The organism is Kordiimonas lacus, assembly GCF_001550055.1.
In the GTDB taxonomy this organism is placed as follows: Bacteria; Pseudomonadota; Alphaproteobacteria; order Sphingomonadales; family Kordiimonadaceae; genus Kordiimonas; species Kordiimonas lacus.
The window spans coordinates 7,501-122,843 of record NZ_LRUA01000010.1 but is presented as its reverse complement, the minus strand read 5'-3'; the positions used below and the strand labels follow the sequence as shown (position 1 = coordinate 122,843).

The window sequence follows — 115,343 nt, the reverse complement described above, 5'->3', positions numbered from 1 at the left end:
GACAGCCCATTCGTGGCGGGCAGCATATCCAGCAGGCGTTCTGCGACTCAGCAGGCCTTGCGGATAATGCGGGAACAGTCTTGGCGGACCAGTTGCAGCGTTCTTGATGCCGGTGATTTTAATACCGGTAACGAGTTGACGAAACTTGACGACTGTCTGTCGTCAACCAACCTGCCGTCGATCGATAAGGCGCGAGCCTACCGGCTGCAATCTTTGCTCTATGACCGTGATAAAAAGCCAGACGCGTCATACCAGAGCCTGTTGAAGCTGATGCGGGTGCCTACAGACCTGCCAACATTCACCGATCTGGATCGCGGTGATCTCTTGTTCAAGAGTGCGAGCAGCAATAGCAGCATGATGCACCGGTTTCTGTTTCATATCATCCGGCAGGGCAATTTCAGCGACCTGTCGGCGCACATCCAGGATGTGGAAAGCAGCTACCGGACGTTCCTGGAAAAGGCATTGGCCAAAGGGTCTCCGCTGAATTCCAGCTATTCCTTTTACCAGCGTGAGACAAAGACAAGGGACGAGGAAATCGTCACGCGCTTTCTGTTGCCGTCCGTTGGATGGCTTATTCAAAACGGGGATGCGGGCCTTGATGTGGCCAGAGGTTTGCTGGACAGCCGTGTGTACAGGGTCAAGGACCCAAGTACAAAGGCGCGCCTTCTGATGTCGCGGGCAGACATCCACGTGCGCAAGCAGGATTTGGGGCAGGCCGATAAGGATTTCGCTGCCGTTCTGCCCTTGGCGATTGAGGCCGGGCTCAGGGGGCTTGGCCGGACTTCCCAGCGTATGCGGGCGCTGATCGCTGCCAATCAAGCGCGGTTCGGTGACGCCTTTGATTTGATGAACCAGTATTTTTCAGGCTTGTCAGACACCTGGCCAACCCAACCCACCAATGATCTGGTTGAGGCGCAGACCTTGCGCGCTGATTTTGCCGCCCGCGCGGGACTTGGTGATGAGGCGCGCAAGCATATTGATGTCCTGAAAGGCATTTATGAGCGTCATGGCCAGCCGTGTGAGCCTTGTGCCCAGATTGAGCAGAATATCGCCAACTGACCAGCAGCATTGGGAGGAATCGCATGAAAAAGATGGTCGGGTTGATTGCGATGGCGCTGATACTGGCGGGTTTGCCCGATCAAGCAGCATGGGGCAAAGACTTGACGCGGGATGAGGTCCGCCGCTGTATGGACTTCGGATATGACATCATGCGTGCAGAAGAGCGCCTGGAGCTTGGCGAGCGCGCGCAGCGCGACATCAACAGACGGTTGAACGGTACAACAAACCGCGACTATCAGCGCCAACTCACCCGGGACTACAACAAGGAAGTTCGCAAGCAAAGCCGCCGTATTGAAAATTACGAAGACTATCTGCTGCCACGTTTTAACAAGGACTGTGCCCGCCGGTCAGTCCAGACAAGCGATTATGAGCGGGTTTGCAACACGCAGGACCGGATGGAAAACCCCTTTTGCAGAAGCTTTCCTGACTTGGCCAATCGCGTCAAACGCAAGAACGGCTGGAAATGACCTTTGTGAAGCTCAGTGCAGAGGATGTCATCGCCCGCGATATCGTCGGGCGGCCGTTCCTGCACGAACAGGGGCAGTTCGTCTGCCGGGGATATGTGGCCGACTTCACCGTTGAGGGTGACTATTGGACTCTCAAGGTCCGGGACGTGGAGTGCCTGGATAAGATGGCTGGCCAGTGGCGTCATGACACAGACGCGGACGAATATGGCGGCAGCCTTTCACAGTATTGCTCGTTCGTGGAAGACACGATCGACGACATCATCTGCCTGTCGGGCTACGGCATGGAAATCAACGTGGGACCTGAATGTGACAGCCCCTGGAGTGAGATCGACTGGCCGGAGCTGGACGGCTATGAGGGCGGCCCGATGACGGGTAGGCTGAGCAAACGGGACAAGAAGAAGCGCCGGAAAAAACGGGGCTGAAGGTCAGGGTGAGACTATGAAAAATGCATCAACCATAGACTGGTGGAGCTGGCGCGGCTTTTTCTACACGTTTGTCAGCGGAATCTTTTGGTGGCTCCATTGGCGGCCAGCCCGCTTTCTGGTGACGTTGGCCTACCCCTTGGTTCTAGGGTTTGTCGAATATGCGTTGGCCCCCGAGCTTGCAGATGGTGGCGCTGAGCGCGATGTGGCTGCATGGTTCCCATACGCCTTGGTGGCATGGCCGGTGGTTATGGGATTTGTGCAAAGCGAGGCGGTCTATGGCCAGTATATTGAGCACCGTTCCAGGCTCGCTGGCACAGTCACTATTCTTCTTTTCGCAATCGCCTTCCTGCTCAGCAAGCCTGGGTATGAACTGCGCCACCAACTGGCAGCAGAGATACCGGTTGCGAGCATCGCTGCGGTTGTGCGGCCGCCGGTTGACTGGCGGGAGCTGAGAAAAGAATTCGATATGGAGAAAAAGCGTTTCGGCTTTGTCGATCAGCATGGTGTTTGGGTGCTGCCGCCAAAATATCTCCATATCATGGGCACGCTCACGGACTCCCGGTTCAGAAACAACCGTGCGCTGGCCGTACTGCCGAAGGATGACAGGGGCGGGAGTGATAACCGCATCACCTATATTGATTCAACAGGCAAAGCCATAACACCCTACTTCAAGGAGCTTTATGGTCGTCTGCCTGGCGGCAACCTTGCCTGTGTCGGTGTGGCGCCGGAGGAAGGGAAGGGGCTGGACCAAGAGGGTGTCATCAATATCGAGACGGGTGAGTGGGTTCATGGTCCTGGCCAGCCCACTTTCATGTATGAATCGAATTTTCGTGGCAGGCTGTGTCGCTATTTTGAAAAAGCGAAGGTGATGGTTATTGAACTGTCTGCTGAAGAGGCCAGCAAAGGTATTCCACGCCACCGGGCGGTCTTTTATGGCCGCGGCGACAGGAAGTTGTTTGAGAAAAGCATCGAGCTTCTCAGCATCCGCGGCGACAATTTCGTTGTGGACGACAAGATTTTGCGGACCTTCACAACATGTGTTGATGGAAGTGTTGGGCCGGAACGCGTGGAAAACCGTGAGTATCTGCTTGCCATGTATGATGGTGACGGCCGCAAGGTGTCAGAAATCCGTAGCACGCGCTTCAAGGCTTCCAAGTACAAATGCCCCTGAGGTTGACAAAGCTTAGCGATCAGCTGAAGCAGCCCATGGCAGAGCGGCTTTTTTTGTGGTGCCCGGGGTAGCTGTTATGACTGTTTTCTTTCGAGCAAAACCTGTCTGTATCAATTTCCCGCGGGACTGGCTCTGTTGATGGTACCCAAAAGCCATTCAATATGGTTGGAAATGCGTTCATAGTTTTCCGTCACTCCATAAATACCGGGGTAGGTTTCGTCTTGTTGAAACGAGCTTACACCAGCCAGAAATCTATGTTGGCCTTTGGTGATAAACGCCGGGCCGCCGCTATCTCCTGGCCCGCTGACGGCTTCAAACTCAACAGCCTTACCGGAATCTGGGGCGTCAAATCGGAACCTCAGTCTTTTGTCGGCTTCTTCGATGATATTGAAGCCTTGTCGAAACCTTCCATCCTTGACCAGAGCAGGATCAATGCCGTCACCGGTTCGCCCCCAGCCAAGGATGCTAATTCTTTTTCCTGTTTCATCCTGTTCTCTGTAAAGCCGGGCTGGTGCAACGCTCGTTACAGGTTTTTCCAGTTTTATCAGGGCCAGATCGGTAACGCCCTCCGATCCCACTCTTTCCGCATCCCAGCTGGGATGGAACACCAGCTGCTCGACCGACCGTTCTTCATGCCCAATGAGGATATTGTCACCTATTTTCGCATGTTCTGCGACATGCGCTGCCGTGACGATCCATTGTGGTGCGACCAGGGTGCCAACGGCACGTCCTTCCAGTAAGGGCACGACCTCCGCAAACATTTTTGGGTCTACAATGGCCTGCTTGGCGGGAGCCGCCTTCGTGACGATGATTGCACGTGCCGGGGCGCTTATGACGGCCAGAATGACAAAACAGCTGAAAAAGAATAGACGCATGAAATGGCTTCCTTGCTCCCGACAGGTTCTGGCTGCCCATGATGCTGCCTTGTCGCCTTCAGTCAAGGCAGACATTCGTTGGGTTTGGCGCAAGCAAGGAAAGCTGTTCAGGAACTTCTGACGTCAACAAAAAAGCCGCCCATGAAGGAGCGGCTTTTTTAAGTGGTGCCCGGGGGCGGATTCGAACCACCGACACGCGGATTTTCAAATGACTGTGTGGTTATAAAAAATAGTTATTTCAAGATGTTATACGGAACAAAAATTACTGTATATGGAACGTATCTTGTGGCGTCTGAAAGTTCATAAAGTGAACTTGCGCCGTCTTACCTGTTCTATGACGCTTGAACGCCTTGTCTCTCGACACCTTCCTTAATCCTGGTTACATTCCCTCTTCAATTCTCTGGGGAGGGGTTCCATTGGAAAAAGGTACTATTAGCAATTATCGCGGGCGTGCTGAGTTTACCGGCTTTGCCTTCGTTTTATTGCTTATCATTATTGTAACGGTATTGCCGTTTTTTGGGGAACTATTCAAACAGGACTCGGGCATGACCTTGGGTCTAGTGATTCACGGATTTCTGTATCTGGGTTGGTATGTGCTGTTTTGGCATCAAAGCCGCCTCGTCGGTGGTGGATATGTGAAGCGTCACAAGATGCTGGGCAAAATCAGTATCGCTTTTTTTACGCTATTATTGATCTCAGGCCTGCAGATGCTGGAAGCAGTGCGCGAAACCTATAGCGCAAGCTGGGAGCCCTGGTACCTTATCTCGCGGACCAGTTTTGTCGCCGCAATAACCCATACAACCGTATTCTTTGCGGCCTACTTTGTGCTTGCACTTTGGAAGCGTCGTGATCCCGCCTCCCATAAGCGATACATGTTGTTGGCATCGCTGTCCATGGTCGCTGCGTCTCTGACCCGCGTTGTCTATCTGCCGTTTGTTCCACTGGATGGAACAGCGTTGACGTTGCTTGGTACATTCGGCTTGTTTGCAGTGCCGATGGTAATGGACAAAAAAAAGCAAGGGCGTGTTCATCCAGTTTTAAAATGGGGAACGTTGGTCTATGTGATTACGCTGATCATCTCTATGGCTATCCTACCCGGAATGACGCAAATACAGAATTTGGCCTTTGGATTGTAAAATTTAGACCGGGTTCAGAGCAGGCCATGCCCACAAGCCGGCACTGTCAATCTAACTCATTACTCAGATCATATCGGGGTTAACCTTGGCGAATGGGCATCTCAATTCGTTAATGTTAATCTCCGCCAGTCGTTATCTAGTTGGGGTCCTTCGTTGTGTTCGTAATCCGCTTTCACTTCTACAGTTAGAGGAATTAATCTTTGCACGAGGGATTGATTGCCACCGTTACTCCATGCGCTAAACCTGCATTCTGTGAATGATCTGTATAAATGTGGGGTTGGTTTGCGCATGTTTGCAGTTAGGGGATTCCACAGCATTCAGTTGTGTAGAAGCTATTTCAGGGAAAATTGCATTATCGCCAGAAACGCAAAAGCCGCAGATGACTGCGGCTTTTTGAAGTGGTGCCCGGGGGCGGATTCGAACCACCGACACGCGGATTTTCAATCCGCTGCTCTACCAACTGAGCTACCCGGGCATACCATAAAACGGTACCATGTACCGCGTCAGCGAAGGCGCTTATAGGCAATAACTTTGGGCCTGTCCAGCGCTGAATCGAATTTTTTTAACCGCCAGGTTACGAAGGCTCGCCTTCACCAATGTCGTCCGGAATTTCCGTGTCGCCGGGCAGAGTATATTCCTCATTGAACCATTTGCCCAGGTCCACATCGGCGCAACGTTTCGAACAGAAGGGGCGGAATTTCACGATGGCAGGTTTGCCGCATTCGGGGCATTTGCTGCCGGTTTTTGTCATCTCATCCTGTTCAGTCATCTGCCTTTCCCTTTTATGCCCTGAGCCATACTGATGGCGTATCTGCCGTCTCGAACGCAATAGTGCGTCCGGTGGATTGCTGCAGCGATTCGGTAACATCCGCGCGCGCCTCGAACCAGGCCTTTGTGCCTTCGGGTGCTGCGATCACCAGCGTGCCGGGTTCCGCCCGGTTTGCTGTGCGGACGGCATCGCGCAGCAGCTGCAGGGCCTGTGCCTGCGCGCGTGCCCTGTGGGCCGTGCTTACCATCATGCGGTCGCGGAGGCTGAGGCCTGAGCGCTTGCGGTTGATCTCCATCAGGCCGAACTGCGACAGGCCTGTGTGCTGCACCGGTACTGTGTCGCCCTTGAAGGCCTCGTTCACCGTGTCCATCAGTTCCTTGGCGTGGCCCTTGGAGGACATATCGATGAAGTCCACCACCACCAGGCCACCAATATCCTGGAATCGCAGGTGCCAGGCTGTGGCCATGGCCGCTTCCATGTTGGTGATCAGCTTGGCTTCCGCAGCACTACGGCCCTTGAGCGCGCCACCCATATTCACATCCACAGCTGTCAGCGCCGGAGTGGGGGTGATGGAAATCCAGCCGCCCGAAGGCAGGTCGATCCGGGGCGCGAGGGCTTCCTCAACGGCTTCATTGACGCCGTATTCTTCAAATGCAGCACTTTCGCCCTTAAAGGGCTTCAAGCGCGCGGCCACATCGGGCCACAGGCGGGCTGCGACGGCTTTGGCGTCGGCGAGCGCACTGCCGCCTTCAACCAGAATATCGCTTTCACCGTGAGGCGCGGCCAAGAGCGCTTGCGCCTGCGGGCTGTGCGCGAACAGCAGGCCCGGCTTGTCGCTGTCGGCCGTGAGCGCATTCACCAGCATCTGGGCTTCCGCGGCCACGGCTTCCGGCGCCACGCTGCCCGCATGGCTGCGTACAATCACAGCGGCCTTTGAAGCGGCGTCGGTCAGGAGCGGTGTCAGGGTTTTCTGCGCCTTGGGGCCCAGGTCTTTCGAGAAATTCAGCCGCGCACCGCCTGTTTCAGCCACCACATAGCGGCCCAGGAGGCGCGGGCGGGCGGTGACCGGGAGCGCCTTGCCTTCAAGCGCGGACGGTTCCGACAGCACCTGCACCGTCAGCATGTCGCCTTCCCGAACACAGTCGCTGATGGTGTCGGCGCGGCCTTTCACCAGCTGTTTGGCGCGGCGGAAATTCATGGCGCCCGTCAGGCCGTCTCCCAAATCAAGGAAAGCGATCTCAAGCGTCGCGTCCACGCGGGTGACCCGGGCGCGGAAAATGGCGTCCAATGGGCTCAGGTCCGCATCGGTATGAAACTGGATGGTTTCGGGGAAGCCGTCCGCATCGATGGTGGCGCTGCGCCACTCAAGTAGGCCGGGCTCGATGATCGTGAAACCTGTCATTTTAATTCTGCTTCAGATGCGCGTTCAGCCAGCCGCCGACTTCAAAGAGCGGTAGCCCGACAACGCTGGAATAGGACCCGGAAAGAAACCGTACGTAGGTGGCAGCAAGTCCCTGGATGGCATAACCACCGGCCTTGCCGTCCCACTCGCCGCTCTCGATATAACGGTCGATGTCGGCGTCCGACAGGCGCTTGAAGGCGACAACGGTGGTGACCGATTTGGTCAGCTGTTTGCCGGAAGGCAGCACAATCGAGATGCCGGAAATCACTTTGTGGCGCCGGCCCGACAGCATCTTCAGGCACTTGCGGGCCGTGGCTTCGTCTTCCGCTTTCGGCAGAATGCGTTTGCCCACAGCCACGACCGTGTCTGCGGCAAGCACCAGTGCGTCCTTATGGTCGGGCGCAACTGCCGCCGCCTTCTCCCGCGCCAGTCTCTCGGCGTGGGGTTTGGGCAGTTCATCCCGATGTGGTGTCTCGTCAATGTGCGCGGGCGCGATCACGTCTGGTGTGACGCCGATTTGCGCCAAGAGATCCTGCCGCCGAGGGGATGCCGAGGCGAGGACGAGTGTTTGAGCTGTTTGGGTAGCTTGCGCGCCCCCTTGGGCGTCATGTGGGCGCACGGCCATCAGTTTCCAACCGATCTTATTTGAAACGGTAGGTGATGCGGCCTTTGGTCAGGTCGTATGGCGTCAGTTCAACCAGAACTTCGTCACCTGCCAGTACGCGGATACGGTTCTTGCGCATCTTGCCTGCGGTGTGACCCAGAATCTCGTGGCCGTTTTCAAGTTCTACACGGAACATGGCGTTTGGCAGCAGTTCGGTCACTTTGCCGCGCATCTCCAAAACTTCTTCTTTAGCCATTTTGTCTCCTTGTCATGGCTTTCAATTCGCGGACATACATGAAGCGTGTACCAATGAAATGCAACAATTTTGGCGAACTTGGGCCTAAAAAGTCGGCATTTTGTGCTGATTTTACCATGTCAGGCCGACATGTGTGACAAATTTACGGCCACAGGCCCCGCATGGGGCTGCGCTAGTAGGGGAAACGGTCGGCGATCCGGCATTCCAGATGATCACGCACCAGGCGGTAGCTATCCATGATCTGGTTGCGGTTGCCTTCGGCGTCGGATGGATCTGGCGTTGGCCAATATTCAAGCGCCACCTGTGCCGCAGAGGCATCCTTTTCAATATGGTCTTTGGCTTCCTTGGTCAGCGCCACGATCAGATCAAACGCATCCAATTTCACATCCGCCAGCGTCAGCGACTTGTGGTTTGAAATATCAATGCCTTCTTCCTTGAGGGCGGCGACAGAGAAGGGGTCGAGCGCTCCGGCGATCAGCCCGGCCGATTCGACAAACAGCCGCCGCTTCGAATGCTTGCTCGCCAGCGCTTCGGCCATCGGGCTCCTGACAGCATTCTGGTTGCACACAAACAGAACGCTTTTCACGGATTTCGGGGCTTCTGTCATCGGGGGCCCCTGTTTTCCTTGAGGTGCAACACGCACACCAGGGTGAACAGGCGCCGGGCGGTCTGCCGGTCTATTTTGATCTTGCCCTCAAGCCGTTCCTGCAAGAGTTCACTGCCTTGGTTATGCAGCCCGCGACGGCCCATGTCGATCGCTTCGATCTGGCTGGGGCTTGCGGTCTTGATCGCCTCATAATAGCTGTCACAGATGGCGAAATATTCGCGGATGATGCGCCGGAACGGCGTCATGGCCAGTCGGAAGCTCATCAGCAGGTCATCGTTCGTGGATTTCACGTCGAAGTTCAGGCGGCCCTCAATGGTTGCGAGCGTCAGCTTGTAGGGGCCCTCATAGGCCTCGTCGGCGGATTTCTCCAGCTCGAAGCTGTTTTCTTCCAAGAGGTCGAAGATGGCGATACGGCGTTCGTGCTCGACGTCCGCGCTCCAGCGCACGACCGTGCTTTCATCCAGTGTCACATCTACGAGCTTATGATTCGCCATGGGCTATTTATTAAAGCCTTTAAGCCTGATGGCAACCGAAAGCGCGTGCGCGCCCAAACCTTCCTCTTCGGCAAGGCGTACAGCAGACGGGCCGATGGCCTGAAGGCTGGCTTCCGTGCAGCCCACAAATGTAGTGCGTTTCATGAAGTCATAGACGCTGAGGCCGGAGGAGAATCTGGCCGCGCGCGCTGTGGGCAGCACGTGGTTCGGGCCTGCCACATAATCGCCGATGGCTTCAGGCGTATAGCGGCCCAGGAAGATGGCGCCCGCGTTGCGCACTTGCCCGGCAAATGCGTCGGCGTCGTCCATGGCCAGCTCAAGGTGTTCAGGCGCCAGCCGGTTCACCAGCGGCACGGCATCCAGAAGCTTGTCGACGATGACGATGGCGCCATAGTCTGTCCAGGAGGCCAGCGCGATATCGCGGCGCTCGAGGCTTGCAAGGTGGTCCTCGACGGCGGCCATCACCTGGCGAGCGTAAGTTTCATCATCGGTGATCAGAATCGATTGTGCCGCCGTGTCATGTTCGGCCTGGCTCAGAAGGTCCGCCGCGATCCAGCGCGGGTCATTCTTGTTGTCGGCCACCACCAGAATTTCTGATGGACCAGCAATGGTATCGATCCCCACCTTGCCGAACACCTGCCGCTTTGCTTCGGCGACAAAGGCATTGCCGGGGCCAACGATCTTGTCGACGGGCGCGATCGTCTCTGTGCCGTAAGCAAGTGCGGCAACGGCCTGCGCGCCGCCGATGCGGTAAATCTCGGTCACGCCCGCCAGCTTGGCTGCCGCCAGCACCAGCGGGTTCAGCACGTCATCGGGGGTGGGCACAACCATCACCACCCGGTCCACGCCTGCAACAGACGCCGGGATGGCGTTCATCAGCACGCTGGATGGGTAGCTTGCGGTGCCGCCAGGTACATAAAGGCCCGCGGCTTCAACCGCCTGCCAGGTCTGGCCCAGCCGCACGCCCACGTCGTCAGTATAATCCAGATCGTCCGGGATCTGTTTTGCGTGGAACGCGCGGATGCGCGCGGCGGCCACTTCGAGCGCTGCCATGGTCTCAGCGTCCACCTGCGCGCAGGCGGCTTCCACCTCTACGTCGGTGATGGCGAGGCCCTTGGTGCGCGCGTCGAACCGGTCGAACTTGGTCGTCAGGTCATAAAGCGCGTCATCGCCGCGGTCCTGCACGTCCCGGAGGATGTCGGTGACCACGTCGCGCACGTCTGTGGTGGTTTCCCGCTTGGCCGAGAGGAGGTCTTTGAAGGCGGCCTCGAAATCAGCCGCGCTACTTTTAAGAATTTGTGCCATTTTGCACAGCCTCCCTGAAGCGGTCGATCCAGTAACTGATTTCGCGCGGACGCGTTTTGAACGCCGGGCGATGCACCACGAGGCGCGAGGTGATGTGCGTCAGCACTTCCACTTCCTTCAGCTGATTGGCGCGCAAGGTGCCGCCGGTGGACACCAGGTCGACGATACGGCGCGAGAGCCCGAGCTGAGGGGCCAGTTCCATCGCACCATTCAGCTTGATGCATTCGGCCTGCACGCCGCGCTCGGCATAATATTGCCGTGTCAGGTTCGGGTATTTGGTGGCCACGCGAATGTGGGACCACTCGCGTGGGTCTTCTGTGGCTTCGTCCTCGGGCATCGCCAGGGACAGGCGGCAGTGGCCAATATCCAGGTCGAGCGGCGAGTAGAGGTCCGAATAGCCAAATTCCTGCAACACGTCATTGCCGACAACCGCCAGATGGGCGGCGCCGAAGGCAACAAACGTGGCGGCGTCGAACGCGCGCACCCGGATGATCGAAAGGTTCGGGATGTTGGTGTCGAACTGCAGGGCGCGGGATTTGGGGTCGTCAAACGCGGCTTCCGGATGGATACCGGCAGCTTTCACGAGTGGCATGACTTCCTCGAGAATGCGGCCCTTCGGCAGGGCAAGTACCAGTTTGTCTGTGAGTTCCATCGGTCAGTTCCGGTTCGGTTTTTAAAAAAGAAAAAAAGGGGCCGCGCATGCAGCCGGGGTGGATTTAGTCCGCATGATGGGGGCGTTCAAGCGCTTCCCACTCATCACCCATGTCAGAAAGCGTGGCGTCAATGCATTCTGCCGTCAGGCGAATGCTGGCGCCGCCGGCAAAATTCAGCATGATGAAATAGTCGTCGCCGTTTTCGTGAGCCTCGATATCCAGAAGTTCGAGCACAGTATCCTCGGCCTTGATGTCAATGCCGTGAAGCTTGGCGGCCAGAATGCCGTCCATGTGGAAACCGGTGCGCACGCGCTCACCTTTTGGGCGGAGGAACTTGCGCTTCTTTTCCCAGCGGAACCGGTTGCCCACGAAAGCGAAACGATGCTCCTTGGGCAGCCAGGCAATGTCGCCCACGCGCACGGTGGTATCCTGCAAAAGGCCCGACATGATGGTCAGGTCCTCTTCCGTCTGGCTGATCAGTTTCAGGGCATCACTCATAGGTCACATGTTCCAATCTTCAGAATCGACTGCAATGTAGGCGGCATGCCCCATGGCTTCAAGTGGTTTCCCATTAAGGAAGCGCGCAGAAAATCTATTGGAAGCGTGCGGTGGGGTCAGTCGGGCATGCGCTCGACGTTGGCGCCGACGGCCTTGAGTTTCTCCTCAAGCCGCTCATACCCCCGGTCCAGGTGATACAGCCGGCGGATTTCCGTCTTGCCGTTTGCCACAAGGGCGGCGAGCGCGAGGCTCATACTGGCCCTGAGGTCAGTGGCCATCACGGGCGCGCCTTTCAGCGCCTCCACACCGCGCACCGTGGCGCTTGAGCCGGTCACCGTGATGTCCGCGCCCAGGCGGCACAGTTCCGGCACGTGCATGAAGCGGTTCTCGAAAATGGCTTCGGTGATCACGCTGGCACCGTCTGCCACGCACGCCAGCGCCATGAACTGGGCCTGCATGTCGGTGGCGAAACCGGGGAAGGGTTGGGTGACGATATTGAAACCGTGGATGTGGCCGTTGGATTTCACCCGTATGCCGCCGTCCTCAACGCTCACGATGCCGCCAGCTTCCTCAAGCTTATCAAGCGTCGCCTGCATGTCGTGTGCGCGCGCACCTTCAAGGAACAGGTTGCCGCGGGTCATCAGGGCCGCGACAGCGTAGGAGCCCGCCTCAACTCGGTCGGGCATCACTTCATGCTCAGCGCCATGCAGGCGGTCCACGCCCTCGACCGTGATGGTCTCGTGCCCGGCGCCCTCAATCTTGGCGCCCATGGCATTCAGGCAGGCCGCAAGGTCTGCGATCTCGGGTTCTCGCGCAGCGTTTTCAATCACCGTTGTGCCCTTGGCCAGCGTGGCGGCCATCAGCGCATTTTCCGTGGCGCCGACAGACACAAACGGGAAGCGGATATTGCCGCCTTTGAGGCCCTTCGGGGCGGAAGCGCGCACATAGCCTTCCGCCACGTCGATCTCTGCGCCCAGTGCCGTGAGCGCCTTGAGGTGCAAATCGATCGGGCGGGTGCCGATGGCACAGCCGCCGGGCAAACTCACGATCGCTTCACCGGCGCGGGCGACAAGGGGCCCCAGCACCAGGATGGAGGCGCGCATCTTGCGCACGAAATCATAGGGCGCCACCGTGTCGTTGATCTGGCCAGCGTCAAACGTGAGGCTGCGGCCCGCGATACGGCCGCCCCGCCCGCCCGCCATGGTGACGGTGACACCCATGTGATTGAGAAGGTCTGCGAGCGTGGTGATGTCCGCCAGTCGCGGCATGTTATGAAGCGTCAGGGGTTCGGACGACAGCAGGGACGCACACATGAGCTTGAGCGCGGAGTTTTTCGCGCCTGAAATGGGAACCACGCCTTCAAGCCTGTTCCCGCCCTCAATAACCAGTTTGTCCATCTGTCTATGTGCCCTTTTCAACAATACTCAACTGAAGGCAAAACTTGGCCTTCAATAAAGGCATCTTAACGGCGCCGGAGTGCCCGTGTTTGGGCAAACAAATTAAAGCTTCGGCAGGGTAACGCCGGTCTGGCCCTGATATTTGCCTGCGCGGTCGCTGTAGGCGGTCTCGCACGGCTCATTGCCCTGCAGGAACAGGAACTGGCAGGCGCCTTCGTTGGCGTAGATTTTCGCGGGCAATGGCGTGGTGTTCGAGAACTCCAGCGTCACATGGCCTTCCCAGCCGGGCTCGAGCGGTGTCACATTCACGATGATGCCGCAGCGGGCGTAGGTGGATTTGCCAAGGCAGATCACCAGCACGTCTTTCGGGATGCGGAAATATTCAACCGTGCGCGCCAGCGCGAAACTGTTCGGCGGGATGATGCACACGTCCGTGTCGCGGTCGACAAAGCTTTTCGGGGAAAAGTCCTTGGGGTCGACAATGGCCGAGTCCACATTGGTGAAAATCTTGAACTCGGGCGCCACGCGGGCGTCATAGCCGTAGGACGATAACCCGTATGAGATGTTATCCTTCCTGACCTGCCCGTCTACAAACGGTTCGATCATGCCGTGCTGTTGTGACATTTCGCGAATCCATTTATCGGACATGATGGCCATTGGCGTCTCCCCTGAGTGACATCTGGTTGCCTGTTTCCCCAACCCACCGGGGCACAGCTATTTTTGGCATTAGTAAGCCAATCGCTTGTGCGCGACAAGCGTTAAACCTACCAGATATGGGAATTGTTGAGGGGGCTTTTAGCTGTCCGGGAAAAAGCTGAGATCGGACGGCTATTTAGTCGCCTGATCAGTCTTCTGTCTTGCGTGTCCGCTGCTGTTCCTTGCGGCGGCGCAGGTTGGCGCGCAGGGCTTCGGCCAGCCGGGCCTGCTTTTCGGCATCCTTCAGCTTGCCCGAATCCTGTTTCACAGGGACGTCTTGTTTGGTCTTTTCGCTCATGTGCCCACATTTGCGCCAATCAGCCGAGATTTTCAAGATTGAATGTGTACGGAAATTACTTATTGACTCATGCCTAGGGCGCTTATAGAAGATCGCTCGCAAGACGTGGCCTGCTGCTGTAGCTCAGGGGTAGAGCACTCCCTTGGTAAGGGAGAGGTCGGAAGTTCAAATCTTCTCAGCAGCACCACGCTTCGTTTCCCCGACAATTTAATCTCACTGCCTCGCTCAGGAACGCTTGTGCGGCCCGCATATCTTTATATTGAATTTGCCCGCGTGAGCCTCTATGCATGGCGCACGCGATGGTTCTGTTGCCCGTTAGGGTAAGAGCGAAGAGGGAATGCGGTAAGTCCCCCGAAAAGGAAGGGCAAATCCGCAGCTGTGCCCGCAACTGTATGTGTGGAGTGTCCCCCGAAGGGCCCACTGGTGAAAACCGGGAAGGGCGGGGAGCACGGTGAGACACAAGCCAGGAGACCTGCCATCCGGTCGCCCATTTCTCTGGTCGGGTCAACCATGGGAAGCGGATTTCCGTACCGGCGACAAGGTCGTTGCTGTGTGCGGAGCTTGTCCCTCTCTCGTCTGACAATCTCCATTTCTGCAGCTGTTGTTTTACGGGCCTCAAAGAGGCCGAAAATGGAGCCTGTCCATGTCCAGACTATCCCCTCTGAAGGCGCTTCTGGTTGCCACCAGCGCCCTTACATATGTGCCTGCAGCCAGTGCGCAGGATGAAGATATCGAAGAATTTGTCGTAACCGCGGGTCGCCGCACGCAACCGATTAGCGAAGTGGCCAAAAGCATCGCGGTGCTGAGTGAAGCCGAGCTTGTTGAGCGCCAGTACCAGTATGTTGTTGACGCGCTGCAAAGCCTGCCGGGCGTGGCCATCAACCAGAATGGCACCTTCGGCGGAGTGGCAACGGTCACCATCCGTGGTGGGTCGTCCGACCAGACCGTGATCCTGATCGACGGCGTGCAGGTGAATGACCCGTCCCAGCCGGGTGGTGGCTTCAACTTTTCAACCCTTGACCCGAACGGCATTGAGCGTATCGAGGTGCTGCGTGGCCCGCAGGCGGTGCTTTACGGTTCCGATGCCATCGGCGGCGTGATCAATATCATCACCAAGTCCGGCCAGGACGGTTTCGCGGGCGAGGCCTTCGGCGAATATGGCGCCTTTGAGAGCAAGCGTATTGGCGGTTCCGTGCGTGGTGGCAGTGACCGGATGAACTTCAACCTCAGTGCCTCTTATTTCGATACAGATGGCATTTCTGCAGCAGATAGCGGCACGGAAACTGACGGCTATGAAAGTCTGACGGTTCGCGGCAAGGTGCGCACCAAGCTGAGCGACGGGTTCAGCTTCGATGTGACCACCAGCTATACCGACACCGAAAGCGACTATGACGGCTTCACCCTCAGAGACGACTTCACCTATGGCCTGGCCGACACGGAGGACAGCAGCAAGTCAGAAGAATTTTCCGTCGCGGGCCGTGCGTATATCGACCTGATGGACGGTCGCCTGTCGAACACGCTGTCGGTGGAATATTCATCCATCCAGCGCGACAATTTTAACGCAGGCATCTTCAGCTTTGGGGCTGAAGGGGAGCGCTTGAACTTCGATTATCTGGGTGTGTTGGAAGTGGCCGACGGCTGGACGCTGACAGCAGGTGCCCAGCATGAGGTGACCGAAGCCAAGTCGCAGGACCCGGAGCCCATCTCAACCGACAGTATCTTCGGTATCCTTTCTTATGATGGTATCGACGGCCTGACAGTGTCCGGCGGCGTGCGGGTGGATGACCATGAAACTTTCGGTTCCACCACCAATGGTGAACTGAACGCGTCTTACCAGTTTGAAGGCACGGGCACGCAGATTACCGCGGCCTGGAGCGAAGGCTTCAAGGCGCCGACCATCTTCCACCTGACCTTCGCATGCTGCGGCTTCGATTCCAATGTCGCACAGGCGGAAGCATTGCCTGAACTGGCGTTGAAGCCCGAGCGGTCCAATAGCTGGGAAGTTGGCTTCAAGCAGCCATTCCTCGATGGCCGCGCGACCTTTGGGGCGACCTACTTCAATCAGGATATTGATGACCTGATCACCTTCACCTTCGCCGACGGCTACCGCAATATTGCGGAAACCAGCGCCAAGGGTGTGGAGCTGGAGCTGACGGCCGACCTGACAGATGCCATCAACCTGAGCGCCAACTATACCTATAATTCGGCCCGCGATCTGACAGCTGACCAGCAGCTGGCACGCAAGCCGAAGAATGAGGCTTTCGCGGCGCTCAACTGGCAGGTAACGGACCGGCTGACCACCAATGTGAGCATCACGCTGAACGGCAAGGAACATGACACCAGCGTCAATTTCGAGACCGGTGAGCGCGAAGTGGTGGACGCCTGGACCCGCGTGGACCTGAGCGCTGCATACAAGCTGACGGATACGATTGAGCTGTTCGGCCGGGTCGATAATCTGTTCGATGAAGAGTATCAGCAGGTTCTGGGGTATGGCACGCCAGGCATTTCCGCTTATGTGGGTGTTCGCGCCCGCTTCTAGGGGGTAACATGATCCGGGGTTGCCTGTGGGCAGCCTCGGCACTCTCCAACTGTGAAGGACACACGATGACTGACAGGTCAAAAACGGACGCCGACCTTCACAAGGAAAAGATGAAGGCCCAGCAGGCAGAGCATCGCGCCAAAATGCGCGAGCGCAAGACAGCCGACCGTGGCCTGCTGCTGATTCACACGGGTAACGGCAAGGGTAAATCCACGGCCGGCTTCGGTACCGTGATCCGGGCGCTTGGCTGGGGCCACAAGGTGGCGATTGTCCAATATGTGAAGGGTGCGTGGCGCACGGGCGAGAAAGAGTTCTTCGACCGTTTCCCGGACCTGGTGGACATGCATGTGATGGGCGACGGCTTCACCTGGGACACGCAGGACAAGGAGCGTGATATCGCCTCCGCGCGTGCCGCGTGGGAGAAAAGCTGTGCGCTGATGCAGTGCGGCGACTATGACCTGGTGATGCTTGATGAACTGAATATCGTGCTCCGGAACGACTATCTGCCGCTTGAAGAAGTGCTGACTGGTGTACGTGCAAGGGACGCCCGGACCAGTGTGATCATCACGGGGCGGAATGCGCCAGACGCCTTGATGAAGGAAGCCGACCTGGTCACAGACATGACGCAGGTGAAGCACCCTTTTGATGCGGGTATCAAGGCCAAGCAGGGCGTTGATTTTTAACTTTCGCTCGAAGCTGCTGTTGATTTTAACCCACTTCCCATACGCCTGTGGTTCGGGGGCGGGTTGGTTGACTCGGCGCCGGTGCCATGTAATAGCACCCCTATCGCACGGTTAACTCGGTGACTTTATAAGGTGGGGGCCTCATGTCACGTAATCAGGAACAGGACAGCTTCGCGCGTATTTTCGGCGCTCATCTTCTGGCGGATATTCCAGATGTCTCAAGTGGGGGGCATGTGCCCCGCCGGTTAATCCAGTTCTGGGACAAGGAACCGCCACAGGACGTGGCGCGAATGTTGTCGCTCAGCAAGGCCTGGGCGGACAAGCACCAGCTGGAATATGTCCTGTTCAGCGAGGCCGACGCGCGGGCCTATCTGGCGGACCGCCAGGTTGACGGCAAATCTCTTCTGCAACTGTTTGACCGCTGTTTTCACCCGGCCATGAAAGCGGACCTGTTCCGGCTTGTGTATCTCCATGAATATGGCGGCTATTACCTGGATGCCGACAACGGCGTCACCGATGACGCGCTGGCACTGTTTGGCCTTGACCGTGACGTCTTTTTTATCGATTTCAGGCAACGCCGGGTTCAGAACAACTTCATGGCCGTGGCGCCAGGTTCGCTCCTGATCAGTAAAGCCCTGTCGGCAGCGGCCCGCAATATTGAGGAAAATGCGAGTGAGGATGTCGGCATCGGCACGCTCACAGGCCCCTATGTTTTCACGGTAGAATTGGCAAAGCTGCTGCAGGATGGCGGGTATACCTGCTATCTGGTCGACTATCTGAAGAATGTGAAGATTGCGCCCGGACCGGAGGTGGTTCTGGGGCAAAATCTGGACTATAAGAAGTCGGACCAGAATTGGCAACGCGCTCAGGCTGGGCCCATTGCCGCACGGTTGAGGACCAAGTTGACGACCGAAAAGCCAACCATTCCGGACTTTCGGGAACTATGTCGGATTTCGCTCAAGTTTGGCATTGAACTTGAGGCACTTGAAGATATTGCAGCAGCAAACTGGGCAGAGTGGCGACACCATTCGGTCTGTATTGAATTGCGTAGTCGGGTGCTGATACGGCTTCAGCGTTTTGACAAGGCACGGGAAATTCTCACCGACGCATATGATCGATATATACGGCCGGCGTCGTTGCTGAAAATGCTGTCTGGCATCAGCATGAAGCCGGAACGCCTGGAATTTGCTGAAACACTGGCATGGCAGGCAGTTGAAAAAGCACCGGCTGATCCTGATGCCCTGGCGCAGCTGGCCGCCGTTTTCAGGGCGGGTCGTAAATTGGGGGAGGCCAAAGCTGTCGTGGCGTTGGCGCGCGAGCGGTTCAGCCAAAACGCACGCCTTCGGAAGCTGGCTGAAGCGCTTGAAGAAGCGGATAGTCTTGCTGACGAGATCGCGGCCATGACCAAACTTCTTGCGGCCCCGGAAACAACGGGGAAGGCCCGATTCCGGTCAATCGCTAAAACCTGCTTGTATTATGGCCTGCACCTTGAGGCCGTCGAGCAGTTGGCTGATGCCTGGTGGCCTTTCTGGCGCGATACTCCGATGTGTGTCTGGTTGCGTGCGCGCATTCTTGAAAAGCTGGGCCGCGTTGATGATGCCCGCACGCTGCTTGAGGAAGCCTATGAGAAAAAGCTTCGGGCACCGAATATATTGATTATGCTGGCCCAGTTGGCGCTTGACGCGGGCGAGGCCGGGTTTGCGGATCAACTTGCTGGCATGGCAATTGCCAAGGCGTCGGGCAGGGTTGACGCGAGGGTGTTGCGGGTCAAAGCGTTGGCAGCACTTGGGGATACTGCGGGGGTGGATGCAGTTCGGGGCTATCTGCAGGAACAGCATGCCGGTCATCCGCTGGTGATCGAACTTGAGCGGACCATGGGAAAATACGGATGAGTGCATGATAGATCATATAACTCTGCGGGATACCGCGCGCGATTCTGTCCTGTCGAAAGAACTTGGCTACGGGTATGTGCCCATCAGCAAGGCGGCGAACACCAACGTCAAGCGGTTCCTGTGGCAGGTAGAGCACGAGCTGGGGCATTGCCGCCCGGTGGGTGAGCAGTATTTTTCCGTCCATAATTATGGTTGGCGCTTCGGCAGGCCGGATGCGCGTACGCCGTGGCGGGGTTTCAGAAAATCCGCGATAGAAGAATTTTATGCCGCGCTGGTGGGCCGCCGCATGCTCACGGTTGTGCGCAATCCCTATATCCGCTTGCTTTCGGGATACCTGGAAAAGATTGTCGCCAAGGTGGACGTTGAGCCGAACATACCGGCCAAGTTCCAGTTGCCGCGCCGCCCCGACAATTTTGCTGATTTTGTCTATATGGTGTGTGACCGCCCAAGCGCGCGAACGGACATTCATTTCAGAAGCCAGACCTATGCCAGCCTGTTCGATTTCATCGCCTATGATGCGGTAGGGCACGTTGAGACGCTGGCCGCGGGCCTGGCGGATTTTTCAGTAGCCGCGCTGGGCCGGGATTTTAGTCATCTGCTGTCAGCCAAGGCCGATCATGCCATGAAGGCACGGCAAAAGCTGAAGGACCATTACACGCCAGACGTCGCGCGGGCGATCTATGCCCGCTTTCGTGATGATTTCCTCAATTTTGGGTATGATTATGACCTGGAGGCGGTTACGCCGGTCAGGCCGGTTGCGCGCTCTGGCGCGCTGAGTAGCTATCTTGAAGACGCAGCACACATGTGTGCGCCGACGCTGCGCGAAGACAACCCGGCGCCATCAGCGCGGGCAATCGCGGCGTCAGAGACACTGCTGGCGCGGCTTGAGGCCGGCCAGGGGATCAGTGATCTCGACAAAAGCCTGGCGCCTTACGCGCGCAAACTTATCCAGAAATAATTGTCGGAAAGAAGACCGTCAGGAGCGGAACAGTCCGGCTGCACGGTCAGCCATGTTGGCGACGGCAAGAAGGCCGGCGAGTACGCTGCCGCATGCCAGCAGCATCAGGGTTGCGCCCAGCTCACCATTCTGGTGGCAGGATTTGATCCGGTTGATAAAGGTCCACTTCACCAGCGGGCTCTGTTTCTTCGCGCACGCGAATACATCCGTATCACTGGTACGATCAAAATCGGCGGGGCTCTGAGCTCTTAAGAAAAGCTCCATTGGAAAAATCTCCTGTAAGGATTACTGAAACACGCGTTGGGGCATCCCATCAGAGATGAGAAAGTTTCAAATCTAACTATTTTGATGGGGAGGTGTGAACGTATACACGCCTTTTTGTTGCCATAAACTACTATGTTTCGTGCGTTAGTGCTCCTGATATAGGGGTAATATGTTTAGAATTCAAATGATTTGTGTCGAAAGTTTCTCCTGGTGCACGGAATCAGCTACTGACTTGTTGCGCGGATATCACAGTCGGTGTCTTGACAATTCAGATTAAACGACATATCTAGAAATATAGTTTTAAGGAGTGTTGCATGAAGGATGAAACGGCCGCCAGTGTATTTGCCTCGCTTGGGAACCCGGCCCGGCTCGCTGTACTACGCTTGCTGGTTCGCGCCGGCACGGACGGTATGAATGTGGGCCAGCTGCAGAAGCATCTGGACATCCCGGCCTCGACGCTGGCGCATCATATCAGCCATCTGGTTCGTGCCGGCACAATCCGGCAGGAACGTCAGGGGCGTGAAGTGATCAATATCGCTGACTTTGAGACACTGGGTCAGGTCGCAACATTCCTGACTGCCGACTGTTGCGCCGGCGTGCCGCTCAGGTAGCGCTGGCAAGCGACGCTTGTGAATAACGGCTAACTGAACCCCTAAAAGGCTTCGGCTTTTTTTTGAGCTAATATAACCATAAATCTAGGTATATAATGATGACTGACACTGTAAAGACTGAACAATCCATATTCCGCCTGCCGAAGCCGGACAGGGTCCTGCTTTTGGTGTTGGCCATGTTCGCTGGCCTGGCAGTCTATGATGCTGCGCAGGCTGGTACCTCTCTCAAATTCGTGGGGGACGCGGTGCTGGGTGTGTTTCCCTTCCTGATGCTGTCGGTCATGATCGCGGCGTTTGCCAAGGCCTCGTCGCTGGACCGCATGATCGCCAAGGCTTTCACAGGCCATCTGCTGATCATGATCCCGAGCGCAGCCATCGTCGGCGCCTTTTCACCCTTCTGTTCCTGCGGCGTGATCCCGCTTGTGGCGGCGCTATTGGCCATGCGCGTGCCGCTGAGTGCCGTGATGGCTTTCTGGCTCGCATCCCCCATCATGGACCCGACCATGTTTGTCATGACCACCGGCACGCTCGGGTTTGAGTTTGCCGTCTATAAGTCGGTCGCGGCCGTTGGCATGGGCATGTTGGGCGGCTTCAGTGTCGCGGGGCTGCAGCGCCTTGGTGCATTCAGCGACCCACTTCGCCAGAATGTGAGTGGCGGCTGCGGAAGCCCGGATGTGTCCGGCACCCAGCCCATTGTCTGGGCCTTCTGGCAGGATGCAGGCCGCCGCACGGCCTTCCGGGGCGCAACGCTCTCGAACGCCTTTTTCCTAGGCAAGTGGCTGTTGTTCGCCTTCACGCTTGAAAGCCTGATGGTGGCCTATATGCCCGAAGGGCTGGTGATGTCTGCGCTGGGCGGCGAGGGCGCAGCGCCCATCTTCCTGGCCACCCTTATCGGCGTGCCTGCCTATCTGAACGGCTATGCGGCGCTGCCACTGGTGAGTGGCCTGATCGGCGAGGGCATGGAGCCGGCGGCCGGTATGGCCTTCCTGCTGGCGGGCGGAGTGACGTCCATCCCGGCGTCGATTGCGGTCTTCGCACTCGCGCGCCTGCCCGTGTTCCTGGCCTATCTGGCGCTTGCGCTTGCTGGCACACTCATATTCAGCTTTGCTTTTCAACTGGTGAAGTAAGGAGGCTTGCCATGACCCACACCCCTTCCTTTCTGTTTATCATGGACCCGGCTGAGACCCTGAACCTCGAGACCGAAACGTCGCTTCTTTTGATGGACGAGCTGATCACGCGCGGCGTGGCAGTCTATTGGGCGGAAGTGGACGACCTGATCCTGCGGCAAAACACATTATTGGTGCAGGCGCGCAGGGTAGAGGCCGCCATGCCACTCACCCTGTCGACCCAGGCTGAAAAGCCTGCGGCAGCTTTCAGCGCTATCGTACCACGCACGGACCCACCGGTGAATGAGGCCTTTTTGCATCTGACCTACCTGTTGGATTTTGCACCCGGGCATGTGCATCAGTTCAACCGGGTCACGGCGCTGAGGGACATGAACGAGAAGCTCTTGCCGCTGGTGTGGCCGGACCTGGTGCCGCCAACCCTGACAACAATGAATACAGCGGCCATAGAGGCCTTTGTGGAAGAGCAGAGTACCGTGGTGTTGAAGCCGCTGGGGGATTGTTCCGGCCGTGGGATCGTGCGCGTCGGCACATCCGACGACGGGTGGCAGGAAGCTGTACGGGCGTTTGTGGGGCACGGTGCAGCAGCACGCACAATCCAGGCCCAGGCTTTCCTGCCAGATGTGGCGGCGGGCGACAAACGGGTGTTTCTGTTAAACGGCGAACCCATCGGCGCTGTCAACCGCGTGCCGCGCGAAGGGGCCTACCTCGCCAACATTCACCAGGGTGCGCGGGTTGAGGCAACGGAGCTGTCCGCGCACGAGCGTGAAGCGGTGGCGCGCATCGCCCCGCTTCTGCGCCGGCGCGGCCTGATGCTGGTAGGTGCGGATTTCATCGGCGGCTATCTGACGGAGCTCAATATCACCAGCCCGTCTGCCGTTCGGCAGATCAATGCCGTGATGGGGGCCCGGCTTGAGCGCCAGATTGTGGATGCCATGTTGGCCGCCGTGTCGGACACAGACCCCCAAGGTGTGCCCGACACGTGCCCGGTCCTATGCTGCGCGTAAGGCGTCGCTTGAGAGGCGCTCGAACCCGAAATGCTGAACGCTCGGGCGTCCCTCGAACTGGGCGGCGATGGCATGGCTGTGCCAGTCCTTGCTGCCACTGCTGCTGATCACCACGCGGGCGCGGCTGCCGCTTTTCTCAGTCTCAATCACAGACGGTAGAATGTCGTGTTCGCGCATATAGGTAAGTACCGCGGTAAGATCGCTTGCGCATTCTTCGGTAACAAACGTGTAGCGTACGAACTGGTTCTGGCCTTGTGCCATGACATTTTTCCTCTGTCTGAATTGGTCAAAAAAATCGGCCGCAGAAACCGTGCGACCGAGACAGACTATAGCCCATGTGCCGCGCGTCATCTTCCCTAATGGTTGATAGATGAGCCAATATATGGGACGTTGTCCCGAATATTCATAATTTTCGGGACGATAAAAATGGAATTTGACAGTATCGACCTTAAGTTGCTGGCTGAACTGCAGCGGGATTGCACACCATCGCTGGCGGAATTGGCGGAGAAGGTCGGGTCTTCAAAGTCGGTGTGCGGGCGGCGCATTCAGCAGCTGGTGGATGCGGGCGTGATCCGGGGCCGCGCGGCGGTGCTGGATCAGGAGAAAGTAGGCCTGGGGATCACCGTTTTTGCCCACGTGAAAATGAAAAAGCACGATAGCCAGTCGCTGGAGAATTTCGCTGACTTCATGTTCCGGTACCCGCAGGTGCTGGAGTGTCACACCATGATGGGAGATTTTGATTTTCTCTTGAAAATCATCGTGCCGTCGGTGGCCGACTATAAAGATTTTTTCTGGGAAAGCCTGTCGAAGGCGCAGGGTGTGCAGGAAGTGAATTCCAGCATTTGCCTGGTGTCCAGTTGTGTGACCACCGAATTGCCGCTGTCGTACCTGTCAGGTGAGTTGGGCCTGTCGGGTGAATTGGGCGGGCAGCCCCGGGCTTAGGGGCCTGCGGAACAGGAGGGGCTGCCCGGCCGGCATGAGGGGAGCTTAACGGACCTCGATGCCGGTTTGATCTTCAATGGCGGCCATCAGGGCCCAGCCGCCGAACGCTTCTGTCACGGCAAACACCACATCATTGTCGCCTTCCTCAAGCGGCAGGAACACGCTGTCAAACAGCCCGATGGTGCCCAGATAGCGATAGTCCCGCGTCTGGTAGGTGTCGTTGCCGTGGGCGAGCGCGTGTCCGTTCAGGAACACGGTCACCCGGTCGCTGAACCCGTATTTCAGGCGAATGGTTTTGGCTTCCTCCGCCGTGATGGTCAACTTGGCAAGCAGCGTGTTCACATCCCGTGTGCGCGCACTGATACGCCCAAGGTTCGCGGCTCCGGTTTCACCAACCGCGAGCGTCTGCCATGTCTGTCCCTCCAGCAGGGCCTTATCCAGCCAGGGCTGGGCTTCTACCTTGTCTGCCGCCACTGGTGTGGTGCCAACGTGGAAGCTTTTGATCAATCCAGCTGGCAACTCGGGAACGGGTGCAGGGGTACCGGCCAGTGTGACGCTGTCGTCTTTTGTGACCCGCATGTTGCTATAGTAGAAATCTGCCGCAAAACCGTTGAGATTGACGCCGCCTGGCGCACTGCCCTGCACCAGATTATCCACATGCAGTACGGGCTCGTCACTATCGATATAGACATCCATCTTGTTGCCCTTGACCACTAGTCGCACTTTGGTCCAGCGGTCGGTGGCATAGCGTGTTGGTGCGCTGTAGCGGGCCCCGTGGAAAATCTGCCAGGCGGAATTACCGTTGAAAATCGGCTGATATTGGTTGGCGTCCGGCATGCCGGAAAGGTGTCCGCGCAGATAGAAATTTTCGCTCATGCCATCGTCGCGGGTGCGGAAGTTCACACCAGCAAAGCCGCGCGTACCGGGCATGGCGATGTCGAATTCAATGATGCCGTCCCCGAACGTTATCTCCTGGAGGGTGAGGGTGCCCCGGTTCACCTTCACGGCCTGTCGGCCCATATGGGTGACGATGCTGGCGCCTTGATCGGACAGGGTCCAGGTCTGACCATTTGCTGTATAGTCTTCTGCCATGGTGGCGGACGTGAGCGCGCACACAGCCATGAGTGTCTTCAGGAATTTCATTCATTCCTCCTTTTTCAAAATATGTCCTCGACAGTCGTTCACCCTGAAGCCTACCGACGGCGCATTGCTTAAGGCACTTTAAGAAAACCTTAAATCTGGCCGCCAACTGGCTTTGCGCTCGGTTTCTGCTGGCAGGACCGGTGCAGCAGCGGCTAAACTGCGGGAAAAGAAAAAGGTGACAGAAAAGATGACAGCGCAGCATTCGATCGGGCCGGTCAGGTTCGACTCAAGCACAAAGGCCCTTCACGGCCCTGGCGGCGAAGTGAAGCTGGAAGACAAGGTGGCCGAGCTGCTGGATTTCTTGTGTCGCCGCACGGGGGATGTTGTATCGCGTGAAGAAATACTTGAGACCATATGGGCCGGACGCAGCCTGAGTGAACAGACCGTTCCTGTCGCCATCAGCAAGCTTAGGAAAGCGCTGAGGGATGCCGGTGCCGAAGACACGGTACTGCAGACTGTCCCGAAACGGGGCTACAGAATGGTTGGCAAGGCTTCGAGGCCTGAAAGCGTGTCTACAAGAAAATCCGCCTGGTCAGGCGTGCGAACGTGGTTCATTGTCGCTCTTCCCATCATGGTCATCTTGATCTCGTCCTTTTGGCCCAAGGGTACGCCGTTGGTGCCGCCCGCTGATGCTGCCAAGCCCGGCATTATCCTGACGGTGCAGGACATCCGTACGGAATCGGAGGCCCAGGAAGACCGGGCGCGGGTGATCGCGCTTTCTGAACTGGCGTCTTATTTCCTGTCGCAATCACCTGAAGTACTGGTGATCCGCCATTGGTGGAATGTGGATGCGCCAGACCCCACGGGCGGTATCTTTACGCGCTACGGCGCCGAGACACCTGTTTATCTGCTGAAGGGCACGCTGATCAATGACGGCGAAAGCCGGGTGGTGACGCTGTTTCTGAGTAACCCGAAAACCGACGAGGTCCTGTGGTCAGGTGTCTATGACGTGGCGGACGGTAGCGGGGCCCTCTTTTCCAGCCTTGGCGACATGTTTGGCCGTGTCGGTGTGGCTGCCTTGGATGATGTGGCGCCGGTGGCAGAGGAAGATGACCGCTATTGGGTCGGGCGCTATCTGGCGCATCTGTCAACCGAAGGAGCGGCGAACAGCGCCGCACGAAAATGGCGGGAAATGATTGAAGCCGAGCCCGACAATGTCGTGGTTCGGCAGGCTCTTTCGGCGCTGTCTGCGCGCTGGACTTCGGTGGAAGGCGTGGCTGGGCCAATACCTGAGGCAAGTGATGTGTCCGCAGACTATCTCTTGCAGGTGGACCGGGCTGTGATTGCCCTTTACCAGGACCGTGACGCTGAAGCCGCGCTGGCGATCCTGGAGGATATTCTGGCGCGCGCGCCCGGGGATCATTATGCCCTGTCGCTCAAGGCCGAGGCGCTGGCGGCGGGGGGCGACACAAAGGCCGCCCTGGAGGCCTACCGCAAAGCCCTGAGGCTGGCGCCATTCGCGAAGGCCTATGCCAACCGGATCATCGCGCTCCAGGGCGGGACTGCAGGAGCCGATTAGGCTTTCTTCTTCTTGCCCAGGATGAAGTTGAAATCCCGGCGGTAGAAACGGAAGAACAAGAGGACAATGCCCGAGATCGAGAACAACAGCGCTGACAGCGCCGTGATCATCAGAAGCGGATTGTTGAAGTCCTCGCGCTCGTCATAATCCATGATGTGCAGCATCCAGAAAAAGTCAAACAGCCGCCAGCGGTCCGTCCGCCGCCCAACCACACGACCCTCGGTGGGCGAGACATAGATGTTGGTGTTCTCCTCGTCGGCGAAGGTGATCTGCCACACCGGCAGCGGCCCACGATAATCGATCACATGCCGGTCCAGCAGTGTGACTGACGCCATCTCTGCCTCGGGCATGAAATCGGCATCAGCAATGCGGCGCGCCCAATCTTCCGAAAGCGGCGACAGCGGCGTGCCTGTTACGGCATCACGAAGCTCGCGGCTGCCGTCTTTCAATGTCAAAAGGGCCACGGGCGTGCCCAGCATGTCCCGGTAGGTAAGCTGGGTGACCGGCCCGGTGGCTTTTGCCGCCAGGGCAGGGGCTGTCATCAGTGCGTCGGTCGCGACCGGCAGGGCCATGGGTTCCTGTTCGGCTGCATTGTGCCGTCCGCGTATTTCATTCAGCGGTATCCAGGACATCACCACGCCGCCCGCTGTCCAGGCGATCAGCTGGAGCCCCAGTACCAGCGCCACCCATTTGTGGGTCTGTGCGAAAAACTTATGCCACTTCTGTTTGGTCATTTTCTTACCCTGAGCCTTCTGGCTTCCTGTTGTTATTTGTCGGCCCAATGTACCAGCGTGATCTGCCAGGCGCCGTCAGTTTTCTTCATCACCAGCATCTCGCGAGAGGCGAAATCGTAGTCCTTGCCCTTGTAGGTACCTTTCATGGTGGAGAAGGTCACCACCCATGCAAGATCACCGTCGGTGGTGGCCTTGCGGTCCAGCACCGTGCGGGTCATGTGCGGAATGAAAGTCATGTCTGACTTCATGTGGCCGCCCATATAGTCGGCGCGGCTTGTTTGCGCGTGGCCGCCCTCGAGGATCATTACCTCAGGCGCCAGCAGCCTCTCAACCGCCGCTTCGTCTGCCGTTTCAATGGCCTTGTGGAAGGCGTCGGCCACCTCTTCAGGGCTTGTCTGTGCCTTGGCGGGCAGGGCGATCATCAGGGCAAGGCCCATCATGCCAACAAGTGTGTGTTTCATGGTATTCATATCTATTCCTCCCTTTTCCCGTGTTTGCGCTGTTCTAACAGAAAGAAAGCCGCCGGGATAACGATAAGTGTCAACATCAAGGCTGTGACCATGCCGCCCACCATGGGGGCAGCGATACGCCGCATCACCTCAGACCCGGTTCCTGTGCCGTACATGATGGGCACCAGGCCGACGATCACCGTGATGGTGGTCATCATGATGGGCCTCAGGCGTTTGAGCGCGCCTTCGATGATCACGCTCGTGAGGTTAGTGTCAGGTTTCGGGTGAGCATCGTTTTCCTCAATGGCCTTATGCAGGAACACCAGCATCACCACAGCGGTCTCGACCGCCACGCCCGCCAGCGCAATCAGCCCCACGGCCACTGCGATCGACAGATCATAGCCCAGCATATGCATGAACCAGAAGCTGCCGGTCAGTGCGAGCGGCAGGCTGACCAGCACCAGCGCCACATCCGTCAGGCGCTTGAACAGCAGGAACAGGATGATGATGATCAGCGCCAGCGTCACCGGCACGATCATCTTCAGGCGTTCCTTGGCGCGCTCCATATATTCGAACTGGCCGGACCAGCCGAGGGTATAGCCAGCTGGCAGCTTGCCTTCGCGCTCAAGCGCTGCTTGTGCGCGCGGCACATAGGTGCCCACATCCACGCCTTCAATGTCCACGAACACCCAGCCGCCGGGGCGGGCATTTTCACTGCGGATCATGCCGGGCCCGTCGGTGATGCGGATATCCGCCAGCACCTTCAGTGGCACCTGGGCGCCGGTGGGGGTGACCACAGGCAGGGCCTTGAGGGCCTCAGGACTGTCGCGCACATCGCGCGGGAAGCGGAGGTTGATGGGGTAGCGCTCAAGCCCCTCCACTGTCTGGCCCACATTGGCGCCACCGATGGCGGACCGGACCACATCCTGCACGGCGGCGACCGTCATGCCGTAACGGGCCGCGTCCGCGCGCTTGACGTCCACCTCAACATAACGGCCGCCCACGACACGTTCGGCGTAGACCGAGGCCGTGCCCGGCACGTCCTTCAGGATGCGCTCGATATCGGTACCGATGGTGGAGATGGTCTCAAGGTCGGGGCCCTGGATCTTGATGCCGATGGGCGTCTTGATGCCCGTGGCCAGCATGTCGATCCGGCCCTTGATGGGCATGACCCAGGCGTTTGTCAGCCCCGGAACCTGCACCACGGAGTTCAGTTCCGCCTTGATCAGGTCAATGGTCATGCCTTCGCGCCACTCTTCCCGCGGCTTCAGCTGCACGGTGGTTTCAATCATCGTAAGTGGCGCGGGGTCGGTGGCTGTGAGCGCGCGGCCTGCCTTGCCGTAGGCGGTTTTTACCTCAGGCACCGTCATGATCATCTTGTTGGTCTGTTGCACCAGCTCGCGCGCCTTGCCAACCGACACGCCGGGGAAGGCGGACGGCATATAAAGGAAATCGCCTTCATTCAGGTCCGGCATGAACTCGCTGCCGAGCTTCGTGAGCGGCAGGATGCCGGAAATGGTGATCGCCAGCGCCGCCAGAATCGCCACCTTCGGGAACTTCAGCGCCCCCTTCAGCACTGGGCGGTACGCTGCGGCGAGCCAACGGTTCAAGGGGTTCTTGTGCTCAGGCGTGATCTTGCCGCGGATCAGATAGCCCATCAGCACCGGCACCAGCGTGACCGACAGGATCGCCGCCGCCGCCATGGAATAGGTCTTGGTGAAGGCCAGCGGGCCAAACAGGCGCCCTTCCTGGGCCTCAAGCGCGAACACCGGCACGAAGCTGACGGTAATGATCAAAAGCGAGAAAAAGAGCGCCGGGCCCATTTCCACACAGACTTCCGTGACAATGCGCCAGCGGTTCTCGTCCGTAAGCTCCTCATCCTCAACGCGTCGGTGCAGGCCTTCGATCATCACAATGGCCGCATCCACCATGGCGCCTATCGCGATGGCGATGCCGCCCAGTGACATGATGTTGGCGTTGATGCCCTGGGCCTTCATCACGATGAAAGCCATCAGGATGCCAAGCGGCAGGGACAAGAGGATCACAAGCGATGAGCGGAAGTGCAGAAGGAAGACGGCGCAGGTCAGGATCACCACGATCATCTCTTCGGTCAGCTTGCCCTTGAGGTTTTCGACCGCGCGTTCAATCAGGCCGGACCGGTCATAGGTCGTCACAACCTCAACACCTTCAGGCAGACCTGCCTGCAAGGACGCCAGCTTTTCCTTCACGGCATGAATGGTGTCATAGGCATTTTCGCCCGAGCGGATGATAACCACGCCGCCCACGGCCTCGCCTTCACCGTTCAGTTCCCCGACCGCGCGGCGCATCTGTGGCCCGATCGAGATGGTCGCGACATCGGCGAGCATCACCGGCGTGCCGCTTTCAAGCCGCCCGACGGGGATGGCCTTCAGGTCGTCGACGGATGAGACATAGCCCTTGGCGCGGATCATATATTCGGCTTCGGCAAGTTCGATCACCGAACCGCCCACCTCGCCGTTGCCCATCTGGATGGCGTTACGCACTTCCGCGAGCGTCAGACCAAAGGTGCGCAATTTGAGCGGGTCCAGCACCACCTGATACTGGCGTACCATACCGCCGATGGTGGCCACTTCCGCCACACCGGACACGCTCTGCAGTTCGAATTTCAGGAACCAGTTCTGCAGGCTGGTGAGGTCCGCCAGGTCATGCTTGCCGCTGCGGTCGATCAGCGCGTACTGGTATATCCAGCCCACGCCCGTGGCGTCAGGCCCCAGTTCCGGGCGCACGCCGTCCGGCAGTTGGCCAGCCACCTGATTGAGGTACTCCAGCACGCGTGACCGCGCCCAATAGAGGTCTGTGCCGTCCTCGAACAACACATAGACGTAGCTGTCGCCAAAGAAGGAGAAGCCGCGCACGGTGGTGGCCTTCGGTACCGCCATCAGGGCTGTGGTCAGCGGGTAGGTGACCTGGTCTTCCACCACCTTCGGGGCCTGCCCGGGGAACTGGGTTTTGACGATCACCTGCACGTCCGACAGGTCTGGGATGGCGTCAAGCGGCGTCTGCTTGAGCGTGACAACGCCCCAGGCAAGCGCGATGAGCGCCAGAAGCACCACCAGCACGCGGTGCTGGATAGAGGCGCGGATCAGGGCTGTAATCATCAATGACCTCCCATCACATGGATGGTGGTGACGACATAGCGTCCCTCAGGTGTTTTGGTGACCTCAAAATGAATTTCCTGGCCTTCTTCAAGGCCGTCCATGTCCACATCGTCGGCGACCGGGAAATTCATGGTCATGCCCATCATGCCGAAGGCGTCGATCGGGCCATGGCTGATGTTCAGTGTCCGGTCGTCCAGCATCACTTCATTGATGGTGCCGGATGTGAAGCCGGACTGGGCTTCCGGTTCTTCCATATCCATATCGCCCATATCCATGCTGTCTTCGGCTTCTGCCTGGGCGGCCATGCGCATGCTGGCGCCCTGGAAGCTGCTTTCCGCATCCAGCATGAACTGTCCGGCGGTGACAACGCGTTCTCCAGCACGCAGGCCAGATAGCACCTGCACGCGGTTGCCAACGGTTTCCCCCACGGTCACTTCCGCGGGGCGGAACTTGCCGTCGCCCTCATCCAGCATCACATGGTTGCTGCTCCCCAGTTGGATCAGCGCTGTGGCGGGCACCACAAGGGCATCCTCGATCATCGGGCGGCCAATGCGCGTGCGCATATACATGCCGGGGCGCAGCCGCCCGTCAGCATTATCCAGCAGGATACGCACCGGGTTGGTCCGGGTGACCTTATTCAGGTCCGGATAGATATGGTCGACTGTGCTTTCAAACAGCGTGTCGCCTGTGGCGTCCGATGTGGCAGTGGCCTTGGCACCGATGTGCACTTCTGTCATGTCGGCTTCGAACACGTCGGCGATCAGCCAGACTGTGTCGAGGTTGGTGACCTGCATCGCTGGCTTGCCCGCGGTGATGCGCGCTGCGTCGCTGATATTGAGCATGGTGATGGTGCCGTCCATCGGCGCGCGCACGGTGATGGTTTGAAGCGGTTTGCTGCGGCCTTCAAGCGTGCTGATCTGCGCGTCCGTAAGGCCAAGGCCCACCAGGCGTTCGCGCGCAGAGGCCACAAGGGCGGCACGCCCGGAAGCCCGGGCCTGCAGATATTCGCTTTGCGCGGTGACCAGCTCGGGCGAATAGACGTCAAATAGCGCGTCGCCCTTTTTCACCCGCTCACCTTCGGCGCGGACATGCAGCTTTTCAACCCAGCCGTCTGCCCGCACATGGACGTGCGCGGTGGCTTTTTCGTCGTAAGTGATCTTGCCCACAGTATCGATCACCGGCATCAGCATGGTGCGTTCCACCGCAGTGGTTTTCACACCGATGTTATTGACGATGCGTGGGTCGATTTCAGCACCGGCATAACCCTTGGTGCCACCAGAGCCTTCCTCATACACGGGGACAAGATCCATCCCCATGGGCGACTTGCCGGGGCCGTCCCGCCTGTAGGACGGGTCCATCGGGGCAACCCAATAAAGAGGCTTCTTTTCAGTGCCGGTGTCACTGCCGCCGGTGGTCATTGCGCCATCCGCCAGCATATATCCGCCGGCGAGGCCAAGGGCTGCGGTTGCAGCAGCAATCAAAACGGTCTTGTTCATTGGTCGTCTCCGGTCAGGAAAGTGAGGCCCGCGTGGGCGATGCCCAAATCACGGTGCAGCATGGCAAGGCGAAGGCGGCTGTCCACCAGCGCGATTTCAGCGCGGATCAATTCGGAAAAGTCTACATCACCGGCGCCGTAGGCGTTGCGGGTGGCGGTCACGACGCTGTCGGCCTGCGGCAGGATAGCGGTCTCAAACCGGTCGATACGGCCTTCAAGGTGGCGAATGTCGGCGATCAGGCTGCGCGCCTCGCGCTCAAGGTTCAGCTTCAGGGCTTCTTTCGATAGCGACTGGCTTTGTTTTTCCGCCTTGGCGGCCCTTAGGGCCGGGTCCTGGCGGCTGCTTGTCCAGAATGGCAGGTCGAAGGTGACCATGGCTGAGGCGAAATCGGACCGGCCGCCATAGCGTTGGCCGTAGCCCACTTCAACGCCCCAGGCCGGCTTGTAGGCTTCATGAGCCAGCGCCACCTTGTTGCCAGCAACCTTCTCGCGGGCGGTCGCTGCCTGCAACAGCGGATGGGCATCAAGCGCTGTGTCCAGCCCTGCTGCGGCTTCGGCTGCGGTTGCAAGTACCGGTGTGTCCGCAGGGGGGCGCAAGGCTTCAGCGCGGCCAATATAGCGCGCCAGCATCTCAACCGCCTGGGCATGGGCCTGCAGGGTTGATGCAACGCGGTCTTCCACCAGCGCGGCCTCAAGTTCCGTACGGTAAATCTTCTGGATCGCGGCCTTGCCGGCAGCGGCAAAATTGCCTTCCTGCGCAGCCCTCAGCTCACCCAGAAGGGCTGAAAGGCCCTGCAGTTCCTCTTGCGCCACATGGCTGTAGCGGGCCTTGTGCCAGGCGATGGTGACGTCGCGGATGATGGCGCGGGTGCGCTCAAGGGCGAAGGCGCTGTTTTCATCGGCCATAAACATGCGCTGTTCAGCTTGAAGGCTGCGGGTGTCGCCGCGCGGGAACATTTGCCGGACACCCAGGTGAAGCTGGGTCATGGGCTCGCGGTTCAGGTCGAAATCATCCACCGGCAGGTTGCGCACGCTGACACTGGCGGACGGGTCCGGCAGGGCGCCTGCGGCAGTGGCGGCTTCCAGATTGGCGCTCTTGCGCGTCAGGAAGCTTTCGACCGACGGGTCGGGTGTCGCTGTGGCAATCCGGATGGCTTCCTCAAGACTGAGGGGGCTCTGGTCCGCACTGGCCATCGTGCTGGCTGCACAAAGGCCGATGATTAGGGAAAATTTCTTCAACATTTTTATCACCTGATAGGTGGGCCGCACCTGGCGTCCCGCAGCAAAAAGATACACGTGTGGCGTGGAATCAGGCGATGGGCGGTTGGGCAAAGGACGCAACAGGGGCGCCATTTGGTTGCTGCAATGTGTCCATTTCAAATAGGGCTTGGCCGAAAATGCGGGAGGAGGCTTCGGCCAGGGCAGGCATCAGGGCAGGCGCGGACTGGATGGCTTGACCACAGCAGGCGTCGCCGCCTGGGCACTCCCGCTCCTGAGTGCAGGTGTCACCTTCAAGGCCGTCTACTACATGCATTTGCTGCATCATTTCGTTATCGCAACAATCCATATCCTGGGACGTGTCGGAGGTTGCCCCGGCGCTTTGTCCCAGCATGGTCGCCAGCAGGAATAGGGTGGCGATGATATGTGCGATCCGTGTCATCGGGCGCAATTTAACCCCGGAGGTTGGTCCAAGGTCAAGCGGCTTTGTTTCACCAATTAGTGACAGGGACGATACCAGGCTGTGATAAATCGGCGCAGACGGTTGCAATTTCCGCTTATGTAGCCTTTGTTTAACCAAGGTTCGCCTATAGTAGGAAAGCCGTACACAACCAACAGGGACAGCAGTGCAGTATGAGTGAACGTGTCGCCATTATCCGAAACCGGTTCGCAGGACAGGGCAAAAGCAGCCTTGTGGACCGGATCGCTGAAAAGCTTCGGCGTGGCGGCCAGCATGTGCGCATGCTGAACACCGAGTTTGCCGGCCATGCGACCGAGCTGGCGACCAAGATCGCCGCGACGGGCGAAGCCGATGTGATTGTGGCGGCGGGCGGTGATGGCACCATCCGCGAGGTGGCAGAAGGCGCATACGGCCACAAGGTGCCGGTGGGCATCATTCCGGCGGGGTCTGCCAATGTGCTGGCGCGCGAACTCGGCTATATGAAAAGCGGGCAGGTCAGCGCCCGGCATGTGGCCAACGCGCTACTGTCGCGTGATATTGTTGACCTTTACCCCTTTGAGGTGGAGCGCGATGGCCGGGTGCAGCTGGGGCTGTGCTGGGTTGGCGTTGGTTTCGATGCCGAAGTGCTTCGGAACGTGTCGCCAAGCCTCAAGGAAAAGATTGGCCGCACTTCCTTTGTGCCAGCCATCCTACAGGCCCTGGTGGGCGACAGCAGCCTGCCGGATATCACCTGGCATATGCACAAGAACACGAAAGGCACGTGCGGCTGGGCGCTTTTGTCAAACATTCGGCGCTACGCCGGGCCGTTCATTGTGACGAAGAAGACCACATACAACAGCCACGGCCTTGCCTGCCTGATGAGCCAGGAGCACGGCGCCTGGCCGCGCATTATGGACCAACTGGCCATCGGTATGCGGCGTTTTGACAAGCGCGCGGGCGTCTGGCTGCTGGAAAAGGCAACACTTCATCTGGGCAGCGACCAAACCCCTGTGCAGATGGATGGCGATTTCCTGGGCTTCGGTATGGTCGAGGTGACTCCCAAGAAGCATCCGCTGCCGTTCCGCGCCTTCGTGCGCAGGTAGGCACTGAAGGTAGGATAAGGGGCGGCGCACCACCCCTCAGGATTTACCCTTTAAAGCAAATCAAGCTGCATGAAGTCGTCGGGCACGCCCTTCAGGTTCACCGATCGGCCTTCGCGGTCGATCATGGCGCGCACGCGTTGGCGTGTCAGGTTGAGCTGCTCGCTCTGGCCAATGGCCACAGGGCCATCAAACTGGATTTTGATGCGCCACACGGGGCCAAGTTGCCTCGCGCTGCCGTCGGTGCGTTCAAGCGCCAGCACAGTGCCTTCAAATGCGCTGCCCCGGTAGGTACCGCTGGTGCGGTCCCCAACCTGGATGGGTGGGCGGTTTGCATGTACAGTCTCTTGCTGTCGCAACTGGGCCGAGAGGGTGTTCCAGTCCCGGCACCCTTCTTCTTTTGATATGGCCTCCAGAGATTGCGCATGGCTAAGCGTGTGCCCAAGGTCGGACATATAGGATCGGAGCCGCTTTGCGCGCCCCTTCATCTGGGTAATAAGATCAGTCATCAGTTCGCCTTTCGCGAACGGCAGTTCATTTGGAAACGGGGCCCGCTTTGCCGCCCGTGGCCGTTCGTGATGACGGTTTGGACGAATGATCTCCATTGAAGATCGGATGGTACCGAGAGATCTTCACCATGCCCCTGTGGGGCGCGGGCGGCAGGCGATCCCTGAAAGCCTTGGCAGCCTTGTCTCACAAAAGGCCCAAGGGGTCAATCGTCACGGTACGGTGTCACGATCCATCTTCCCAGTTGCGCGCGCCGGTGATACCGTCAGCCCATCAGGGGAGGAACCATCGATGGCATCACCGAAATTCATGACGGCGCTGGGGCCGGGGCTGTTGTTCGCGGGCGCGGCTGTGGGCACGTCGCATCTTGTGCAGTCCACCCGCGCGGGCGCCGTGTTCGGGCTTGGCCTCCTGGCCGTGGTGATCCTCGCGAATGTCATCAAATACCCCGCTTTCCGGTTCGGCGCCCATTATGCCGCCGCAACAGGCCGCAGCCTGGTGGCAGGCTACCGTGACTTGGGCTGGTTTCCGCCGCTGTTGCTGGGCGCAATTTTGATTTTGGCTGACGGTTTTGCCGTGGCCGCCCTGTCGCTGGTGACGGCGGGCATCGTCAAGGTGGTGTTCGGCCTTGAGGTGTCGATCCTGACGGCTGTGGCGCTTGTGATGGCAGCGGCGGGGGCCTTCCTGATCATAGGCGGCTATCACTGGCTGGAGCGCCTGAATAAACTTTTCATGGCGGTGCTGACAGTCAGCACACTGATCGCCACGGTGCTGGTCCTGCCGAAGGTGGACTGGTCCTTTTATCCCGCTTCCGCGCCGCCCATCGACATGAAGGCCATGCTGTTTGTCGCGGCGCTTGCGGGCTGGATGCCGACGGCGATGGAAAGCTCTATCTTTGCATCGCTGTGGACCGTTGAAAAAGCCAAGGATATGGGGACAAAGCCCAGCCTTGAGGGTGTGCTGGCCGACTTCAACATCGGCTATTGGGGCACGGCAATATTGGCGATCTGTTTTCTGCTATTGGGTGCCGGGATCATGCATTCGGGCGCGGTGGAGCCCGCCGATACCGCCCCTGCCTTCGCCGCCCAGATCATGGCTCTGTACCGCGACACCCTTGGCGCATGGGCCGTGCCGGTGATCGGTATTGCGGCGCTCAGTGTCATGTTTACCACCTGCCTGACGGCCTTTGACGGCCTTGTGCGGGCCTTCGTTGCAGTGGTCGGTGCGCTCCGGGCGCAGCCTCAACCGGATCAGTCCGGATATGAAAAGAAGGCCTATGCGGCCACGCTTCTTGGCTTCCTGGTGGCGGCGTTTCTGCTGCTGTATTTCTTCCTGGGCGGCTTCAAGGGATTTGTGGACTTCGTCACGTCTCTGGCGTTCCTGACTGCGCCGGTGCTGGCCTTCTTCAATCACCGCGTGATGATGGGCAGCAGCGTGCCTGACGGCGATCGCCCGGCACCGTACCTGATGCACTGGAGCCGGGCGGGCATTGCGCTGATGCTACTGTTTGCAGCGGGCTACCTATTCCTGGTTTTCACTTAAGCCCATCTTCTCCAGAAGCGCCTTGTTGCCCATGCCCTTGGCCATGTCCGCAGGCGTGTAGCCGTAACTGCTTTTGATCATGGGGTCTGCGCCCAGGTCCAGAAGCGCCAGGGAAGTCTCGATCTTGCCTTCGCTCAGCGCCCAGGCGAGCGGGGTGGCATTCTCGCGCCCGAGCGGATCAACGTCCGCGCCGGCTTCAGCCAAAAGACGCACCATCTCAGGCTTGCCGCTGAGGCCCGCCATATGCATGGGTGTCAGGTGAAGGGCCGTGGCTTCCGACCGGTGGTTGGCGTCTGCGCCCGCTTCAAGGAGCAGGGTTGCTGTCTCCAGCTGGCCGTCCCGCACGGCTTCCATCAGCGGCGTGAAACCGATGGCGTCTGGCTGGTCAACCGGCGCGCCTGCGGCCAGCAGCCGTTCAACAATCACGCCATGTCCCAGCCGGGCGGCCAGCGCCAGCACAGGCCGGTCGGTGAAATCAAGCGTGTCTGCGGGCACGCCCAGCATCAGGGCTTCAGCCACACCGGCGTCGTCGCCCGCTTCAATCGCTTCCACCATGAAGGCGGCATCGGGTGACGGCATGTCATGGGACGTGTTGAGCATTTTCACCAGTCCCTGATGACCGCGCCGCATGGCGATTTCCAGTGCGTTGCCGTGGCCGGTCAGGCTGGTATCGGCGTCATGCATCAGGAAAAGTTCGACAAAGTCTTCATAGCCATAGTAGGCCGCCCAGTTGATTGCCGGATCGCCATTATTGTCTGCCACATTGACGTCTGCGCCATACTCCAGGAGCGTGCCAGCCAGGTCCATGTCCTGCACCTGTACCGCCAGCATCAAGGGCGTCGCGCCCATATAGTCGCCCCACTGCACGTTGGGGTCAGCCCCCTTTTCCAGAAGCGCTTCAGTGACCGGCTGTAGCTTCTTTTGCACAGCGCGGAACAGGGTGCTGGCGCCCTTGTCATCGGTGGCAGCCGGGTCTGCGCCTGCTTCAAGGGACGCCAGAGCGGCCTCACTGTCGCTCGCCATGATGGCATCCATCAGCGCCTTGTCTGTTGCCGCGTCTGCCGATGCGGCGGTAGTGAAGAAAGCGAGAAGGAGAAAGGACAAGCCCAGGCGTTTCATGATGCTACCCCGAAATGATTGTTTTGTGTGGCCACTCTGCGCCAACGCGCCCGCTTTCAGCAAGTGCCTTTTGGTTTAAGGTGTGCAGCTGAGCCCGGTGCCCGCCGGTGTCGCGCCGCCCCTGACATCCATGATCCCACTTCACCTCAGCGACGCAACGGTCCACCGCAGTGCCTTTGTATATATTTAGTCGTATGACCTAATGCGGCCGAACAGCGTACAGAACTGTAACGCTTTCATGTGTCAGGGGGGGACAATCATGAAATCCATATCTAAATTGGTAATATTGCTTTCTGTGTCGGTGGGTGGCAGCGCCCACGCTGGCGACACGGCGCCGGTGGCAGAAGGGCCTTTGCTGGGGCAACAGCCGCCAGGGCCAGAGGCCGAAATTTTTGCGCCCGGCATTGTGAACGCGGATAATTTCGAGTCAAAAGAGGGCATGTTCGCGGGCGATATGAACAGCTTCTATTTCGTCAAGGGCGACAAGGATGGGCCGTATCGCGCGCTGGTTCATCTTGAGAAGAAAGGCAACCAGTGGCACCAATCCGTCGCGCTTGAGGGCGAAACAGAACCGTCCTTCTCGCCTGATGGCAAAACCCTCTATTTTCAGACCAAATATATGGAACGCACAGGTTCTGGCTGGACCGGCCTTCAAAGCCTTGGCGCCCCCTTTGCGGATCTCCCGATCATGCGTCTGTCGGGTGCATCCAGCGGCACCTATTACTTTGATACTTTCAGCCCTGAGCTGGATATTCCGGTCCGCTATTCACGGCGGGTCGGCGACCAATATGAGGAGCCGCAGGAGTTGGGCCCGCAGTTTGCGGTTGGCATCTATAACGCTCACCCCTTCATCGCGCCTGATGAAAGCTATATCATCTGGGACAGCCGTAGAGACGGCGGCTACGGCACCTCAGACCTTTACATCAGCTTCCGTCAGAAGGACGGAGCATGGGGCCCTGCCATCAATATGGGGGACAAGATCAACTCCGAGCACGCGGAAAATTATCCCAGCGTATCGCCTGACGGCAAATATCTCTTTTTCGACCGCCGCATCGGCACGGGGCCGGACCGAACGGTCGCGATTTACTGGGTTGATGCCGGGATTATCGAAGACCTGCGTCCCGACTAGGGCTTAGTCGACGGCTTTCACTAGCTGCCGGTCGAAGAAGCGCAGCAGCTGGTCCAGCCTGCGCCCACGCTTCAATACCTGGCCGTCCATGCCAATGACGCGCCAGGCCCCTTGCTGCTGGCTAAGCGCCGGTTCCTTGATGACGCGGTACAGCGGCATTTCGGACGCCCGCCGGAAAATCGAGAAAACGGCCTGATCGCGCAGGTGATCGATGGCATAGTCGCGCCATTCGCCGGCAGCGACCATACGGCCATAAACATTCAAAATCTGATTGAGTTCGGGGCGCATGAAATAGACGACCGAGCCTCGTCCCGCCTTTGAGGCGTTTCGAGGGGGCTGCCCCAGAATATGGATGGATGATGCTTCGTCCATGCACTCCTCTTCCTTGCCATTTTGCTGAAAAATGCGGTCAATAGCAAGCCTGGTGCGACAAGGCCCCTTGAATACGGTTGACCCCTTCCTACATGAATGAGATAACAATAAAGCCGATTTCGAGAAAATAATTGAGACGGCAAACGACAACAAAGCGAGGAATTATCCCATGAAACACGCGAATACCGTTCGCCGGAGTGTGTTTGGTCTTGCGCTTGCAAGCCTGACGGCTGCCACCATTTTGACTCCAGCTGCCTCAGCCATGATGGCCATGCATCCTGACCACGCCCAGGAAGTCGTCAATGACCGCGACGTCAAGGATTTCACCAAAATCCGCATTAAGGGTGCGATGGAACTGAAAGTGACAGCAGGCGAAAGCTTCTCCGTGAAGGTTGAAGGTGATGACGACGATGTGGCGCGTCTGGAAAGCTATGTCAGCAGCGGCACGCTGGTGCTCGACAATTCTGACGACGACGACCATGACGGCGACATGCATTTCGATTCTGACGATGTAACAGTCACCATCACCATGCCCAACCTTGAGGAATTTGAGGTGATGGGCGCGGTGGACGCCGAAATGAAGAACCTCAAGAGCGAGAAATTGGTCATCGACCTCAAGGGCGCTGGCTCGATCGAGCTTGACGGCACGTGCGGCACACTGGAAGTCGAGCTGAAGGGCGCAGGCGAAGTGGACGCCGAAGAGCTTGAGTGCGCAGACGTTGAAGTGAGCGTAAAAGGTGTTGGCGAAGCCAAGGTCTTTGCCAGCGAAAGCGTTGACGCTGATGTAAGTGGTATCGGTTCCATCACTGTTTATGGCGATCCGAAGAAGGTACGCCAGAGTGATAGCTGGCTCGGCAAGATCCGCATCAAATAATCCTGGGGAGGGAATTATGAAGAATCTGTTTAAAGCGTCTGCAGCGGCAGCAGCCCTTGCGGTTGGTGCAATGGCCGTACAGGCCGACGATGTGTCTGAAGAAACCCGTGACCTTGGTGCCTTTGACGAAGTGTATCTGATGGGCTCCATGGATGTGGAAATCAAGGTTGGTGGTACGCAGTCTGTCCGCGTTGTGGCCGACAGTGACATCATCGAGCACGTTGAAACCAAGATCAAAGGCGATGGCCTGCGCATCGGCATGGAGCGGGGCAACTACCGCAACATCAAGCGTATGACAGTTTATATCACTGTGCCATCCTTGGACGCGGCCGGTATCCATGGTTCTGGGGATATGCTGGTAGACGGCGCCAAGGCCGACGACTTCGACATGGATATCCACGGCTCTGGTAATGCCACCTTCAATGACCCTGAGTTCGGCAAGCTTGACCTGAACGTGCACGGTTCCGGCGACAGTACCTTTAAGAACGCCAAGTTTGGTGACGTTGACATCAGCGTGCATGGCTCCGGCGACATTGAAATGGACGGCAGCTGCGACGAGATTGAGATCGGCGTACAGGGCTCTGGCGATGTTGAAGTGGATGACCTGACCTGCAAAACGGCGGACGTGACGGTGCAGGGCTCCGGTGATGTATCGGTGCATGCCAGCGAGACCGCCAAAGTTTCCATCCACGGTTCTGGCGACGTTGACGTGCACGGCAACCCTGACAAGCTGCGTACCAATGTGCGTGGTTCAGGCGATATTGAAGTACGCTGACCCGCCAACCTGGCAATTTGAGAGATAAAGGAAACCCCGGCTTATGTCGGGGTTTTTCCGTTCAGGTCTCTTTTGTGTTGCAGCAGCCGGCATCTTCCTGAACCGGTGGGCAGGGTACGGTCCCGTAGGAACAATAGACACAGCAGTCCCCCGGAAGTGGCTTCAACAGTGCGCCGCAACCCGGACAGTCGAAAAAATACTGGCAGGCATCGGTGGGCATCGTGTTTGTTACCTTGTGGCCGCATTCGGGGCAGGTCAGTGTTGACTTAAGCTCAATCATCTAGGTTCCCCTGAATCCGAAAAGGACGAGCAGGTCCTGCTCATAAAAGGGTGCGAGATAGGCGGCCGCCACAAATGCAAACGCAAGGACAAACACGATAACGGTTCTGGTCGTCAGGGTGCTTCTGTTGCGGAGGGCAAGGATGGCAGCCCCCACGATCATGATCACCGCTATGCCGAGAAACGCCTGCCGATATTGCATGAAGAACCCGAGCTGTGCGATCACGCTGCTGCCAACCCCCAGATTGAATAGCACCAGTGGCAACACACAGCATGAACCGCCGATGATGGCGCCCAGGCTGCCAATCAGGCTGCCGCTGGCAGCCCAAATTGTCTGGCGTGTTTCTGCAGTGTTGTTCCGTTCCAACATGTCTGCCATGATAAAGTCTGTATATAATACAGGCTCAAGGCGAAAATGACATCATCGCAAAAACGTGACTACACAAGGGGCAGGTTGGCCAAAGAAAGCGGCGTCAATCTGGAAACCATCCGTTTTTATGAAAAGATAGGCCTGATGCCGGACCCGCCGCGCACGGCGTCGGGCTATCGGTGCTATTCCATCGATCATCTGAAGCGCCTGAAATTTATCCGAAGGTCTCGCGAATTGGGATTCACCAATAAGGAGGTGCGGACCCTGCTTGAGATGATGGATGGCAGCTATGCCTGTGACGATGTGAAGACACTGGCCCTGTCGCATGCCGGGCAGATTGGGGAAAAAATTGAGGCCTTGTTGAGGTTGAAGTCAGCCCTTGAAGGGTTGGCAGCTGAATGCGCTGGTGGGGAAACGCCCGACTGCAAGATCATCGATCATCTTTATGACCTGTGAGTCTCATGGGGTGGCTGGGCTGTCTGGGACCGGCGCGCTTCGGATGTCCCTTGCTCATAAGTGTCAGGTTTCCATCTAAGCTAAGGTTCTAAAGCTGCCCTGAAATGGTCATATTTGAGCCCCGCGCCAGCCGCAATGCAGGTCGAATTTTCAATTGTTGGCCTCGACTGGCCCGATCGTTATGCGGAGCGCTGAACCCCTAGCCCCTTATCTTCGCATTGTCCCACGGTCGGGCCAGCATTCCTCCCCAAAAGGCATCAAAAGTGTTCTGCCATCACAAAATGGTTTTCTTACTCGACAATTCCGCACTCGCCGGGCAGGCTAGCGCCAGATTTGGCCCCAAATGACCAGGGCTTGACCATGTGCGATTAAGGGAGAGATACATGAGGCAGCTTTTTGAGCTTTGCGGTCGCGACGAGGAAGTGCGGTTCAGCCCCTATGTCTGGCGCATCAGGATGGCCATGAAGCATAAAGGCCTCGACTTTGAAGGCGTAGCTGTTCGTTTCCTCAACAAGCAACCGCTCGAAAGTGCCCAGTCGAAGACCGTGCCGGTACTGAACGACGACGGCACCTGGGTGAAAGACAGTTTCGACATCGCGCTTTACCTGGAAAAAACCTATCCCGATGCTCCGCTTTTTGGCGGCGCTATTGCCGAAGGGCAGGCCCGACTTTTGAATGCCTTTATCGATAACACAGTGGTGCGCGGCATCTTCCCCATGATCGTGGCCGATATCCATGCGCGCTTGGACGAAAAGAACGGGGCCTATTTCCGCGAAACCCGTGAAAAATTCCTCGGCTGCAGTCTGGAAGAGGCGCAAGCGGGCCGGGACGCCGCACTGCCAAAACTCAGGGCGGCGCTCACGCCGATCCGGCATACTCTGATGGCCCAGCCATTCCTGTCGGGCGACGCGCCAGCCTGGGCGGACTATTGTCTGTTCGGGACCTTGATGTGGGCCCGTATCGCCAGCGATTTTGAGTTGCTGGGGGAAGATGATCCGATCCACGAGTGGCGCGAGGGCATGCTCGACATGTTTGACGGGTACGCCCGGGCCGCAAAGCTCGGATACTAGTGTTGAGAAACCTTGCCTTGATCCGCTAGAAACCTTATCTAGCAACGAAGAAGAATGATAGGCCGCGCCCAAGCGGCCGCCGACCGAAGGGGGATATCTGGTCATGGATGTGTTGCTTGAAGCACAGGACCTCAAAAAGCATTTCGGGGCGCTAAAGGCCGTGGACGGCATCTCGCTTTCCGTCAAGAAGGGCGAAGTGCTCGGCTTTCTGGGGCCAAACGGCGCCGGCAAAACCACCACCATGAAGATGCTCACTGGTTTTCTGGCGCCCACCAGCGGGCAGGCTATTGCCTGCGGTGAGACCATCTCAACCGGCAATGTTGCGGCCCGGCGGCGCATCGGCTACCTGCCGGAAGGCGCGCCCCTGTATGGTGATATGACAACCCGCGATTTTCTGGCCTTTGTTGCGGCCGCGCACGGCATTGAAGGCGGTGAAGCGCGCGATGTGGTGGAAAGTGCAGCGGGTGCCGTGCATCTCCATAGCGTGATGGACCAGCGGGTGGAGACACTGTCCAAGGGCTTCAAGCGCCGGGTAGGGCTTGCGGCTGCCATCCTGCATGCACCGGATGTGCTGATCCTCGATGAGCCCACAGACGGGCTTGACCCCAACCAGAAGCACGAAGTCAGGCGGTTGATTGAAGCCATGTCTGTCGACCGGGCGATCATTATTTCCACCCATATTCTGGAAGAGGTGGATGCCCTGTGCCACCGCGCGGTGATCATCAACAAGGGCCGCATCGTGGCTGACGGCACACCGTCAGAGCTGCGGGCCCGGTCCAAATACAGGAACGCGGTTACCATGCTGGTGCCCCGGTCCGAGGCGGAGAAGGCCGCGTCAGCGATGAAATCGATCCGCATGGTGGCGAAGGTTGAAGCCGCAAATGAAGGCGACGACGTGCGCCTGACGGTACTGGCCCGCGACGGGGCGGAAATATCCGATTCCATCGGTGATATAGCCGCTGTCAGCAACTGGAAGGTCAGGCAGTTCTCGGTTGAGGCCGGGCGGCTTGACGATGTGTTCCGCCAAGTAACGGAGGGCCGGTGAGATGAAAGCGACGCTGACCATTTTCCGGCGTGAATTCGCCAGCTATTTCGCCACACCGGTGGCCTATGTGTTCCTGGTGATTTTCCTTGTCATGCAGGGGCTGTTTACCTTCTACCTCGGCCAATTCTACGCGCGCGAGCAGGCTGACCTTGTGGCCTTCTTCACCTACCAGCCGTGGCTGTATCTGTTCCTGATGCCTGCCATTGCCATGCGGCTGTGGGCGGAGGAACGCAAAAGCGGCACGTTCGAGCTTCTCTTGACGCTGCCGATCCCCATGGGGTCGATCGTTGTCGGCAAATATCTGGCTGCGGTGGCGTTTGCCGCGCTGGCGCTTCTTTTCACGGCGCCCATCTGGATCACGGTCAACTGGCTGGGGTCACCTGATAACGGCGTTATCTTCACCGGCTATATCGGGTCGCTTCTGATGGCGTCGGCTTATCTGGCAATCGGCAGTGCCTTGTCCGCGACCACCAAGAACCAGGTGGTGGCCTTCATTCTGGCGGTTACGGTCTGCTTCCTGTTCCTGGTGTCCGGCCTGCCGATGGTGGTGGACCTCTTTAGTGGCTGGGCGCCGGAAGGCATCACGCTTGCGGTTGCCAATTTCTCCTTCCTCATCCATTTCGACAACCTGCAAAAGGGCGTCGTGTCCTTTGCTGATGTTTTCTATTTCATCGCGGTGATTGCCTTCTGGCTTTGGGTCAACCGGGTCGTGGTTGAAAGTAAGCGGGAGGCAGGATAATGGCCGAAGACAAGAAGCAAGAGCAACAGAGTATGGCGGCTAAAGGCTTCATGAAACGCCCGGGCATCCAGATCCTGATGGGCGCGCTTTTGTTCCTCTCGGTGACGGTCATCGCCGACCGCTACATGCGCGGTGTGCGGCTCGATCTGACGGACGAGGGGCTTTATACGCTCTCAAGCGGTACCATCAAGGCGCTGAAGCAGTTTGATGAGCCGGTGACCCTGAATTTCTATTTTTCCAAATCGCTCGCGGCGCCTTATCCGCAGGTCCTGACCTACGGCAAGCGGGTGGAGGACATGCTGCGTGCGCTCGCGGCCCAGAACCCGTCAAACATTCACCTGTCAGTGATTGACCCTGAGCCCTTCTCGGAAGCAGAAGATGATGCGGTGGCTGCGGGGCTCAAGGGCATTCCGCTCGGCGACGGCTCCACGCTCTACATGGGGCTGACGGCCAGCAACTCCACCGACGGCACGGGCGCAATCCCCTTCTTTTCAGAAGAGCGGGAAAAGTTCCTGGAATATGACCTGGTGAAAATGCTGGTGGGGTTGGACCGTACGGACCTCAAGACGCTTGGCCTCCTGACCCAGCTGCCGATGCCGTATGGGCCGGGTGGCCCGCAGGCCATGATGCAGGGTCAGGCACAGCCCTATGTGCTCTATGAGCAGCTCGGCGAAGCCTTTGATCTGGTGGATATCGACCCCGATTTTGAAGCCCTGCCGGAAGGCCTGGATGTGCTGATGATCGTGCATCCGCCTGAGCTCACTGAAGACCAGCTTTTCGCCATTGACCAATATGTGCTGAAGGGCGGCCGCACGCTGGTGTTCCTGGACCCGCACTCGGAAGCCATGAACCCGCGGGCCATGGCGCCAAGTGCTTCCACGCTCGGACCGCTGCTGCCTGCCTGGGGCGTGACCATGCCGGAAGGCAAAGTGGTGGGTGACGCGTCGCTGGCGCAGCGCGTACAAATGGGCGGCTATGGCCCTGACGCGGTGAAGGATTATATCTTCTGGCTGGCGGTAACGGATAACTTCCTGACCACCGATGACCCGGTCAGCGGGTCGGTCAACAGCCTCAACCTTGCCAGCAGCGGCGTGCTGGAGCCAGCCCCGGAGGCGACCACAAGCGTGCAGCCGCTGATGACCACAAGCTCGGTCGCCATGCTGTATGACGCCACGCGCGCTGTGGGCATGCCGGACCCGGACAGCCTGATCCGCGACCTGGAACCAGCGGGCCAATCCTATATCCTGTCGGCGCGTATTACCGGCCGTGCGTCAACCGCTTTTCCGGAACGCGCAGCAGCCGAAGGCGGCCCGGTCAAGGACCCGGCGCTCAAGGAAGGCGATGTCAATCTGGTGGTGACGGCAGACAGTGATCTGTTCGATGACCGCTTCTGGGTGCAGCTGCAGCAGTTCCTTGGCCAGCGGATCGTTGTGCCGCTTGCGGGCAACGGCAGCTTTGTCCTCAATATGGCGGACCATATCTCGGGCTCTGACGCGCTTCTGGACCTGCGCGGTCGCGGCATCTCCAAGCGCCCGTTCGAGGTGGTGGACGATATCCGCCGTGAAGCCGAGGCCAAATATCTGGCTGAAGAACAGCGCCTTGAAAATGAGCTGCAGGCCACAGAGGACCGCATCGCCCAACTGGAAGCGCAGAAGCCTGAAGGCACCACGGTGCTGTCGGGGGACCAGGAGGCTGAAATCAGCCGTTTTCGCACCCAGCTTCTCGAGACCAGGAAGGCGCTTCGGGAAGTGCAACGGTCGCTCAGGTCTGAAATCGATAGCCTTGGCAACTGGCTGGCGGCCATCAATATCGTGCTGATGCCGCTCATGATCATTGCCTTTGCGCTCATTCGTGTGCTACTGCGCCGCCGACGCCAAGACAATAAGCTTGCCTGATGCGGGCCCAATAACGGAGCTAAAGAGAGAGGCATGTCTGAAAGACTGACCAACATTCTCGGTTATCTCACGCTGTTTGCCATCCTGGGCGCTATCTGGGTGCTGTTCGGTGAAGACCCGACGCGCGACCAGGGCGGTAGGGGCGAACCCACCTTCGTGGGGCTGAAGGACAGCATCAATGATGTCGCGGGCCTCAGCCTGACAACCGGCGACAGCAAAGTGACGCTTGAAAAAGCCGATGATGCCTGGACCGTCGCCGAACGGAACGGCTATCCGGCCGACCTTGCCAAGGTGCGGGATTTCCTGCGCGGTGTGGCGCTGTCGGAAAGGCGCGAGCCCAAAACTGCTGATCCCGACCGGTTCGAGCAGATCGGCCTGGGCGGCTCCGGCACGGCCGTGTCGCTCCGTGACGCCAAGGGCGAAACCATGCGGGCTTTCGCCATGGGCAAACAGAGCACCATCGGCAGCGACCGGTCCCTGACCTATGTTTTCCAGGACAGCGACACCCGCTCCTGGCTTGTAACGTCGCTTGCCGAAGCGTCCGCTGATCCAGCCTGGTGGCTCAAGACAGACCTACTGGATATCGCAGATAGCCGCGTGCGGTCCATCAGCCTGGGCGGAACGGTGCTGTCCCGCACGCTGAACGCGGAAGATTACACGATTGACGGTCTGAAAGACGGCGAGGAAGCTGTGCCGTCCTGGCAGCTGAATGAACCCGCGCGCGTGCTAACGGGCCTCAGCTTCGCGGACGTTCGTCATCTGGGTAACCCGCTGGCCGCGCCCAAGCGGCAGGTAGCGCTCGTGACCCACGACGGCCTGCGCCTGATGGTCACGCTCTATGACATGGACGATGCTACCTGGGCACAGGTGTCAGCCATTCATGACGAGAGCCTGATGAGCGAAGGCGAAGCCGGCCTACTGCCAGATGCGCCAGTAGACGGTGCGGCTGAAGCAGACGCCATCAACGCCAGAACCCGCGGCTGGTTTTTCAAGCTGGCAGACGGTGACGCTGAGGTTTTGATGCGTGACCGCGATGCTTTTGTTAAGGCACCAGTGCCTGCTGCCTCTTGATCCGGCGGAATAGTTTCCTAAATCAAGGACAATTCCTGGTGTGCCTTTCCGGGCGCACCGCAATTTTGCACAACACCAAAACAGCTAGCTGAGAGAAAACATGTCTGAAGTAAAAACAGAAAAAATGGGGTTCGAAGCCGAAGTTTCCCGCCTGCTGCATATGATGGTGCATTCGGTCTATTCGGACCGCGAGATTTTCCTGCGGGAGCTGATCTCGAACGCCTCTGACGCGTGCGACAAGCTGCGCTATGAAGCGCTGACGAAACCAGAGCTGGCATCTGGCGATTTCGGCATCTCCATCACGGCTGACGCCGACGCGAAAACCCTCACGATCGCTGATAACGGCATCGGCATGGACCGCGACGACCTGATCGCCAACCTGGGGACCATCGCGCGGTCAGGCACCGCCAATTTCGTTGACCAACTGACCGGCGACAGCAAGAAAGACATGCAGCTCATTGGCCAGTTTGGTGTGGGCTTCTACAGTGTCTTCATGGTGGCCGATATGGTGCATGTCACCACCAGGAAAGCGGGCGACGAGCATGCTTGGCTGTGGTCGAGCGCGGGTGAGGGCTCATACGAGATCGCCGAAGCCACCAAGGAAAATGCAGGCACCCAGATTGTGCTGCACCTCAAGGATGACGCCAAGGACTTCCTTGAGCGCTACCGGCTTGAGAAAATCATCACCACCTACAGTGACCATATCGCCGTGCCGATCACGCTGGCGATCAAGGGGGGCGATAAGAAAGACGACGACGAGGGCGATGAGCCCAAGGTCGTCAACGAAGGCTCCGCCATCTGGACGCGCCCGAAGAGCGACATCACAGACGAGCAGTATGCCGAGTTCTACCGCCATGTGGGCCACGGCTTCGATGATCCAAGTGTAACGCTGCACTATAAGGTCGAGGGCATGCAGGAATATACTGTTCTGCTGTTCGTACCCACCAAGCAGCCGATGGACCTGTTTGACCCCGCGCGCAAGAACCGGGTGAAGCTTTATGTGAAGCGCGTCTTCATCACAGACGACAGCGAAGACCTGCTGCCGGGCTGGCTGCGCTTCATGCGCGGCGTGGTCGACAGCCAGGACCTGCCGCTCAATATCAGCCGCGAAATGCTGCAGAACAACCCGACGCTTGAGCGCATGTCGAAAGCCATCACCAAGCGCGTACTCAGTGAATTCGAAAAGCTGGCGGAAAAAGACACCGAGAAATTCGAAGCCATCTGGGACGAATTCGGCGCGGTGATCAAGGAAGGCATCTATGAGGACTTTGAGCGCCGCGATGCCATTCTCAAGATTGCCCGCTTCAAGTCCACGGGCGTGGACGGCTGGACGACGCTCGCGGACTATGTGTCCCGCATGAAGGACAAGCAAAGCGCCATCTATTATATCACCGGCACGGACGCCGAGGCGGTGAAGCGTAGTCCGCAGCTTGAAGGCTTCCGTGCCAAGGGCATTGAGGTGCTGCTGCTGGCAGACCCGATCGATGATTTCTGGCTGCAGATGGCACCTGATTTCGACGGCAAGCCGTTCAAATCCATCACCCGCGGCGCATCGGAGTTGAAAGACATCGCGGGCGACGACAAGGAAGACGAAACCGAGAAAGCACCGGAAGGCGACCTGGCGAAACTGACGGCGCTGATGAAGGAAGTCTTCGGGGACAAGATCAAGGATGTGCGCGCCTCTGACCGCCTGACGACGACAGCAGCGTGTCTCGTTGCGGACGATAGCGGCATGGACATGCATATGGAGCGCATCCTGAAGGCTCATAAACAGCTGGGCGCTGTGTCCGCCAAGATCCTTGAGATCAACCCGGGTCACGCGGTGATCCGCAAGTTGGCTGAAAAGGCCGGCGACAAGGGCGCGATCGATACGCTAGCGGACCCTGTGCTTCTGCTGCTGGACCAGGCAAAAATCCTTGAGGGCGACGAGCTGGATGATACCGCCGCCTTCGCCCGCCGCCTGTCCGCCGCGATGGAGAAGGGGCTGGTTTAGACGCCGTCCTGTTGTCACCCTGAACTTGTTTCAGGGTCCATTCTTCAACCCGGATATTGGTTGAAGCCGTTGTATGGATGCTGAACCAAGTTCAGCATGACGAAAAGGGAATTGATAGACTCGCCGGTCATTCCGGCGAGTGACGAATGAGACAAAAGCCCCGGTGTCGCCGGGTCTTTTTCTTCTTTCGGAACAGAATGTTGGAATTTTAATGACAAGGCATTGAAACCCAGCCATAGGCACTCCCATATCAGATTGAACAGAAACAAAGAGGGGGGCGCCATCAATCAGAATTCATGACGACAGGAAGGGGCGGCAGTTGTGCCTCTGCCTGAAAAAATAAGCCGGAAGACCGGCGTGTACCAAAAAAAGCGAGGAAAAAAGTGAAGACTGTTTTTAAAGGTCTGTGTGCGACATTGATCGCTGCAGCCGCCGTTCAGGCTGCAGATAAACCAACCCCTGTCACGGCCCCGCAGGAGGCCCATTATACGCCGGAACAGGTCCAGGCAGATATTGATGGATGGATGCATTGGCTGCACCGGACCCACCCCCAGCTGACCTACACAATCAAAGATATCGATGCCTTCTATGCCCAGGTTCAGGGCCTCAAGGAAAGCATTGATGCACCGCTGACGAAAGCGGAACTGTGGCAGAAGCTGACACCGATCAACGAGACCTTCTCGGACGCCCACCTGATGGTTGGCTACAAAAGCAACGAAGAGTATCTGAAACAGCAGTTAAGTCAGGGTGCGAAACTGTTCCCACTTGATGTCGCGATCACGGATCAGGACACGGTGATCATCAAGTCGCTTGCGGGCGGCGCGCCAACGGGCCTTCGCGGCAGCGAGATTGTGGCCATCAACGGCACGCCGGTGGGCAAGTTCCTGCCGGAACTTCTGAAACGCCAGCACGGTGACACACCAAGCCACCGCCGCACGATCGCGGCCAAGCGCTGGAGCTTCCTTTATCTGGCCACCTTCGGGTCAACAGACAGCTTTGACATATCGTTCGAGCAGGACGGTGCGACGCGCACCATTTCGCTGCCGGGCCATGGTGACATTCAGAAAACCGCCTATGCCACCGAGACGCTGGAAAACACCTACGCTTGTGAGATGCGCGGTGAGGCGACAGCCTATCTGCGGGTGGACAGCTATTATTGGGAGGATGTCGACGGCTATCTGGCCTTCATGGACAATTGTTTCACCAGCTTCAAGGAGGCCGGCGCCGAAAAGCTGATCGTGGATATCCGCGAAAATGGCGGCGGAGACGACATGTTCTGGATGGCCGGCCAGATGCAATATATCGCCCAGGTGCCATACCGGCATGGCAGCAGCTTCAAGGTACGCATTCTGGAAAAATATCGCGATCCGGGCGAAGTGGTCGGCGATGTGGTTTCGGGTGAAATCAGCCGCATGCGGCCGCCGGAAACTGACCTGAAGAATGCCTTCGACGGTGACTTCTATCTGATGGTTGGCCCCTACACCTATTCGTCTTCGATCCTGTTCGCCAACGCGGTCAAGGACCATGGCATCGGGAAAATTGTTGGGGTGCCGACAGAAGGCAAGCGGGGCCAGACCGGGGGCACCCAGCGCTATATGTTCCCGAACACAGGGCTGAAGGCCGTGTCACCGCGCTTTATCCTGCAGCCACCAAAGGGTGGGGACAGCCAGGCGCCTGTGCCGGTTGATATCCCACTTGATACCGCCGGATTGGACGGTGACAAGGCGCTGGATGCCTTCATCCAGACGATTGAGGCTGACCGGTAGGGTTTCGCCGGATCATCACATAATGAAAAGCCCCGGTGTTGCCGGGGCTTTTTTTATGCTGGAAGTTTGCGCATCTTCAGGCCGGTTACCTGATTGCGTTTGCGCGCCGTGACCTCAAACTCGAATCCGTGGAACTCGAACTTCTTGCCAACGATCGGGATCGTCTCGGCTTCATGGATCACCAGCCCCGCAACCGTGATGGCCTCGTCGTCCGGCAGGCGCCAGTCGAACATGCGGTTCAGGTCACGGATTGGCACAGTGCCTTCCGCGCGCACCCATCCGTCAGACAGCTGCTTCACGCCCGGCACTTCAAAGTCGTGCTCGTCGGCGATGTCACCCACGATTTCTTCCAGAATGTCTTCCAGCGTCAGCAGCCCCTGGATGGCGCCATATTCATCCACCACCAGCGCGAAGTGGGCCTTGCGCTCAAGGAAGGCGTTCAGCTGTTCGCGGAGCGTGGTGGTTTCCGGCACGAACCAGGGCTTGACCATAATGCGTTTGATGTTCACCCGCTTGGACATGGCACCAGCGCGGCGAAGGGCCCGCAGCAAGTCCTTGGCGTGCAGCACGCCAATGATGTTTTCCGGGTCGCCTTCATAGACGGGCAGGCGCGTGTAGGTGCTGGAGACCACAGCCTGGATGATCTCGTCGGTGCCCATATTGATATCCAGCGCTTCCATGGCTGACCGGTGCACCATCACATCCTCAACGGTGACGTCATTGAGGTCCAGGATCGACCCCAGCATGTGGCTGTCCTCTTTCACCAGCCCGCCTTCCTTATGGTGCAGGTTGATGGTGCCGCGGATCTCATCATGGGCCGACAGCACGCTTTCCATGTTCGAAATATCGATGCCGAAAATCCTCAGCGTCAGCCGTACGATCTTCTGCACAAGCGCAACAACCGGGGCAAAAAGCGCAACGATCAGGCTGATAAACCAGCTGACCTTCAGCGCCATATTGTCCGGGTTGGCGATGGCGTAGGACTTGGGCAGGACTTCGGCGAAAATCAGTACCAGCGCGGTCATCACCAGGGTGGCATACACCACGCCCTGTTCGCCCACCATGTTCATGAACAGGCTGGTGGCCAGCGCGGATGCCAGGATATTCACCAGGTTGTTGCCCAGGAGAATCGCGCCGATCAGGCGCTCTGGGTCATCGGTCAGGCGGGACACACGCTTCGCCCGCTTGTTGCCGTCCCCCGCCATATGGTGGATGCGAGCGCGGGAGGAAGCAGTCAGGGCTGTTTCAGACCCCGAAAACATGCCTGAAAGTCCCAGAAGGACGAAAATGATCCCGGTGGTGATCCAGAAATCGGTATCGAAGAGAGAAGCGGCTGCCGCTGTCTCGTCCATGGTATAGCTCCAATTCAAGTGAAGAAAAGTCCCTCGCATAGGCTCGGTGTACTTCTCTTCAGATAGAATAAAGCGAAAACAAGGTTTGAGGCGGCTCTGCCCCTTGTTTTCAACTTTTCTCCAATATTGATCCATCCAAAGATGGATCAACTGACTGTCAAAGTAAATCCGGGTCGAAGAACCGCTTTGAGGACCGGATTTTCCTTATTGTCCGGGAAAAAGTACACTGAGGCATGGCCGAAGGACTTTTTCACGCGTCCCCACATATGGGCTATAAGCCGCGACCGTCAATAGAGTCCTCTATTACAGCTTTGATGATATCAAGGTCCACGCCTTTATGCGTGGCCGCGCCACCAATCGGCCCCAGGATAAAGACAATCTCGCCGGCGTCGACTTTCTTGTCCTGGCTCATGTGGGCCAGCAGCGTGTCGACGTCCAGGGATTTGCCAATCTGGCTGGCGGTTGCCATCATGTTGACGGACTTGAGGTGCGCCAGATAGCGCGTGAGGTCATCCTTGGGTGCGAGACCCATGCGCACGCTGGTGTCCAGCGCCATGGCCATGCCGATGGCCACACCTTCACCGTGCAGAAGCGTACCGTCATAGCCGCACTCGGCCTCAAGCGCGTGCCCGAAGGTGTGCCCCAGGTTCAGAAGCGCGCGCTTGCCAGCCTCATATTCGTCTTCGGCCACAATGCGCGCCTTGGCCTCGCAGCTTTTGGCTACTGCATAAGCTTGCGCTTCCCGGTCGCCGGTGCGCAGGCGCGCGCCGTTTTCTTCAAGCCAGCTGAAGAAGTCAGGATCATCGATCAGGCCGTATTTGACCACTTCGGCGTATCCCGCCTGCAATTCGCGCGCGGGCAGGGTGTCCAGCACTTGCAAATCAATCACCACCATCTTGGGCTGGTGAAAGGCGCCCACAAGGTTCTTGCCGAAGGGGGTGTTGATGCCGGTCTTGCCGCCCACACTGCTGTCGACTTGCGCCAAGAGGCTTGTGGGCACCTGGATGAAATCCATGCCGCGCCTCAAGACTGCCGCCGCGAAACCGGTGATGTCGCCGATCACGCCGCCGCCGAGGGCGAGCAGCGTATCCTTGCGCTCAGCCCCCAGTTCCAGAAGCTGGTTCGTCAGTTTTTCAAAATTGGCGAAAGATTTGGTCGCCTCGCCCGCAGGCAGGATGATGGCGTCGGATTTGATACCGGCGTTGGCCAGCGATTTTTCCGCTGCCGCCAGATGCAGTTTGGCGACATTCTCGTCCGTGATGATGATCGCGTGTTTCTGCTTTAATATGGGCCCTACCAGTGTGCCCATTTGTGCCATGATTCCCACGCCGATCTGGATGTCATAGGCGCGGTCGCCCAGGTCGACAGGCACGGTTTTCAGGATGCCGGTCGCCGTGCTCATGCCGCTTTCCTTGCCTTCAGCGCCTCGAGGATGCCGGCCACCACATCTTCGTGTGGCCCGCTGGAACTGGCCACTTTCATATCAGCCTGTGCATAAAAAGGCGCGCGTTCAGCGGCCAGGCGGGTCAGGATTTCCTTGGGGTCGCCGGTCTTGAGAAGCGGGCGGGTGTCGCGCCGGCCGGTGCGTTCCACCAGCACTTCAATGTCAGCGTCCAGCCAGATGGACAGGCCTTTGTCCTTTATGAGGCCCCGGGTTGCTTCATTTATGAAGGCGCCGCCGCCGGTCGCTACCACTTGGGGCCGACCGTCCAGAAGTCGCTCGATCACCCTGCGTTCGCCAGAGCGGAAATCAGCCTCACCGAAGCATTCGAAAATCTCCGCCACGGACATGCCGGCAGCCTTTTCAATCTCATGATCTGAATCGACGAACGGCAGATTGAGCTTACGCGCCAGGCGCCGGCCCACGGTGGTCTTGCCAGCCCCCATCAGACCAACCAGCACAATCGTGCGGTCGACACCATATTGGCGTGCCACCGACTGTTTTTTTGCCTGATTTTTTTGTTTCGCGTTCGTCATGCTTCGCTCTTTACACAGCCCGGCCCGCTTCGCCAACGGTTTTATGGGAAACCAATACCTTATTTCTGCCTAAAAGAATGACCAATGTGTTTTTCATAACCCTTCCTCTTGCTGGCGTGGCTGGACTTGTGCGCTGGGCCATCATATAAGACCAACAGGTAAGGCAAGGTTACTTGAAAGACCAAAGGGAGTTTCATGTCGAAATTAACGCAGATTTTGCTGATTGCCGGTGTGCTGGTAATCGTGGGCGGTGCCATTTTTCTGATGACCTGGGACATTCCGGCACCTTCCGAAACAGTGACCAAAACACTGAGCAATGACCGTTTCCCGGCATAAGGCTCGCGCCGCCGCGCGGGTGGCAGACATGACAGCAATCAGGCGTCTGATGGCCGCGATGCTGATGGGTGGGGCTATTGCCGCGCTGGCTGCTTTTGACGTGCGCGCCCAGCAGGACGCGGGAAGTGACACTCAGGATGCCCAGGAACAGACTGAGGCCCAGCAAGCTGACACTGCCGCAGAAACGGCAGCGGAGAGAACCGACGGTCGCTTCTTCCTTGGCCCGCGCCCTGCGCTGAAGCGCCAGGTCGGGCCAGCCCTTGGCGCCCCCCGGTCCATCCTGCCGCAACCCTATCTCCCCAAAGGTAGCATTGAAGTACCTCCGGCCCCGCAAACCGAGGCCGCCGGTCAGCCTGCAGGTGTGACCGCTGACTTGGCTGAGGACCTGCCAGGCGCTGATCAAACCGCTACCGATGAGGCAATGGTGGGAGAGGAGCCGGCCGAGCAAGCCATTCCCACGCCGGACACCGATATTTTCGCGGGCGCCTTGCAGACGCTTGACCCAAGCGGTATCGCGGTGCTGAGAGGCCCTGGCGCTTACCCAAATGATTTTTGGGCCGGCTACAGCCGCGAGGCCGTTCAGGCGGAACTCAAGAAGTTTGCTCAGCCCAGCAAAACACCGGCAATGGTGAAGGCCGCACGGCGTATGGCGCTGTCTGGCTATCTGCTGCCGGCGCCGGCAGGTGACACTGAAATTGAGGCCTTTATTCGGGCGCGCCTGGATGTTCTGGCAGCGCACGGTGATACGGAAGGCTATCTGGCGCTACTGGGCCGGTTGACGCCGGACCATGACTGGTCCGGCCTCGCACGCGATATTGTTGACGGCCACCTCCTGGCTGGCCGGATTGAAGATGCCTGCGCGATTGCCGCACAGGAACGCGCCGACAGCAACGATGCTTTCTGGCTTCGGATGGCAGTGTTCTGCCGCGCAGTGCAAGGCGACCGGGTCGGCGTTGACTTTAACCTGGGCATTCTTGAGGAAGTCCAAAGCGTTCAACCCACTTTCTATCAGCTGACCGACCAGATTTTGGTTGAGGCCGAGCAGGCTGGCGGCACCGTGCTGACTTCCGGCATGGTACTGTCGAGCATGCTTCGGGTTGATGTGCTTGAGGCTACCATGGTGCGGTTGGCGAAGGTGCAAGTCTCTGCACTTGATATGACCGACGCGAAGCCGATGGCGGCAAAAGCCATGCTTGGCATTCCGGGTGTTGCGCCGGAAGCCAAGCTGCAGCTGATCGCCCGTGGTCTGTCCGAAGGCTGGCTGGGTGCTGGCGTGCTGGTGGATTACCTGCGGGCTGTGCCGCCTGCTGCTCCGTCAGACGTGGACACGCAAGCCCTGATGCAGGAAGACATGAGCTTCGACGGCGATATGATGCTGATTGCTGAGGCTATGGCTGGCGCGGATGAGACGGTTCGGACTGAGGCGATGGCGGCACTCAAACGCCGCGCGGAGAGCCCGGATAAGGCGCTCTATCTGTTGCCGGTGCTGGATTATCTGCAGGCCAGGCAGGCGGACGATGCTGCGGTGGCAGCGCGCCGGATCCGCACGGCGCTGCTGGAAGGTGACTTTGAGCAGGCTGATGGTCTTTTCACTACCCTCAGGGCTGGCCAGGCAGGTGACAATACCGCAAAAGATGCTGTGCTTGAAGGTAGCTGGCCGCTCATGGTGGCAGCAGGGTTTGCTGGTGCGCCTGAGGTAACACCAGGACGCCTGCGGGCCTGGTGGGGCCAGCAAGGCGAAGATGACGACAGGTTCGCGCAGGCGGCCATTCTGTTCACCACCCTGGAGGCGCTTGGGCACACTGTGCCGGAAGACATCTGGGCGATGGCCGAACAAGGCGAACCGCAAGTTGCGGGGCCAAGCATGTCGCCCGCCCATTGGCGACGGCTTCTGGTGATGCAGGCGCAGGGTGACAAGGCCGGGGTACTGTCACTGGCTTATGCCACCACGGCCGACGGTACGGCGTCAGCGTCCTATGCCGGGTCGCTCATCGGTGCGCTCAGGGAACTGGGCCTGACCACAGAAGCGCACCAGTTGGCGGCGGAGACCTTGGTCCGGTGGGGCCTGTAGGCAGTCATGTCTGATGCCTCGCTGATTGATCAGTTTCTTGAGATGCTGGCGGCGGAAAAGGGGCGGGCCAAAAACAGCCTGATGGCCTACCGACGCGACCTCGAGGACTTTTCCGAACATACCACCAGCAAGCTGGCGTCCGCGGGTGCGCAGGATATCCGGGATTATCTCTCGGGCCTGCACCGGCGGGGGCTGAAGTCTGGGACTGTTGCGCGGCGCCTCTCGGCGCTCCGGCAATTTTATCTGTTCCTGTATTCGGATGGTTTGCGCACGGATAATCCGGCCAAGAATATCGAAAGCCCACGGCCAGAACAGAAGCTGCCGAAAGTTCTCTCGGAAAGCGATGTGGACCGGCTTCTGGATACTGCAGAAGCGCAGGCTGATGCGGGCGGGTTGGGCGAAAAGCGCCTGCATGCGCTCGTTGAAACACTCTATGCCACAGGTCTGCGCGTCAGCGAACTCGTGACCTTGCCAAAGCGTGCTGTGGGGCCGGACACCACCATGATCATGGTGCGCGGCAAGGGCGGGCGCGAACGGATGGTGCCCTTGGGTGACAAGGCAAGGCATGCATTGATGGCCCACATGGAAGTGGTGCGCACCTCGCCTTATAAAGATTCACCTTACCTGTTCCCCTCCCGCGGCAAGGAAGGCTATCTGACCCGCCGCCGCGTAGGGCAGTTGATGAAAGACCTGGCGGTCGCGGCGGGCGTGATGCCTTCAGCCGTTAGTCCGCACAAGCTAAGGCACGCGTTTGCAACGCACCTGCTGGCGCACGGGGCGGACCTGCGCGCCGTGCAGCAAATGCTCGGCCACGCTGATATTTCTACCACGCAAATCTATACCCATGTGCTGGAGGAACGGCTCAAGAGCCTGGTGCTGACCAAGCACCCGATGAGTGACTAATTGGCAAAGCGGTCTAGCTTATCCGGGGGAAGGGGAGCTGTATGATCAAGAAAATTGCAATGTCGGTGGCTGCGCTGCTGGTGCTGACCTACCTTGGCTTCTGGCTGGCGGCACCTGGGTCGGGCAACCCGGCACAATATCAGGCGCTGGCTGGAGACTATGACGTACGCATCGTGCGCGACCGGTATAGCGTGCCGCATATTCTTGGTGAGCGTGATGTGGATGTCGCCTTTGGCCTGGCGTTCGCCCACGCGGAAGATGACTTTGCGACCATTCAGGATGTGGTTCTGGCCACCCGCGGCAAGCTGTCGACGCTCCATGGTCCCGATGCTGCCAAAACCGACTATCTGATCCAATGGATGGATGTGTGGAGTGTGGTGGACGCAGGGTATAAGAGCCGCATCAGCCAGGCGACGCGCGATCACGCCGAAGCTTATGCCGCCGGGCTGAATTTCTACGTGTCTGAAAACCCTGATGGTGTTGCACCAGGCGTACTGCCCTTCACAGGCAAAGATATCGTCGCCGGTTTCACTTTCAAGACACCGCTCTTTTACGGCTTTGACCAGGTGGTGGCCAAAGTGGCCGAAGGCGAATATGGCACCGGGCTTGATAAGGTCGCCAGCCTGATGGTGACAGACGCACCCCAGCCGGAGTTGGGCAGTCAGGGCGTGGCCATCGCGCCCGAACGCTCTGGCGACGGCGCCACGCGCCTTCTTGTGAATAGCCACCAGCCACTTACCGGCCCGGTGACCTGGTATGAGGCGCGTGTGAAATCGGGCGAGGGCTGGGATATGGCAGGCGGCACCTTCCCGGGCTCGCCGATCATTCTGCACGGCACTGGCCCGACGCTAGGCTGGGCCAATACGGTCAACAAGCCGGACCTTGTGGATGTCTATCAGCTGACCCTTAATCCGGAAAACGCGAACCAGTATAAGCTTGATGGTGAGTGGCGGGATTTCGAGATTGAAGATGCGACAATCGATGTCACCTTCTGGGGGCCGATCCGCTGGACCTTCCGTGAACCCATCTACCGGTCCGCCCATGGCCCGGTGTTCAAGACAGAGAAGGGCGCCTTTGCCGTCCGCTGGGCCGGGATGAACGAGATGCGCACGCTTGAAGAAATGATCGCGCTCAACAAGGCGCGCTCTCGGCACGATTTCGAAGCCGCTCTTGCCATGATGGCCATGCCCAGCATCAATTATGTCTATGCCGACAAGGCGGGCAACATCGCCCACTATTATAATGCCATGATGCCGAAGCGGCCCGAAGGAGTGGATTGGTCCAGCCTCGTGCCGGGAGACCGCTCTGACCTGATCTGGCAGGGCTATCACGCGTTCCGGGATATTCCGAAAACGGTAAACCCACCCTCGGGTGCCGTGTTCAACGCCAATAATTCGCCTTTCGTGGCCACGGATGGGGATGGTGGCGCACAGCCTGCGGATTATCCCAGCACCATGGGGGTCGAGACGCGGATGACAAACCGGGCCTTGCGCCTGCGCGAATTGCTGGCGGATGCAGAGCAGGTTTATGACCATACGTTCCAGCGGATCAAATACGACAACATCTATTCCTTCCAGGGCGAAGAGAAGTCGGTTGCCTTTCAGGTGTGGCATGACGTGACGGGCCTTGAGTTTGAAGACCCGGCGCTTGAAGAAGCGCGAAATTTCCTGTTTGGCTGGAGCCTGGATACAGACGCGTCCAACGACCATGCCGCGCTCGGGGTGTTGACAGTAAAGCCCTTCATTATGGCCGATATGCGGGGCGAGCCCCGGCCCGACCCTCGACAGGCGTTTGAAGATGCTGTGAAGCTGCTCAAGGACAATTTCGGCCGCCTTGATGTGCCTTGGGGTGGCATGAACCGCCTGGTGCGCGGACGCGAGAGCTGGCCGCTCTCAGGCGGGCCGGATGTGCTACGCGCGGTCTACGGTGAATGGAATGATGACGCAGGGCATCTTGAAGCCACGGCGGGGGATAGTTACATCATGTTTGTGGAGTGGGGTGAGGACGGTGCGCAGCATGTGCGCACGGTGCATAATTTTGGCAGCGCGACGCTGGATGCAAGCTCCCCCCATTATGCGGATCAGGCACCGCTGTTCGCAAGCGAACGCGAAAGAATATTGCCACTAGATATGGTGGCTTTGGAACTTGAGAAAACAAGCGAAAGGCGCCTTGGCGGGGCAGGAAACTGAGAACTTGACATAGCAAGTGCAATCAAGGATTTTGCGCCCCTCGGCGAAACATGGTTTACTGGGTCCATGAACAAGTCGCCTCAAAAAACGGATACGAATGATATGATGACGTTTCTAGAGTTTGAGAAGCCAATTGCTGAACTGGAAGGCAAGATCCGCGAACTGCGCAGCTTCAAGGGTGGCGCTGACATCACCGCGGAAGTCGGCCAGCTCGAGACCAAACTTGGTAAGCTCCTCAAGGAAACGTATGCAGGGCTGACGCCCACGCAGAAGATGCAAGTGGCGCGGCACCCTGAACGCCCGCATTTCCACGACCTGATCGGCCATCTATTCGAAGATTTCACACCGCTTTCCGGCGACCGCTCCTTCGGTGAAGACGAAGCCCTTGTGGGTGGCCTGGCCCGCTTCCGCGGCGAAGCCTGTGTGGTCATGGGGCATGAGAAGGGCTGGGACACGGAAAGCCGCATCAAGCATAACTTCGGCATGGCGCGCCCTGAAGGGTACCGTAAAGCCATCCGCCTGATGGATATGGCCGACCGGTTCGGCCTGCCGGTGCTGAGCCTTGTAGACACTTCTGGCGCCTACCCTGGTGTGGGTGCCGAGGAACGCGGTCAGGCGGAAGCCATCGCGCGCTCCACTGACAAATGCCTGGGCCTTGAAGTGCCAATGGTGACCTGCATCGTGGGTGAAGGCGGCTCTGGTGGCGCAGTGGCAATCGCGGCTGCCAACAAGGTGCTGATGATGGAACATGCGATCTATTCTGTGATTTCGCCTGAAGGCTGTGCCTCGATCCTGTGGCGCACCAACGACAAGGCCAATGAAGCGGCTGTTGCGCTGAAGATCACAGCGCAGGACCTTCTGAAGCTGGGCGTGATCGACGAGATTGTTGCCGAACCGCTTGGTGGTGCCCACCGCGATACCGAGCGCGCCATGAACATGCTGGGTGATGCCATGGAGCGTAGCTTGCGTGATATGTCGGGTGTTGATGGTGGCCGTTTGAAAGAACTTCGCCGCGAAAAATTCCTGGCGATTGGCGATAAAGGCCTCGCATAACCGCGACTCATTGAATTCCGTGAAGTTGAGAGCAGGTAGGGTGTACAGCGTGCAACCCTAGCTGTCACACGTCTGTCATAAAAACACTAGATATTGGGGACTTAAATTTTCTCACCACTTTATCTTGACGAAAATACCCGTTCGACCTTATCCTACAAATCTCGCGGCGATACAGCGACTCGAACGGGGGAGTTCGGTCGAGCGCTTCGCTAAGTACATACAATAATTACGAAAAGTCGATTCGTTCGACTTTTGTTCTTTGCTCGGGCACAATGGGGTGTTTCTCGAGACGAAGAAGGAGTCAGTACCGCATGGCTAGGGCGGACAAGGGAGATATGGGCACAATGTTTGAGGTCACTCAGTTTGAGCATGGCGGGCCGGTCGAGGTCGACCGCAGTCGCGATGCACTACTAACCGATTTCGGGAAAGCAACGCTTGAAGATCGTTACTTGATGCCAGGTGAGAGCTATCAGGATCTGTTTGCTCGCGTTGCGTCCTATTATGGTGACGATGCAGCCCACTCACAGCGGCTTTATAACTATATCTCCAACCTGTGGTTCATGCCCGCGACGCCTGTTCTGTCGAACGGTGGCACCAACCGCGGCCTGCCGATCAGCTGCTTCCTCAATGAAGCGCAAGACAAGCTCTCATCCATCGTGGACCTGTGGACAGAAAACGTCTGGTTGGCGTCCAAGGGCGGCGGCATCGGGTCTTACTGGGGCAACCTGCGTTCGATCGGCGAGACGGTTGGCGGTGTTGGCAAGACCAGCGGTATCGTACCCTTCGTGCGCGTGATGGACAGCCTGACACTGGCGATCTCTCAGGGAAGCTTGCGCCGTGGTTCGGCGGCCATCTATCTGCCGATCAGCCATCCTGAAATCGAAGAGTTCATCGAGCTGCGCCGCCCAACCGGTGGTGACCCGAACCGCAAGACGCCGAACCTGCACCACGGTGTGCTGGTGACCGATGCCTTCATGCGTGCGGTGGAAGCAGATGAAGAGTGGGTGCTGACAAGCCCGAAAGACGGCCACGCTGTGCGCTCCGTGTCAGCTCGCGGCCTGTGGATCCGCCTGCTGACTGCCCGTGTTGAAACCGGCGAGCCCTACATCATCTATTCAGACACAGTGAACCGCCAGATGCCAGAGCATCACAAGCTGGCGGGCCTGACGGTGAAGACATCGAACCTGTGCGCGGAAATCACGCTGCCGACAGGTCTTGACCATCTGGGTAATGAGCGGACAGCTGTGTGCTGTCTCTCAAGCCTCAACCTCGAGCACTATAAGCAGTGGAAAGACAACAAGGACTTCATCCCTGACGTGATGCGGTTCCTGGATAACGTGCTGCAGGACTTTATCGACCGTGCGCCGGACGAAATGGCCAAGGCGCGCTACTCAGCCATGCGCGAGCGCTCTGTGGGTCTGGGTGTGATGGGCTTCCACAGCTTCCTGCAGGACAATATGATCCCGTTCGAAAGCGCCATGGCGAAAGCCTGGAACAAGAAGATATTCAAGCATATCGAAGGCGAAGTGGACCGTGCGTCGGAAGCACTTGCGTTCGAACGCGGCCCATGCCCGGACGCAGCCGATTATGGCATCATGCAGCGCTTCTCCAACAAGACGGCGATTGCGCCTACGGCTTCCATCTCCACCATCTGTGGCGGGGCGAGCCCGGGGATCGAACCAATCGCAGGCAATAGCTATAACCAGAAGACCCTGTCCGGTAACTTTATTGTTCACAACCGTGCCTTGAAGCGGCTGCTGAAAGAAAAAGGCCAGGACACCGACGAGATCTGGACGTCGATCACGATCAATGAAGGCTCTGTGCAGCATCTGGACTTCCTGACCCAGGAAGAAAAAGATGTGTTCAAGACCGCGTTTGAACTGGATCAACGCTGGGTGGTTGAACTGGCAGCCGACCGGGCCTGCCACATCAGTCAGGCCCAATCGGTGAACATCTTCCTGCCGGCGAACGTGCACAAGCGCGACCTACACCAGATTCACTATCAGGCCTGGAAGAAGGGTCTCAAGAGCCTCTATTACTGCCGTTCCAAATCCATCAGCCGGGCTGAGGTTGTGGCAACGGGCAGCTACCAGAAAAAGGCCAAAGGCGAGGTGCAGCTGGAACTGGGTTCTGGCGGCACGACCGATTATGAGGAATGCCTTGCCTGCCAGTAAAGTCTGCTGCGGGCATCAGATAAACCATGAGAAGGCGTGCCATAGCGGCGCGCCTTTTCTTTTGCCAGAAAAGGGATGGTTTAATTATTACGGCGGGACAGGTGTGCGTGAACCGCCAGGATGGCAATCACAGCAATCAGGAAAGTCAGGAACAGTCGGACGCAAATGCCGCCTAGTTCAGAGGTAACCGCCTGCCTTTCATTGAAGCTGACCCGGATTTCACCCGTGGCTTCCGACATGCTTTCCGGCAAGACCAGCTCGCGAGATACTTCGGTGTCCAGCCCGACAAACAGGCCAACAATAGATTGAAGCATGGAATACTTGGCGCCGCTGGAGCGTTTGGCTTCCCCAAGCACTACATTATGGTCTTCGAAGATTCGGGCTTCTGTGATGAAGCGATGTTCCAGAAGGCCACCGGCAATATCGTGAGCGAGCTCGGCATCAAGGATAAGGACAGCGCGTGCCGCCGGTTTTTCAAGCGACATGATCAAGCCTTCGACCCCGGCTGCGGTCCGGCCCTTGGCTTGTTGCACTTCCAGGAAAAACTGAATCAGCGTCAGGATAACAGCCGCGAGGGCTGCAAAAAGGATCGCCTTTGCAGTGATGCCGCCGAGCACACTGTTGGTATTGCTCTCGTTCACATTCCTAGCCCTTCCAAGATTGACCGCATTATCAGGTGCATACGGGCGAATGATCAATAGGTAATTTTTTCTGCCCTGCTGCGTGCCGGCTCTTGCCCCTTAACTGTACTATTGATTCGCCGCTTTTGCGCCCTTTCCCGATTATAGCGGCAAGACTTTTTTTTACCAAATATTGTGTCTCTTAAATTCCATTCTACTAATTGAAGGGCTATACTGCCGCCACGCAACATATGGGCAATATGAAATTCAACAGCGTTAAGAGTGGGAGGCACGGTCAGTATGGCTGAAGCGGCGACTGTAGAAACATTCGAACCGACAGGACTTTTGGAAGAACGGCACGTCTATAAGCCGTTCCGGTACCCCTGGGCTTATGAAGCCTGGCTGACACAGCAGCAGATTCACTGGCTGCCAGAAGAGGTGCCCCTGGCGGAAGATGTGCGCGATTGGGCCAGGAAACTGACTGATTCGGAGAAGAACCTGCTGACGCAGATTTTCCGTTTCTTCACCCAAAGCGATATCGAGGTGAACAACTGCTACATGAAGCATTACACCAAGATATTCAAACCCACCGAAGTGCAGATGATGCTGTCGGCTTTCTCCAATATGGAAACCATCCATATCGCGGCATACAGCCACCTCCTGGACACACTGGGTATGCCCGAGACTGAATATTCCGCCTTCCTCCACTACAAGGAGATGAAGGATAAATATGACTATATGCAGCAGTTCAATTCGGACGATCTCAGGTCTGCGGCTGTTACACTTGCGGTGTTCGGTGCCTTCACCGAGGGCCTGCAGCTGTTCGCAAGCTTCGCGATGCTCCTGAATTTCCCACGCTTCAACAAAATGAAGGGTATGGGGCAGATCATTACCTGGTCTGTGCGCGACGAGAGCCTGCACTGTAACAGTATCATCAAACTGTTCCACACGCTGATGAAAGAGCACCCAAGCCTATGGGACGATCGCATGCGGGACGAACTGACGGAAGCGTGCAAAACCATTGTGCACCATGAGGATGCCTTTATCGACCTGGCCTTCGGCATGGGTGCGATCGAAGGCCTGACAGCAGAGGAAGTGAAGCAATATATTCGGTATATTGCTGACCGCCGCCTGAACCAGCTTGATCTGGATGAGGTATTTCACGTGGAGAAGAATCCGCTGCCATGGCTCGACAGCATGTTGAATGCAGTAGAACACACCAACTTTTTCGAAAACCGGGCGACCGAATATTCTAAAGCGGCCACCCAAGGCTCGTGGGAGGATGCGTTCGAATAGGCCCGAACGCACTAAGCCCGGAAGGGCAAAACTGGTCACAAGCCCGGATCAAAGAAGCGCTCGAGAGAATCTCGGGCGCTTTTTTCATGACATTCACGAAAAGAAACAATAAGAACAAATAGAGAACAATTGTAATTCATGGGGGACGTGATGAGCTTGCAGTATCTTCAATCAACTTTTCTGACATTCGACCAGCTTTCAGAGCTTACCGGGGTTGAACCGGCGCGGTTGCGAGGATTGATCAAGGCAGGATGCCTTCCCGGCCCGGCCTACCGCGTGGTCGGGGAATGTGTGATTTCTTCGATTTTTGGCGACCATGCAGATGCGGTTGAGCTGCAGTTTTTTCCGCGGTCCTATGTTGCCAAGGTAAATGGGCTTGTACAGTCGGGCCTTCCGGATGATGAGCTGGCCAGAAGGGAAAAGCAGGATTTCTTCGCTCGGTATGTCGAGACACTTGTGGCGTTGCGCGTGCACACCTTTGGGCTGGACGCGCTTTATGGTCAGGACGGTCATGTGGGCGGTACGGAAGCTGAAGCCCTGCTTGAAAAAGAATGGCTGGCCTATCTTGATGGGGCTTATGGCTTATGCACGGGCACGGCCTCTGCAGAAGACATCGCAACCAAGGAAGCCATGATTGCCAAGATCAAATTTCTGATTGCAGCAATCGAGACCGGGGGAGCTGGTACGCTTCTGGCAGAACTGGAGCAAGCGGTTGATCTGCTGGATCAGGTGTCTGCACCGTTTGCACCCCATGAAGTGGCGCGCAGTTCACGCGAGACATATATCAACCAGGTCCGCGCACGGTATCTGGCGCAGTTGGCATAAAAAAAGCGCCCGGCGGGGACCGGGCGCTTCAGTGTCAGGCACCTGAAAAGGGGAGGTCTAGTCGTCCAGGGTGGCAGCGAGGATTGCCAGCCCGGTTGCGACGAAAACCGCGGTGCCCAAGTCATCGCCCTCTATTTCATAGTGCTGGTTTCGTGCCAGCGGAGGGCGATGGGTGTGGTGGCCATACTCAGAACTCAGGCCATAGTCGCCACCACGACGTGAATATTGGTCGTAATCTGCCTGGCTCAGCCGGGTCGCCAGATTCAGGTAATAGTGATCAACACCATTTCGGATCTTGTGCGCGAGCGCACGGCCAAGGTCTTCTGCGGCCTCATTGCGGACCTCGCGGGCCACGTGGCTGCGGTATTCAGGTGTGTTGCGGGCGAACAGCTTGGCGACACCACTGGACGGCATATGACGGGTCGACACAATGCCGCAATTGGTGTGTGCCACCAGGTCAGTGCCGTAGCTGAAGTTCTCAGCCGAGCGCAGTTCGATAAAGTCGGTGTCACGGCCATACCCATGCATGGCGATCTTGATACCGTATGACGCGTAAGCTTCGCCCTTTTCCTTCACCTTGGTGTAATAGGCTTTTTCAAATCGGCCGCAGCGACCACCTGTGTTACGCGCACGCTTCTTGTATTTTTTGTCTTTCCGGTCCGTATCGGTCACGCGGAACCCAAAGCGGTAGTTTTGCTCGCGGGCACGCACCACCATGTCGGCTTGATGACGATCGCGCACAAATTCCACATAATTGGGCAGGCCATAGCGCAACTGTTTGAATGCCCGGGCCTCAAATTCTGTCAGGCCTGCTTCGCGGCGCTCATCCTTGCTGTCCACATCGACGAACACCCGGATGGGATGGCTGGTGCGGAATATTGCGCTGTCGGGGTCGTAGGATGGCAGGTCACGAAGATCACGGTGATCGGCCTCGGCTGCACCACCAAGCGCCAGTGTCGCTGCGGCGGCCAAAAGAATGGCGGTTTTTCGTTGTGCTGTCATAACTCGGTCTCCTCGTCTTATGGAGACACAATAGCCATGCCTTGCTTACGCCACCCTGAGCCGTGTGTTCATAAATGGTTCATCTGCATGTGGAGGGTCTAAGTGATTGGAAATAATAAAAAGCGGGCTTTTGAGCCCGCTTTTATCAGCTTTTAACCTTGCCGTTTGCCCCTAGAAGGCGCCGTGGCAATGCTTGAATTTCTTGCCCGATCCACAAGGGCAGGCGTCGTTGCGCCCAACATCAGCAAAGGGATTTGACGCGGGGCGAGACGCACCCATCATGCCGCCCCCCATGCCGGACACGTCACCGTGGCAATGTTTGAATTTCTCGCCGGAGCCGCAAGGGCAGGGCGCATTCCGCGGCACGTCACCCCAGGTTGAGGTGTCATTCGGGTTGAAGCCGCCACTTGGCGCAGGGCTGCCCACGGCCACTTCTGGCGAAGGATGGCTCTCCTGGAACACGGAAGGCGGTGTCGGTTCGAGATCCTCGGGACGAACCTGTGGTGCCAGTTCAATACGGCCCAGCAGTTGAGTTGTTTCTTCGCGGATGTGGTACAGCATGCCTTCAAACAGGGTAAAGGCTTCCGTCTTATACTCGTTCAGAGGGTCGCGCTGGCCGTAGGCGCGCAGGCTCACGCCCTGACGCAGGTGGTCGAGATTCTGCAGGTGTTCTTTCCATTCCTGGTCCAGAACCTGAAGCAGGATGCTTTTCTCGATGTCCTTTTCCCACATGCCGAAGCCGGTTTCCGGGTCGGCTGTGCCCGTCATCTCGTTGATACGTTTGGCTTTCTCAGCCATAACTTCATTGACGGCTTCTTCGAGGCGCTCGATGATCACATGATCGTCCACGCCTTCCTCAGCCGCCCAAGCGCGAACGTCAACATCAAGATTCAGCTTGGTTCTCACGTCTTCGTCCAGGCCATCGATATCCCACTGTTCAGGGTATGATTTTGGCGGGATGCGGGTTTCCACAATATTGTGGACAACGTCCGCGCGCATATCCTTGATGGTCTCTGAAATCTCTTCAGCATCCATAACTTCGGTGCGCTGTTCGTAGATGGCGCGACGTTGGTCGTTCATCACATCATCGAACTTCACCAGGTTTTTACGGATGTCATAGTTGCGGGCTTCCACCTTGGACTGGGCTTTCTCGATTGCCTTGTTGATCCACGGGTGGATGATGGCCTCGCCTTCCTCAATACCAAGGCGCACGAGCATGGCGTCCATGCGCTCAGGTCCGAAAATGCGCATCAGGTCATCCTGCAGCGACAGGAAGAATTTGGTGCGGCCCGGGTCACCTTGGCGGCCCGAACGGCCACGCAGTTGGTTATCGATGCGTCGGCTTTCGTGCCGCTCGGTGGCGACAACATAAAGGCCGCCCGCCTCGAGTACCTTTTGCTTCTCTTCCTCCACTTCCCGACGGATGCGCTCAGAGATTTCCTTGATCTTGGCTTCGTCTTCAATGCCTGCCGTTTCATCGGCAATACGCAAGTCTGCATTACCACCCAGCTGGATGTCAGTACCCCGACCTGCCATATTGGTGGCAATCGTTACGGCACCGAGACGACCGGCCTGGGCAATGATGCCGGCTTCCTGTTCGTGGAAGCGGGCGTTCAGAACCTGGTGCTTGATCTTCTTCTTCTTGAGATAGTCCGAAAGCACCTCGGATTTCTCGATCGACACTGTACCAACCAGAACCGGCTGGCCCTTGTCCTGTGCCTCGATGATGTCCTTGACGATGGCGTCGAACTTTTCCTTGCCGGTGCGGTAGAATTCGTCGTGCTCGTCCACCCGGGCAACAGGAACGTTGGTCGGGATCTCGATGACGCCCAGGCCGTAGATGTCGCCAAACTCTTCCGCTTCCGTGGAGGCAGTACCGGTCATGCCGGCCAGTTTGGGATACATACGGAAGTAATTCTGGAAGGTGATCGACGCCAGCGTCTGGTTTTCAGGCTGGATCTGGACACCTTCCTTGGCTTCAAGCGCCTGGTGCAGGCCACCCGAATAGCGCCGACCGTCCATCATGCGGCCGGTGAATTCGTCGATGATCACCACTTTGTCGCCCTTGACGATATAGTCTGTGTCGCGCTCGAACATGGTGCGCGCCTTGAGGGCCTGGTCTACGTGGTGAACGATTTGGGTATTTTCATAATCGTAAAGGTTTTCAGCTTTAAGGAGTCCCTGGTCTGCCAGGATTTTCTCCATCTTCTCGTGGCCGTCTTCGGTCAGCGATACATGCTTGGACTTCTCGTCCTTTTCATAGTCGCCTTCACCCAGTTCGGCCACCAGCTTGTCGATGGTGAGGTATAGCTCTGACTTGTCTTCGGTCGGGCCGGAGATAATCAGCGGCGTCCGGGCTTCGTCCACCAGGATACTGTCCACTTCGTCGACGATCGCGAAATGGAAGGGTCGCTGGACCATCTGGTCGCGGTGCGTTTTCATATTGTCGCGCAGATAGTCGAAGCCAAGTTCGTTGTTGGTCGCATAGGTGATGTCACACCGGTAAGCTTCGCGGCGCTCTTCGTCGGTTTTCCCTGGCACCACAACACCCGTGGTCATGCCCAGGAAGCCGTATACCTTGCTCATCCATTCGGCGTCACGCTCAGCCAGATAGTCGTTCACGGTAACCACATGTACGCCCTGGCCGGGCAGGGCGTTCAGGTAGGCTGCCAATGTTGCTACCAGGGTTTTACCCTCACCGGTTTTCATTTCGGCGATCGAGCTGTCGTTGAGGACCATGCCGCCGATCAGCTGTACGTCATAGTGCCTCAGGCCCAGTGACCGGGTCGCGGCTTCGCGGACAACAGCGAAAGCTTCAACCAGAAGGTCGTCAACGGTCTCGCCCGCTTCCAGCCTGTCCCGGAATTCTTGGGTTTTTGCCTTGAGGGCCTCATCTGAAAGCGCTGTCATCTCGTCGGCAAGCGCGCCAATGGCTGCGACTTTAGGCTCAAGTTTACGGAGATAACGTTCGTTTGCGGACCCAAAAATCTTTTTGGCGAGTGTGCTTAATCCCAGCATATTTCTTTCCTGGCCTGCCCCTGGCTTCCTAGCTCTGACATCACCGGTCACTGTGTTGGTGCGCGCTGCGCGGCCGGCCGTACTGTGATCCCTGAGGGAATGCGTTACTGACTTTATAATTATATGCAGTTTCACAACTACAAGAGTGCAGGCACAGATAAGTATCATGCCAGCGTCTGTCAACTGGTGCGGCACCTTCTCGCGGGGAATTGACTGTTTCGGGCGTGATTTCTTGCCGATTGGCAAATCAACGGGCATGATGCGGCAAAATAAATGGCATTGATTGAGGATAATCGCATGGCCGAGTCTAAAGTGTCCCCCCTTGCCCCAGAGGGCTTTCCAAACCTTTTACCTGTCCCAGGTGTCGAAATGGGTGCAATGCACGCAGGCTTCCGCAAGCGCGAGCGTCCGGACCTCCTGTTTGCGGTGATGTCGGAAGGGTCTGTGGCGGCGGGTGTTTTCACTCGGTCCAAGGCGCCAGCGGCGCCTGTTGACTGGTGTCGGGATGCGCTTTTGAAATCTGGCGGCAAGGTGCGGGCGCTGATTGTCAACGCGGGCAATGCCAACGCCTTTACCGGCGAAAAGGGCATGAAGGCGACCGTGAAGTCGGTAGAAACAGCGGCAGCGATTGTTGACTGTGCGCCTGAAGAGGTGCTGGCCTGTTCAACCGGCGTGATTGGCGTGCCGCTGAACGGTGACCTGTTCGAAAGGCCGCTGAAGGCTATCAAGGACGGCATGTCCGGTTCCATGTGGCGGGAAGCGGCCGGTGCCATCATGACCACCGATACCTATCCCAAAGGCAGTTGCAGGGTAGCCACCGTCGAAGGCCGCCCAGCTGTCATTTCCGGCATCGCCAAAGGCTCCGGCATGATCGCGCCCGATATGGCCACCATGCTGGGATTTGTGTTCACCAATGCGGCGCTGACCCATGGTTGCCTGCAAAAAATGCTGGCCGACGCCACAGACCGTACATTCAACAGCATCACTGTGGATGGGGACACCTCCACAAACGATACTTGTATTGCGGTTGCGACCGGTGCTGGCGCGGCTTATGACCCGATTGACGATCCCGATGACCCGCGCCTCGCAGATTTTCGGGCCAAGTTCGACGAAGTAATGACCGATCTTGCACAACTGATTGTGCGGGACGGTGAAGGCGCCACCAAGTTTGTCGCCATCACGATCGAAGGCGCTGAAGACGATGCGGCCGCCCGGGTGATCGGTAAGTCAGTGGCCAACAGCCCGCTGGTGAAAACCGCTATTGCAGGTGAAGACCCCAACTGGGGGCGTCTTGTGGCGGCTGTTGGCAAGGCGGGCGAAGCGGCAGAGCGTGACGCGTTACAAATCTGGATCGGTGGCCAGCATGTGGCCAAGGCTGGCTGTGTGCACCCTCGATACAGTGAGCCGGTGGCTGCGGAACACATGAAGGGCCAGAATATCGATATCCGCATTGATGTGGGCGTTGGTGAAGGTACTGCTACGGTCTGGACGTGTGACCTGACATACGACTATATCCGCATCAATGCGGATTATCGCAGCTAGGACGAATTTTCCACAAGCTGACAAAATACACCCGGTGGTTTCTGCCGGGTGTTTTCTTGTGCGGTCGTAACTACATGAAATTAAACAGCTATTTCTCTGGCATGACTCTTGTATCAGGTAAGGTGTGGGGTACGTTGAACCGGAGTTTGCTGGAGAAGAATGATGCCAACCGTCAATCTAGAGTTACAGATGAAGTTCCTGACGGAATTGAATGAGGCACTGACCGATGCTTTGGACCGCTATGCTGATGAGGGTGCGGACAAACTGGCAGAGCTGAATTACATGAAGCAGGAAGTGGCCAGGGCACGCCTTGTGATTGCCGAGCGTATGGACCATGACGATGACGACAAGAAGTCTGACCGCCGGTCACGCCGTGTGGCTGCTGGATTTCAGGAAGCTGCCTTTAGCTAAACGGGCCGGAATGCCGGTTCGGACAAAGTTGTTGTGCCAGTCCAACTAGCTGCTGCTTGTTGGGGTGGCTGCCTGTGTCTGGTCGCTCAACATAGCGAAAATTTGTTGCACCAGATCGCCAATCGATCCCCATCCTGCAGCAAGACCAAGGGCTGCCAAACCGATCAGCAGCCCATATTCAACGGCTGTCGCACCATGGCGATCCTGCCATAAGGCATCTTTCAGCCCGCGTAATTTTACCGCGACTGTTCTGAACACGATTACAACCCCATAGTTTTAATCCGCGCTATAAGCAGCATAAGCCTCTGCGCCAAACCTAAACAAGTTGTTAAAGCTTGAATTTGGCTAAAAGTGTGTTTACCCGTAGCCACCATGATTGATGATTGTCCAGAACCTAATGTGAAGATTGACGCAGGTCTGCCAACAGTCCTGGTGGCAGCGATTGCGCTTATTGATGTGGATGGCCGTGTGCTTATCGCGCAGCGCCCCGAAGGCAAGGCAATGGCCGGGCTATGGGAATTTCCAGGCGGAAAGGTGGAGGAGGGCGAGCTGCCTGAGGCTGCCCTGATCCGCGAATGCAAGGAAGAGCTGGATATCGATATCACCGCTGCATGCCTGGCGCCCTTTGCCTTCGCGTCCCATTCCTATGAAAAGTTTCATCTTCTGATGCCGCTGTATCTGTGCCGGAAATGGGAAGGCCTTGTGCGCGGTATGGAAGGCCAGGCTTTCAGGTGGGTGAAAATCCGGGATCTGGGGGAATACCCAATGCCGCCGGCGGATGATCCGCTCGTAGCCATGCTGCGGGATTTCCTTTGAGCCTTGAGGTGCTGGAAAGCCTGTTGCGCAGTGACAAGGCTGCAATGACGGCACTTGAGGCTGTTCGTACCGCCGGCCCTGAAGGCGCCTATATCGCCGCAGGCTTCATCCGTAATCGCTACTGGGACAGCTTGTATGATCCCCAGCCTCAGTTTCCAGAGGCAGACGTGGATGTGATTTATTTCGACGCGACCTATGACCTCAAAACTCGCGATCTCGCCTATGAGGCTTCGCTGAAGCTGGTAATGCCGGATGTGGACTGGCAGGTGCGCAACCAGGCACGCATGCACACATTCGGCGGCCACGATCCATTCCAGGATACTGAAACAGCTTTGCGCCACTGGGCGGAAACAGCAACAGGCATCGGTGTACGCCTTTCGCCTGACGGGGCTTTCGAGTGGCTTACCGCTTTCGGGTTTGATGACCTTTTCGCCCATATCCTCAGGATCACTCCTGTGATGAAAGACAATGATCCGGAAGGGTTCGAGGCACGCCTACAGGCCAAAGGCTGGCTGAAACGCTGGCCGAACCTGAAGGTAGTCCGGGACTAGGCCTTTTGGGGCGGTTTGCCAGCCTTGAGGGCGTCGGCCAAATTCACTTTGCCGCTACCGGGCTTCAGGGGCTTCTGCTGGCTCTCGTGCGGGTGCCAGCCGGTCATATACATGATCTGGAAGGTGGCAGGCACACGTCCGTCTGCCATGCCGAATTTGGCCTGATAGATTTCGCAAGCACGCATCAAGACGTCGCGGCGCAAGAAACGCCTGCTGCGGGCCTGCATGGCGTTGGCTTCGCCCATGCCGCGCAGTTCCTGCATCAGCTTCAGCGGGTGCTCGTAGGTTACGGTGATCGTGTCCATGTCAGTGACCGGCAGGGCAAAGCCCGCGCGCTGAAGCAGGCTGCCCAGGTCGCGTACGTCGGCGAACGGGATGACGCGCTGGCTGGCGCCGCCTGTGACTTCCGCCTCGGCGGCCAGAAGGCTATGGCCCAGCTCATGCAGTGTCTCACCGCCAAACAGGGCTGCCATGAAAAGTCCGTCAGGCCTCAAGGCGTGGTTGGCCTGCACCATCAGCCCCGGCAGGTCGTTGACCCAGTGAAGCGCCAGGTTGGATATCACGAGATCACAACTCCCTGGTGCCACATCAAGGGTGCCGTCGGTCGCAGGCGCTGTCTGAACGCCCTGGCCTGTGTGGGGCGCAAAGTTGCCACCAATATCCAGCACTGTACCAAAATCTCGGTTGATGTCCGCCAGGCGGTCCGCCATCCGGTCGGCAATTTCCTCGCGCAGGAAATCGAAATCCGGCCCCATGGCACGGCCACGCACCCTGTTGCGCTGAACCGCGACCTGGTCAAACAGATTGATGTCATTTTGCTCGATGCTCATGGGCTTTGACATAAGCGAGCACCCGCGCCAGTGCAACTGGTTTCATCTCGTGTTGCCTGCTAAGCTCACCCCATGAAACAGATGGGGGCACAATCGGTATTCAGGAAGCTTGGCAGCGGGGTGGTGGATTTTCTGCTGCCGCCGCGGTGCCCGGCCTGTGGTGAGCGCATCCTGTCACACGGCCATTTGTGCGCGGCCTGCTGGCAGGACCTGTCGCCCATCGCTGCACCCTGGTGCGCGTCGTGTGGCTTGCCGTTCGAGGTGGATGTGGGCCCGGATGCGCTGTGCGGCGCCTGCATGAAAGACCCTCCAGCTTTCGACTGGGCGCGGGCAGCGGTGTCTTATGAAGCGCTGGGGCGTGACCTGATCATCCGAATGAAGCATGGCGGCGCCGGGGCCAGCATTCCGGCGTTCGTGACAATGATGGCGCGGGTGATCCCATCTGACGCGCAGGCCGACCTGATCATCCCTGTGCCTTTGCACCGGTGGCGGCTGCTCAAGCGTCGCTTCAACCAATCCCAGTTACTGGCAAAAGGCTTGGCCGGAAAGCTTGGCTTGCGTGCTGATCCGTTTTTGTTGGAGCGTATGCGCGCTACCCCAAGCCAGGGAACACTTGACCGAAAGGGGCGGCGCAAGAATGTACGCGGCGCTTTCCGTGTGCCTGTCAGCCGGTCTGGCCAGCTTGCCGGCAAGCGGGTTCTTCTGGTGGATGACGTGCTGACAACCGGGGCTACGGCATCAGAATGCGCGAAGGCGCTCAAGAAAGCTGGCGCCAGCCATGTTGGGGTTGTGGCTTTCGCGCGGGTGGGGCAACCAGTTCGCAGTTAGCTCCCAGTGTTGTGAAGCGGGGAATTCCTTTAAATTTTGCGTGTTTTCGCTTACATAAGGAGCGAATCCAGAGTGCCAGGAAGGCAACGCTGTTTGAAGTAAAGGAAGTTTTTGTGGCTGACATTGTCATCTATAGCTCGAACATGTGCCCCTATTGCTACCGCGCCAAGGCGCTGCTGAAGCAAAAAGGCGCGCGTTTCAAGGAAATCAACGTGGACATGAACCCCGCTGCCCGACGCGAAATGCGTGAAAAGGCAGGCGGCGTGAACACTGTTCCACAAATCTGGATCGGCCAGCGTCATGTTGGCGGCTGTGATGACCTTTATGCCCTTGATGCACAAGGCGGCCTTGCGTCGCTTCTGGCGGGCTAAAGCCCTTGCGCGTCGCCCTCATACAGCTGAATACCGGCAATGTGGTCGCGGATGCCGTGACCGCTGCAGAAGGTTATATTCGCGAAGCAGCGGCAGATGGCGCAGACTTCATAAGCACGCCTGAAACCACGCATCTGATGGAAATGAACCGCAAGGTGGTGCTTGAAAAAGCCAGCTTTCAGGATGATGACCCTGGCCTGAAGCGCTTCCGCACTATCGCGGCAGAGCTCAAGGTGTGGCTGCATATTGGTTCGCTGATCACAAAAGTGGCTGAGGACCGTCTGGCTAACAGGGGCTTCCTGATTGGCCCGGACGGTGAGATCAAAACCAGCTACGACAAGATGCACCTGTTTGATGTGGATTTAGGCGGTGGTGAAGCGTACCGGGAATCAGCACTTTATGATGGTGGCCAGAGCGCCGTGGTTGCGAAAACGCCGCTGGCTGATTTCGGCCTGTCCATCTGCTATGACCTGCGTTTTGCCTATCTTTATCGGGCGCTGGCCAAGGCTGGCGCAAATGTGTTGCTGGTGCCGGCGGCCTTCACCCGGCCAACGGGTGAAGCGCATTGGCATACGCTTCTGAGGGCACGTGCGATTGAGACAGGTTGCTATGTGCTGGCGGCTGCCCAGACCGGCCTTCATGCCACCGGACGCAGCACATACGGCCACAGCTTGATTATCGACCCCTGGGGCAGCGTTGTCGCTGATGCAGGTACAGACGTTGGCGTCACAATCGCCGATTTGGACCTTGCAAAATGCGCGGAAGCGCGGCAGAAAATCCCTTCGCTCACGCATGACCGCGATGTAACTGTAACGACAGTAGATGCCACATGATCGTATTTGACCTGAAATGCAGTACTGGCCACCGGTTCGAAGCCTGGTTCCGGTCTTCAAACGCCTATGAAGAACAGCAGGCTGTTGGGCTTGTCGAATGCCCGCACTGTGGCAGCAACGAAGTATCGAAGGCACTGATGGCACCGAATGTAGCTTCGAAGGGTAACCAGAAATCCGAGGTGGCATCTGTGGCCGCAAAGGCGGGTGACCCGAAGCTGCAGGAAGTGGTGGAAGAAGCCCAAAAGGTTCTGGCCAAGCTCAAGAACCATGTTGAGGCCAACTGCGATTATGTTGGCGACAAGTTCGCCGACGAGGCCCGCAAGATTCACTATGGTGAAGCGGAAGAACGCGGCATCTATGGTGAAAGCACGCTTCAGGAAGCCAAGGAGCTGCTCGAAGAGGGTGTTGAAGTGATGCCGCTCCCCGGTCTAGGGCGCAAGGACGCCTAAACGAGCCGTTAGCTCACCATCGCCATGCGGTAAGCAAGCGGCGTCAATCCCACCTGCTTCCTGAACTGTGACGTCATATGACTTTGCTGTGCAAATCCTGTGCGGGCTGCGATCTGTGCCAGCGGTTCCTCAGTCTTCAGCCGCTCCCTCACACTTTCAATTCTCTTGCGCATAACATATTGCCCGGGCGTTTCGCCGAAGCTTTCCTTGAACTGGCGGGCGAAATGGAAGGGGCTCAGGCCCGCTTCTGCGGCCAGGTCTGCCATGGACAGGCGGCTATCCAGCTTGTCGGCAATCAGGGCTTTTACCTGCCTCATCTGGAGCGGTGTCAGGCCGCCCTTGAGGCGGTTTTCCTTCAGATCGAAGCCGTTATAGCGGGTGATGATATGGTCGAAGATGCTCATAAGCAGATGCTCGCCCATCAGCCCCGCGCGGTCCGGCTGTCGGGTGCAGCAATCCACATAGCCAAGCAACATGGCCGACAGGGTATCGTCTGCCTGATATATCAGGTCTCTCAGGTCCACCAAGCGTACATCCTGCTCATAATGATCGGCCGCGAAGCGTTTCAGAATGGCGTCCGAAAAATAGAGATGCACGAAATCGATGGGCCCGCCGATGTGCCAGTTGGAGGCATGCCCCTGCGGCATCAGGCACAGGGTGCCGCTACGGCCCAGGTTGCCCTGTTGGTCGGCGCGGTAGCTGGTTTCCCCGCCCTTTAGATAAAGGCTCAGGGTGTGGCTGTCGCTTTTCTCGTAGGCCACGCTGTTGCGGTCGATGGACCATCTGGACACAGCAACATCCCGGTGGATATCGTGCTGGGCCTCAATGCTGGCGTTGGCTTTCAGAAGCAGCGCGCTGTCTATTTTTTCTTTTGCGCGGCTCATGCCGTTTTCCTCTCGCTGTTACCACTGAACATAGGTGTGCCCAGCCAAAACAGCAAGATTTTGATATAGGCCCGCTATGACTTTCGTTAGGGGCTTATGGGATGGCTCGCGCAAAGACGAGTCCGACAGCGAGAGAAAAACAATATGACAACAACATTTTTTCAAGATGCTCTGAACGGGGGCAAGCGGACATGGCCATGGGCAGTGCCGCTTTTATTGGTGATCTTCTTTTTTGCTGGTCAGGTCGTGGCCATTGTACCAGCGATCGAAAGCGGCTGGATCGCCGAAGATGAAATAGAAACATACCCCAACATCCTCTATATGCTCTTCATCGTATTCGGTGCGGTGATGATACCACTTCTTCTGTGGGTGCGCTTCTTCGAGCGGCGCGGACTAGCGAGCATAGGCCTGGTGAGGCATACAGGCGCACAGCGCACATTCGGTAAAGGCTTTGGACTGGGGGCCGGCATGGCGGCCTTGTCGGTTATCGGCATCTGGCTTGTGGGCGGCTATGCCGTTGAAGGGCCGCAGGATTTCATGGCGGTGAGCTATGTGCCGATCCTGCTGCTTGCCCTTGGGTTCATTGTCCAGTCCAGCGTTGAGGAAATCCTGTTTCGGGGCTGGATGCTGTCCCGCCTGTCAGAGCGCTACGGCCTTTGGGTTGGTGTGCTCGGCAACAGCATGCTTTTCATGCTGATGCATGTTGGCATTGGTGGTGATGAACCCTTCAAGCTGGGCGAGTTCAGCATCTTCTTCATCATGACGATGGCCTTTTCAATTTTCCTCAGCTTCCTGGTGATCCGACAGAAGTCGGTTTGGGGCGCCTGTGCGTGGCATGCGGCCTGGAACTGGTCCTTCATCACCTGGTTCGGGGTGCCAACGACGGGTATTGCGCTTGATATCAAGCCCCTGTGGGTGGATCTGATGGTCAAGGACGGTGCGCCTGAATGGCTAACCGGCGGCATGGCCGGACCGGAAAACAGCTTGGTCACAATGCTGGTGTTGATTGGCGGCTGCGTGCTGCTCGCGCGTGGCCTGAAGAAGAAATCCACAGAAACAGCAGGCTAGCTTGATGGGGGTATGGCGGCAGCCGTTTTCCTATTTGGGGGCGGTTGCCGTCATTGCATAGTTGACGCCGGTGTCGGTGGCGCTGAGGCGCCACTTGCCGCCAAGCGGGTTAAAGACAAAACCCGTTGCTTCACCAGCTTCAAAGCCCGCCGTTGAGACAAAATCCTTCAGCTCATCCGGCCTGATGAATTTGTTCCAGTCGTGCGCGCCCACAGGCAACCAGCGCAGCACGTGTTCTGCGCCAATGATGGCAAACAGATAGGCTTTGGCGGTGCGGTTGATGGTGCTGAGCAGCATGATGCCGCCGGGTTTCAAGAGCTTGCGGCAGGCGGCCAGGAAGGCGTCCACGTCCGCGACATGCTCGATCACTTCCATATTGATGATCACATCAAACTGCTCGCCCGCGTCTGCTAGCGCTTCAGCGGTGGTGTTGCGGAAATCGATCTCTAGCTTCGATAGGGCCGCATGTACGCTGGCGGTCTTGATGTTTTTCTCTGACGCATCCACGGCCACGACGTCTGCCCCCAGTCGCGCCATGGGTTCAGACACCAGTCCGCCGCCACAGCCGATGTCCAGCAGGCGCAGGCCTTCAAACGGTTTCTTGAGGTTTTTCTCAAGGCGAAAATGGGCTTCGATTTCCTGACGGATGTATCCAAGGCGCGTTGGGTTCAGGATATGCAGGGGTTTGAACGGGCCCTTTGGGTCCCACCAGGTGTCAGCAATGCGGGCGAAGAAAGCGACCTCGCTTTCGTCCACGGTGCCGCCATGGGCGATGGTGCCGGTCTCCGGCGCCTTATCGGATCTCTGGTTTTCGTTCAGCATATCTTTTGTTCCAAGCAAGCTTTTCCCGCGCGTCTGGCCTACTGAGCGCTTGCACGCATGCAAGCCAGCCTTTAAACAATATCGCGCTGTTTCTCAATACGCACCTTTGCGCGCTTCGGGTCAAGGGGATGCGTCAAAATGCCGGAAACAGGAAGAATTGTGACAGGAACCGGATTATCAGATGGCACGGATAGTAAAAAAGTTTGGTGGAACCTCTGTAGGCGACGTTGACCGCATCAGGAACGTGGCAAGCCGGGTCAAGAAAGCCGTGGACGAAGGCCATGAAGTGGTGGTGGTTGTCTCTGCCATGTCAGGCACCACGAACCAGCTGGTGGACTTCTGCCGGTCGGCTGCGCCCATGCACGATGCGCGCGAATATGACACGGTGGTAGCCGCGGGTGAGCAGATTACCATCGGGCTCCTGTCGATCTGTCTTCAGGAAATGGAAGTGCCTGCGCGCTCTTTCCTGGGCTGGCAGGTGCCGATCCGTACGAACGATGTACATAGTGCTGCGCGAATCGAAAAGATTGAAACCGAAAAGCTTGAGGAATGCCTCAAAGGTGGTCGCGTGGCCGTTGTTGCAGGCTTCCAGGGTATTGCTGACGATGGCCGCATTACCACGCTGGGTCGCGGCGGGTCTGATACCTCGGCTGTGGCACTTGCTGCTGCCTTGAAGGCTGACCAGTGCGATATCTACACGGATGTGGACGGTGTCTATACCACCGACCCTCGTATTGTGCCCAAGGCGCGCAAGCTTGATAAGATTACCTATGAAGAAATGCTCGAGATGGCATCCCTGGGCGCCAAGGTGCTGCAGACCCGGTCTGTGGCCATGGCCATGACGCACGGCGTGCGGACCCAGGTTCTGTCATCTTTTGAAGACCTGCCCGGAACACTTGTAGTTGGTGAGGACGAAATCGTGGAACAGGAAGTAGTAAGCGGGATTGCATATTCCCGCGGCGAAGCAAAAATTACCGTTGTTGGCCTTGAAGACCGGCCTGGGCAGGTGTCGCACCTGTTCGCACCGCTGGCGGACCAGAATATCAACGTCGACATGATCGTTCAGAGCGCGTCCGAAGATGGTACGTCCACCGACGTGACCTTCACCGTGCCGGAAGATGATCTTCGCAAGGCCGTGAAGGTGCTCAGCGACCGTAAGGACGAGCTCAAATACCGTGATCTGGTCTACACCGGCGACGTGGTGAAAGTGTCTGTCGTGGGTGTTGGCATGCGCAGCCACGCGGGTGTCGCAAGCAAAATGTTTGATACGCTCGCAGAAAAGGGTATCAATATCCAAGTTATCTCTACGTCTGAAATTAAAGTTAGTGTAATTATCGACGCGGAATATACAGAGCTTGCAGTTCGGGCGCTTCATACGGCTTATGGTTTGGATGCCCCAACTGACGCATGATCTGCGTGGAGTTTGAGGGTATTTTTTATGAGTGAAATCGGTCTCGCGCGCCTGGAACGCCATTGGCAGCGTGGCAAGGAATTTTTGGGCAGCCGGTATGCCATCCTTGGTGGTGCGATGACATGGGTTTCCGAGCGAAACCTGGTCTCTGCCATCTCTAACGCAGGCGGCTTCGGCGTCATTGCCTGCGGCGGCATGGGCCCGGAACTCCTGGCGGCTGAAATTGCTGCTACCCGCGAACTTACTGACAAGCCATTCGGTGTGAACTTGATCACCCTGCATCCAGACCTGGATGCACTGATTGATGTCTGCGCCGATCAGAAGGTCAGCCATGTGGTGCTGGCGGGTGGACTGCCAAGCGGGGCGGCCATCGCCAAAATCAAGGGCTTCGGCGCAAAGCTCATGTGTTTTGCACCTACAGCGGCCCTCGCGAAGAAACTTGTGCGTTCTGGCGTTGACGCCATCATCATCGAAGGCGCTGAAGCGGGCGGCCATATTGGTCCTGTGTCCACCAGCGTGCTAGCCCAGGAAATCCTGCCTGTTATCACCGATGTGCCGGTGTTTGTTGCAGGCGGCATTGGCCGAGGGGAAGTGATGGCCTCCTACCTTGAAATGGGTGCTTCGGGTGCCCAATTAGGAACCAGGTTTGTGGTCGCAGAGGAATGTGTGGCCCATGAAAAATTCAAAAAGGCTTTCATCCGTGCGAGTGCCCGTGACGCCGTGGCAAGCACACAGATCGATAGTCGTTTCCCTGTGATTCCAGTGCGGGCACTGAAAAACCAGGGTACGGAAGATTTCATGAAAACCCAGGAAGAGGTTGTCGCCAAGTTTCGTACTGGTGAAATCGCGCAGGATGAGGGCCAGATGATGATTGAACATTTCTGGGGTGGAGCTCTTCGCCGCGCGGTGGTTGACGGCGACGTCGAAACCGGGTCTGTTATGGCAGGTCAAAGCGTTGGCATGGTCAAGAAGATCGAGCCAACGGCGGACATCATCAATGAGCTTGTTGCACAAGCTATCAGTCATCTGAACGCCCGCGGCTAACAGATGATATGCGGGCTTCACCGCAAGCTGGCCTTTGCCAGTGCCGACTAAAGGGGGAATGCCTTGCCTGACCACGTAAGTCAGCCAAGATTGCTGCTTCGGCGGCTCCATAGTGTGATGGCTGGTAGCGGCCAGCCGCAGGACCGGCTCGACCGTGTGGTCCGTGTTATCGCGCAGAATATGGTTGCCGAAGTGTGCTCCATCTATTTGTCGCGTGCGGGCGGAATCCTCGAACTGTTTGCAACTGAAGGCCTGAAGGAAGAGGCCGTTCACCAGACACGCCTGCGTGTTGGTGAGGGCCTTGTGGGCCTGGTTGCCGAACGCGGTCTGCCGCTTAACCTTTCTGAAGCCCCCCAGCACCCGCGATTCGTTTATCGCCCGGAAACCGGGGAGGATATCTATCACAGTTTCCTTGGGGTGCCGATCCTGCGCACCGGCAAGGTGGTGGGCGTCCTTGTCGTGCAGAATGTGGCACCGCGGCGCTACAAGCCTGAAGAAGTGGAAGCGCTTCAAACCATCTCCATGGTGATTGCCGAACTTGTTGGTTCCGGTACGCTTGTGGACAAGGAAGAGCTGACCGAGGACAGCACCACGACCGGTGAGCCCGTAACACTTGACGGCATGTCGCTTGCGGGCGGCGTTGGGGCCGGTGTAGCGGTGTTCCACCAGCCGCAAATTCATATCACCCGCACGGTGGCAGAAGATGTCGACGCAGAGAAGCTGCGGCTTGAAGAAGCGATTGCTGAACTCAGGTTGCGGCTTGAAGAGCTGATCGAGCATCCTGACCTGGCCCACGGCGGTGAGCACCGCGAGGTTCTTGAGACCTACCGCATGTTTGCCTACGACCAGGGCTGGCAGGAAAAGATGCGTGAAGCTGTGCTGTCCGGGCTGACAGCGGAAGCTGCAGTTGATCGCGTGCTGCAGGAAAATCGTGCCCGGATGAGCAAAATCAGAGACCCGTACCTTCGGGAGCGGATCGCTGATTTCGAAGACCTGGCGTCACGCCTGATCCGGATCATTCAGGGCGACAAGAGCGACTACCGCACCAAGCTAACGGAAGAATCGGCCCTGATCGCCCGCACCATCGGGCCCGCTGAATTGATGGATTATGACCGTGACCTCCTGAAAGCTATTGTGCTTGAGGAAGGGTCGGCCACATCGCATGTGACCATCATTGCGCGCGCCATGGGTATTCCCGTGCTTGGCCGGGTCAAGGGGCTCTTGACCCACGTAGAGCCGGGTGAGCAGGTCATTGTCGATACCGGCAGCGAGCATGTTTATATCCGCCCAGCCGACGATGTGATCGATAGCTACAAGGCCACGCTTGAGCTTCAGGAACAGCTGTATGCCGAATATGCGGCTGAGCGCGACCTGCCGGCTGAAACGCTTGACGGTCACCGGGTGACGCTGTTCATGAACGCTGGCCTTCTGGTAGACCTGCCCAGCCTGGACAATACGGGCGCAGAAGGCATCGGCCTGTTCCGCACAGAGTTCCAGTTCATGGTGTCGCCGGCATTGCCGCGGGTGGATGAACAGACAAAGATTTACAAAGCCGCCCTGGAAGCGGCTGGCGATAGGCCGGTGGTGTTCCGCACGCTGGATATCGGCGGCGACAAGCCCGCGCCATTCCTACCGCGTGAAGAAGAAGAAAACCCGGCGATGGGCTGGCGCGCCATCCGCATTGCGCTCGATCGTCCGGCACTCTTGCGCTACCAGCTGCGAGCCCTTCTTTATGCTGCGGCCGGTAAAACGCTTCATGTCATGTTCCCGATGATCGCAGAGGTCGCGGAACTGAGGCGCTGCAAGGCCATCCTGCAAAAGGAGATTGACCGCCTGGCCAAGCATGACCGCGAAGCGCCGAAGGAGGTCAAGGTAGGCTGTATGCTGGAAGTGCCGTCGCTTTCATGGCAGCTTGATACCCTGATGAACGAGATCGACTTCCTGTCGATTGGCACCAATGACCTGATGCAGTTCTTCTTTGCCTGCGACCGGGGCAACCCGAAGCTTGCCAACCGTTATGACCTGTTGGCGCCGCCGGTGCTGGCGTTTCTCCATATGGTGATCAAGGCGTGCGATAATGCAGGTGTGCCGGTTACCCTGTGCGGCGAGATGGGTGGGCGCCCGATCGAAGCCATGGCTCTTGTTGCCCTGGGGCTGCGCCGTATATCTATCTCGCCGACATCTGTGGGGCCTGTGAAGCGAATGATCCGCTCAGTCAACCTGAAGCAGTTGCGTGATTTCATGCTGTCGAACATCACGTCGCCGGAACATTCGATTCGCGACTCACTCGTGGCTTTCGCCAAGGATCACAAGATCAAACTCTGAAATTCTCTTGAAGCAGCAACTGTTTGCCGTTTCGAGGAGAATAATTTCCCATAAAAATTGAATCTATTTGACTCGGGGCGTTAAATGTTTTTTGACTAATGTGTGGTCCAATAGAAACCGTAGAAAAAAACCACGGACCGCAACCACAAGCTGCTCGCACGATAGCGGGGCGACAAATGGATGCAGAAATGTGGTGCTCGAGAGACCTCAGGGGGAATACCGGACGGTCTCACGTTGGGAAAACGCTGTAATAGCAGGTTACTGTCTGTCCAGACTGGGAAAACCCAGCAAGGGCCAGGCAGGGGACGGTTTTGTGATGAGCCAAGATGAAAAAACAGTAGGTAAACTGTTGCGGGACGCGCGTGATGAGCGCGGCCTGAGTATTGAGTCCATCGCCAAGGATATTTGTGTCAGGAGCAGTTATCTGGTCGCCATTGAAGCGGACGACTATGACGAGCTTCCTGAGAAAACTTTCGCAGTTGGGTTTGTGCGCGCGTATGCCATGGCATTAAAGCAGGACGCAAAATCCATCGTTGCCCAGTTCAAAGAAGAATATGGTATTGAAGAAACGCCGCTGGTGCTGCCGGTTGATACACCGCTTGCACAGCCGCGCCGCCGCCTGCCCGGTTGGCTTTCGCCGCTTGCGGGCGTGGTGGGCGTTTCCCTTTGCTGGGCCATGTTTGGCTCAAGCATCGTGCCTTTCAGCCTGACAGCGGACAGTGACATCATCGACCGTAATACTGATGTTGCCCAGTTGCAGGCCGTGCAGGCATCCTTGCCGGCCCGCACCGAAGAGGCCCAGGTGACAAATGCGGACGCTGCGGTGGTTAATGACGCTGTGCAGCTTGAAACGGTCGCTTCCGGTGACACGCAACTGTTTGTTCGCCCGGCGTCGCTGTTTTCACCGGCCGCGATTGCGGATCAGGCAATTGCCGGTGTAGGCACCTCAGATGTTTTGCTGGAAGCCAAAGAAGACTCGTGGCTGCGGCTTGAAAATGCTGACGGTACTGAAATCTGGTCTGGCGTCTTGCGCGAAGGCCAAAGCTACCGCCCGCAGTTTGACGGCTCAGCGCTTCTGTCCACGACAAATGCTGGGGGTGTAACCCTGACGCTTGGTGATCAGCAGCATGTTGCACTTGGTGGCCGCGGTGAGGTGATCGTAGGTGTTCGCCTTGATCAGGATCGCCTGCTGTCGTCGGTCAGTGCTTCCACGGGCGGCTCACGCTGAAATTCTGAAACTGCCAATTCCCGAAAATCCTTGCTTTCAGCGAGGCGCTTCCTCATGTATAACGCCAACAAACACGCTTGGAGTTAGAGGTAATAGACCGTCATGAGTGTACGCCCCTGGAGAGACGTTTACCGTAGGAAATCCCGCCAGATCATGGTCGGGAATGTTCCTGTTGGTGGCGACGCGCCGATCACGGTGCAGACCATGACCAATACGCTGACCTCTGACCCGCGTGCCACGATCAACCAGATCCGCATCGCGGAAGAGGCCGGTGTTGATATTGTCCGGGTTTCCTGCCCGGATGAAGAATCAACTGCGGCCATGCCGGAAATCTGTCGCGAAGCCAATGTGCCGATCGTGGCGGACATTCATTTCCACTATAAGCGCGCGCTTGAAGCTGCTGATGCGGGCGCGGCCTGCCTGCGGATCAATCCAGGCAATATCGGGTCTGCTGACCGGGTTCGGGAAGTGATCCGCGCTGCGAAAGCCAATGGTTGTTCCATGCGGATTGGCGTGAACGCCGGGTCGCTTGAGAAGCATCTTCTTGAAAAATATGGCGAACCTTGCCCTGAGGCTTTGGTCGAAAGTGCGCTTGAACACGCCCGTATCCTTGAAGATAATGATTTTCATGACTTCAAGATCAGCGTGAAGGCATCTGATGTGTTCCTCGCAGTTGCGGCTTATCAGGGCCTCGCGGACGCGACCGATTATCCGCTGCACCTTGGCATCACCGAAGCCGGAGGCCTGCGCGGTGGCACGGTCAAATCGGCCATCGGGATCGGCTCCCTTCTTTGGGCCGGTATCGGTGACACGATCCGTGTGTCCCTGTCTGCTGAGCCCGTTGAAGAAGTGAAAGCGGGCTTTGAAATCCTGAAGTCACTTGGACTTCGTCACCGCGGCGTGCGGATCGTTTCCTGCCCGTCATGTGCGCGCCAGGCCTTCCCGGTGATCAAGACTGTGGAAGTGCTCGAGGAGCGCCTGTCGCATATCCATACGCCCATGAGCCTGTCGATCATCGGCTGCGTGGTGAACGGCCCGGGTGAAGCACGTGAGACGGATATCGGCCTCACCGGCGGCGGCCAAGGCAACCATATGGTTTACCTTTCGGGCGTGACCGACCATAAAATTACCGACGACAAGCTTGTCGATCATATTGTTGATCTTGTGGAAGAAAAAGCGGCTGAACTTGAAGCTGCTAGCACCCAAGACTCTCATTAGCTGATTTAAAAGGAATTTCCCGTGTCCAAACTGCAACCAGCGCGGGGCACGCGCGATATCTATGGGGACGAGGCCCGCCGGATGACTGCTGTGGTGGAAACCTTCCGCCGCGTCGCGTCAACATACGGCTTTGAAGAGCTGTCGACCCCCATCTTCGAATTCACCGATGTCTTTCGCCGGCCTCTCGGGGAAGCATCTGATGTGGTTTCGAAAGAAATGTACACCTTTGAAGATCGCGGCGGTGAAGAGATTACACTGCGCCCTGAATTCACAGCCGGTGTGTGTCGCGCCTTCATCTCGAACGGCATGCAGCAGAACCTGCCGTGCCGCCTTATGAGCAACGGCCCAGCTTTTCGCTATGAGCGCCCTCAAAAGGGTCGTTACCGCCAATTCCACCAGATCAATGCTGAGCTCCTTGGGCCAGAAAATCCGGAAGCGGATGTCGAACAGATTGCCATGGCGTGGCGCCTTCTGCGTGAGCTTGGCCTCGGCGACAAAGTGATCCTGCACCTGAACACCCTTGGTGACGTGGAAAGCCGGGTGGCGTACCGCGAGGCATTGGTGGCATATCTGGAAGCACATAAGGATAAACTGTCAGAAGACAGCGTGCGGCGCCTGGAAACCAACCCACTGCGCATTCTGGACAGTAAGGACGACGGCGATAAGGTTATCGTGGCTGATGCGCCGCTTTTGTCAGAACACCTGAATGAGGCGTCCCGCGCTTTCTTTGAAAGTGTGAAGGCCGGCCTTGAAGCTGTTGGTGTGCCTTATGAGCATGACGAACGTCTGGTGCGCGGCCTTGATTATTATACCCACACGGCTTTTGAGTTTGTGACCACCGAACTGGGTGCACAGGGCACAGTGCTAGCAGGTGGCCGCTATGACGGCCTGATTGAAAAGCTGGGCGGTCCGGCAGTGGCTGGCGTTGGCTGGGCGGGCGGCATAGAACGTCTGGCCATGCTGTCTGAGCTTGATTTAGTGGACGTACGACCGGTTATGATCATGCCGATGGGTGAGGCCGCGACACTGAAAGCATTTGCGCTGGCGGAAGACATGCGCGAGGCAGGGCTGACGGTTCTGGCTGACCGCAGTGGTAACCTGAAGAAGCGCCTGACACGGGCATCGAAGGCAAATGCGAAGTTTGCCATCATCCTGGGTGACAACGAACTTGAAGCCGGCAATGTGATGGTCAAGGAGCTGGACAGCGGCGAGCAATGGGAAGTGCCGTTCGGCGGCCTCGTTGCCTCGATCACGGCGTAAGGAGCGAGGGTATGATTTCCGACGAACGTCTGCAGCAATTGACCGACCGCTATGACTATCTGGGCCATGCGCTTGGCACACCAGACAAATTCTCGAACGAAGAGTTTGTGAAGCTGAGCCGCGAGTATGCGGACCTGGGGCCTGTGATTGAAGCCGTGAATGCCCTTCAGGCGGGCCGCGAGGAAATGGCAGACCTGGCAGAAATGATCGAATCCGGTGATGACCCGGAGATGAAGGAGCTGGCGCAGGAGGAATTCCTGGCGCTCAAGGAAAAGCTGCCTGAGATGGACAGGGCGCTATCGATCCAACTGCTGCCCAAGGACGCCGCTGATGAGAAATCAGCGATTCTTGAGATCAGGGCCGGCACAGGGGGGGACGAAGCGGCCCTGTTTGCCGGTGACCTTTATGAAATGTACGAAAAATACGCGGCATCGCAGGGCTGGAAGATGGAAATGGTCTCTGCCTCGCCTGCCGATGTGGGTGGCTTCAAGGAAGTCATGGCCAACGTTTCCGGCAAAGGCGTGTTCGCAAAACTGAAGTTCGAATCCGGTGTGCACCGGGTGCAGCGTGTACCGGTTACTGAATCCGGCGGGCGTATCCACACTTCAGCTGCTACCGTCGCGGTGCTCCCGGAAGCGGAAGAGGTGGATATCGATATTCGCCCGGAAGACATCCGCATTGATACCATGCGGGCATCGGGCTCTGGCGGCCAGCACGTGAACACCACGGACAGTGCCGTTCGCATCACCCACCTGCCCACGGGCATCATGGTTGTGCAATCGGAAAAGTCGCAGCACAAGAACCGCGACAAGGCGATGAAAATCCTGCGTGCCCGGCTCTATGACCGCGAGCGCGAAATGGCGGCGGCCGAGCGGTCTGAGGACCGGAAAGCACAAGTTGGCTCAGGTGACCGGTCTGAACGCATCCGGACCTACAATTTCCCGCAGGGCCGCGTAACCGACCACCGGATAGGGTTGACGCTTCACAAGCTGGACCAGATTCTGGCCGGTGAAGGCCTCTCTGAGGTGATCGACGCCTTGATCAGCGAAGACCAGGCGGCCAAACTGTCAGCAATGGAAGCGGGCTATTGAGCACAGCAGGCACCCTTCAGCAGCTGATACAGGCGGCTGAGGCCAAGCTGGTGGACGCCGGGATTGACACCGCCCGGTTGGACGCGGAGATCCTGCTGGCCCATGTGCTGGGTTGTCCGCGCATGGCGCTATACGGCAAGTTAGCTGACCCTGTTTCGGCAGAAGCAGCTACGGCGTTCGATTCACTTATCGACCGGCGTCAAGCGTTCGAACCTGTGGCCTACCTCACAGAAGAGCAGGAATTCTGGAGCCTTCCCTTCAAGGTGTCGCCTGACACACTGATCCCGCGCCCTGACACTGAAACGCTTGTGGAAACGGTTCTCAACCAGATGTCCGGTCGGCCTGTCCGGTCGGTTCTAGACCTGGGCACTGGCACGGGCTGTATATGCCTCAGCCTGTTGCACGAATTACCGGGCGCGCAAGGATATGCGGTAGATATCAGTGCTGGGGCACTAGCGGTGGCAAAGCATAATGCTGAGACGCTTGGCCTTCAGGAGCGCACAGCCTTCCTTGAAGGCAGTTGGTTTGAGCCGCTTGGTGGTGATCAGCGCTTTGACGTGATCGTTTCCAACCCACCCTATATCCCGTCTGCCGACATGGCGGACCTGATGCCGGACGTGCGGCTCTATGAGCCCAGTGGTGCGCTTGATGGCGGGAACGATGGCCTGGGGCCATACAGGCTGATCGCAGAACAAGCCCCTGCCTTTTTGGCACCCGGCGGCATCCTTGCGGTCGAAGTTGGCATTCATCAGGCTGATGACGTGAAGGCGCTATTTGATGCTGCCGGGTTGGTGGAAACCGGCAAGGTCAAAGACCTGGGCGGTATTGAACGCGTGGTTTGGGGTAAAAAAAAGCTGATTTTTCAGCCTTTTTCCCTTGGAATGCCAGATAAGACCCGCTAGGGTGAAGGTGTCTTGGATGGAGCGGACAAGGGCTTTTTTAGCCTACCGCCGCGGACATAATTTCCGAAAACGGTCGAATTCGATGTCGGAAGACTGGCAGGCTTGGTCTGTCTTTGATTTAATCTCTTATCACTGTTGGTAATGATTTCGCATGAAACAGAATCAGAACGCGCGGAAACAGCGCGGTAGGTCTGCACCCCGCAAAGGCGGCAAAGGTAGCAATAGCGGTCCTGGTAATCGGAGCAACGAGCCTAAGGTTCGCGGCAATCCAAAGCAGCTGCTGGAAAAATACAAGAACCAGGCACGGGAGGCCAAACAGGCTGGTGACCGGGTTCAGGCTGAATATTTCTATCAGTTCGCAGACCACTATCAGCGTGTGTTGAACGAAGTGACGGCGCGCAATGGTGGACAAAACCAACGCGACCAGAACCAGCGTGATTCAAATCAGTCTGATGATGACCAGCACGATGACAACGCACCCCAGCAGGAAGCCGAACAGGCGCCTCGCCGTGGTCGTGGTCGCCGCAAAGCCGCTGACGATCAGGCTGCACCTGCAAGCGCTGCAGAGGTTGCAGGTGATCCGGCAGTGGCTGACCAGCCGGTTGAGGTGCATCCTGATCTGGACCTGGACGGCACAGCGGTCGAGGAAAAGCCGAAACGCCGCAGGGCGCCAGCCCGTCGCCGCAGCCCCAAGGCCGATGTGGCGCCTGAAGTCGCTGCAGATGCCCCGGCTGAAGCTGGTGGAAGCCCAGAAGGCAATGAAGCCGCTTAAGGCAATTTCTGCAGAAAAGATTATGAAAGGTCGTGTCCTCCGGGGTGCGACCTTTTTTCATGCCTCCCACCCTTGCGTGAATTTGGTATAGTACCCACATGTGTATAGCAGGCGGGCTTCAAAGAAGGCGTCTGTGAGTAACCGACAGTAACCCTGCAGCTTCAAAAGAAGGGCAGGACAATCATGGGGTTAATGACACATGAATATCGAAAACTATACTGACCGCACGCGCGGTTTCATTCAAAGCGCCCAGGGGCTGGCTCTTCGTGAAGGCCACCAGCGTTTTACACCAGAACACCTTTTGAAAGTATTCCTCGACGATAAGGAAGGCCTTGCCGCGAACCTTATTCGTGCGGCTGGTGGCCGGCCAGCAGATGCCTTGAAGGGCGTTGAAGAAGCCTTGGCTAAACTTCCCAAAGTCGAGGGCTCCGGCGCCGGCCAGTTGCATCTGGACCCAGCGACTGCACAGGTATTTGCCAAAGCAGAGGAAATTGCAGAAAAGGCAGGCGACAAATATGTCACCGCCGAACGTATGCTGCTGGCGTTCCTGTTGACGCCCAAATGTGAGGCAAGCAGCATTCTGATGAAGGCTGGCCTGGCACCCGAAAAACTGAATGAAGCGATCAATACGGTCCGCAAAGGCCGGACGGCGGATACGGCGTCTGCCGAAGATGCCTATGACGCCCTCAAACGGTTCGCGCAAGACCTGACCCAGCGTGCCCGCGACGGCAAGCTGGACCCGGTAATCGGCCGCGATGAAGAAATCCGTCGCACCGTGCAGGTGCTGTCGCGCCGGACCAAGAACAACCCGGTGCTGATTGGTGAACCCGGCGTGGGTAAAACCGCCATCGCGGAGGGCCTTGCGCTGCGGATTGCCAACGGCGATGTGCCGGACAGCCTGAAGAACAAGACCATTATGGCGCTGGATATGGGGTCGCTGATTGCCGGCGCGAAATATCGCGGTGAGTTTGAGGAACGCCTGAAGGGCGTGCTGCAGGAAGTGTCAGCGGGCGAGGGCGATATTGTCCTGTTTATTGACGAGATGCACACGCTTGTGGGCGCGGGTAAAACTGATGGCGCTATGGATGCATCCAACCTCCTGAAGCCAGCCCTGGCGCGCGGTGAACTTCACTGTATTGGTGCCACCACACTCAACGAATATAAGAAGTATGTGGAAAAGGACGCGGCACTGGAACGCCGGTTCCAACCCGTTTTCGTGGGCGAACCGACGGTTGAAGACACCATCTCCATCCTGCGCGGCCTCAAGGAGAAATATGAGCTGCACCACGGCGTCCGCATCACTGATGCTGCGCTGGTGGCCGCTGCAACGCTTTCGAACCGCTATATCACAGACCGCTTCCTGCCGGACAAGGCGATTGACCTGATGGACGAGAGCGCCTCGCGCCTGCGTATGGAAACCGAATCCAAGCCTGAAGAGATCGACGAGCTGGACCGCAAGATCATCCAGCTGAAGATCGAACGGGAAGCGCTGAAGAAAGAGAAGGACGAAGGCTCCAAGACACGCCTCAAGGACCTTGAGAAAGAGCTGGCTGACCTTGAACAGCGCTCGGCTGAGCTGACAGCCCGCTGGCAGACGGAGAAAGACCGGATCGCTGGCGACAAGAACCTCAAGGAACAGCTGGACCATGCCCGGATCGAGCTGGAGCAGGCCCAGCGTCGTGGCGACTATGCCAAGGCGGGAGAACTGCAGCACAGCACCATTCCAGGGCTTGAGCAGCGCCTGGAGGAAGCCGCAGCCAGTTCAGACGAACCGGGGTCACTTCTCAGGGAAGAGGTCACTGACCAGGATATCGCGGCCGTTGTGGCGCGCTGGACTGGTGTGCCGGTCGAGAAGATGCTTGAGGGTGAGCGTGACAAGCTTCTTCGCATGGAAGACGAGCTTGGTCGCCGCGTGATCGGCCAGCGGGAAGCGCTGGAGGCTGTTTCGGCTTCGGTACGGCGTGCCCGCGCCGGCCTGCAGGATCCGAACCGGCCGCTCGGGAGCTTCCTGTTCCTTGGACCAACCGGTGTGGGCAAGACGGAGCTGACCAAGTCGCTGGCATCGTTCCTCTTTAATGACGACACTGCCATGGTGCGTATCGATATGTCCGAGTTCATGGAGAAACACTCCGTGGCCCGGTTGATCGGTGCCCCTCCGGGCTATGTCGGCTTTGAAGAAGGCGGCGTGCTGACCGAAGCAGTGCGGCGTCGGCCATACCAGGTGATTCTGTTCGACGAAATTGAGAAGGCACACCCGGATGTCTTCAACGTGCTGTTGCAGGTGCTGGATGATGGCCGCCTGACGGACGGTCAGGGGCGCACGGTGGATTTCACCAACACGCTGATCATCCTGACGTCGAACCTGGGCTCACACCTGATTGCCGACCTCAAGGACGGTGAGCCAGTTGAAAGCGTACGCAACGAGGTGATGGATGTGGTCAAGGGATCCTTCCGGCCAGAATTCATCAACCGGCTGGACGAGATCATTCTGTTCCACCGTCTGGAACGTAGCCATATGGCCGCGATCGTGGATATCCAGGTACGCCGTCTGCAGAAGCTTTTGGACGACCGCAAGATTGTGATCGATTTGTCGGATGAAGCTCGCGATTGGCTTGGTAACATGGGCTATGACCCGGTTTATGGTGCGCGGCCGCTTAAACGGACGGTGCAGAAATATCTGCAGGACCCATTGGCGGATGAAATCCTGAGGGGTGACATCAAACCGGGGGACCATGTCTCCGTCACAGCAGGCGATGGCGCACTGGTGCTGACGCAGCAGGAAAGAAAAGCCGACGCAGCATAATTCTGCGATGTTCAGAAAAGAAAAAAGCCGGGGCAGGACCCCGGCTTTTTGCATTTACCCTATAGGCCTTAAAGGCCGAAACGGTAGGTAAAGCGCAGACCGACCTGACGAGGCGTCAGGACCGTTGTCTGGAAGGACCGTACCGTTGCACCCTGCTGAATCTGATTCGAACGGCTGGTGCTCTGCACGCCTGTCTCAGCAAACTCGTTGAAGAGGTTGTCGATATAGGCCGTAACAGTCCAGTCTTCCGTGTCATAGACAACAGACGCGTTGGCAATGCCAAAGTCATCCAGCGTCAGGCCGCCACCACGGGTGCCGGTACGTGACAGGACATGGCCCTGATAGGCATAGCCGAGGTTATACCGAAGCGTGGCGCCGTTATCGAGTGGCTGATCATAGTTGGCGAACAGCGAGAACTGCGTGGTTGGAGAACCAGGCAGACGGTCGCCGGACTTGCCGTCGATAAAGATGGTCGCAAAGCCCGGGTTCGGGTTTGCAGATGTTGGCGTCGGGATTGTCCGGATCAGTGACGGTACATCGTCAGTCAGCTCGGACTTGGTGTAGCTGAAGGCACCGCGCAGGCTGAACCGGTCAGTCACACGCCAGTTACCGCTCATCTCGATACCTTTCGATTCTGCGCCGGAGGCGTTGATCGTGATCGGAATGCTTGCGTTCACCGTTGCCGAACCCAGCTGAGGGTCAGACCACTTCACGTAGAAGAGGGCCGCATTCAGCGTCAGGTCACCATCGAGCCAGGTGGTTTTGGCACCCAGTTCATAGTTGGTGGTTTTGTCGGGCGTGAAGAAACGCTCGTCAAACTCTGCCGTATTGCCATTGGCGTCATACACCTGACCTTCCGCCAGAGCACACGCGCCCTGGTTCTTGTCCGGATCAAATGCGTCACACTGGCCGATGCCGTTCGAGTTGCCGATGCGGTAGCCCTGGCTGACTGTGGCATAGACCAGCATGTCGTCATTCACTTCATAGGACGAGTTGATCTTGAAAAGCCAACCGCTGTCTTCCTGGCCGGCGTCTGGATCAGGTGCCCGATCGCCAAGTCCGTCAAAGTCAGGAATGGTGAAGCCAGGATCAAACAGCGGGAAGTCCACAGTAGAAGACGTTTCCAGCTTATATTCATAATAGCGCGCACCGACAGTTACCTGCCAGCGATCAGTGATGTCATACCCAAACTCACCGAACACAGCTTTTTCCGTCAGGTCGATCACGCTGGTAGAATAGTATTCCAGATCATCCGGGCGGTCGAAACCGGCAAATGCAGCGTAACCGGGTGTGAATTCAGCCGAGGTGCCGGTGGAGTTGAACTTGTTATAATACCCGCCGATGATCCAGTTATAGTCATGTTCGCCTTTGGAAACGAGGCGGACTTCCTGGTTGAAGAAGCTGTTTTCCTGGTCTTCACGGGTAAAGGCTGTGAAGGTTGGGAAGGTCTCATAGCTATATTCCAGGCTGATCAGAAGGTCGGTCTGGTCCCGTTGACCATTTTCCTTGTAGCCCCCGATGCCGCTTGCGGACGTAAGCTCTGCAAAACCCAGGTCGGCTGTAATCTCAAGCGCGAGGAGCTCGTTTTCGGTTTCGTTTGGTTCCAGCACACGGCTCGGGCTTTCGTACCGGTCGGTATTCAGCGGACCGCGCCAGCCACTGGTTTGGCGGCCTTCGTTGTCACTATTCTGGAAATAGTAGGTCAGCGTAGCATCAAGGCTGTCTGTCGGCTCCCAGCGTGCAGCAATACGGCCTGAAAGCGCTTCCTGGCCGTTCATATCCTCATAGCTGGTGATGTCGGCATTGGCGCCATCTGGTTCAGATACGCCAATGTCATTGACTACGTAGCCATAGTCAATGAAGCCCTTATAGTCGAGATAATCAAGCGAGCCGCGGATCGCGAAATTGTCGGAAACCGGGACGTTGATGGTGAAGCCAGTATCGGTGCTTACACCATCACCATGTTTGGTCATATAGGCGTCGCCGCGGACCTCGAATGTGGTTTCGTCAAACTTGGGTTTGTTCGGAATATACCGAATGGCGCCGCCAAGCGTGCCTGCACCATACAGGGTGCCCTGTGGCCCAAGCAGCGTTTCAACACGCTCGAGGTCATTGAGCTTGAGGTCGATGTAGATTGGAATCTCACCCAGATAGGTGGATACCGTTCCGCCATTTGCACTGGCAGAACCCTGGCCGAGTGAATCGGCGTTCAGGCCGCGGACGATCAGGCGGTTACCGTTTCGGCCGCCGCGGTCCACCACGTTGATGCCAGGCACATATGCCAGAATATCCGAAATATCCTCAAAGCCTTGTTCTTCGATCTGTGCACCACCTACGGCTGCAATGTTGATGGGAACATCCTGTACAGAGCCCGCGCGGCGGGTGGCCGTAACGATAATCTCATCGATGGAAAAGGCGTCGGCCGTGTCTTGGCTGTCTTGCGCCTGTGCGACATTTGAACCCGTAACAGCCAGCGCAAGCGCCGTTGCAGCCCCACTCAATAGCGCTACATGGCGATGCTTTTTTTGTGGGTATGTTTCATGACCCTGGATCATGAGTTTCCTCCTTGTGGATTGGTCTTCAAACCGTTTTGCAGCCCCTCTACTGCAGACAACGTGACTTTTTGGGCGGCCTTGTTGGCGTCTTTTGGTTCTGCTTATGAGACAATAGCGTGCGTCTGTACCGCAAAGAATGGTCTGAGCATTTCTATGCCCCGAAGATTATTCTTTCGTCCATGTTACCAAAAAGACACGCAAAATTGCGTCGTTCTCCACAGGAATGATACAAACTTTCGCGGCGAATGACCTGCAGAATTGCAGAGACGGCGCAGCACAAGATGCAGTTCGAACCTGCTTGCCTGCAGAATCTGCGGTGGCTATGCCGAAGTTATAGCCTGCCTGAGACTAAAGTTGGCCTAGCTGATAAGGCGCCAGGCAGGCGGCTTCGAGAAATCGGTTGCGCAGACGTTTGGCTGTTGCCTACAACGGAACAGAGACTAGTGGCATTCAAGGTCGTCAGGTTGAATAGAACGGGATCCGCGGGGAATATTGTCTTGAACGAAGCGCTGAAGAAAGTCGTGGCTAAACAGTATCAGGAGGCCCACAACCTGAGCATGGAAATGATCCGACAGGATGTAAAGGACCCACGCCCCTATCACGCCCTTGGCCTGCTCGCGCTCGATCACCGGAACTTTGTCAAAGCCGTCGAGCTGTGTGAACGCGCGACAATGTTGTCGCCTAGTGAGGCCGTTTATTGGGCGGCTTATGCCCAGGTCCTGTCGGTTGTTGGCCGCCAGAACGATGCACGGGAGGCCGCCGAGAAAGCCGCCGCACTGCCGGTAAATGATCCCATGACTGCGGATATCATTGCGGTCGTATTCAGTCGGGCAGGCTTTCATGAACGGGCAGTGCCCTTTTTCAGGCAGGCGATCAGCCTGAACCCGGGGCCTGCCAACTTCCACTATAATCTGGCATCATCGCTGCAGTTCGCCGGGCGTTTCGAGGAAGCGGAAGAGGCCTATAAGGAGACACTTGCCCGCGACGCGGAATTTTTCAAGGCGCACTCGGGGCTGGTGGCGCTCAAGAAGCAGACATCTGGGGATAACCGCCTTGACGAGTTGCTGCCGATGTTTGACCGGCTCGCAGGCGATGCCGATGCAGCACTGCATCTGGGCCACGCCATTGCCAAAACCTATGAAGACTTGGGCGAGTATGACGAAAGCCTGGTGTGGCTTAAGCGGGCCAAGGCACAAAACCGCGAACGCTACCCCACCGATGAAGCCGAACAGGCGGACATGTTCAAGGCCGCTGTGGAAACGGCAGGATTTGATGCGGCGGGTGCGGCGGATGGCGCCCCGATTTTTGTTGTTGGGTTGCCGCGCACAGGCACCACGCTGGTGGACCGTATCCTGTCTACCCACCCTGATGTGGTGTCTGCCGGTGAGTTGAATGTATTCGCGGGCCTTGTGAAGGCAAAGGCGGGAAGCAGCAGCAATATGGTGCTGGACGCAGAGACGCTGAGAATGGTCGAGGGTGCTGACCTGGCTGAAATTGGCAATCATTACATGGCCGCAACCAAAGTGCTGGCACGTGGGGCCGAGCGGTTCGTCGACAAGATGCCGCTGAATTTCTTTTATGCCGCGCTGATCCTCAAGGCACTGCCGAATGCCCGTATTGTGGCGCTCAGGCGCGGCGCGATGGATAGCTGCCTGAGTAATTATAGGCAGCTGTTTTCCACCCAATTCTCTTATTATAACTACACTTACGACCTTGAGAGCACAGCGCAATTCTATCGCGGGTTTGATGGGCTGATGGCGCAGTGGCGCGACCTGCTGCCTGCAGACCGCTTCATGGAAATCCGCTATGAGGATATCGTCTTTGATCAGGAAGCCCAGACCCGGCGTTTGCTGGATTTCTGCGGTCTGGATTGGTTCGAAGGGTGTCTTCGGTTCCATGAAAATGCGGCCCCGGTTTCGACGGCCAGTTCCGTGCAGGTCAGACAGCCGCTCTATTCCGGCTCCATTGGCCGTTGGAAGCGATACAGTGACGAAGGCCTTGAACCACTCACACGGGCGCTGCGAGACCTGGCCCAGGATTAGGGACAAAAAAAGCCGGGGCAGGACCCCGGCTTTTCTCTGATTCTCTACTCGCTTACTTACCGAAGCATTTATCGCTTGAGAGCCAGTCAAGCAGCTCGGTGTAGAACTGTTTCTTGTGCTCGTGCGTGAAGCGGTTGGAGAAGTGGTCCAGGCCTTCCATTTCAGTGTATTTGTAGTCCTTGCCGTATTTCTTCAGTTCGTCAACAAACTGACGGCTGTGGATCACAGGGACCCGTTCATCAATCGCACCATGAACGACAAAGATTGGAATATTCACCTTCTCAACCTGTTTCTGAGGTGAAACTCCCTTGATGGTAGGGCGTTGCAGTTCCTTCAAAAACGGGTTGTTGTGAAGACCGGCGTTCAGGAGCTCCAGGTTGCTAACACCCGCGCCTGCAACTGCACACTGATAGATGTTGTCATCACGCATGGAGGCTGCGAAGGCTGCGTAACCGCCATAGCTCCAGCCAAACATCGCCAGCTCGTCCTTGGTGGAAAGGCCGTTTTCAACCAGATACATGGCAGCGTCATCCAGGTCGTCCTGCATCTTCAGGCCCCAGTTTTCGTCGCCGGCTTTCCAGTGATCGAGGCCATAGCCGGTGGAGCCGCGATAGTTAGGCTGGATCACAACATAACCGCGGCTGGCGAGCAATTGGGACCACTCATCATAGCCGCCGGTCTCGCGCACCCATGGGCCGCCGTGAGGCAGCACGATGCCAGGATGTGGGCCGTCGCCCTTCGGCACCGTCAGGTAAGCATAGATGGTGCGTCCGTCCCGGGCCTTGTAGCGGATATATTTTTTCTCTGCGAGGTTGCTCTTGTCCAGCAGCGGATAGGTATCACCGATCTTGATCAGCTCCGCCTTGTTCTTCAACAGATAATATGTGCCTGGGGTCGTATCGGACGAAACATAAACCATGATCATGTTGTCGTCGTCGGACCGGCTGTAGAGCGACACATCATCTTCCGGAAACAGCGCCTGTACGGCGTCATGCAGCGCTTTCTCTGCCGGATCGGTATAGAAGCGCTTGTATTCTCCGGAGTCGTATGTGTAGCCCAAAAGCTTGCCCAGGTTATGGGGCTGGCTGCCGGTGATGATGCCGCCTGCATCAACTGACTTGAGGCCGAACAGACGCTCTGACAACTGTTTGGTTTCAAGGTTGTATGTGTAGATGCCAGACTTGTCTTCGCCGTTATTGGCGCGGATATACATCTCATTCGGGTTTTCCACCGAGAAGCCGAGTAGGTCGAAATCTTCCCGGGTCTCGGCATCAGGTGTGATCGTCTTGATCAGCTCCCAGTCATCATCACCCTTGAGGCGCGCATAATATTTGATGGAACCGGATTCGACCTCAAAACCGGTGCCGCCACGAATATCGCCATCGACATCATTGGTGAAGCCGCTGATTTTAGTGCTGCCACGAATAACTGTGCGCGTGCGACCATTATTCACATTGTAACGAACCACATCAGGGATGCGGTTTTCGTTAGCGTCCATTTCCAGGAGGATCTCATCCTTGTCGCTCCTGAACCAGGACATAAGACTGCTGCCCTCAGGCAGTTCCAGCCAGTTACCTTTGCCATCGGCATCAACAATGGCTCGCTGGAAGCGATAGTAGCTTCCCAAGCGGTTCGGTCGCTCTTTCTGGACGCGGAACGTCATGTAAAGACGATCACTATTGGCCCAACCTGCGGCTTGCATCTGCATTTTGTCGGAGCCTAGCCTGACAGGTTCTTTGTCCATGCGGCGGGTATCATAGATATCCACGATATAGTTGCCAGCAGCTGATGTGGCACGCAGCACAGCAAGCTTCTTCCCATCCGGTGAAACACGCGCGTCCTGAATCATTGGCAACATGGTAAAAGCCTCAAGCGGAATCTGGTCTTCTTCTTCCGCGAAGGCTGGTGTGCTCGGCGCAGCTGTCATCGACAGCACAGCAGCCATAGCAAAACCGAGTTTCTTAAACATTGAATCTCACCCCAATCATTTCCCAAGGTCGAGGCCACAGGGCGCCAGCCTACCGGGCCTCAGGTGAAAATGGCTCCAGGAGACAGTCTCCCGGAGCCACAATCTAACTTAGCCCACATGGATGGGCTAAGAGTTTTCTTAGAATGTCGCGCCTACGCTCATGAAGACAGAGCGGCCAATTACGTCATGACCGATGCCGATTGGAACGTTGCGAATGCTGAATACGCCGTCTGCATCCACGCGAGGTGGCTTGGCATTGAAGACGTTCTCAACACCTACGTTCACGCGGTATTTACCGTTGTTCCAACCGATGGACATGTTGTGACGCATATAGTTGTCGGTGTAGTAAACCGGACGACAGCCAACACCCAGGCCATCACAAGGAATGGCAGTTGTGTCGAAGTCTTCTGGGTTGTCGTTTTCACCGCCCTGAATCCAACGCGCATCCCAGTTGAATGCGAAATCATCGTATTCAAGGGTCAGCAGGCCGCGGGCACGCCAGTGTGGAGAGCCAGGCTCACCAGCAAAGTCGTCGAGGTCGCCGAACAGCTCGAATTCGTTTTCGCGCTGGTTGGTTGCACGCAGGTCGAAGGATACGCCAAGCGTTTTGCTGCCAACTTCAAAGTCCTGCTGATAGTACAGGTTGAAGTCGAAGCCTTTGGACGTGTAGCGACCAGCGTTCACGAAGGAGGTATCCAGGAGATCAATGAACCCATCGCTGTCACGCGTGATACGGCTACAGAAACCGCTGGTCGCGTTTGGCTCATCCGGGTTGTCGTAACAACGATTCACGATAAAGCCCCGGGTTGGTTCTTCGATACTGCCAGTGATCTCGATGTCGAAGTAAGTCACAGCAAGGCGCAGGTCGAAGTTGTCGAACCAAGGCTGGTCGAGAACAACACCAACAGTCTTACTGGTGCTTTCTTCTTCCGTCAGGTCAAGAGCACCACCAGTGATGATTTCTACAGAGTAGGAACCAAACGTTGCAGGGTTCAGGCCCAGCGTCGTTGGGTCCACGCCGTCTGCGCGACATGCATCAAGCACGCGGTCGAGGCGAGTATCATCAGCTGCATTGTAGATCTGTGGATCGCCAGGCTGGCCGCCTGGAGCGTTTGCACGAGCGGCTTCAGGAACAACACATGGGTCAGAAACCGAGTTAAAGCCCGTTGTACCGTTCAGGAAGTGCTCACGCAGGTTTGGTGCACGGTAAGACGTACCGTAGCTGCCGCGGAAGGTCAGATATTCCACCGGACGGTACACACCCTTGACGGAGTATGTAGACGCAGGAGAATAGTAGCTCTCGTCAGTCCAGCGAGCAGATGCGTCAATCGACAGCTCTTCGGCGAATGGCAGGCCCTGCAACAGGTCCAGGTGTGTCTCTGCATAGAATTCGTGCAGGTCACGCGAGCCATCAGCACCGCTGTCAGCAAACCAACCAAAGAGAAGGCCATCTGCAGCTACGTCGTTCGGGTTGGACGCGATGGTGTCGCGGCGGAATTCATAGCCGAACACGATTGGAACAACAGTGTCGTTCCATGGCAGGCGGAACAGGTCACCCGTCAGGAATGCACTAGCCATTGTCTGCTTGACGATCGTCTCAGAGTAACGCTCAACCATCAGGAAGTCAGCTTCAGCGTCAGTGAACGTACCACCACCTTCTTGGAAGATGTTGTCACCGAACAGGTTCACAGGAACACAGCCGTTGGACGTATCGTTACAAACCGGATTGCCATTAGCGTCACGCGTCGCGTCCAGAGACTGCTCAAGACGAGGGTTGCTGATACCAAACCGGCTGTTGGAGCCTTTTGAGTAGCTGTAGGAGCCGTAAGCGTCGTAGGACCAGTTACCCTGACCAAAGTTATCAAGCGCACTGATGTTACCGCGTACACCACCAACCAGACGGTACTGGTAGAGGTCGAAGTTTGCTGTATCACGGTCACCGCGAATGTTCACGATTGGCGTCACGGAAGTTGGGCCAATCGGGAAGCCGATAACGCCAAGACAGTCAACACCGTCTACACCACATGGGTTGTACGGGTTGTCTGCGCCTACAGTTGGGAACAACTGGTAGCCAGCCGCGAAGCTGCTGTCGTCACGCTGGGAATACAGGCCTTCGAAGTAGAAGGTCGTATCGTTCTCGTCCTGCAGGTTATAGTCAGCAGTACCCATGATTGTCACACGCTGAGACGGTGAGATAAACTGGGATTGCTGCGCATATTCAGAACGATCGAACGCGTAGAACGGGTCCTGGAAGTCGAAGTCCTTGAGGCCATCGCCATCCCAGTCAACGATGGCGTAGCCATTGTCGTCCGTCAGGTCGCCGTTGGCGTTGCTGTCAGCAGCTACCCAGTGTGGGAAGAAGCCAGCGAAGCCAGTTACAGACGATTCAGAGAAGTTTGGAATACCGTCCGATACACCAGGAATACCGGTGTTGGAGAAACCAGGCGTATAGTACACGCTGCCCCAGAAAATCGGAATGGACATACGGTTGGTCAGCGGGAAGATGTTGCAGTCAACGATGCCGCGGGACTCTGGGCCCAATGTGCGGTCGCCTTGGTAACGGTTCCCTTGCGCGTCTTCATACTCGTAGCCTTCGCAATCGCCCATGTATGGGTTTTCGCCAACTGTCTGCGCCTTACGGTCGTAGAATTCAGCACCAATCATGAAGCTTGCGCGGTCAGTTTTCGTGCCCCACAGAACGGAAGCCGTCAACTCTTCAGCGCCGCCCGCGAACGGAACCTGGTAAGAAGCGTCAACTTCGAAGCCTTCAACGTCCTGACGCAGCTTGATGTTCACCACGCCTGCGATTGCATCGGAACCATAAATGGTCGAAGCACCGTCAAGCAGGATGTCATACTGGTCAACCATGATACTTGGGATCAGGTTCAGGTCAGGCGATGTTGGAGCACCACCGATACCGGCAGGCGCCAGGCGACGACCATTCAGAACAACAAGCGTACGCTCTGGGTCAAGACCACGCAGACCAATCTGCTGGGAACCCGGACCGTTGTCGATCACGAAACCACCGAAGGTGTTATCGATTTGCAGACCAGAAGTTTGAACAGTTGACTGCAGAACGTCTGCAGCACTGATCAGACCAATTTCACGGGATTTTTGACCCGAGATGATCTGGATTGGGGAAGCGCTGGTGAATTCGCTGCGGCGGATACGGGACCCCGTAACAACCACTTCAACCAGTTCATCCTCAAATACACACTCGCCGTCATCACCAATGACTTGGTCGGCGGCGCATTGTGGACCGGAACCTGCCGTGTCCTGTGCCATTGCGCCGGGCGTGCCCATCATGCCCGCAGTCGCAATAAGCAGTGAAGCCGTGCTGAATGCCAGCCGGTTCTTCAATAGCTCTGTGCTATTCATAAGTTACTCCTCCCAGAGATAAGTAGCGCCTGCCAGCCCCGACAGGCGCCCCTGACCTTTTGTTTAGGCCCCTAAAGTGTCGGCCCCCTCATTGGGAGTAAAGCCAAAGATTAACAAGAGATTAATTATGAAAACTAACTGTGACAAAAATGTAACTTTTGAAACTAACTGGGGCTAAACTTAAGGCCAATCATGGTTTTATTGTACCAAAGACATTATATCGCGGACTGTAGATTTTCGTTCTCAAACGGCTTTAGGAAGGCTAAAGAAATGGCAAGAGGAGGCCTTTTTTGAGTAACGCGCAACTGCAAAATCTTCTACAACAAGGCGGGCAGGCCTTCAGTCAGGGAAACTTGGCCACGGCCGAGCAATGTTGCCGTGCGATCCTCGCTCAGGTTGCCTCAGAACCCAATGCCCTGCACTTGTTGGGTTTGATTCGGCGGCGCCAAGGGCGGTTTGCCGAAGCAGAGCAACAACTGAGGAAGGCACTGGGTATCCAGCCTGCGAACGCGCAAATGCTTAACAATCTGGGCAACCTGTTGCGCGATATGAACCGGCCTCAGGAGGCTGTTGGTGCCTATGAAAAGGCGGCCGGGGTCCAGGCGGGGTTTGCCGAACCATTCTTTAACATGGGCCTTGCGTATCAAAGCATGGATCATCACCAGGAGGCCATTGCCGCGCTTGAAAAGGCACGGGCGATAATGCCCAGCGATCCTCGTTTCGCGAACGCCATGGGCATTTCTTTCAAGGAAACTGATCAACTGGAAAGGGCTGTTGAGGCCTATGCTCAGGCTCTGAATGTGAAGCCCGATTATTACCGTGCCCTCCATAATATGGGGGTGGCGCTCAGGATGCAGGACCGGCAGGCTGAAGCGCTCGATTATTATATGCGGGCCATGGAAATTGAGCCACGGGTCGCAGAGCTCAGGTATAATCTGGCCAACGCTCTGTATGAGCTTGGCCGCTATGACGAAGCAGACGAACAATACCGCACGGCCATCGCCCTCAAGCCCGATTTCCTGGACGCCCACGAGACCTTGAACCAGATGTACTGGGAACATGGCAAGCGCGATCTGTTCGCCAAATCCTATCAGATTGGCATCAAGAACGCGCCCAAGTCGCCTGAGCTACGGGAGGCCTATATCAAGTCCCTTGAGCTTGCAGGCAACCAGGAAGCGGCGGAAGCTGTGGTCGATGAGGCCTTGTCGGACCTTGGTGGAGACGCGGGGCTGTTCCGCCGGAAAGCCCGCCTCCTGGCGGCCAAGGGCGATGTGGATGCAAGTGTCGATTATTTCGCAAAGGCAGTGAATGCGAACCCTGAGCATCAGCCTATCCGCATGGATTTCTCTCGGCTCCTGATCCAAAAAGGTGATTATGAAAGCGCACTGGGCCACCTGGAAGCCGCTGAGGCCTTGAACCCGTTTGACCAGGAAATGTGGTGCTACCGGGGTCTGTGCTGGCGCTTTCTGGGTGACAAACGGGAGGCATGGCTGAATGATTATGATGCCTTCGTCCGGCCGCAGCGGATTGATACGCCGGATGGGTACGGGTCGCTTGATGAATTCCTCGAAGAGTTGGGCCAAACGGTAACGGACATGCATGTCACGCAGGTGCGGCCGCTTGAACAGACCTTGCGCGGCGGCACCCAGACTCACGGGCGCTTGTTCTTCCGCCCGGTTCCGATCGTCCAGACACTCAGGCAGCAGCTTGAGATATGCATTACCCGATATATTGATGCCTTACCTGATGATGCGGATCATCCTCTTCTCGGGCGCAAAAGCAGGACTTTCCGGTTCGCAGGGTCCTGGTCGGTGCGCCTGACCAAAGACGGTTTTCACGTCAACCACGTGCACCCGGCAGGGTGGATCAGCTCCGCCTTTTATGTACAGGTGCCGGATAGCGTAAGAGACACTGATGAAGCCCATGAAGGCTGGATCAAATTCGGTGAAAGCGGCCTTTCCCTTGGTGAAGGCCGAGAAGAGATCAAAAAGATCATCAAGCCGGAACCTGGCTTGCTGGCACTGTTCCCATCCTATGTCTGGCATGGCACAGTGCCCTTCACCGATGACGGTGTGCGCATGACGACGCCGTTCGATGTGGTGCCTACTTAAAGCCTACTTGTAGCGGAACCAGCCGGTGATGGCATATCGCTGTTTGGTGGCATAGTTGGCCACATAGCTGACAGCATGATTTTGCGGCACGGTAAAGATGTTGAGCGCGTTGAAGCGGGGCAGGAAAGCCTCTTCGATGTCCCAGTCCTTGTCGTAAAACTGCAGGTAGCCGCCAAAATCCGGGTCCCAGTCTCGGGTGAAATTCAGCACAAAGGCGGCCACCCGAAATTCTTCTGTCACGTTATCGGTATGGAACTTGAGGAACTGGCCGGGGCCGTACCGTGTCGCCTGGGCATCGCCTTTGATAATCTCGGGCCGTCCTGTCAGCGTTCGCATGAAGGCCAGGACTTCTTCTGAATTGATAAATTCCAGAACCCGATCCAGGAGGGGCACCTGGCCCCACCCGTTCATATAGGCATCCAGAATAGGATAGCAGTTGTAGGCATACTGAAATCCTGTGCGCGCCCGGTCATAAAGTTCTTTCAGGAGCTTCTGCTGGTCTGGCGCCGACATCTTCTGCATTTCTTCAGCGCGCAGGAACTGGGATTCGCCGTTGTTGTAGGCAAAGCCCCATGGCACCTGTGTCTCCAGACATGTAGCAATTTTGTTGGCACTGACTTCAGACAGGATGTTGGGAATATGAAGGCGCCTCTTGCTGGCATATTCCTTGGCCAGATCGTCCACGTTCAATTGGCTGTTCAGCGAAAAGTCCGACATATCCACTCTTTTCCCTTTGTGGTGACTACAGGTCTTTTAACTTATGGCGACCCATTGTAAAAGGCGAAGGCTGGCTTGCCGACGACTTTCCTGGCGACAAAAGGAAGCAGGCGGCATTGGGCGACTTGGGCAGGGGAGATTCTTTTGACGATTGATCAGCTACTTGACCAGGCTGAGGGGTGCCACAGAGCCGGTCGGCTTGATGATGCTGTCGCCCTATACCAAAAAGCATTGATGACCTCCCCGGGGCATGCTGACGCGGAATATGGTCTGGGCACTGTGTTGATGCGGCAAAACAAAGGCGATGAAGCGCTGGGTCATCTGACGAGCGCGGTGACGCAGCTACCCAACGTGCCTGAATTTCAGTTCAATCTTGCACTTTGCCTGGTCAAGGTTGGGCGCATTGAGGACGCCAAATCAGCACTGCTGAGGGCAGCCGCACTTGCCGGAAACAATATCTATTTCCTGATTCCCATCTGTACCAAAATGGTTGAACTGGGGCTGGCCGGGCAGGCCTATAACTGCCTGGTCCGAACAGGCGATCAAAGTCCGAAAGTCCGAATTCTCAAGGCAAAGGCCCTGGGCGCAGCCGGTAACTGGCGCGGTGCCGCCAGGGCTCTTACAGCCCTGGCAGATGAAAACCCCGATGACCCTGTAGTGTGGTTTGAGCACGCAAAGGCTGCCAGCTTCCTGCGTAATTATGATGCGGCTTTGGCGTCCTTCAGAACCTACATGACCAAGAAGGAGCCATCTGCGGAGGACTATCTGAGCCTTGCGGACCTGTTGCTGACTGCGCGTCAACCAGAAGCTGCCCGGGCTGAGCTTGAGAAAGCTGTTGAGGGCGGTATTGACCGGGCGGAAGCGCACCACCTGGCGGCCAAATGCGCGCGCCTTGAGGGTGATAAAGCGGGTGTCCGGAAGTTTTCCGATTTGGCGATTGAGCGCCGACCCACGTTTGGGCACGCCTGGCAGTTGAAGTTTGAAGTTTCGGCCAAAGATGAGCTGGCGGAGCTCGCCGAGACATGTACCCGCCTGGTTGACGCCGATGGCGCGACGGAATGGGACCGGATCATGCTGGATCTGACAGCCGGCCGTGCGTTCGAGAAGCTTGAACAGTTCAGTGATGCATTCAGTGCATTTGAACGCGGCAATTTGAAACATAAAGCCCTACTGGCGAAGCGTAATTCTGCCTACGATAAAGATGCTATTGTCGTGGAACATGACAAGATTATCGGGCATTTCCCGACCGGCGGCGATTACGCTGTGGCGCCAGAGTCGGACGGCCATAGGCCGATCTTTATTCTTGGCATGCCACGGTCCGGTACGACGCTGGTTGAGAAAATACTTGCCTGCCTCAACGGCGTCGAGGCAGGCGGTGAAAATGAGGCACTAGAGTTTGTTGCGGCCCAATATTATTGGGACTTGGCGCAGGGTCGAGCTGCATGTCCGACAGACCTGGAACCCGAACAGTTGGCGGCATTAGCCGAATCCTATTGGCAAAAAACAGTGCACAGTCAGCCTGTTGTAACAGACAAGATGCCTCACAATTTCCGCCATGTAGGCTTGGCCTGCCAGATGTTTCCGGACGCGCGTGTAATCTATATGCGCCGCGACCCGAGGGACGTCTGCCTGTCCATATTCAGCCGCCCTTTCGCGGATGCCCACAGGTATTCCGTTGACCTGGATTGGCTGGCCCATTTCTATGCTGAGAACATGCGCCTGAAAGACCATTGGAAATCCGTATTTCCGGCTCAAGTCTTGGAAGTTGTCTACGAAGACCTGGTGGATGACCCGCTTGCCCATACACAGGCCATCGCCGAATTTTGTGGCCTGGAATGGCATGAGGGCTGCCTTGAGTTTCATAAGCAGCAGGGGACCAGTTTCACCTTCAGTGAGCTACAGGTCAGGAAGCCCTTGAACAAGGAAGGTATCGGACGCTGGCGGTCGTATGAGGCCCAGCTTGCCCCCCTGGAGAAGGCGCTGGAGGCCTATGGGGTGTTTTTCTGATGGTGGCGAAGGAGACAGCCTGGACAACCTACTGGCATGCCGCCAACCGATTGGACAGCTGTATTGTTCGTCCAGGTCAGCAAGAAGGCGATCAAAAGGCGATCTTTGGATTTTGGCGTGAATTTGTGAAGGGTTGTCCATCCGGTGGACGGTTGCTGGACCTTGCGACTGGGAATGGTGCGGTCGCTTTGCGTCTTGTTCAGGCCGCTGCTGACCTTGGCAAGGACGTCACGGTGAATGCCGTCGATCTGGCGGATATCCGGCCTGAATCTTATTTGACAGAATATAGTGATTTCGCGAACCTGATCGCGTTCCGTGGGGGTGTTGACATTTGCGCTCTGCCGTTCGGTGATCAGTGTTTCGATGGTGCCGTGTCCCAGTTCGGCTTTGAATATGCACCGGCTACGTCGGCAGTTGCCGAACTTGCACGCGTGCTTCGATCAGGGGCGCCATTCCAGTTGCTGGTCCATCATAAAGAGGGTGCCTTGGTTGCGCCGAATGTCGCCCAGATCGCTGAAATCGAAACGCTTTTGGGGTCAGGTGGGTTGGTTGATTGCATCCAGCAGCTGTTGGCGGGCACTTCATCAATGGATGCATTGGAAGGCGAAGGACGGCGCCTGCTTAGCGAAAATAATAATCAACTCCCGCGAATTACGGCCGAGATTTTTGCTGCAGTCAGGCAACTTCTGACACGACAGGACCTTGACCTCGCCATCCGCATTCAGGGTGCAGCTGACATGCGCCACCGACTTGAGGCAGAGCAGGAACGCATGCGTCAGCTCGGTCATGCTGCTTTGTCCGGGGACGAAGCTGATAGCCTTTGCAGGCTAATGACAGACACAGGGCTACATGATGTGGCCGTACAGCCGTTTCATGTCGGTTCCGACCAGGCGCTCCTTGGATGGCAGGTCACAGGGCGACGCTAGCCCACTCATTTCAGAAATTCAGAGATTGCTGAAGCCATGGCACTGAGTGTGCTGGGTCAATTGATGCGTTTGCCTTTGGGCAAAAAGAAAGCGGCGGGCAATGCCCGCCGCTCCCGTGTTCTGATTAAGCCGTTGGCTTAGAAGCGCACACGTGCACCCAGGAACAGACGCGTACCGATTGCGTCGTAAGTCTCTGGGAAGGTGTTTGCTTGCTCTTGGCTGTCACCAACAAACGTAGGCTTGTTGTTGAAGATGTTGCGAGCACCACCGTACATCTGCAGATTCTCGTTCACGTCGTACGTGAAGGACAGATCGAAGTAGTTCTCTGCACCCAGCGTTGGAACTGGCAGATCAGAAGCGGAAAGGCCGCCATTCTTGATCTGGTCGTCTTCAACGCTGTCGAGCCAACGCCAGTTCAGCGAGAGCTGAAGTGGGCCGTTCGTCATCGTCGTACGCAGGTTGAAGCGGTACTTCGGATCAGGCTCGCCACAAGTGTTACCAAACGTGCCTTCACAGTCGTTCACTGTACCTACGAACAGGTCAGGTGTTACTTCGTTGTTGATTACGTGCGTACCAACGAAGTTGAAGTCCAGTGAGGAACCACCTTCGAAGAAGCCGAAGTCAACGTCCATGCCGTAAGACATCTGAAGGTCAACACCAGCAGTCTTCACCTGACCGATGTTTGCGTTACCGGCAAATACGGTGTCAACGTCACCATTGGAACGACGCGTGATTGCTTGACAGTAGATCGAGCTCAGGTCTTGAACATTGTTGTAACAGATGTCCAGGATGTTGTTAACGCCGCCACCAAGGGTGGAGATAGCGTCATCGATCGTGATGTCATAGTAGTCAACGGTCATTGTGAAGCCAGGCAGAGCCTCAGGCGTGATCACAGCACCGAAGGTGTAGGTGTCAGCGCTTTCCTCGAAGAGGTCAGGGTTACCACCGAAGATACCTTCGATCTGAGTGTTGGCCTGAGTAAACTGACCAGTGAGGCCCGCTGGAACGCCAGTTGCTTCACAGAGTGAAACGAGTGCCGCGTTGCCCGCAACAGCGTCTGGGTTCGCATCGGAACAAGGGTCAACTGCACCAGGGAAGCCGTTTGCGTTACCTTGGAACAGCTCGAGTACGTTAGGAGCACGTACAGCGCGCTGATACTGACCACGCAGGCTGATGTCAGCAATCGGTGCCCAAGTCAGACCAGCAGCGTAGGACCATACGGAACCAGCTGTAGAGTAGTCTGCGTAACGAGCAGCAAGGCTGGCTTCGAGGTTTTCAGCCATTGGCGCGCCGGTGATGAGTGGCAGAGCCATCTCAGCGAACACTTCGTATGTGTCAAAGCCACCTACAGTTGGCTCACCAGCGTTGAAGCCGAGAACGTCACCGGATGCCAGGAAGGTATCAGGCGTGAACGCGGAATCGTCTTTACGGTATTCAACACCGATCGCGAGGCCAACTTCACCAGCACCAGTCCAGTCACCGAGCGTACCGGAAACGATACCCTGAAGGTTCTGGGTTTCGATTTCAGTTACGTTGGTTGCGGAAATGTTGATGAAGCCAATAGCTTCCTGGCTGATGTTGCCAGCACCAAAGACGTTCAGTGGAGCACAGCCAGCAGAATCATCCTGACAAGCTGTACCGTCGTCAGTTACGAGAACTGCCTGACGGAAACGGGAGTCAGATACGTCGTTTTTCAGGAACTGGAAGTTGTCTACGCGAGCGTAAGAGTAGCTCACATCGTAGGACCAGCCATCACCGATTTCGCCGTCGAAACCAACGAGAACGCGGAAGGCGTCACGGGTGTCGAGAGCCTGACGAGGACCGTTTTCAACCATACGACGGCCGATGAATGGCAGGAATGCGTTATCGTCACCATCTACAATGCCGTCACCATTGGTGTCGGTGCGGATGCCATCAAGGGCAGTCTGTACGTCAGAAGCGAAGAATGGGCTGTCTGGGTTAACTTCCAGTGTACCCAGGAACGCAGGCGTAGGAGCCAGCTCTTGTGGCACTTTGTTAGATACGAACGTAGCTTCCGTGTACATACGAACGCTGTCGTTGATCTGATAGTGTGCCATTGCAGACGCCATCCAGCGCTCTTGTGGGAGCTGCAGGAAGTTGTCTGGTGCGTAGTTGAAGCGGTCAGCTGCAGTAAATGGTGCACCAGAACCGTCTGGGTTGAAGCGACCAAGGTTGTCACCGTTTGGCAGAGTTGGGCCACCGAATACGCGGGTGCCAGGGATACCGGAAGAACCACCAGCTACCAGGCCGTCGCCAATACCGAACTCGTCTTGAGCGTCGGTGTTGGAGAGATCATCACCCAGTGCAAAAGTGGAGAACTTGCGGTCACCTTGCATGAGTGACTTACGCTTAGCGTAGTTCACAAACAGGGTAGCGTTACCGCGACCATCTGCGAAGTTACCACCCATTGTAGCGTCGATGTTGTACTTCTCAGCATCGCCGTGGATTGTGGTGTCGTACTGACCGGAAACTTCCAGACCTTCGTAATCGTCTTTCATCACGAAGTTAACAACACCTGCCATAGCGTCGGAACCGTAAACAGCGGATGCACCACCGGTCACAACTTCCACACGCTCGATCAGCGTGGATGGGATGGTGTTCAGGTCAACCGTACCAGACTGACGAGACTGGAGGTAACGGCGACCGTTAACCAGAACCAGGGTACGGAAAGAACCGAGACCACGAAGGTCAACAGTTGCAGTACCATCACCTGGGTTGTTGGAGGAGCCACCAAAGCCTGGGATCGTTTGTGGCAGAGTAGCAAGTACCTGCTCAACGTTCTGTGCACCAGTCAGTTGGAATTCTTCAGCACCAACAGTAGAAATTGGGGAAGGAGCCGTCAGGTCGCGACGTACGATGCGCGAACCGGTTACGGTTACTTCTTCCAGGTCCATATCAAAATCGGAGTCTGCATCTTGTGCAGAAGCACCGGTTACGCCTGCGCCCAGCGCGAAGCTGGCGAGCAGTGTCGCGGCGCTGCCCATAAGGGCGGAGCGGCGCAATTTCATGAGTTCCTTAGACACTCTGCGTTTCCTCTTCTGTATTATTGCTTTCCAAGCACTCGGAATATGCGGAAATTACTTTCCGCTCATATCCTGTAGCCAGAATCTGTCCCCGCATGACAGAAAAGTTTAATCTTCCGGTTAGGTGAACTTTGGGATTAGCAGATTGGTGTGTCATTTGCGCCACAGACATAAACCATGGTTATATCAAGTCGCCGGAACCTCGCTGTAGCTGTATTTTAGGTGGTTTAAACCCTCTGTGGTTGATGGATTTTAGTTTAGAGCGAAAGTTTTTCTGCGGGTATTGGTTTTAGGAGAAACTATTTCTCTTTGAGCCCGCGCGGAATGCGTGTCTGCTGACAATGGCGCCCCTTGGTTCCGGGTCTTTGGTTTCTTACGGCGGGCTGGCACCTGAAGCTCTTGAATTTGTGACATTTTACCTGACGCGGAGCATGCCTAGGCGTCTTCAGGCTATTCGGCTGCGCTGAGATCAGGAGCGTCCGGGCGGGTGTTGTGGAAATGTGCTGAGGTCGGTCAAGCGGGCCGATGCAGCGGGCAAAGTCTTCCGAGTTATCTCTCAAGGCAATGGGAGGGCTGAAAGGTGGTCCATCTGGGGTTTTGTGGCCTTGTTGCAACAGCCTGAGCGTGCCTCCATAATCCTGTATCGCCTTTCAGGCAGGCTGGGGCCTGACTGAATTTTTGCGGGCCAGCGATTGGTTGAATTTGGGGAGCTGCCCTTAGTTGGCGCGTTTGACCCGGAAGGTTCGGCGTGTCAGCTCGAAGGTCAACAAGTAACCGCCAAAGGCTGTCTTATTAATATGCACCGCCATGCCTTCTTTGACCGGGCCAGTTCTGCCGCCATCGACGATCTGCCAGACCATACCGTTTTCGAGCACCAGGTATTTGCCGCCAACCCGCGGCTCGATCACGCGTTTGATTGCGCTTTCGACCCGGTCAACGGTGCGGACCTCTGCGTCAGCCCTGCCGAACTCTTCCGTCCGCTGTGCAGCCAGCTCTGCCTCGCGGCGTTTCTCCGCTTCGGCCAGCTTGCGCTTCTCTTCTTTGAGTGTTTTCGCTTCGGCACGCAGGCGCTTGGCCTCGTTGAGGCTGGCGGTGGCTTTCTCGAAGTCAAATCCGGCCGCTGCTTTGTCGAAGCAAGCTAGCCGTTTGGCGTCGTCTTTAATGGATGCACACTTCTTGAAGTTGTCGAGCGTCGGTGTGTCGTCTGCTGTAACTGGACCGATTGATACGCACAGCGCAAGTCCGGTGGATGCCAGTAGAGTAGCGGCGATCCTGTTCATTAGAAGTCCCCCTTGAAGTTTCCTGCCCAATATATCTGTGGTGGGCTTGCCGTTTATCTGTCGGCTGTATTTGTCATGCCTGCCACGCCATCCGAATCAGGTGATGGGTTCACCGTGTCGGCAGAGGCCGTTTGCAATATCTGTTGCTGCATCAGGATTTTGTCAATATCTGCTACAAGCGCTGCCTGGGCGTGCTGGAAGGTAGCCAGTTGCTCCTTCTCCAGAACCCGTCCAGTTGGCAGTTTCAGGGTAAGCGGGTTGGCGTGCCGGCCGTTAACCAACACTTCATAATGGAGGTGTGCAGCCGTTACCCGGCCCGTAGCGCCGGCATAGCCGATGATCTGTCCCTGCTTCACCCGGACTCCGGCCTTGATGCCTCTGCCGTATTTGCTCAGGTGAGCATAGGCCGTCTGATAGGTGCTGTTATGGCGGATGCGGATATAGTTGCCATACCCGCCATAGCGGCTGGCCCGTTCCACCACACCATCACCAGCGGCCATGATGGGCGTCCCGGTGCGAGCCCGGAAGTCGACACCGGTATGCTGCCGCGTGTAGCCAAGTACCGGGTGCTTGCGTTTGCCGTAGCTTGACGTCACGACGGTGACATCCAGCGGTGTCTTCATCAGGGCCTTGCGGGTACTGTGGCCGTTGGCATCGAAATAGTCACCCCG

Annotated in this window: 101 protein-coding genes, 2 tRNA genes and 1 riboswitch (2 of these 104 only partly in view); of the genes, 59 read left to right on the top strand and 44 right to left on the bottom strand. The window is 57.4% G+C overall.

What is annotated here, in order from left to right; all coding sequences use genetic code 11:
* The 4 genes in view from KORLAC_RS15470 to KORLAC_RS15455 are tightly spaced (at most 23 nt apart) and all read left to right on the top strand, a layout consistent with a single transcriptional unit that may run on beyond the window.
* Nucleotides 1–1,059 carry the 3' portion of a hypothetical protein gene (locus KORLAC_RS15470; protein WP_139167402.1) on the top strand. It extends 525 nt beyond the left edge of the window, so only the last 1,059 of its 1,584 coding nucleotides appear in the window; its start codon lies off the left edge, out of view; it ends in the stop codon at nt 1,057–1,059.
* Nucleotides 1,060–1,082: 23 nt separating this feature from the next.
* Nucleotides 1,083–1,526 (top strand): hypothetical protein, encoded by a 444-nt coding sequence (locus KORLAC_RS15465; protein WP_068308120.1) that lies wholly within the window; start codon nt 1,083–1,085, stop codon nt 1,524–1,526.
* Entirely contained in the window at nt 1,523–1,948 is a 426-nt protein-coding gene (locus tag KORLAC_RS15460) for a hypothetical protein (protein ID WP_068308118.1), read from the top strand. The genes KORLAC_RS15465 and KORLAC_RS15460 overlap by 4 nt, the downstream gene beginning before the upstream one ends.
* Before the next feature lie 16 nt (nt 1,949–1,964).
* Nucleotides 1,965–3,122, top strand: a complete 1,158-nt coding sequence (locus tag KORLAC_RS15455; RefSeq protein ID WP_068308115.1) for a hypothetical protein — start codon at nt 1,965–1,967, stop codon at nt 3,120–3,122.
* 110 nt (nt 3,123–3,232) lie between these two features.
* On the opposite strand, the gene KORLAC_RS15450 is transcribed toward KORLAC_RS15455, so the two are convergent.
* Entirely contained in the window at nt 3,233–3,997 is a 765-nt protein-coding gene (locus KORLAC_RS15450) for a S1 family peptidase (RefSeq protein WP_068308111.1), read from the bottom strand.
* 416 nt (nt 3,998–4,413) lie between these two features.
* Here KORLAC_RS15450 and KORLAC_RS15445 point away from each other — a divergent pair, with 416 nt between their 5' ends.
* Nucleotides 4,414–5,133, top strand: coding sequence for a hypothetical protein (locus tag KORLAC_RS15445; protein WP_068308108.1), 720 nt, complete (start codon nt 4,414–4,416; stop codon nt 5,131–5,133).
* A gap of 399 nt (nt 5,134–5,532) precedes the next feature.
* On the opposite strand, the gene KORLAC_RS15440 is transcribed toward KORLAC_RS15445, so the two are convergent.
* From KORLAC_RS15440 to dcd, 12 genes are all read right to left on the bottom strand, one after another.
* Nucleotides 5,533–5,608 (bottom strand) — tRNA-Phe (locus KORLAC_RS15440).
* Between the two features lie 99 nt (nt 5,609–5,707).
* Nucleotides 5,708–5,884 carry a DNA gyrase inhibitor YacG gene (locus KORLAC_RS15435; RefSeq protein WP_074519289.1) on the bottom strand — a complete coding sequence of 59 codons (177 nt, stop codon included), beginning with the start codon at nt 5,882–5,884 and terminating at the stop codon, nt 5,708–5,710.
* A 31-nt stretch (nt 5,885–5,915) separates the two neighbouring features.
* Nucleotides 5,916–7,304, bottom strand: coding sequence for a ribonuclease E/G (locus KORLAC_RS15430; protein ID WP_068308103.1), 1,389 nt, complete (start codon nt 7,302–7,304; stop codon nt 5,916–5,918).
* A 1-nt stretch (nt 7,305) separates the two neighbouring features.
* A complete protein-coding gene (locus KORLAC_RS15425) occupies nt 7,306–7,929 on the bottom strand; it encodes a Maf family protein (RefSeq protein WP_068308100.1) in 624 nt (207 codons plus the stop codon).
* Between the two features lie 16 nt (nt 7,930–7,945).
* A complete protein-coding gene (gene infA / locus KORLAC_RS15420; RefSeq protein WP_068150598.1) occupies nt 7,946–8,164 on the bottom strand; it encodes a translation initiation factor IF-1 in 219 nt (72 codons plus the stop codon).
* Nucleotides 8,165–8,336: 172 nt separating this feature from the next.
* Nucleotides 8,337–8,771 (bottom strand): arsenate-mycothiol transferase ArsC, encoded by a 435-nt coding sequence (locus tag KORLAC_RS15415; RefSeq protein WP_068308097.1) that lies wholly within the window; start codon nt 8,769–8,771, stop codon nt 8,337–8,339.
* Nucleotides 8,768–9,265 carry a UPF0262 family protein gene (locus KORLAC_RS15410; protein ID WP_068308094.1) on the bottom strand — a complete coding sequence of 166 codons (498 nt, stop codon included), beginning with the start codon at nt 9,263–9,265 and terminating at the stop codon, nt 8,768–8,770. Before KORLAC_RS15410 ends, KORLAC_RS15415 begins: the two co-directional genes overlap by 4 nt.
* Nucleotides 9,266–9,268: 3 nt before the next feature.
* Nucleotides 9,269–10,570 carry a histidinol dehydrogenase gene (gene hisD, locus KORLAC_RS15405; RefSeq protein WP_068308091.1) on the bottom strand — a complete coding sequence of 434 codons (1,302 nt, stop codon included), beginning with the start codon at nt 10,568–10,570 and terminating at the stop codon, nt 9,269–9,271.
* Nucleotides 10,554–11,222, bottom strand: a complete 669-nt coding sequence (hisG, locus tag KORLAC_RS15400) for an ATP phosphoribosyltransferase (protein ID WP_068308088.1) — start codon at nt 11,220–11,222, stop codon at nt 10,554–10,556. Before hisG ends, hisD begins: the two co-directional genes overlap by 17 nt.
* 64 nt (nt 11,223–11,286) lie before the next feature.
* Nucleotides 11,287–11,721, bottom strand: coding sequence for a DUF2948 family protein (locus KORLAC_RS15395; protein WP_068308085.1), 435 nt, complete (start codon nt 11,719–11,721; stop codon nt 11,287–11,289).
* Nucleotides 11,722–11,837: 116 nt separating this feature from the next.
* Nucleotides 11,838–13,118: a UDP-N-acetylglucosamine 1-carboxyvinyltransferase gene (gene murA / locus KORLAC_RS15390; RefSeq protein WP_068308082.1), complete on the bottom strand. Its 1,281-nt coding sequence runs from the start codon at nt 13,116–13,118 to the stop codon at nt 11,838–11,840.
* Between the two features lie 102 nt (nt 13,119–13,220).
* Entirely contained in the window at nt 13,221–13,775 is a 555-nt protein-coding gene (dcd, locus tag KORLAC_RS15385; protein ID WP_068308079.1) for a dCTP deaminase, read from the bottom strand.
* Nucleotides 13,776–14,224: 449 nt separating this feature from the next.
* Here dcd and KORLAC_RS15380 point away from each other — a divergent pair.
* The 5 genes from KORLAC_RS15380 (at nt 14,225) to KORLAC_RS15360 (ending at nt 20,184) form a co-directional block, all read left to right on the top strand.
* Nucleotides 14,225–14,299 (top strand) — tRNA-Thr (locus KORLAC_RS15380).
* Between the two features lie 95 nt (nt 14,300–14,394).
* Nucleotides 14,395–14,606, top strand: a riboswitch (cobalamin riboswitch).
* A 149-nt stretch (nt 14,607–14,755) separates the two neighbouring features.
* Nucleotides 14,756–16,651: a TonB-dependent receptor plug domain-containing protein gene (locus KORLAC_RS15375; protein ID WP_068308076.1), complete on the top strand. Its 1,896-nt coding sequence runs from the start codon at nt 14,756–14,758 to the stop codon at nt 16,649–16,651.
* Between the two features lie 65 nt (nt 16,652–16,716).
* Entirely contained in the window at nt 16,717–17,334 is a 618-nt protein-coding gene (cobO, locus tag KORLAC_RS15370) for a cob(I)yrinic acid a,c-diamide adenosyltransferase (protein WP_068308073.1), read from the top strand.
* 143 nt (nt 17,335–17,477) lie between these two features.
* On the top strand, nt 17,478–19,226 hold the full coding sequence (locus tag KORLAC_RS15365; RefSeq protein WP_068308070.1) for a glycosyltransferase: 1,749 nt from the start codon (nt 17,478–17,480) through the stop codon (nt 19,224–19,226).
* Between the two features lie 4 nt (nt 19,227–19,230).
* Nucleotides 19,231–20,184, top strand: coding sequence for a sulfotransferase family 2 domain-containing protein (locus KORLAC_RS15360; RefSeq protein ID WP_068308067.1), 954 nt, complete (start codon nt 19,231–19,233; stop codon nt 20,182–20,184).
* Nucleotides 20,185–20,202: 18 nt separating this feature from the next.
* Here KORLAC_RS15360 and KORLAC_RS15355 read toward each other — a convergent pair whose 3' ends face one another.
* Nucleotides 20,203–20,448 carry a hypothetical protein gene (locus tag KORLAC_RS15355; RefSeq protein WP_068308063.1) on the bottom strand — a complete coding sequence of 82 codons (246 nt, stop codon included), beginning with the start codon at nt 20,446–20,448 and terminating at the stop codon, nt 20,203–20,205.
* A gap of 314 nt (nt 20,449–20,762) precedes the next feature.
* Here KORLAC_RS15355 and KORLAC_RS15350 point away from each other — a divergent pair, with 314 nt between their 5' ends.
* The 3 genes from KORLAC_RS15350 (at nt 20,763) to KORLAC_RS15340 (ending at nt 23,190) form a co-directional block, all read left to right on the top strand.
* Complete coding sequence (locus tag KORLAC_RS15350) at nt 20,763–21,059, top strand: ArsR/SmtB family transcription factor (RefSeq protein WP_068308060.1); 297 nt, start codon at nt 20,763–20,765, stop codon at nt 21,057–21,059.
* 98 nt (nt 21,060–21,157) lie between these two features.
* Nucleotides 21,158–22,186, top strand: coding sequence for a permease (locus KORLAC_RS15345; protein WP_068309335.1), 1,029 nt, complete (start codon nt 21,158–21,160; stop codon nt 22,184–22,186).
* An 11-nt stretch (nt 22,187–22,197) separates the two neighbouring features.
* Nucleotides 22,198–23,190 carry an ATP-grasp domain-containing protein gene (locus KORLAC_RS15340; protein WP_068308057.1) on the top strand — a complete coding sequence of 331 codons (993 nt, stop codon included), beginning with the start codon at nt 22,198–22,200 and terminating at the stop codon, nt 23,188–23,190.
* On the opposite strand, the gene KORLAC_RS15335 is transcribed toward KORLAC_RS15340, so the two are convergent.
* Nucleotides 23,176–23,451: a hypothetical protein gene (locus KORLAC_RS15335; RefSeq protein WP_068308054.1), complete on the bottom strand. Its 276-nt coding sequence runs from the start codon at nt 23,449–23,451 to the stop codon at nt 23,176–23,178. The two genes, KORLAC_RS15340 and KORLAC_RS15335, sit on opposite strands and share 15 nt — an antisense overlap.
* A 165-nt stretch (nt 23,452–23,616) precedes the next feature.
* Between KORLAC_RS15335 and KORLAC_RS15330 the strand changes: the two genes are divergently transcribed.
* On the top strand, nt 23,617–24,132 hold the full coding sequence (locus KORLAC_RS15330) for an Lrp/AsnC family transcriptional regulator (protein ID WP_068308051.1): 516 nt from the start codon (nt 23,617–23,619) through the stop codon (nt 24,130–24,132).
* Between the two features lie 45 nt (nt 24,133–24,177).
* Here the strand turns inward: KORLAC_RS15330 and KORLAC_RS15325 are convergent, their stop codons facing one another.
* Nucleotides 24,178–25,275 carry a 3-keto-alpha-glucoside-1,2-lyase-like domain-containing protein gene (locus KORLAC_RS15325; protein WP_068308048.1) on the bottom strand — a complete coding sequence of 366 codons (1,098 nt, stop codon included), beginning with the start codon at nt 25,273–25,275 and terminating at the stop codon, nt 24,178–24,180.
* 175 nt (nt 25,276–25,450) lie between these two features.
* Between KORLAC_RS15325 and KORLAC_RS15320 the strand changes: the two genes are divergently transcribed.
* Complete coding sequence (locus KORLAC_RS15320; RefSeq protein ID WP_068308044.1) at nt 25,451–26,794, top strand: winged helix-turn-helix domain-containing protein; 1,344 nt, start codon at nt 25,451–25,453, stop codon at nt 26,792–26,794.
* Here the strand turns inward: KORLAC_RS15320 and KORLAC_RS15315 are convergent.
* The 6 genes from KORLAC_RS15315 to KORLAC_RS15290 form a co-directional block, all read right to left on the bottom strand.
* Nucleotides 26,791–27,528 carry a PepSY domain-containing protein gene (locus KORLAC_RS15315; protein ID WP_068308041.1) on the bottom strand — a complete coding sequence of 246 codons (738 nt, stop codon included), beginning with the start codon at nt 27,526–27,528 and terminating at the stop codon, nt 26,791–26,793. The genes KORLAC_RS15320 and KORLAC_RS15315 overlap by 4 nt on opposite strands.
* A gap of 32 nt (nt 27,529–27,560) precedes the next feature.
* The gene (locus KORLAC_RS15310; RefSeq protein WP_068308038.1) at nt 27,561–27,998 is read right to left on the bottom strand and encodes a YybH family protein; all 438 of its coding nucleotides are present in this window, start codon (nt 27,996–27,998) and stop codon (nt 27,561–27,563) included.
* Between the two features lie 2 nt (nt 27,999–28,000).
* Nucleotides 28,001–31,114, bottom strand: a complete 3,114-nt coding sequence (locus KORLAC_RS15305; protein ID WP_068308035.1) for an efflux RND transporter permease subunit — start codon at nt 31,112–31,114, stop codon at nt 28,001–28,003.
* Entirely contained in the window at nt 31,114–32,610 is a 1,497-nt protein-coding gene (locus KORLAC_RS15300; protein ID WP_068308032.1) for an efflux RND transporter periplasmic adaptor subunit, read from the bottom strand. Before KORLAC_RS15300 ends, KORLAC_RS15305 begins: the two co-directional genes overlap by 1 nt.
* Nucleotides 32,607–33,851 carry a TolC family protein gene (locus KORLAC_RS15295; protein ID WP_160328649.1) on the bottom strand — a complete coding sequence of 415 codons (1,245 nt, stop codon included), beginning with the start codon at nt 33,849–33,851 and terminating at the stop codon, nt 32,607–32,609. The genes KORLAC_RS15300 and KORLAC_RS15295 overlap by 4 nt, the downstream gene beginning before the upstream one ends.
* Before the next feature lie 67 nt (nt 33,852–33,918).
* Nucleotides 33,919–34,269: a hypothetical protein gene (locus KORLAC_RS15290; RefSeq protein WP_068308021.1), complete on the bottom strand. Its 351-nt coding sequence runs from the start codon at nt 34,267–34,269 to the stop codon at nt 33,919–33,921.
* A 191-nt stretch (nt 34,270–34,460) separates the two neighbouring features.
* Here KORLAC_RS15290 and KORLAC_RS15285 point away from each other — a divergent pair, with 191 nt between their 5' ends.
* Nucleotides 34,461–35,369: a diacylglycerol/lipid kinase family protein gene (locus KORLAC_RS15285; protein WP_068308018.1), complete on the top strand. Its 909-nt coding sequence runs from the start codon at nt 34,461–34,463 to the stop codon at nt 35,367–35,369.
* 50 nt (nt 35,370–35,419) lie between these two features.
* Here KORLAC_RS15285 and KORLAC_RS15280 read toward each other — a convergent pair whose 3' ends face one another.
* On the bottom strand, nt 35,420–35,875 hold the full coding sequence (locus KORLAC_RS15280; RefSeq protein WP_139167403.1) for a glyoxalase superfamily protein: 456 nt from the start codon (nt 35,873–35,875) through the stop codon (nt 35,420–35,422).
* Nucleotides 35,876–35,981: 106 nt separating this feature from the next.
* On the opposite strand from KORLAC_RS15280, the gene KORLAC_RS15275 reads away from it, so the two are divergent.
* Nucleotides 35,982–37,415, top strand: a complete 1,434-nt coding sequence (locus KORLAC_RS15275) for an NRAMP family divalent metal transporter (protein ID WP_160328648.1) — start codon at nt 35,982–35,984, stop codon at nt 37,413–37,415.
* On the opposite strand, the gene KORLAC_RS15270 is transcribed toward KORLAC_RS15275, so the two are convergent.
* The gene (locus KORLAC_RS15270; RefSeq protein WP_068308009.1) at nt 37,395–38,534 is read right to left on the bottom strand and encodes an ankyrin repeat domain-containing protein; all 1,140 of its coding nucleotides are present in this window, start codon (nt 38,532–38,534) and stop codon (nt 37,395–37,397) included. The genes KORLAC_RS15275 and KORLAC_RS15270 overlap by 21 nt on opposite strands.
* 259 nt (nt 38,535–38,793) lie before the next feature.
* Between KORLAC_RS15270 and KORLAC_RS15265 the strand changes: the two genes are divergently transcribed.
* A complete protein-coding gene (locus KORLAC_RS15265; RefSeq protein ID WP_074519260.1) occupies nt 38,794–39,663 on the top strand; it encodes a TolB family protein in 870 nt (289 codons plus the stop codon).
* A 3-nt stretch (nt 39,664–39,666) separates the two neighbouring features.
* Here KORLAC_RS15265 and KORLAC_RS15260 read toward each other — a convergent pair whose 3' ends face one another.
* Nucleotides 39,667–40,035 (bottom strand): DUF2794 domain-containing protein, encoded by a 369-nt coding sequence (locus KORLAC_RS15260; protein ID WP_068308004.1) that lies wholly within the window; start codon nt 40,033–40,035, stop codon nt 39,667–39,669.
* Nucleotides 40,036–40,204: 169 nt separating this feature from the next.
* Between KORLAC_RS15260 and KORLAC_RS15255 the strand changes: the two genes are divergently transcribed.
* On the top strand, nt 40,205–40,909 hold the full coding sequence (locus KORLAC_RS15255; protein WP_068308002.1) for a head GIN domain-containing protein: 705 nt from the start codon (nt 40,205–40,207) through the stop codon (nt 40,907–40,909).
* Nucleotides 40,910–40,925: 16 nt separating this feature from the next.
* Nucleotides 40,926–41,684, top strand: coding sequence for a head GIN domain-containing protein (locus KORLAC_RS15250; RefSeq protein ID WP_068307998.1), 759 nt, complete (start codon nt 40,926–40,928; stop codon nt 41,682–41,684).
* 61 nt (nt 41,685–41,745) lie between these two features.
* On the opposite strand, the gene KORLAC_RS19200 is transcribed toward KORLAC_RS15250, so the two are convergent.
* Together KORLAC_RS19200 and KORLAC_RS15245 are read right to left on the bottom strand one after the other, a co-directional pair.
* Complete coding sequence (locus KORLAC_RS19200; protein ID WP_074519261.1) at nt 41,746–41,964, bottom strand: GDCCVxC domain-containing (seleno)protein; 219 nt, start codon at nt 41,962–41,964, stop codon at nt 41,746–41,748.
* On the bottom strand, nt 41,965–42,342 hold the full coding sequence (locus KORLAC_RS15245; protein ID WP_068307995.1) for a hypothetical protein: 378 nt from the start codon (nt 42,340–42,342) through the stop codon (nt 41,965–41,967).
* 36 nt (nt 42,343–42,378) lie between these two features.
* Here KORLAC_RS15245 and KORLAC_RS15240 point away from each other — a divergent pair, with 36 nt between their 5' ends.
* The 8 genes from KORLAC_RS15240 to KORLAC_RS15205 all read left to right on the top strand — a co-directional run bounded on the left by KORLAC_RS15240 (nt 42,379) and on the right by KORLAC_RS15205 (nt 52,368).
* Entirely contained in the window at nt 42,379–42,789 is a 411-nt protein-coding gene (locus KORLAC_RS15240) for a MerR family transcriptional regulator (protein WP_068307992.1), read from the top strand.
* 383 nt (nt 42,790–43,172) lie between these two features.
* Nucleotides 43,173–43,859, top strand: a complete 687-nt coding sequence (locus KORLAC_RS15235) for a glutathione S-transferase family protein (protein ID WP_068307990.1) — start codon at nt 43,173–43,175, stop codon at nt 43,857–43,859.
* A 112-nt stretch (nt 43,860–43,971) separates the two neighbouring features.
* Nucleotides 43,972–44,904: an ABC transporter ATP-binding protein gene (locus KORLAC_RS15230; protein ID WP_068309334.1), complete on the top strand. Its 933-nt coding sequence runs from the start codon at nt 43,972–43,974 to the stop codon at nt 44,902–44,904.
* Nucleotide 44,905: 1 nt separating this feature from the next.
* Nucleotides 44,906–45,643 (top strand): ABC transporter permease subunit, encoded by a 738-nt coding sequence (locus tag KORLAC_RS15225; RefSeq protein WP_068307986.1) that lies wholly within the window; start codon nt 44,906–44,908, stop codon nt 45,641–45,643.
* Entirely contained in the window at nt 45,643–47,538 is a 1,896-nt protein-coding gene (locus KORLAC_RS15220; RefSeq protein ID WP_068307985.1) for a GldG family protein, read from the top strand. The genes KORLAC_RS15225 and KORLAC_RS15220 overlap by 1 nt, the downstream gene beginning before the upstream one ends.
* Nucleotides 47,539–47,571: 33 nt before the next feature.
* Nucleotides 47,572–48,609, top strand: a complete 1,038-nt coding sequence (locus KORLAC_RS15215; protein WP_068307984.1) for a DUF4340 domain-containing protein — start codon at nt 47,572–47,574, stop codon at nt 48,607–48,609.
* 100 nt (nt 48,610–48,709) lie between these two features.
* Nucleotides 48,710–50,602: a molecular chaperone HtpG gene (htpG, locus tag KORLAC_RS15210; RefSeq protein ID WP_068307981.1), complete on the top strand. Its 1,893-nt coding sequence runs from the start codon at nt 48,710–48,712 to the stop codon at nt 50,600–50,602.
* A 383-nt stretch (nt 50,603–50,985) separates the two neighbouring features.
* Nucleotides 50,986–52,368: a S41 family peptidase gene (locus KORLAC_RS15205; protein ID WP_068307979.1), complete on the top strand. Its 1,383-nt coding sequence runs from the start codon at nt 50,986–50,988 to the stop codon at nt 52,366–52,368.
* 53 nt (nt 52,369–52,421) lie between these two features.
* Here KORLAC_RS15205 and KORLAC_RS15200 read toward each other — a convergent pair whose 3' ends face one another.
* The 3 genes from KORLAC_RS15200 to KORLAC_RS15190 all read right to left on the bottom strand — a co-directional run bounded on the left by KORLAC_RS15200 (nt 52,422) and on the right by KORLAC_RS15190 (nt 55,697).
* On the bottom strand, nt 52,422–53,720 hold the full coding sequence (locus KORLAC_RS15200) for an HlyC/CorC family transporter (protein ID WP_068307978.1): 1,299 nt from the start codon (nt 53,718–53,720) through the stop codon (nt 52,422–52,424).
* Between the two features lie 271 nt (nt 53,721–53,991).
* Nucleotides 53,992–55,122, bottom strand: coding sequence for a 3-dehydroquinate synthase (gene aroB / locus KORLAC_RS15195; protein WP_068307977.1), 1,131 nt, complete (start codon nt 55,120–55,122; stop codon nt 53,992–53,994).
* Complete coding sequence (locus KORLAC_RS15190) at nt 55,119–55,697, bottom strand: shikimate kinase (RefSeq protein WP_068307976.1); 579 nt, start codon at nt 55,695–55,697, stop codon at nt 55,119–55,121. Before KORLAC_RS15190 ends, aroB begins: the two co-directional genes overlap by 4 nt.
* A gap of 195 nt (nt 55,698–55,892) precedes the next feature.
* Between KORLAC_RS15190 and KORLAC_RS18940 the strand changes: the two genes are divergently transcribed.
* The 6 genes from KORLAC_RS18940 (at nt 55,893) to KORLAC_RS15165 (ending at nt 64,423) form a co-directional block, all read left to right on the top strand.
* Complete coding sequence (locus tag KORLAC_RS18940; RefSeq protein WP_169794405.1) at nt 55,893–56,033, top strand: hypothetical protein; 141 nt, start codon at nt 55,893–55,895, stop codon at nt 56,031–56,033.
* A gap of 28 nt (nt 56,034–56,061) precedes the next feature.
* A complete protein-coding gene (locus tag KORLAC_RS15185; protein WP_068307974.1) occupies nt 56,062–58,104 on the top strand; it encodes a hypothetical protein in 2,043 nt (680 codons plus the stop codon).
* A 6-nt stretch (nt 58,105–58,110) separates the two neighbouring features.
* Nucleotides 58,111–59,007 carry a site-specific tyrosine recombinase XerD gene (locus KORLAC_RS15180; RefSeq protein WP_068307973.1) on the top strand — a complete coding sequence of 299 codons (897 nt, stop codon included), beginning with the start codon at nt 58,111–58,113 and terminating at the stop codon, nt 59,005–59,007.
* Between the two features lie 41 nt (nt 59,008–59,048).
* A complete protein-coding gene (locus KORLAC_RS15175) occupies nt 59,049–61,196 on the top strand; it encodes a penicillin acylase family protein (protein WP_068307971.1) in 2,148 nt (715 codons plus the stop codon).
* Between the two features lie 102 nt (nt 61,197–61,298).
* Nucleotides 61,299–62,249: an acetyl-CoA carboxylase carboxyltransferase subunit alpha gene (locus tag KORLAC_RS15170; protein WP_068307967.1), complete on the top strand. Its 951-nt coding sequence runs from the start codon at nt 61,299–61,301 to the stop codon at nt 62,247–62,249.
* A gap of 335 nt (nt 62,250–62,584) precedes the next feature.
* Nucleotides 62,585–64,423, top strand: a complete 1,839-nt coding sequence (locus KORLAC_RS15165; protein WP_139167416.1) for a ribonucleoside-diphosphate reductase subunit alpha — start codon at nt 62,585–62,587, stop codon at nt 64,421–64,423.
* 80 nt (nt 64,424–64,503) lie between these two features.
* On the opposite strand, the gene KORLAC_RS15160 is transcribed toward KORLAC_RS15165, so the two are convergent.
* Nucleotides 64,504–65,064, bottom strand: a complete 561-nt coding sequence (locus KORLAC_RS15160; RefSeq protein WP_068307963.1) for a hypothetical protein — start codon at nt 65,062–65,064, stop codon at nt 64,504–64,506.
* 279 nt (nt 65,065–65,343) lie between these two features.
* On the opposite strand from KORLAC_RS15160, the gene KORLAC_RS15155 reads away from it, so the two are divergent.
* On the top strand, nt 65,344–66,339 hold the full coding sequence (locus KORLAC_RS15155) for a ribonucleotide-diphosphate reductase subunit beta (RefSeq protein WP_068307961.1): 996 nt from the start codon (nt 65,344–65,346) through the stop codon (nt 66,337–66,339).
* A gap of 150 nt (nt 66,340–66,489) precedes the next feature.
* Entirely contained in the window at nt 66,490–67,164 is a 675-nt protein-coding gene (locus tag KORLAC_RS15150; RefSeq protein ID WP_068307957.1) for a DUF6058 family natural product biosynthesis protein, read from the top strand.
* 57 nt (nt 67,165–67,221) lie between these two features.
* Here KORLAC_RS15150 and KORLAC_RS15145 read toward each other — a convergent pair whose 3' ends face one another.
* Both KORLAC_RS15145 and secA read right to left on the bottom strand, forming a co-directional pair.
* Nucleotides 67,222–68,166, bottom strand: coding sequence for a hypothetical protein (locus KORLAC_RS15145; RefSeq protein ID WP_068307955.1), 945 nt, complete (start codon nt 68,164–68,166; stop codon nt 67,222–67,224).
* A 171-nt stretch (nt 68,167–68,337) separates the two neighbouring features.
* Nucleotides 68,338–71,184 carry a preprotein translocase subunit SecA gene (gene secA / locus KORLAC_RS15140; protein WP_068307952.1) on the bottom strand — a complete coding sequence of 949 codons (2,847 nt, stop codon included), beginning with the start codon at nt 71,182–71,184 and terminating at the stop codon, nt 68,338–68,340.
* Between the two features lie 297 nt (nt 71,185–71,481).
* Between secA and argJ the strand changes: the two genes are divergently transcribed.
* Together argJ and KORLAC_RS15130 are read left to right on the top strand one after the other, a co-directional pair.
* A complete protein-coding gene (gene argJ / locus KORLAC_RS15135) occupies nt 71,482–72,726 on the top strand; it encodes a bifunctional glutamate N-acetyltransferase/amino-acid acetyltransferase ArgJ (RefSeq protein WP_068307950.1) in 1,245 nt (414 codons plus the stop codon).
* 162 nt (nt 72,727–72,888) lie between these two features.
* Entirely contained in the window at nt 72,889–73,137 is a 249-nt protein-coding gene (locus KORLAC_RS15130; protein ID WP_139167406.1) for a hypothetical protein, read from the top strand.
* Nucleotides 73,138–73,182: 45 nt separating this feature from the next.
* On the opposite strand, the gene KORLAC_RS15125 is transcribed toward KORLAC_RS15130, so the two are convergent.
* Entirely contained in the window at nt 73,183–73,395 is a 213-nt protein-coding gene (locus KORLAC_RS15125) for a Flp family type IVb pilin (protein ID WP_068307945.1), read from the bottom strand.
* Between the two features lie 159 nt (nt 73,396–73,554).
* Here KORLAC_RS15125 and mutT point away from each other — a divergent pair, with 159 nt between their 5' ends.
* Nucleotides 73,555–73,953: an 8-oxo-dGTP diphosphatase MutT gene (mutT, locus tag KORLAC_RS15120; protein ID WP_068309330.1), complete on the top strand. Its 399-nt coding sequence runs from the start codon at nt 73,555–73,557 to the stop codon at nt 73,951–73,953.
* On the top strand, nt 73,950–74,504 hold the full coding sequence (locus tag KORLAC_RS15115; RefSeq protein ID WP_068307942.1) for a nucleotidyltransferase family protein: 555 nt from the start codon (nt 73,950–73,952) through the stop codon (nt 74,502–74,504). Before mutT ends, KORLAC_RS15115 begins: the two co-directional genes overlap by 4 nt.
* Here KORLAC_RS15115 and KORLAC_RS15110 read toward each other — a convergent pair.
* Nucleotides 74,501–75,346: a methyltransferase domain-containing protein gene (locus KORLAC_RS15110; protein ID WP_074519262.1), complete on the bottom strand. Its 846-nt coding sequence runs from the start codon at nt 75,344–75,346 to the stop codon at nt 74,501–74,503. The two genes, KORLAC_RS15115 and KORLAC_RS15110, sit on opposite strands and share 4 nt — an antisense overlap.
* A gap of 60 nt (nt 75,347–75,406) precedes the next feature.
* Between KORLAC_RS15110 and KORLAC_RS15105 the strand changes: the two genes are divergently transcribed.
* The 4 genes from KORLAC_RS15105 (at nt 75,407) to KORLAC_RS15090 (ending at nt 77,815) form a co-directional block, all read left to right on the top strand.
* A complete protein-coding gene (locus tag KORLAC_RS15105; RefSeq protein WP_206594985.1) occupies nt 75,407–76,162 on the top strand; it encodes a ComF family protein in 756 nt (251 codons plus the stop codon).
* Nucleotides 76,163–76,275: 113 nt separating this feature from the next.
* Nucleotides 76,276–76,533, top strand: a complete 258-nt coding sequence (gene grxC, locus KORLAC_RS15100) for a glutaredoxin 3 (RefSeq protein WP_068307940.1) — start codon at nt 76,276–76,278, stop codon at nt 76,531–76,533.
* 5 nt (nt 76,534–76,538) lie between these two features.
* On the top strand, nt 76,539–77,366 hold the full coding sequence (locus KORLAC_RS15095; RefSeq protein WP_068307938.1) for a carbon-nitrogen hydrolase family protein: 828 nt from the start codon (nt 76,539–76,541) through the stop codon (nt 77,364–77,366).
* The gene (locus tag KORLAC_RS15090) at nt 77,363–77,815 is read left to right on the top strand and encodes a DUF1178 family protein (protein ID WP_068307936.1); all 453 of its coding nucleotides are present in this window, start codon (nt 77,363–77,365) and stop codon (nt 77,813–77,815) included. Before KORLAC_RS15095 ends, KORLAC_RS15090 begins: the two co-directional genes overlap by 4 nt.
* An 8-nt stretch (nt 77,816–77,823) precedes the next feature.
* Here the strand turns inward: KORLAC_RS15090 and KORLAC_RS15085 are convergent, their stop codons facing one another.
* On the bottom strand, nt 77,824–78,699 hold the full coding sequence (locus tag KORLAC_RS15085; protein ID WP_068307933.1) for an AraC family transcriptional regulator: 876 nt from the start codon (nt 78,697–78,699) through the stop codon (nt 77,824–77,826).
* Nucleotides 78,700–78,843: 144 nt separating this feature from the next.
* Here KORLAC_RS15085 and KORLAC_RS15080 point away from each other — a divergent pair, with 144 nt between their 5' ends.
* On the top strand, nt 78,844–79,767 hold the full coding sequence (locus KORLAC_RS15080; protein ID WP_068307930.1) for a CPBP family intramembrane glutamic endopeptidase: 924 nt from the start codon (nt 78,844–78,846) through the stop codon (nt 79,765–79,767).
* Between the two features lie 30 nt (nt 79,768–79,797).
* On the opposite strand, the gene ubiG is transcribed toward KORLAC_RS15080, so the two are convergent.
* A complete protein-coding gene (gene ubiG, locus KORLAC_RS15075) occupies nt 79,798–80,589 on the bottom strand; it encodes a bifunctional 2-polyprenyl-6-hydroxyphenol methylase/3-demethylubiquinol 3-O-methyltransferase UbiG (protein ID WP_082714720.1) in 792 nt (263 codons plus the stop codon).
* 181 nt (nt 80,590–80,770) lie between these two features.
* Between ubiG and KORLAC_RS15070 the strand changes: the two genes are divergently transcribed.
* The 10 genes from KORLAC_RS15070 to clpB all read left to right on the top strand — a co-directional run bounded on the left by KORLAC_RS15070 (nt 80,771) and on the right by clpB (nt 94,643).
* Nucleotides 80,771–82,000 carry an aspartate kinase gene (locus KORLAC_RS15070; RefSeq protein WP_068307927.1) on the top strand — a complete coding sequence of 410 codons (1,230 nt, stop codon included), beginning with the start codon at nt 80,771–80,773 and terminating at the stop codon, nt 81,998–82,000.
* A 27-nt stretch (nt 82,001–82,027) separates the two neighbouring features.
* Nucleotides 82,028–83,044, top strand: a complete 1,017-nt coding sequence (locus KORLAC_RS15065) for an NAD(P)H-dependent flavin oxidoreductase (RefSeq protein WP_068307925.1) — start codon at nt 82,028–82,030, stop codon at nt 83,042–83,044.
* Nucleotides 83,045–83,107: 63 nt separating this feature from the next.
* Nucleotides 83,108–85,369, top strand: coding sequence for a phosphoenolpyruvate--protein phosphotransferase (gene ptsP / locus KORLAC_RS15060; protein WP_169794404.1), 2,262 nt, complete (start codon nt 83,108–83,110; stop codon nt 85,367–85,369).
* A 316-nt stretch (nt 85,370–85,685) separates the two neighbouring features.
* Nucleotides 85,686–86,597 carry a helix-turn-helix domain-containing protein gene (locus KORLAC_RS15055; RefSeq protein WP_068307921.1) on the top strand — a complete coding sequence of 304 codons (912 nt, stop codon included), beginning with the start codon at nt 85,686–85,688 and terminating at the stop codon, nt 86,595–86,597.
* Between the two features lie 102 nt (nt 86,598–86,699).
* Nucleotides 86,700–87,815 carry a flavodoxin-dependent (E)-4-hydroxy-3-methylbut-2-enyl-diphosphate synthase gene (gene ispG, locus KORLAC_RS15050; RefSeq protein WP_068307919.1) on the top strand — a complete coding sequence of 372 codons (1,116 nt, stop codon included), beginning with the start codon at nt 86,700–86,702 and terminating at the stop codon, nt 87,813–87,815.
* A gap of 21 nt (nt 87,816–87,836) precedes the next feature.
* Complete coding sequence (hisS, locus tag KORLAC_RS15045) at nt 87,837–89,075, top strand: histidine--tRNA ligase (protein WP_068307916.1); 1,239 nt, start codon at nt 87,837–87,839, stop codon at nt 89,073–89,075.
* A gap of 11 nt (nt 89,076–89,086) precedes the next feature.
* Nucleotides 89,087–90,166 (top strand): peptide chain release factor 1, encoded by a 1,080-nt coding sequence (gene prfA, locus KORLAC_RS15040; RefSeq protein WP_068307913.1) that lies wholly within the window; start codon nt 89,087–89,089, stop codon nt 90,164–90,166.
* Nucleotides 90,163–91,068, top strand: a complete 906-nt coding sequence (gene prmC / locus KORLAC_RS15035) for a peptide chain release factor N(5)-glutamine methyltransferase (protein ID WP_068307911.1) — start codon at nt 90,163–90,165, stop codon at nt 91,066–91,068. The genes prfA and prmC overlap by 4 nt, the downstream gene beginning before the upstream one ends.
* A 151-nt stretch (nt 91,069–91,219) precedes the next feature.
* Nucleotides 91,220–91,840: a DUF4167 domain-containing protein gene (locus tag KORLAC_RS15030; RefSeq protein ID WP_068307909.1), complete on the top strand. Its 621-nt coding sequence runs from the start codon at nt 91,220–91,222 to the stop codon at nt 91,838–91,840.
* Between the two features lie 199 nt (nt 91,841–92,039).
* Complete coding sequence (gene clpB, locus KORLAC_RS15025; protein WP_068307906.1) at nt 92,040–94,643, top strand: ATP-dependent chaperone ClpB; 2,604 nt, start codon at nt 92,040–92,042, stop codon at nt 94,641–94,643.
* A gap of 68 nt (nt 94,644–94,711) precedes the next feature.
* On the opposite strand, the gene KORLAC_RS15020 is transcribed toward clpB, so the two are convergent.
* Complete coding sequence (locus tag KORLAC_RS15020) at nt 94,712–97,198, bottom strand: TonB-dependent receptor (RefSeq protein ID WP_068307904.1); 2,487 nt, start codon at nt 97,196–97,198, stop codon at nt 94,712–94,714.
* A 497-nt stretch (nt 97,199–97,695) separates the two neighbouring features.
* Between KORLAC_RS15020 and KORLAC_RS15015 the strand changes: the two genes are divergently transcribed.
* On the top strand, nt 97,696–99,240 hold the full coding sequence (locus tag KORLAC_RS15015) for a tetratricopeptide repeat-containing sulfotransferase family protein (protein ID WP_206594984.1): 1,545 nt from the start codon (nt 97,696–97,698) through the stop codon (nt 99,238–99,240).
* Nucleotides 99,241–99,292: 52 nt separating this feature from the next.
* On the opposite strand, the gene KORLAC_RS15010 is transcribed toward KORLAC_RS15015, so the two are convergent.
* Together KORLAC_RS15010 and KORLAC_RS15005 are read right to left on the bottom strand one after the other, a co-directional pair.
* Nucleotides 99,293–101,209, bottom strand: coding sequence for an alpha/beta hydrolase family protein (locus KORLAC_RS15010; RefSeq protein ID WP_068307902.1), 1,917 nt, complete (start codon nt 101,207–101,209; stop codon nt 99,293–99,295).
* A gap of 138 nt (nt 101,210–101,347) precedes the next feature.
* A complete protein-coding gene (locus KORLAC_RS15005) occupies nt 101,348–104,587 on the bottom strand; it encodes a TonB-dependent receptor domain-containing protein (protein WP_068307899.1) in 3,240 nt (1,079 codons plus the stop codon).
* Nucleotides 104,588–104,877: 290 nt separating this feature from the next.
* On the opposite strand from KORLAC_RS15005, the gene KORLAC_RS15000 reads away from it, so the two are divergent.
* Nucleotides 104,878–106,698, top strand: a complete 1,821-nt coding sequence (locus tag KORLAC_RS15000; RefSeq protein WP_074519263.1) for a tetratricopeptide repeat protein — start codon at nt 104,878–104,880, stop codon at nt 106,696–106,698.
* Between the two features lie 3 nt (nt 106,699–106,701).
* Here the strand turns inward: KORLAC_RS15000 and KORLAC_RS14995 are convergent, their stop codons facing one another.
* The gene (locus tag KORLAC_RS14995) at nt 106,702–107,415 is read right to left on the bottom strand and encodes a 2OG-Fe(II) oxygenase (protein ID WP_068307894.1); all 714 of its coding nucleotides are present in this window, start codon (nt 107,413–107,415) and stop codon (nt 106,702–106,704) included.
* Between the two features lie 144 nt (nt 107,416–107,559).
* On the opposite strand from KORLAC_RS14995, the gene KORLAC_RS14990 reads away from it, so the two are divergent.
* Together KORLAC_RS14990 and KORLAC_RS14985 are read left to right on the top strand one after the other, a co-directional pair.
* Nucleotides 107,560–109,422, top strand: coding sequence for a tetratricopeptide repeat-containing sulfotransferase family protein (locus KORLAC_RS14990; protein WP_068307892.1), 1,863 nt, complete (start codon nt 107,560–107,562; stop codon nt 109,420–109,422).
* Nucleotides 109,422–110,348: a class I SAM-dependent methyltransferase gene (locus KORLAC_RS14985; RefSeq protein WP_068307890.1), complete on the top strand. Its 927-nt coding sequence runs from the start codon at nt 109,422–109,424 to the stop codon at nt 110,346–110,348. The genes KORLAC_RS14990 and KORLAC_RS14985 overlap by 1 nt, the downstream gene beginning before the upstream one ends.
* Nucleotides 110,349–110,485: 137 nt before the next feature.
* Here KORLAC_RS14985 and KORLAC_RS14980 read toward each other — a convergent pair whose 3' ends face one another.
* The 3 genes from KORLAC_RS14980 to KORLAC_RS14970 form a co-directional block, all read right to left on the bottom strand.
* Complete coding sequence (locus KORLAC_RS14980) at nt 110,486–113,392, bottom strand: TonB-dependent receptor plug domain-containing protein (protein WP_206594983.1); 2,907 nt, start codon at nt 113,390–113,392, stop codon at nt 110,486–110,488.
* Between the two features lie 716 nt (nt 113,393–114,108).
* A complete protein-coding gene (locus KORLAC_RS14975; protein WP_068307885.1) occupies nt 114,109–114,672 on the bottom strand; it encodes an SPFH domain-containing protein in 564 nt (187 codons plus the stop codon).
* A gap of 53 nt (nt 114,673–114,725) precedes the next feature.
* Nucleotides 114,726–115,343 carry the end of a M23 family metallopeptidase gene (locus KORLAC_RS14970; protein ID WP_160328646.1) on the bottom strand. Its footprint extends 780 nt past the window's final position, so 618 of the gene's 1,398 nt are visible here — the last part of the coding sequence; its start codon lies off the right edge, out of view — the gene reads right to left on this strand; it ends in the stop codon at nt 114,726–114,728.

Coding starts and splice junctions, on each gene's coding strand:
- KORLAC_RS15465 (WP_068308120.1), top strand. CDS start 1,083: ATGAAAAAGATGGTCGGGTTGATTGCGATGGCGCTGATACTGGCGGGT.
- KORLAC_RS15460 (WP_068308118.1), top strand. CDS start 1,523: ATGACCTTTGTGAAGCTCAGTGCAGAGGATGTCATCGCCCGCGATATC.
- KORLAC_RS15455 (WP_068308115.1), top strand. CDS start 1,965: ATGAAAAATGCATCAACCATAGACTGGTGGAGCTGGCGCGGCTTTTTC.
- KORLAC_RS15450 (WP_068308111.1), bottom strand. CDS start 3,997: ATGCGTCTATTCTTTTTCAGCTGTTTTGTCATTCTGGCCGTCATAAGC.
- KORLAC_RS15435 (WP_074519289.1), bottom strand. CDS start 5,884: ATGACAAAAACCGGCAGCAAATGCCCCGAATGCGGCAAACCTGCCATC.
- KORLAC_RS15430 (WP_068308103.1), bottom strand. CDS start 7,304: ATGACAGGTTTCACGATCATCGAGCCCGGCCTACTTGAGTGGCGCAGC.
- KORLAC_RS15425 (WP_068308100.1), bottom strand. CDS start 7,929: ATGGCCGTGCGCCCACATGACGCCCAAGGGGGCGCGCAAGCTACCCAA.
- infA (WP_068150598.1), bottom strand. CDS start 8,164: ATGGCTAAAGAAGAAGTTTTGGAGATGCGCGGCAAAGTGACCGAACTG.
- KORLAC_RS15415 (WP_068308097.1), bottom strand. CDS start 8,771: ATGACAGAAGCCCCGAAATCCGTGAAAAGCGTTCTGTTTGTGTGCAAC.
- KORLAC_RS15410 (WP_068308094.1), bottom strand. CDS start 9,265: ATGGCGAATCATAAGCTCGTAGATGTGACACTGGATGAAAGCACGGTC.
- hisD (WP_068308091.1), bottom strand. CDS start 10,570: ATGGCACAAATTCTTAAAAGTAGCGCGGCTGATTTCGAGGCCGCCTTC.
- hisG (WP_068308088.1), bottom strand. CDS start 11,222: ATGGAACTCACAGACAAACTGGTACTTGCCCTGCCGAAGGGCCGCATT.
- KORLAC_RS15395 (WP_068308085.1), bottom strand. CDS start 11,721: ATGAGTGATGCCCTGAAACTGATCAGCCAGACGGAAGAGGACCTGACC.
- murA (WP_068308082.1), bottom strand. CDS start 13,118: ATGGACAAACTGGTTATTGAGGGCGGGAACAGGCTTGAAGGCGTGGTT.
- dcd (WP_068308079.1), bottom strand. CDS start 13,775: ATGGCCATCATGTCCGATAAATGGATTCGCGAAATGTCACAACAGCAC.
- KORLAC_RS15375 (WP_068308076.1), top strand. CDS start 14,756: ATGTCCAGACTATCCCCTCTGAAGGCGCTTCTGGTTGCCACCAGCGCC.
- cobO (WP_068308073.1), top strand. CDS start 16,717: ATGACTGACAGGTCAAAAACGGACGCCGACCTTCACAAGGAAAAGATG.
- KORLAC_RS15365 (WP_068308070.1), top strand. CDS start 17,478: ATGTCACGTAATCAGGAACAGGACAGCTTCGCGCGTATTTTCGGCGCT.
- KORLAC_RS15360 (WP_068308067.1), top strand. CDS start 19,231: ATGATAGATCATATAACTCTGCGGGATACCGCGCGCGATTCTGTCCTG.
- KORLAC_RS15355 (WP_068308063.1), bottom strand. CDS start 20,448: ATGGAGCTTTTCTTAAGAGCTCAGAGCCCCGCCGATTTTGATCGTACC.
- KORLAC_RS15350 (WP_068308060.1), top strand. CDS start 20,763: ATGAAGGATGAAACGGCCGCCAGTGTATTTGCCTCGCTTGGGAACCCG.
- KORLAC_RS15345 (WP_068309335.1), top strand. CDS start 21,158: ATGACTGACACTGTAAAGACTGAACAATCCATATTCCGCCTGCCGAAG.
- KORLAC_RS15340 (WP_068308057.1), top strand. CDS start 22,198: ATGACCCACACCCCTTCCTTTCTGTTTATCATGGACCCGGCTGAGACC.
- KORLAC_RS15335 (WP_068308054.1), bottom strand. CDS start 23,451: ATGGCACAAGGCCAGAACCAGTTCGTACGCTACACGTTTGTTACCGAA.
- KORLAC_RS15330 (WP_068308051.1), top strand. CDS start 23,617: ATGGAATTTGACAGTATCGACCTTAAGTTGCTGGCTGAACTGCAGCGG.
- KORLAC_RS15325 (WP_068308048.1), bottom strand. CDS start 25,275: ATGAAATTCCTGAAGACACTCATGGCTGTGTGCGCGCTCACGTCCGCC.
- KORLAC_RS15315 (WP_068308041.1), bottom strand. CDS start 27,528: ATGACCAAACAGAAGTGGCATAAGTTTTTCGCACAGACCCACAAATGG.
- KORLAC_RS15310 (WP_068308038.1), bottom strand. CDS start 27,998: ATGAATACCATGAAACACACACTTGTTGGCATGATGGGCCTTGCCCTG.
- KORLAC_RS15305 (WP_068308035.1), bottom strand. CDS start 31,114: ATGATTACAGCCCTGATCCGCGCCTCTATCCAGCACCGCGTGCTGGTG.
- KORLAC_RS15300 (WP_068308032.1), bottom strand. CDS start 32,610: ATGAACAAGACCGTTTTGATTGCTGCTGCAACCGCAGCCCTTGGCCTC.
- KORLAC_RS15295 (WP_160328649.1), bottom strand. CDS start 33,851: ATGTTGAAGAAATTTTCCCTAATCATCGGCCTTTGTGCAGCCAGCACG.
- KORLAC_RS15290 (WP_068308021.1), bottom strand. CDS start 34,269: ATGACACGGATCGCACATATCATCGCCACCCTATTCCTGCTGGCGACC.
- KORLAC_RS15285 (WP_068308018.1), top strand. CDS start 34,461: ATGAGTGAACGTGTCGCCATTATCCGAAACCGGTTCGCAGGACAGGGC.
- KORLAC_RS15280 (WP_139167403.1), bottom strand. CDS start 35,875: ATGACTGATCTTATTACCCAGATGAAGGGGCGCGCAAAGCGGCTCCGA.
- KORLAC_RS15275 (WP_160328648.1), top strand. CDS start 35,982: ATGGTACCGAGAGATCTTCACCATGCCCCTGTGGGGCGCGGGCGGCAG.
- KORLAC_RS15270 (WP_068308009.1), bottom strand. CDS start 38,534: ATGAAACGCCTGGGCTTGTCCTTTCTCCTTCTCGCTTTCTTCACTACC.
- KORLAC_RS15265 (WP_074519260.1), top strand. CDS start 38,794: ATGAAATCCATATCTAAATTGGTAATATTGCTTTCTGTGTCGGTGGGT.
- KORLAC_RS15260 (WP_068308004.1), bottom strand. CDS start 40,035: ATGGACGAAGCATCATCCATCCATATTCTGGGGCAGCCCCCTCGAAAC.
- KORLAC_RS15255 (WP_068308002.1), top strand. CDS start 40,205: ATGAAACACGCGAATACCGTTCGCCGGAGTGTGTTTGGTCTTGCGCTT.
- KORLAC_RS15250 (WP_068307998.1), top strand. CDS start 40,926: ATGAAGAATCTGTTTAAAGCGTCTGCAGCGGCAGCAGCCCTTGCGGTT.
- KORLAC_RS19200 (WP_074519261.1), bottom strand. CDS start 41,964: ATGATTGAGCTTAAGTCAACACTGACCTGCCCCGAATGCGGCCACAAG.
- KORLAC_RS15245 (WP_068307995.1), bottom strand. CDS start 42,342: ATGGCAGACATGTTGGAACGGAACAACACTGCAGAAACACGCCAGACA.
- KORLAC_RS15240 (WP_068307992.1), top strand. CDS start 42,379: ATGACATCATCGCAAAAACGTGACTACACAAGGGGCAGGTTGGCCAAA.
- KORLAC_RS15235 (WP_068307990.1), top strand. CDS start 43,173: ATGAGGCAGCTTTTTGAGCTTTGCGGTCGCGACGAGGAAGTGCGGTTC.
- KORLAC_RS15225 (WP_068307986.1), top strand. CDS start 44,906: ATGAAAGCGACGCTGACCATTTTCCGGCGTGAATTCGCCAGCTATTTC.
- KORLAC_RS15220 (WP_068307985.1), top strand. CDS start 45,643: ATGGCCGAAGACAAGAAGCAAGAGCAACAGAGTATGGCGGCTAAAGGC.
- KORLAC_RS15215 (WP_068307984.1), top strand. CDS start 47,572: ATGTCTGAAAGACTGACCAACATTCTCGGTTATCTCACGCTGTTTGCC.
- htpG (WP_068307981.1), top strand. CDS start 48,710: ATGTCTGAAGTAAAAACAGAAAAAATGGGGTTCGAAGCCGAAGTTTCC.
- KORLAC_RS15200 (WP_068307978.1), bottom strand. CDS start 53,720: ATGGACGAGACAGCGGCAGCCGCTTCTCTCTTCGATACCGATTTCTGG.
- aroB (WP_068307977.1), bottom strand. CDS start 55,122: ATGAGCACGGCGACCGGCATCCTGAAAACCGTGCCTGTCGACCTGGGC.
- KORLAC_RS15190 (WP_068307976.1), bottom strand. CDS start 55,697: ATGACGAACGCGAAACAAAAAAATCAGGCAAAAAAACAGTCGGTGGCA.
- KORLAC_RS18940 (WP_169794405.1), top strand. CDS start 55,893: ATGTCGAAATTAACGCAGATTTTGCTGATTGCCGGTGTGCTGGTAATC.
- KORLAC_RS15185 (WP_068307974.1), top strand. CDS start 56,062: ATGACAGCAATCAGGCGTCTGATGGCCGCGATGCTGATGGGTGGGGCT.
- KORLAC_RS15180 (WP_068307973.1), top strand. CDS start 58,111: ATGTCTGATGCCTCGCTGATTGATCAGTTTCTTGAGATGCTGGCGGCG.
- KORLAC_RS15175 (WP_068307971.1), top strand. CDS start 59,049: ATGATCAAGAAAATTGCAATGTCGGTGGCTGCGCTGCTGGTGCTGACC.
- KORLAC_RS15170 (WP_068307967.1), top strand. CDS start 61,299: ATGATGACGTTTCTAGAGTTTGAGAAGCCAATTGCTGAACTGGAAGGC.
- KORLAC_RS15165 (WP_139167416.1), top strand. CDS start 62,585: ATGGGCACAATGTTTGAGGTCACTCAGTTTGAGCATGGCGGGCCGGTC.
- KORLAC_RS15155 (WP_068307961.1), top strand. CDS start 65,344: ATGGCTGAAGCGGCGACTGTAGAAACATTCGAACCGACAGGACTTTTG.
- KORLAC_RS15150 (WP_068307957.1), top strand. CDS start 66,490: ATGAGCTTGCAGTATCTTCAATCAACTTTTCTGACATTCGACCAGCTT.
- KORLAC_RS15145 (WP_068307955.1), bottom strand. CDS start 68,166: ATGACAGCACAACGAAAAACCGCCATTCTTTTGGCCGCCGCAGCGACA.
- secA (WP_068307952.1), bottom strand. CDS start 71,184: ATGCTGGGATTAAGCACACTCGCCAAAAAGATTTTTGGGTCCGCAAAC.
- argJ (WP_068307950.1), top strand. CDS start 71,482: ATGGCCGAGTCTAAAGTGTCCCCCCTTGCCCCAGAGGGCTTTCCAAAC.
- KORLAC_RS15130 (WP_139167406.1), top strand. CDS start 72,889: ATGCCAACCGTCAATCTAGAGTTACAGATGAAGTTCCTGACGGAATTG.
- KORLAC_RS15110 (WP_074519262.1), bottom strand. CDS start 75,346: ATGTCAAAGCCCATGAGCATCGAGCAAAATGACATCAATCTGTTTGAC.
- KORLAC_RS15105 (WP_206594985.1), top strand. CDS start 75,407: ATGAAACAGATGGGGGCACAATCGGTATTCAGGAAGCTTGGCAGCGGG.
- KORLAC_RS15090 (WP_068307936.1), top strand. CDS start 77,363: ATGATCGTATTTGACCTGAAATGCAGTACTGGCCACCGGTTCGAAGCC.
- KORLAC_RS15085 (WP_068307933.1), bottom strand. CDS start 78,699: ATGAGCCGCGCAAAAGAAAAAATAGACAGCGCGCTGCTTCTGAAAGCC.
- KORLAC_RS15080 (WP_068307930.1), top strand. CDS start 78,844: ATGACAACAACATTTTTTCAAGATGCTCTGAACGGGGGCAAGCGGACA.
- ubiG (WP_082714720.1), bottom strand. CDS start 80,589: ATGCTGAACGAAAACCAGAGATCCGATAAGGCGCCGGAGACCGGCACC.
- KORLAC_RS15070 (WP_068307927.1), top strand. CDS start 80,771: ATGGCACGGATAGTAAAAAAGTTTGGTGGAACCTCTGTAGGCGACGTT.
- KORLAC_RS15065 (WP_068307925.1), top strand. CDS start 82,028: ATGAGTGAAATCGGTCTCGCGCGCCTGGAACGCCATTGGCAGCGTGGC.
- KORLAC_RS15055 (WP_068307921.1), top strand. CDS start 85,686: ATGAGCCAAGATGAAAAAACAGTAGGTAAACTGTTGCGGGACGCGCGT.
- ispG (WP_068307919.1), top strand. CDS start 86,700: ATGAGTGTACGCCCCTGGAGAGACGTTTACCGTAGGAAATCCCGCCAG.
- prfA (WP_068307913.1), top strand. CDS start 89,087: ATGATTTCCGACGAACGTCTGCAGCAATTGACCGACCGCTATGACTAT.
- KORLAC_RS15030 (WP_068307909.1), top strand. CDS start 91,220: ATGAAACAGAATCAGAACGCGCGGAAACAGCGCGGTAGGTCTGCACCC.
- clpB (WP_068307906.1), top strand. CDS start 92,040: ATGAATATCGAAAACTATACTGACCGCACGCGCGGTTTCATTCAAAGC.
- KORLAC_RS15020 (WP_068307904.1), bottom strand. CDS start 97,198: ATGATCCAGGGTCATGAAACATACCCACAAAAAAAGCATCGCCATGTA.
- KORLAC_RS15010 (WP_068307902.1), bottom strand. CDS start 101,209: ATGTTTAAGAAACTCGGTTTTGCTATGGCTGCTGTGCTGTCGATGACA.
- KORLAC_RS15005 (WP_068307899.1), bottom strand. CDS start 104,587: ATGAATAGCACAGAGCTATTGAAGAACCGGCTGGCATTCAGCACGGCT.
- KORLAC_RS14995 (WP_068307894.1), bottom strand. CDS start 107,415: ATGTCGGACTTTTCGCTGAACAGCCAATTGAACGTGGACGATCTGGCC.
- KORLAC_RS14985 (WP_068307890.1), top strand. CDS start 109,422: ATGGTGGCGAAGGAGACAGCCTGGACAACCTACTGGCATGCCGCCAAC.
- KORLAC_RS14975 (WP_068307885.1), bottom strand. CDS start 114,672: ATGAACAGGATCGCCGCTACTCTACTGGCATCCACCGGACTTGCGCTG.